90 protein-coding genes (1 of these 90 only partly in view) are annotated in these 105,524 nt (G+C 61.9%); 41 read left to right on the forward strand and 49 right to left on the reverse strand.

The window, feature by feature from the left end:
- Window positions 1-283, forward strand: the 3' portion of a protein-coding gene (cysG, locus tag K328_RS0115165) for a siroheme synthase CysG (protein WP_028466699.1). 1,205 nt of this gene lie to the left of the window's left edge; the window shows 283 of its 1,488 coding nt (coding positions 1,206-1,488); the start codon falls outside the window, past its left edge; it ends in the stop codon at window positions 281-283.
- Between the two features lie 20 nt (window positions 284-303).
- Here the strand turns inward: cysG and K328_RS0115170 are convergent, their stop codons facing one another.
- Entirely contained in the window at window positions 304-918 is a 615-nt protein-coding gene (locus K328_RS0115170) for a PAS domain-containing protein (protein WP_084608334.1), read from the reverse strand.
- A 339-nt stretch (window positions 919-1,257) separates the two neighbouring features.
- On the opposite strand from K328_RS0115170, the gene K328_RS24265 reads away from it, so the two are divergent.
- The 6 genes from K328_RS24265 to K328_RS0115205 all read left to right on the forward strand — a co-directional run bounded on the left by K328_RS24265 (window position 1,258) and on the right by K328_RS0115205 (window position 7,364).
- Window positions 1,258-2,193, forward strand: coding sequence for an alpha/beta hydrolase (locus tag K328_RS24265; RefSeq protein ID WP_036554558.1), 936 nt, complete (start codon window positions 1,258-1,260; stop codon window positions 2,191-2,193).
- Window positions 2,194-2,313: 120 nt separating this feature from the next.
- The gene (locus K328_RS0115185) at window positions 2,314-3,501 is read left to right on the forward strand and encodes an ABC transporter substrate-binding protein (protein WP_028466702.1); all 1,188 of its coding nucleotides are present in this window, start codon (window positions 2,314-2,316) and stop codon (window positions 3,499-3,501) included.
- A gap of 72 nt (window positions 3,502-3,573) precedes the next feature.
- Entirely contained in the window at window positions 3,574-4,356 is a 783-nt protein-coding gene (locus K328_RS0115190) for an ABC transporter ATP-binding protein (RefSeq protein ID WP_028466703.1), read from the forward strand.
- Window positions 4,353-5,057, forward strand: a complete 705-nt coding sequence (locus K328_RS0115195; RefSeq protein WP_028466704.1) for an ABC transporter ATP-binding protein — start codon at window positions 4,353-4,355, stop codon at window positions 5,055-5,057. The genes K328_RS0115190 and K328_RS0115195 overlap by 4 nt, the downstream gene beginning before the upstream one ends.
- A 1-nt stretch (window position 5,058) precedes the next feature.
- Entirely contained in the window at window positions 5,059-6,069 is a 1,011-nt protein-coding gene (locus K328_RS0115200; RefSeq protein ID WP_028466705.1) for a branched-chain amino acid ABC transporter permease, read from the forward strand.
- Window positions 6,066-7,364, forward strand: a complete 1,299-nt coding sequence (locus tag K328_RS0115205) for a branched-chain amino acid ABC transporter permease (RefSeq protein ID WP_028466706.1) — start codon at window positions 6,066-6,068, stop codon at window positions 7,362-7,364. The genes K328_RS0115200 and K328_RS0115205 overlap by 4 nt, the downstream gene beginning before the upstream one ends.
- A gap of 88 nt (window positions 7,365-7,452) precedes the next feature.
- Here K328_RS0115205 and K328_RS24270 read toward each other — a convergent pair whose 3' ends face one another.
- From K328_RS24270 to K328_RS0115265, 12 genes are all read right to left on the reverse strand, one after another.
- Window positions 7,453-8,919, reverse strand: coding sequence for an FAD-dependent oxidoreductase (locus K328_RS24270; RefSeq protein ID WP_051284960.1), 1,467 nt, complete (start codon window positions 8,917-8,919; stop codon window positions 7,453-7,455).
- 81 nt (window positions 8,920-9,000) lie between these two features.
- Window positions 9,001-10,398, reverse strand: a complete 1,398-nt coding sequence (locus K328_RS0115215) for a TRAP transporter large permease (RefSeq protein ID WP_028466707.1) — start codon at window positions 10,396-10,398, stop codon at window positions 9,001-9,003.
- The gene (locus K328_RS0115220) at window positions 10,391-10,885 is read right to left on the reverse strand and encodes a TRAP transporter small permease (RefSeq protein WP_028466708.1); all 495 of its coding nucleotides are present in this window, start codon (window positions 10,883-10,885) and stop codon (window positions 10,391-10,393) included. The genes K328_RS0115215 and K328_RS0115220 overlap by 8 nt, the downstream gene beginning before the upstream one ends.
- A 68-nt stretch (window positions 10,886-10,953) precedes the next feature.
- Window positions 10,954-11,985, reverse strand: a complete 1,032-nt coding sequence (locus tag K328_RS0115225; protein ID WP_028466709.1) for a TRAP transporter substrate-binding protein — start codon at window positions 11,983-11,985, stop codon at window positions 10,954-10,956.
- A gap of 355 nt (window positions 11,986-12,340) precedes the next feature.
- Window positions 12,341-14,356: a tripartite tricarboxylate transporter permease gene (locus K328_RS0115230; protein WP_028466710.1), complete on the reverse strand. Its 2,016-nt coding sequence runs from the start codon at window positions 14,354-14,356 to the stop codon at window positions 12,341-12,343.
- A gap of 73 nt (window positions 14,357-14,429) precedes the next feature.
- Window positions 14,430-15,533, reverse strand: coding sequence for a type 2 periplasmic-binding domain-containing protein (locus K328_RS0115235; RefSeq protein ID WP_036554560.1), 1,104 nt, complete (start codon window positions 15,531-15,533; stop codon window positions 14,430-14,432).
- A 313-nt stretch (window positions 15,534-15,846) separates the two neighbouring features.
- Complete coding sequence (locus K328_RS0115240) at window positions 15,847-16,392, reverse strand: hypothetical protein (protein ID WP_028466712.1); 546 nt, start codon at window positions 16,390-16,392, stop codon at window positions 15,847-15,849.
- Window positions 16,393-16,565: 173 nt separating this feature from the next.
- Window positions 16,566-17,450 carry a DUF1932 domain-containing protein gene (locus K328_RS24275; protein WP_036554562.1) on the reverse strand — a complete coding sequence of 295 codons (885 nt, stop codon included), beginning with the start codon at window positions 17,448-17,450 and terminating at the stop codon, window positions 16,566-16,568.
- Between the two features lie 33 nt (window positions 17,451-17,483).
- The gene (locus K328_RS0115250) at window positions 17,484-18,539 is read right to left on the reverse strand and encodes a 4-oxalomesaconate tautomerase (RefSeq protein WP_028466713.1); all 1,056 of its coding nucleotides are present in this window, start codon (window positions 18,537-18,539) and stop codon (window positions 17,484-17,486) included.
- Window positions 18,532-19,203 (reverse strand): 4-carboxy-4-hydroxy-2-oxoadipate aldolase/oxaloacetate decarboxylase, encoded by a 672-nt coding sequence (locus K328_RS0115255; RefSeq protein WP_028466714.1) that lies wholly within the window; start codon window positions 19,201-19,203, stop codon window positions 18,532-18,534. The genes K328_RS0115250 and K328_RS0115255 overlap by 8 nt, the downstream gene beginning before the upstream one ends.
- Window positions 19,203-20,165, reverse strand: a complete 963-nt coding sequence (locus K328_RS0115260; protein ID WP_028466715.1) for a catechol 2,3-dioxygenase — start codon at window positions 20,163-20,165, stop codon at window positions 19,203-19,205. Before K328_RS0115260 ends, K328_RS0115255 begins: the two co-directional genes overlap by 1 nt.
- A gap of 2 nt (window positions 20,166-20,167) precedes the next feature.
- A complete protein-coding gene (locus tag K328_RS0115265) occupies window positions 20,168-20,902 on the reverse strand; it encodes a PIG-L deacetylase family protein (RefSeq protein ID WP_028466716.1) in 735 nt (244 codons plus the stop codon).
- Window positions 20,903-21,032: 130 nt separating this feature from the next.
- Between K328_RS0115265 and K328_RS0115270 the strand changes: the two genes are divergently transcribed.
- The 3 genes from K328_RS0115270 (at window position 21,033) to K328_RS0115280 (ending at window position 25,211) form a co-directional block, all read left to right on the forward strand.
- Window positions 21,033-22,280 carry a LysR family transcriptional regulator gene (locus K328_RS0115270; protein ID WP_028466717.1) on the forward strand — a complete coding sequence of 416 codons (1,248 nt, stop codon included), beginning with the start codon at window positions 21,033-21,035 and terminating at the stop codon, window positions 22,278-22,280.
- 288 nt (window positions 22,281-22,568) lie between these two features.
- Window positions 22,569-23,315: a substrate-binding periplasmic protein gene (locus K328_RS24280; RefSeq protein ID WP_051284961.1), complete on the forward strand. Its 747-nt coding sequence runs from the start codon at window positions 22,569-22,571 to the stop codon at window positions 23,313-23,315.
- Between the two features lie 15 nt (window positions 23,316-23,330).
- The gene (locus K328_RS0115280) at window positions 23,331-25,211 is read left to right on the forward strand and encodes an ATP-binding protein (RefSeq protein ID WP_156901388.1); all 1,881 of its coding nucleotides are present in this window, start codon (window positions 23,331-23,333) and stop codon (window positions 25,209-25,211) included.
- 36 nt (window positions 25,212-25,247) lie between these two features.
- Here the strand turns inward: K328_RS0115280 and K328_RS0115285 are convergent, their stop codons facing one another.
- Complete coding sequence (locus tag K328_RS0115285; protein WP_028466719.1) at window positions 25,248-26,132, reverse strand: dienelactone hydrolase family protein; 885 nt, start codon at window positions 26,130-26,132, stop codon at window positions 25,248-25,250.
- Between the two features lie 198 nt (window positions 26,133-26,330).
- On the opposite strand from K328_RS0115285, the gene K328_RS0115290 reads away from it, so the two are divergent.
- A complete protein-coding gene (locus K328_RS0115290) occupies window positions 26,331-26,768 on the forward strand; it encodes a type II 3-dehydroquinate dehydratase (protein WP_028466720.1) in 438 nt (145 codons plus the stop codon).
- A gap of 79 nt (window positions 26,769-26,847) precedes the next feature.
- Here the strand turns inward: K328_RS0115290 and K328_RS24285 are convergent, their stop codons facing one another.
- The 4 genes from K328_RS24285 to K328_RS0115310 all read right to left on the reverse strand — a co-directional run bounded on the left by K328_RS24285 (window position 26,848) and on the right by K328_RS0115310 (window position 30,631).
- A complete protein-coding gene (locus tag K328_RS24285; RefSeq protein ID WP_051284962.1) occupies window positions 26,848-27,951 on the reverse strand; it encodes a transporter in 1,104 nt (367 codons plus the stop codon).
- Window positions 27,952-28,082: 131 nt separating this feature from the next.
- Window positions 28,083-28,508 (reverse strand): DUF2946 family protein, encoded by a 426-nt coding sequence (locus K328_RS0115300; RefSeq protein WP_028466721.1) that lies wholly within the window; start codon window positions 28,506-28,508, stop codon window positions 28,083-28,085.
- A 119-nt stretch (window positions 28,509-28,627) separates the two neighbouring features.
- Window positions 28,628-30,193 (reverse strand): sensor histidine kinase, encoded by a 1,566-nt coding sequence (locus tag K328_RS25930; protein WP_051284963.1) that lies wholly within the window; start codon window positions 30,191-30,193, stop codon window positions 28,628-28,630.
- A 33-nt stretch (window positions 30,194-30,226) separates the two neighbouring features.
- On the reverse strand, window positions 30,227-30,631 hold the full coding sequence (locus tag K328_RS0115310; RefSeq protein ID WP_028466722.1) for a hypothetical protein: 405 nt from the start codon (window positions 30,629-30,631) through the stop codon (window positions 30,227-30,229).
- Window positions 30,632-30,853: 222 nt separating this feature from the next.
- Here K328_RS0115310 and K328_RS0115315 point away from each other — a divergent pair, with 222 nt between their 5' ends.
- Both K328_RS0115315 and K328_RS0115320 read left to right on the forward strand, forming a co-directional pair.
- A complete protein-coding gene (locus K328_RS0115315; RefSeq protein WP_028466723.1) occupies window positions 30,854-31,450 on the forward strand; it encodes a LysE family translocator in 597 nt (198 codons plus the stop codon).
- 2 nt (window positions 31,451-31,452) lie between these two features.
- The gene (locus K328_RS0115320; protein ID WP_036554564.1) at window positions 31,453-32,601 is read left to right on the forward strand and encodes a DSD1 family PLP-dependent enzyme; all 1,149 of its coding nucleotides are present in this window, start codon (window positions 31,453-31,455) and stop codon (window positions 32,599-32,601) included.
- On the opposite strand, the gene K328_RS0115325 is transcribed toward K328_RS0115320, so the two are convergent.
- Entirely contained in the window at window positions 32,595-33,488 is an 894-nt protein-coding gene (locus K328_RS0115325; RefSeq protein WP_028466725.1) for a LysR family transcriptional regulator, read from the reverse strand. The genes K328_RS0115320 and K328_RS0115325 overlap by 7 nt on opposite strands.
- A gap of 90 nt (window positions 33,489-33,578) precedes the next feature.
- On the opposite strand from K328_RS0115325, the gene K328_RS0115330 reads away from it, so the two are divergent.
- Window positions 33,579-34,532: a PLP-dependent cysteine synthase family protein gene (locus tag K328_RS0115330; RefSeq protein WP_028466726.1), complete on the forward strand. Its 954-nt coding sequence runs from the start codon at window positions 33,579-33,581 to the stop codon at window positions 34,530-34,532.
- Window positions 34,525-35,205 (forward strand): DNA-3-methyladenine glycosylase I, encoded by a 681-nt coding sequence (locus tag K328_RS0115335; RefSeq protein WP_028466727.1) that lies wholly within the window; start codon window positions 34,525-34,527, stop codon window positions 35,203-35,205. The genes K328_RS0115330 and K328_RS0115335 overlap by 8 nt, the downstream gene beginning before the upstream one ends.
- A gap of 38 nt (window positions 35,206-35,243) precedes the next feature.
- Here the strand turns inward: K328_RS0115335 and K328_RS26945 are convergent, their stop codons facing one another.
- A complete protein-coding gene (locus K328_RS26945; protein ID WP_051284964.1) occupies window positions 35,244-36,551 on the reverse strand; it encodes a tetratricopeptide repeat protein in 1,308 nt (435 codons plus the stop codon).
- A gap of 145 nt (window positions 36,552-36,696) precedes the next feature.
- Window positions 36,697-38,004 (reverse strand): tetratricopeptide repeat protein, encoded by a 1,308-nt coding sequence (locus tag K328_RS25940; RefSeq protein ID WP_084608336.1) that lies wholly within the window; start codon window positions 38,002-38,004, stop codon window positions 36,697-36,699.
- Window positions 38,005-38,274: 270 nt separating this feature from the next.
- Here K328_RS25940 and K328_RS0115360 point away from each other — a divergent pair, with 270 nt between their 5' ends.
- Together K328_RS0115360 and K328_RS0115365 are read left to right on the forward strand one after the other, a co-directional pair.
- A complete protein-coding gene (locus K328_RS0115360; protein WP_028466730.1) occupies window positions 38,275-39,234 on the forward strand; it encodes an NAD(P)-dependent oxidoreductase in 960 nt (319 codons plus the stop codon).
- A gap of 14 nt (window positions 39,235-39,248) precedes the next feature.
- Entirely contained in the window at window positions 39,249-40,673 is a 1,425-nt protein-coding gene (locus tag K328_RS0115365) for an aldehyde dehydrogenase family protein (protein ID WP_028466731.1), read from the forward strand.
- A gap of 163 nt (window positions 40,674-40,836) precedes the next feature.
- Here K328_RS0115365 and K328_RS0115370 read toward each other — a convergent pair whose 3' ends face one another.
- Window positions 40,837-43,212, reverse strand: coding sequence for a DUF4347 domain-containing protein (locus K328_RS0115370; RefSeq protein ID WP_028466732.1), 2,376 nt, complete (start codon window positions 43,210-43,212; stop codon window positions 40,837-40,839).
- A 463-nt stretch (window positions 43,213-43,675) separates the two neighbouring features.
- Between K328_RS0115370 and K328_RS0115375 the strand changes: the two genes are divergently transcribed.
- Entirely contained in the window at window positions 43,676-44,767 is a 1,092-nt protein-coding gene (locus tag K328_RS0115375) for a helix-turn-helix domain-containing protein (protein WP_084608337.1), read from the forward strand.
- Here the strand turns inward: K328_RS0115375 and K328_RS0115380 are convergent.
- A complete protein-coding gene (locus K328_RS0115380; RefSeq protein WP_036554568.1) occupies window positions 44,764-45,534 on the reverse strand; it encodes a DUF3750 domain-containing protein in 771 nt (256 codons plus the stop codon). The two genes, K328_RS0115375 and K328_RS0115380, sit on opposite strands and share 4 nt — an antisense overlap.
- Window positions 45,535-45,604: 70 nt before the next feature.
- Window positions 45,605-49,093 carry an indolepyruvate ferredoxin oxidoreductase family protein gene (locus K328_RS0115385; RefSeq protein ID WP_028466735.1) on the reverse strand — a complete coding sequence of 1,163 codons (3,489 nt, stop codon included), beginning with the start codon at window positions 49,091-49,093 and terminating at the stop codon, window positions 45,605-45,607.
- A gap of 312 nt (window positions 49,094-49,405) precedes the next feature.
- Here K328_RS0115385 and K328_RS0115390 point away from each other — a divergent pair, with 312 nt between their 5' ends.
- Window positions 49,406-50,398, forward strand: coding sequence for an NAD-dependent epimerase/dehydratase family protein (locus K328_RS0115390; RefSeq protein WP_028466736.1), 993 nt, complete (start codon window positions 49,406-49,408; stop codon window positions 50,396-50,398).
- 25 nt (window positions 50,399-50,423) lie between these two features.
- Here the strand turns inward: K328_RS0115390 and K328_RS0115395 are convergent, their stop codons facing one another.
- From K328_RS0115395 to wrbA, 6 genes are all read right to left on the reverse strand, one after another.
- Window positions 50,424-51,344, reverse strand: coding sequence for a hypothetical protein (locus K328_RS0115395; RefSeq protein ID WP_156901390.1), 921 nt, complete (start codon window positions 51,342-51,344; stop codon window positions 50,424-50,426).
- On the reverse strand, window positions 51,341-51,817 hold the full coding sequence (locus K328_RS0115400; RefSeq protein ID WP_028466738.1) for a putative periplasmic lipoprotein: 477 nt from the start codon (window positions 51,815-51,817) through the stop codon (window positions 51,341-51,343). Before K328_RS0115400 ends, K328_RS0115395 begins: the two co-directional genes overlap by 4 nt.
- Before the next feature lie 52 nt (window positions 51,818-51,869).
- A complete protein-coding gene (locus K328_RS24305) occupies window positions 51,870-53,096 on the reverse strand; it encodes a hypothetical protein (protein ID WP_051284966.1) in 1,227 nt (408 codons plus the stop codon).
- Window positions 53,097-53,170: 74 nt separating this feature from the next.
- Window positions 53,171-53,818 (reverse strand): penicillin-binding protein activator LpoB, encoded by a 648-nt coding sequence (locus K328_RS0115410; protein WP_245577566.1) that lies wholly within the window; start codon window positions 53,816-53,818, stop codon window positions 53,171-53,173.
- A 332-nt stretch (window positions 53,819-54,150) separates the two neighbouring features.
- Window positions 54,151-54,852, reverse strand: coding sequence for a pirin family protein (locus tag K328_RS0115415; protein ID WP_028466740.1), 702 nt, complete (start codon window positions 54,850-54,852; stop codon window positions 54,151-54,153).
- A 27-nt stretch (window positions 54,853-54,879) separates the two neighbouring features.
- Window positions 54,880-55,479, reverse strand: a complete 600-nt coding sequence (gene wrbA, locus K328_RS0115420) for an NAD(P)H:quinone oxidoreductase (protein WP_028466741.1) — start codon at window positions 55,477-55,479, stop codon at window positions 54,880-54,882.
- Window positions 55,480-55,603: 124 nt separating this feature from the next.
- Between wrbA and K328_RS0115425 the strand changes: the two genes are divergently transcribed.
- The gene (locus tag K328_RS0115425; protein WP_156901392.1) at window positions 55,604-56,524 is read left to right on the forward strand and encodes a LysR family transcriptional regulator; all 921 of its coding nucleotides are present in this window, start codon (window positions 55,604-55,606) and stop codon (window positions 56,522-56,524) included.
- Window positions 56,525-56,528: 4 nt separating this feature from the next.
- On the opposite strand, the gene K328_RS24310 is transcribed toward K328_RS0115425, so the two are convergent.
- The gene (locus tag K328_RS24310) at window positions 56,529-57,017 is read right to left on the reverse strand and encodes a tetratricopeptide repeat protein (protein ID WP_051284967.1); all 489 of its coding nucleotides are present in this window, start codon (window positions 57,015-57,017) and stop codon (window positions 56,529-56,531) included.
- Window positions 57,018-57,124: 107 nt separating this feature from the next.
- Window positions 57,125-58,387, reverse strand: coding sequence for a TIGR04372 family glycosyltransferase (locus K328_RS0115435; protein ID WP_169721216.1), 1,263 nt, complete (start codon window positions 58,385-58,387; stop codon window positions 57,125-57,127).
- Window positions 58,388-58,894: 507 nt separating this feature from the next.
- On the opposite strand from K328_RS0115435, the gene K328_RS24315 reads away from it, so the two are divergent.
- The 4 genes from K328_RS24315 to K328_RS0115460 all read left to right on the forward strand — a co-directional run bounded on the left by K328_RS24315 (window position 58,895) and on the right by K328_RS0115460 (window position 62,060).
- On the forward strand, window positions 58,895-59,671 hold the full coding sequence (locus tag K328_RS24315) for a glycosyltransferase family 2 protein (RefSeq protein ID WP_051284968.1): 777 nt from the start codon (window positions 58,895-58,897) through the stop codon (window positions 59,669-59,671).
- Window positions 59,668-59,997, forward strand: coding sequence for a lipid-A-disaccharide synthase N-terminal domain-containing protein (locus K328_RS24320; protein ID WP_245577567.1), 330 nt, complete (start codon window positions 59,668-59,670; stop codon window positions 59,995-59,997). The genes K328_RS24315 and K328_RS24320 overlap by 4 nt, the downstream gene beginning before the upstream one ends.
- A gap of 113 nt (window positions 59,998-60,110) precedes the next feature.
- On the forward strand, window positions 60,111-61,289 hold the full coding sequence (locus K328_RS0115455; protein ID WP_051284969.1) for an alpha-D-ribose 1-methylphosphonate 5-triphosphate diphosphatase: 1,179 nt from the start codon (window positions 60,111-60,113) through the stop codon (window positions 61,287-61,289).
- Window positions 61,290-61,328: 39 nt separating this feature from the next.
- Window positions 61,329-62,060, forward strand: a complete 732-nt coding sequence (locus tag K328_RS0115460) for a DUF2306 domain-containing protein (RefSeq protein ID WP_028466746.1) — start codon at window positions 61,329-61,331, stop codon at window positions 62,058-62,060.
- 6 nt (window positions 62,061-62,066) lie between these two features.
- Here K328_RS0115460 and K328_RS0115465 read toward each other — a convergent pair whose 3' ends face one another.
- From K328_RS0115465 to tsaD, 3 genes are read right to left on the reverse strand one after another with little or no spacing between them, the layout of a single operon-like run.
- Entirely contained in the window at window positions 62,067-62,486 is a 420-nt protein-coding gene (locus tag K328_RS0115465; protein WP_028466747.1) for an EVE domain-containing protein, read from the reverse strand.
- 14 nt (window positions 62,487-62,500) lie between these two features.
- Entirely contained in the window at window positions 62,501-63,523 is a 1,023-nt protein-coding gene (locus tag K328_RS24325) for an NAD(P)H-dependent glycerol-3-phosphate dehydrogenase (protein ID WP_051284970.1), read from the reverse strand.
- Complete coding sequence (gene tsaD, locus K328_RS0115475) at window positions 63,520-64,608, reverse strand: tRNA (adenosine(37)-N6)-threonylcarbamoyltransferase complex transferase subunit TsaD (protein ID WP_051284971.1); 1,089 nt, start codon at window positions 64,606-64,608, stop codon at window positions 63,520-63,522. The genes K328_RS24325 and tsaD overlap by 4 nt, the downstream gene beginning before the upstream one ends.
- 25 nt (window positions 64,609-64,633) lie before the next feature.
- Here tsaD and hemC point away from each other — a divergent pair, with 25 nt between their 5' ends.
- The 7 genes from hemC to K328_RS0115510 all read left to right on the forward strand — a co-directional run bounded on the left by hemC (window position 64,634) and on the right by K328_RS0115510 (window position 71,844).
- Window positions 64,634-65,590: a hydroxymethylbilane synthase gene (gene hemC, locus K328_RS0115480; protein WP_028466749.1), complete on the forward strand. Its 957-nt coding sequence runs from the start codon at window positions 64,634-64,636 to the stop codon at window positions 65,588-65,590.
- Entirely contained in the window at window positions 65,590-66,318 is a 729-nt protein-coding gene (locus K328_RS0115485; protein ID WP_051284972.1) for a uroporphyrinogen-III synthase, read from the forward strand. Before hemC ends, K328_RS0115485 begins: the two co-directional genes overlap by 1 nt.
- Before the next feature lie 100 nt (window positions 66,319-66,418).
- A complete protein-coding gene (locus tag K328_RS0115490) occupies window positions 66,419-67,828 on the forward strand; it encodes a COG4223 family protein (RefSeq protein ID WP_028466751.1) in 1,410 nt (469 codons plus the stop codon).
- A 4-nt stretch (window positions 67,829-67,832) separates the two neighbouring features.
- Window positions 67,833-69,311: a heme biosynthesis protein HemY gene (locus tag K328_RS24330; protein WP_051284973.1), complete on the forward strand. Its 1,479-nt coding sequence runs from the start codon at window positions 67,833-67,835 to the stop codon at window positions 69,309-69,311.
- A gap of 116 nt (window positions 69,312-69,427) precedes the next feature.
- On the forward strand, window positions 69,428-70,216 hold the full coding sequence (locus tag K328_RS0115500) for a hypothetical protein (RefSeq protein ID WP_156901394.1): 789 nt from the start codon (window positions 69,428-69,430) through the stop codon (window positions 70,214-70,216).
- 94 nt (window positions 70,217-70,310) lie between these two features.
- The gene (hemF, locus tag K328_RS0115505; RefSeq protein WP_028466753.1) at window positions 70,311-71,174 is read left to right on the forward strand and encodes an oxygen-dependent coproporphyrinogen oxidase; all 864 of its coding nucleotides are present in this window, start codon (window positions 70,311-70,313) and stop codon (window positions 71,172-71,174) included.
- Between the two features lie 106 nt (window positions 71,175-71,280).
- Window positions 71,281-71,844: a hypothetical protein gene (locus tag K328_RS0115510; protein WP_028466754.1), complete on the forward strand. Its 564-nt coding sequence runs from the start codon at window positions 71,281-71,283 to the stop codon at window positions 71,842-71,844.
- Between the two features lie 12 nt (window positions 71,845-71,856).
- Here K328_RS0115510 and K328_RS24335 read toward each other — a convergent pair whose 3' ends face one another.
- Genes K328_RS24335 through K328_RS0115530 form a run of 4 tightly spaced genes read right to left on the reverse strand, consistent with a single transcriptional unit; the run spans window position 71,857 to window position 75,055 of the window.
- Window positions 71,857-72,627, reverse strand: coding sequence for a 2-keto-4-pentenoate hydratase (locus tag K328_RS24335; RefSeq protein WP_051284974.1), 771 nt, complete (start codon window positions 72,625-72,627; stop codon window positions 71,857-71,859).
- Between the two features lie 2 nt (window positions 72,628-72,629).
- A complete protein-coding gene (locus K328_RS0115520; RefSeq protein ID WP_028466755.1) occupies window positions 72,630-73,838 on the reverse strand; it encodes a CCA tRNA nucleotidyltransferase in 1,209 nt (402 codons plus the stop codon).
- A gap of 9 nt (window positions 73,839-73,847) precedes the next feature.
- Window positions 73,848-74,468 (reverse strand): CoA pyrophosphatase, encoded by a 621-nt coding sequence (locus K328_RS0115525; RefSeq protein ID WP_036554571.1) that lies wholly within the window; start codon window positions 74,466-74,468, stop codon window positions 73,848-73,850.
- Window positions 74,468-75,055, reverse strand: a complete 588-nt coding sequence (locus K328_RS0115530; protein ID WP_245577569.1) for a DUF1285 domain-containing protein — start codon at window positions 75,053-75,055, stop codon at window positions 74,468-74,470. Before K328_RS0115530 ends, K328_RS0115525 begins: the two co-directional genes overlap by 1 nt.
- 85 nt (window positions 75,056-75,140) lie before the next feature.
- Here K328_RS0115530 and K328_RS0115535 point away from each other — a divergent pair, with 85 nt between their 5' ends.
- Genes K328_RS0115535 through K328_RS26715 form a run of 5 tightly spaced genes read left to right on the forward strand, consistent with a single transcriptional unit; the run spans window position 75,141 to window position 82,367 of the window.
- Window positions 75,141-76,151, forward strand: a complete 1,011-nt coding sequence (locus K328_RS0115535) for an AAA family ATPase (protein WP_028466758.1) — start codon at window positions 75,141-75,143, stop codon at window positions 76,149-76,151.
- 14 nt (window positions 76,152-76,165) lie between these two features.
- The gene (locus tag K328_RS0115540; protein ID WP_036554573.1) at window positions 76,166-77,023 is read left to right on the forward strand and encodes a DUF58 domain-containing protein; all 858 of its coding nucleotides are present in this window, start codon (window positions 76,166-76,168) and stop codon (window positions 77,021-77,023) included.
- Window positions 77,024-77,033: 10 nt separating this feature from the next.
- Complete coding sequence (locus tag K328_RS0115545; RefSeq protein ID WP_028466760.1) at window positions 77,034-79,808, forward strand: DUF4159 domain-containing protein; 2,775 nt, start codon at window positions 77,034-77,036, stop codon at window positions 79,806-79,808.
- Window positions 79,805-81,904, forward strand: coding sequence for a membrane protein (locus K328_RS0115550; RefSeq protein WP_028466761.1), 2,100 nt, complete (start codon window positions 79,805-79,807; stop codon window positions 81,902-81,904). Before K328_RS0115545 ends, K328_RS0115550 begins: the two co-directional genes overlap by 4 nt.
- Before the next feature lie 7 nt (window positions 81,905-81,911).
- On the forward strand, window positions 81,912-82,367 hold the full coding sequence (locus K328_RS26715; protein WP_156901396.1) for a hypothetical protein: 456 nt from the start codon (window positions 81,912-81,914) through the stop codon (window positions 82,365-82,367).
- A 262-nt stretch (window positions 82,368-82,629) separates the two neighbouring features.
- Here the strand turns inward: K328_RS26715 and K328_RS0115560 are convergent, their stop codons facing one another.
- Window positions 82,630-83,370: a cytochrome b gene (locus tag K328_RS0115560; protein ID WP_205620684.1), complete on the reverse strand. Its 741-nt coding sequence runs from the start codon at window positions 83,368-83,370 to the stop codon at window positions 82,630-82,632.
- Between the two features lie 87 nt (window positions 83,371-83,457).
- Between K328_RS0115560 and asnB the strand changes: the two genes are divergently transcribed.
- Together asnB and K328_RS0115570 are read left to right on the forward strand one after the other, a co-directional pair.
- Window positions 83,458-84,981 carry an asparagine synthase (glutamine-hydrolyzing) gene (gene asnB, locus K328_RS0115565; RefSeq protein WP_028466763.1) on the forward strand — a complete coding sequence of 508 codons (1,524 nt, stop codon included), beginning with the start codon at window positions 83,458-83,460 and terminating at the stop codon, window positions 84,979-84,981.
- Entirely contained in the window at window positions 84,978-85,751 is a 774-nt protein-coding gene (locus K328_RS0115570) for a hypothetical protein (protein ID WP_028466764.1), read from the forward strand. The genes asnB and K328_RS0115570 overlap by 4 nt, the downstream gene beginning before the upstream one ends.
- A gap of 16 nt (window positions 85,752-85,767) precedes the next feature.
- Here the strand turns inward: K328_RS0115570 and K328_RS0115575 are convergent, their stop codons facing one another.
- Both K328_RS0115575 and K328_RS0115580 read right to left on the reverse strand, forming a co-directional pair.
- The gene (locus K328_RS0115575) at window positions 85,768-86,532 is read right to left on the reverse strand and encodes a class II aldolase and adducin N-terminal domain-containing protein (protein WP_028466765.1); all 765 of its coding nucleotides are present in this window, start codon (window positions 86,530-86,532) and stop codon (window positions 85,768-85,770) included.
- A gap of 215 nt (window positions 86,533-86,747) precedes the next feature.
- On the reverse strand, window positions 86,748-87,638 hold the full coding sequence (locus tag K328_RS0115580; RefSeq protein ID WP_028466766.1) for a LysR substrate-binding domain-containing protein: 891 nt from the start codon (window positions 87,636-87,638) through the stop codon (window positions 86,748-86,750).
- Between the two features lie 186 nt (window positions 87,639-87,824).
- On the opposite strand from K328_RS0115580, the gene K328_RS0115585 reads away from it, so the two are divergent.
- Entirely contained in the window at window positions 87,825-88,952 is a 1,128-nt protein-coding gene (locus K328_RS0115585; protein ID WP_028466767.1) for a TauD/TfdA family dioxygenase, read from the forward strand.
- 200 nt (window positions 88,953-89,152) lie between these two features.
- Complete coding sequence (gene queF / locus K328_RS0115595) at window positions 89,153-89,626, forward strand: preQ(1) synthase (protein WP_028466774.1); 474 nt, start codon at window positions 89,153-89,155, stop codon at window positions 89,624-89,626.
- A 75-nt stretch (window positions 89,627-89,701) separates the two neighbouring features.
- Here queF and K328_RS24340 read toward each other — a convergent pair whose 3' ends face one another.
- Entirely contained in the window at window positions 89,702-91,132 is a 1,431-nt protein-coding gene (locus K328_RS24340) for an amidase (protein ID WP_051284975.1), read from the reverse strand.
- 49 nt (window positions 91,133-91,181) lie between these two features.
- On the opposite strand from K328_RS24340, the gene K328_RS0115605 reads away from it, so the two are divergent.
- Window positions 91,182-91,403: a hypothetical protein gene (locus K328_RS0115605; protein ID WP_156901398.1), complete on the forward strand. Its 222-nt coding sequence runs from the start codon at window positions 91,182-91,184 to the stop codon at window positions 91,401-91,403.
- Window positions 91,404-91,496: 93 nt separating this feature from the next.
- Here the strand turns inward: K328_RS0115605 and K328_RS24345 are convergent, their stop codons facing one another.
- The 6 genes from K328_RS24345 to K328_RS24355 all read right to left on the reverse strand — a co-directional run.
- Entirely contained in the window at window positions 91,497-92,795 is a 1,299-nt protein-coding gene (locus tag K328_RS24345; RefSeq protein WP_084608338.1) for an aspartate aminotransferase family protein, read from the reverse strand.
- Window positions 92,779-93,918, reverse strand: a complete 1,140-nt coding sequence (locus K328_RS0115615) for an FkbM family methyltransferase (RefSeq protein ID WP_028466769.1) — start codon at window positions 93,916-93,918, stop codon at window positions 92,779-92,781. Before K328_RS0115615 ends, K328_RS24345 begins: the two co-directional genes overlap by 17 nt.
- On the reverse strand, window positions 93,915-95,039 hold the full coding sequence (locus tag K328_RS24350) for a glycosyltransferase family protein (RefSeq protein WP_028466770.1): 1,125 nt from the start codon (window positions 95,037-95,039) through the stop codon (window positions 93,915-93,917). Before K328_RS24350 ends, K328_RS0115615 begins: the two co-directional genes overlap by 4 nt.
- Before the next feature lie 29 nt (window positions 95,040-95,068).
- Window positions 95,069-95,827 carry a thioesterase II family protein gene (locus K328_RS0115625; RefSeq protein ID WP_028466771.1) on the reverse strand — a complete coding sequence of 253 codons (759 nt, stop codon included), beginning with the start codon at window positions 95,825-95,827 and terminating at the stop codon, window positions 95,069-95,071.
- On the reverse strand, window positions 95,824-98,508 hold the full coding sequence (locus tag K328_RS25945) for a non-ribosomal peptide synthetase (protein WP_028466772.1): 2,685 nt from the start codon (window positions 98,506-98,508) through the stop codon (window positions 95,824-95,826). Before K328_RS25945 ends, K328_RS0115625 begins: the two co-directional genes overlap by 4 nt.
- On the reverse strand, window positions 98,505-105,524 hold a 7,020-nt coding region (locus tag K328_RS24355; protein WP_028466773.1), incomplete at its 5' end, for a non-ribosomal peptide synthetase. The genes K328_RS25945 and K328_RS24355, both read right to left, overlap by 4 nt.

The following is a 105,524-nucleotide window of genomic DNA, read 5'->3' on the forward strand; positions in this document are numbered from 1 at the left end:
GCTGTTTTACATGGGGGGGCGCATGGGCGGACGAATCTCTTCCCGTCTCCTCGACGCTGGCCTGCCGGGGGAGACGCCGGTCGCTGTGGCGCGGGATATCAGCCGGTCTGGGGAGCGTTTCTGGTTCGGTACCCTGTCGGCGCTTGGTGACGGGATAGACGAGATCGGATTTGACCGGCCGGTGCTGATCGGTGTGGGAGCCGTCTTTGCCGATGCAGCAGCGCGCGCCGCCGTGGTCAGAGAGAGCGGTGGAGAGCGTGGGCCCGTTAGGATTTCAGCCTGATTTCTACCGGCTAGGTCTGCTTAAGGATCGTTGCCGTCAAACGGTGTGATCGGGCAGTCCGGCGCTATCGTGCTGAACGTTTCGTCTAGATCTATCCTGATGTGTGCCGACAGCACCTGGTCTAATCCGCCTCCGTCTGCCGATAGCGGAAGGTCCAGACCGAGGACCTTGATATGATCGCGCCCGTGTTGCGTGAGAAGCCCCCCGGCGATGCCGATAAAGGGCTCCTTTGACATGACCTCGAAATAGCGCCGTTCAGTCTCCCAGCTCTCGGGGCTTTCCGACTGTTTTCCGAGAGTCTCCCCGGTGTAATCGACACCCCACCAATCGGCGAGCGTGGTGCCCCAGAGCGTGAAACGGATGTCTATCGGATCACGCTCGATCTTGGCGATGAATATCCGGCCGAGCCAAGCCTCGAAATCATTGATTTCGAATGCCTTGCGCGGCGGCAAGCCGCCTCCGTCCGGTCGCCGCTGTTGCCAGGTTTCAACCAGATTGGCGAATGGCCCGAAACTCTGGGAGCGCGCATCGAGAGGGCAACACCCGTAAGACCAGCCGGACGCAAGCGCGGGTACCTGAGGCCATTTGCCGAGCGGCGATGTTGCTCTAAATTGGGAGTTGCCTTGAGGTATCAAAGGTTATCCTTGTGGTCGGCCCTGTTGCCTGTCTGACGAGATAGTTCCCAAATCCTACCAGACAATGAACTTTAGTCAGAAAACAGCCCCCCGTCAGCAGCTTGATTTTCCGAACTGCGGAGTAAGCTCCCGTTATGAGTCTCCACGCTGCGTTTCCAGGCAAGATGAGGCGCTGATGAGTGCATCGGAAGACGGGATTTATGATGCAGCCTGCTCGACCCTCTACCGGCACGGCTCGGCCGGCGGATGTAAGGCGATCTGGAGCCATCGCAAGAGGGTTGAGCACGGGATCTGATCCGGTCTGTAGTAGCGTCAGGCTTTATGGGGACAATTCTGACTATGAATTATCGCGCCTACCTGGATGCGGAAGTTCTCGGATTTATTGACCGGATGAACGGGTTCTATCCACCGGAATCCCTGAATCTTCCGATGGCGGAGAACCGCAGGATCTATGACCATATGTCCGAGGTTTTCCGGGAGGCGTCGCCGGAGAATGTAACGTCGCGGACCTTTTCGCTTGAAGGCCCTGATGGAGCGCTGCCGGTCCGGCTTTATCGGCGGGAGGAGCCGGATAACCGTGCGGCCATTCTCTATTTCCATGGCGGCGGCTTCGTTCTGGGCGGCCTGGAAAGTCACGACGATATCTGCGCCGAAACCTGCGCCCGTACAGGGTTTCAGGTGCTTGCGGTGGATTATCGGCTTGCCCCCGAGCACGCGCATCCGGCGGCATTCGAAGATGCCTGCATTGCTTTCGAATGGATAAGCAGGACCATCGGCAAGCCGGTCATGCTGATGGGAGAGTCCGCTGGCGGCAATCTGGCCGCCTGCCTCGCGCATCATGCTCGCAGCTTGCCGCGCCCGCCGATTGGACAGGTGCTTGTCTATCCTTCTCTGTGCGGTCCCGGAAATGGCGGCAGTCGTGTCACGCACGCCCATGCGCCATTGTTGGCGGAGGCGGATCTCGATGTCTATCTCCGGCTGCGCACCAACGACAACCCGGACTATTCCGACCCGCGGCTCATTCCCTACGCCGATCCGGACTTTTTGGGCCTGCCGCCGACAATTGTCTTCACGGCGGAATGCGATCCCCTGTCGTCGGACGGCGATCTCTATTGTGCCCGAATTCGGGATGAGGGCGGGCAAGCCGAGTGGGTCGAGGAAAAGGGCCTCGTCCATGGATACTTTCGCGGACGCACGCAATCTGCACGGTCCCGCGCCTCTTTCGGGCGGGTGATGGCAGCGATCGTTGGAATGCTGCCAGAAATCTCAGCCTGAAGTGTGTGGCTTGGCGGGATAGCAGATTCGATCAAGAGTGAATCGCTTGGCATTGCCGGGCGTCCGGGGATTTGTATAGTGTTCAGAATCACGAAACGAAACCTTATAGAGGAAGCGACCATGAAACGATTTCTACCGTTGTTGTGTGCGGCGGTAATGTCGACGACAGCTGCTCATGCGCAAGACGCCGTCAAAATCGGAATGCTGCAGGGCTTTACGGGCCCGACGGAATCACTGGTCAAGCCGATGGCGCTTGGTGGTGAAATGGCCATCCAGGAAGTGTCCGACAGTGGCGCATTCCTCGGCGGTAAGAAGGTTGTGTCCGTCCGTGGCGACAGCACTTGCGTCGATGCGGCTGCAGCGACGGCCGCTGCCGACCGCCTGATCACGTCAGAGGGGGTTGCCGGTATCGTCGGCGCGACCTGTTCCGGCGCGACCACTGCGGTTCTCAACAATGTCGCCCGCCCGAACGGCATGGTGATGATTTCCCCGTCGGCCACGTCGCCGGCTCTGAGCACCATTGAGGATGATGGTCTCTTTTTCCGCACCGCTCCGTCCGACGCCCGTCAGGGCCAGATCATCGGCACTGTACTTGTCGCGCAGGGCATCAAGTCCGCCGCTCTGACCTACACCAACAACGATTACGGCAAGGGCCTGGCTGACTCGATCCAGTCCGCTTTCGAAGCCAAGGGCGGCAAGATCACCGCCGTTGCGGCGCATGAAGACGGCAAAGCCGATTACTCCGCTGAAGTCGCAACGCTCGCGGCCGCTGGCGGCGATATCCTGATCGTTGCCGGTTATCTCGACCAGGGCGGCAAGGGCATGATCCAGGCTGCGCTCGATACCGGTGCGTTCGATCGCTTCGTTCTGCCTGATGGCATGGTCGGCGAAGCGCTGACCGATCATTTCGGCGCCGACCTCGATGGTTCCATCGGCACCAATCCGGGCACCGACAGCCCGGGCGCGGCGCTGCTGGCAAAGCTGGCCGAGGGCAAGGGCTTCAAGGGCGACGACCCGTATGTTCCGGAAGCTTATGACGCGTCTGCCATTCTTCTGCTGGCCATGCAATCCGCAGGCAGCACCGATCCGGCAGCCTACAAGAGCCATATCGAGAAGGTGTCGAATGCTCCCGGCGAGAAGATCTTCCCGGGTGAACTCGCGAAAGCACTCAAGATTCTTGCCGATGGCGGCGACATCGACTATGTCGGCGGCACCGCGCTTGAGTTGATCGCGCCGGGCGAGTCCGCGGGCAGCTTCCGCGAGACCACGGTTGCTGACGGTAAATGGAAAACCGTCGGTTATCACTGATCGGTCAGGCAGAGACTTTATTGGGAAACGGTCGGGCGTCAGCCTGACCGTTTCGCCTATATGGACTGAAAAATGATCCGAGTTGAAAACGTCACCAAGCGATTTGGTGGCATCCACGCCGTCAACGGCGTGTCGCTGGAAATCCAGCAAGGCTCCATCACCGGGCTCATCGGCCCGAACGGGGCGGGGAAGACGACGCTCTTCAACATCATCGCCGGCGCTTTTCCGCCGACATCGGGGAAGATTTATCTCGATGGTGAGGATGTGACCGAACTGGAGCCGCACGAGCTGTTCCACAAGGGACTGCTGCGTACCTTCCAGATCGCTCACGAGTTTTCCAGCTTGACGGTGCTGGAGAACCTGATGGTGGTCCCGGGCGACCAGTCCGGTGAGGATTTGCGGCATGCCTGGTTCAATTTCGCCGCGGTGCGCGAGACCGAGCAAAAGGTCCGCGAACGCGCCCGCGACGTAATCGAATTCCTGGAAATCCAGCATCTTGAGAATGAGCTCGCCGGTAATCTTTCCGGGGGACAAAAGAAGCTGCTCGAACTCGGCCGAACCATGATGGTCGATGCCAAGATCGTTTTTCTCGACGAGGTCGGCGCCGGCGTGAACCGGACGCTGCTACAGACCATCGCGCGCTCGATCCAGCGCCTGAACAAGGAGCGCGGCTACACTTTCTGCCTGATCGAGCATGACATGGATTTCATCGCCCGGCTTTGCGATCCGGTCATCGTCATGGCCGAGGGCAAGCTGCTGACGCAAGGCACCGTCGATCAGGTAATGAACAACGAAGAGGTCATCGAGGCCTATCTCGGGACCGGCCGCAAACACAAGCGGGTGTCGGAACAATGAGTTTTCTTTCCGCGACCGGCATGACCGGCGGCTATGGCGGGGCCGATATCCTGACAGACTGTGAATTGCGCGTCGAACGCGGCGAAGTCGCCGTCGTTGTCGGGCCGAACGGGGCCGGCAAGTCGACGGCGATGAAGGCGGTGTTCGGCATGCTCACCCTGCGCGAGGGCAGCGTTGTCTTCGACGGGGAGGACATTACCTCCATGGCGCCGCAGGAACGGGTGCGTCACGGCATGGGGGTCGTGCCGCAAAACCGGAACGTCTTCGTCTCGCTTACCGTCGAGGAAAACCTCGAGATGGGCGCCTTCATTCGTGATGACGACATCTCGGAGTCGAAGGAGCAGGTCTTCTCCCTGTTCCCGATCCTGGCCGAGAAGCGCAACCAGCCGGCGGGCGAGTTGTCCGGCGGGCAGCGCCAGCAGGTCGCGGTCGGCCGCGCCCTGATGACCAAACCCAAATTGCTGATGCTGGATGAGCCGACGGCCGGTGTCTCGCCGATCGTGATGGACGAGCTGTTCGACAAGATCGTCGAGATCGCGCGCACAGGTATCGCCATTCTGATGGTTGAGCAGAACGCACGCCAGGCGCTGGAGATAGCCGATCACGGCTTTGTTCTCGTGCAGGGTACCAACCGCTTCACCGATACCGGCGAGGCCCTTCTGGCGAACGAGGAAGTTCGCCGTTCTTTCCTCGGGGGCTGAGATGGATATCGCCAACGCATTCGCTCTGCTCAGCAATTTCGTCCTCGTCCCGGCGCTCGCCTATGGCGCCCAGCTCGCGCTCGGTGCGCTCGGGGTCACGATCATTTTCGGCATCCTGCGCTTCGCCAATTTTGCCCATGGCGAGATGATGTCCTTCGGCGCCATGGCGGCGATCCTCGCTACCTGGTTCCTGCAATCGCAAGGGGTCAGCATTTCGCCATTGCCAACGGCGCTTCTGGCTTTGCCGATCGGCATTCTCGCCGCCATCGGCATGGCCTGTCTGACGGATCGTTTCGTCTTCCGCTTCTACCGCCGCAAGCGGTCAAACCCGATCGTTTTTGCCATCGTGTCGGTGGGCGTCATGTTCGTGATGGCGGGGCTGATCCGTATCATCATCGGCCCGGACGACCAGAGTTTCGCGGACGGCGCCAGATTCCTGGTCACCGTCCGGGAATTCAAGGCGGCCACCGGCCTTGATCAGGGCATCGCCATCAAGCAAAGCCAGGTGATCACCGTGGTGGTCGCGCTGATCGTCGTCGCCTTCCTGTTCTGGTTCCTGCAAAGGACGCGCTGGGGCAAGGCCATGCGGGCATATTCCGATGATGAGGATCTGGCGCTGCTCTCCGGTATCGATCCGGAGAAGGTGGTTCTGATTGCCTGGATTATCGCGGCCGCCCTAGCGGCTATTGCCGGCACGCTCTACGGTCTCGACAAAACCTACAAGCCTTTCATCTTCCTGCAGATCCTGCTGCCGATTTTCGCCGCGACCATTCTGGGCGGTATCGGCCAGCCGGTGGGGGCCGTGCTTGGCGGCTTCATCATCGCTTTCTCGGAAGTGATGGTGACCTATGCGTTCAAGCGCTTCCTGGCCTATCTCGGCCCGGACGGCTGGGTGCCTGACGGGCTCGTCCAGCTGCTTTCCACCGATTACAAATTCGCGGTGTCTTTCGTCATCCTGGTGGCTGTTCTTCTGGTCAGACCGACGGGCATCATTCGAGGAAAAGTCATATGACGAAGACGGTCGCCCTTTATTACAGTCTGATGGGCCTGGTGCTGATCGCGGTCGGCTTTTTCCAGAGCTGGAACGTTGCATTCGGCATTCTGAATCTGTGTCTGATCTCGGCGATCATGGCGCTCGGCGTGAACATGCAGTGGGGTTATGCCGGCCTGTTCAATGTCGGCATCATGGGCTTCACCGCGCTTGGCGCGCTTGCCGCCGTGCTGATTTCCATGGCGCCTGTGCAGGAGGCGTGGGAGGTCGCGGGAGGCGATCTTTTCCTTTCGCTGCTGTCGCTTGCGGGAACCGTCGTCGCCATCCTGCTCGCCCGTCGTGCCGTTCCGCGGGGATTACGCCCGTATGTGGTGGTTCTTCTGCTTATCCCCGGTTATTTCCTGACGATGCATTTCTTCGGTCCGGCGACGGAGCGGATCGAAGCGATTGATCCCGCGCTGACGGGCTATCTCGGAGGCCTCGGCCTGCCGGTCCTGCTGGCATGGCCTGTCGGCGGTCTTGTGGCGGCCGGTGCGGGCTGGCTGATCGGGAGGATCTCTCTCGGCCTGCGCGCAGATTATCTGGCGATCGCAACACTCGGCATTTCAGAGATCATCATCGCCATCATCAAATATGAGGAATGGCTCTCGCGCGGGGTGAAGAACGTCACCGGCATTCCGCGCCCGGTGCCCTACGAGGTGGATCTTGTCGAGGCGGACTGGTTCATCTCCTTTGCCTCCTCGCTTGGGGTGAGCGACACGTCGGAAGCAGCCGGTGTGTTTGTGAAGATCTGTTACGCCCTGCTCTTCATTGCCGTACTGGCCATTATTATGTGGCTGGCCGAGCGGGCCCTGCAATCGCCCTGGGGGCGGATGATGCGGGCGATCCGGGACAACCGGGACGCGGCTGCGGCCATGGGCAAGGATGTGAAGGCCCGGCACCTGCAGGTTTTCGTGCTCGGCTGCGCCGTCTGCGGTGTTGCCGGTGCCATGCTGGCGACCCTCGACGGTCAGCTGACGCCGACCAGCTACATTCCGCTGCGATACACCTTCCTGATCTGGGTGATGGTGATCCTGGGTGGGTCCGGCAACAACTGGGGCGCGGTGCTCGGCGGGTTCGTGATCTGGTTCCTTTGGATCCAGGCGGAGCCGCTCGGAAGCTGGGTCATGAATGTCGTGACCGCTCCGATGCCGGAAGGATCGGCCCTGGCCGATCATCTCGTCGCCGGTTCCGTTTATATGCGCTACCTGCTGATGGGCGCGATCCTGTTGCTGGTCATGCGTTTTGCGCCGAAAGGCCTGATCCCCGAAAAGTAGGAACGGTGGTGGCGGATAGCCGCCCGATCAGATCTTAAAGAGCGGAGGCCAAAGGCCTCCGCTCTGTTGTTTGAGGCATGGAGGTCTGTCAGTCCCAGGGCGTCTCAGCCGCGACATTGCGGCCGGCGATCCGGCCGAAGCCGAGGCATTCGCCGATATTGCCGGTGCCCTGATAGAGATAGCTATAGATCGAGCCGAGCTCGCCCGCGCTGTAGAGGCGCGGAATCTTCTCGCCGTTCGGGCGCAGGATTTCCGACCGTTCGTTCCGCCGTGGCCCGCCCTGGGTGTTGATCATCGAGGGGGAGAGTTCGATGGCGTAGAAAGGGCCTTCGGAGAACGGCGACAGCATCAGCTTGCGGCCGTATTCCGGGTCTTCGTTGTTACTCGCCCCCGCGTTCCAACGGGCGATGGTGTCTTCCAGCGCAGCGGCATCCACGCCGATGATACCGGCAAGCTCCGCAATGCTCTCCGCTTTCCGGATCCAGCCCTTTTCCAGCTCGACGGAATTGTCTTCGCTCCAGTCATAGCGATCCATCATCGCCGTCCAGCCCCGGTTCGGCTCCTTGTTGTAAAGCGGTCCCGCTGCCATCAGCGGCTGGTCGAAGATCATGAACATCGGGCAGGGCACCTGCAGCGCCTTCCAGACACCGTTCACCGGCACCTTGCCGTGCCGGGTCTTGAACTTCTCGTCCCCGAAGCGTTTGCCGTCCGGTCCGACGACGATCATGCCGCCGGGGAATTCCTTGGAGAAATGCAGCGGCTGCATCGACAGGGTGGCCGGGAATTCCGGCACCTTCAGCGCCATCGAGGGACCGGCGAAATTGTTCATGTGCCAGAGATCCGCGCCGACCGCTTGGGCCATCGGGATGCCGTCGCCCTCATTGTAGGGGCTGCCTGACGGATAGCAGTAGGGAACGCCTGTCAGGTATGTGCGGATCAGCTCCTGATTGTTCTCGAACCCGCCGCAGGTCAGCACGACGCCCTTGCGGGCCTTGATCAGGATGCTCTTGCCGTCCTGCTCCGCCCGGACGCCGAGGATTTCCTTCGTCTCCGGGTGCTGGATCAACTCGCGGCCCGGCGTCTCGTAGAGGACCGGGATGTCGCGCTCCAGCACGAAGCTCTCGAACCGATCCCAGGTCAGCCCATAGCCGAGCTTCGGGCCGTCATGGAACTTGTGGGAGCTTTGCGCGCCGGGCAGTTCCGGAAACTCGATGCCCGCCGGCGGATGCTGGTGTTCCTGCGGATCGCCGCCGAGCCCGGCCAGCCACTCGTTATTGACGGCCATTTCGTCGGCCCAGACGCGGATCATCTCTTCCGGCACCTTGTAGGGGCCGCACAGCGCGGTGAGATAGGCGATGGCGTCGTCTTTGGACGAAACGTTGAGATAGCCTTGAGCCGCCACCCGCGTGTTGCCGCCATGCAGGCCTTCGGGGGCCTTCTCCAGGATCATGACCTTGGAGCCGAGATCATGGGCCGATACTGCCGCCGCGACACCGGCGCCGCCAAATCCGACGATGACGACGTCGGTCTCCTTATCCCAGTTTTCAGGGATCATTGCTGCGTTTCCTCATTCGTTTCTTGATTTGATAGGGCGCGGCCAATTCTGTGCCGGACCTGTCAGTAACCCCTTGAGCAATCAGCCTCCGGACAATGCGTGAGGCAGGAACAGGCAGAGACCGGGCAGCAGAAGCAGGATGACAATCCGGACAATCTCGATGCCAAAGAACGGCATCACACCGGCGAAGATTTCTCCCATCCGGATGCCGCGCGCCATCGTCGCGATGATGAAGACATTGAGTCCGACCGGTGGCGTGATCAGGCCGAGTTCGACAACGACCAGCGCGACAATGCCGAACCAGATTTTCAGATCCTCGAGGCCGAGCCCGTAGGCGGCCGTGGCGGCGGTCGCGTAGTCCCCGCCATTGACTTCCACCAGGGCTGGCCAGAAGAACGGCACCACGACCAGGATCATGGCCAGTGAGTCCATGAAGCAGCCAAGCACGATGAGCATCATCAGCAACAGGACCATCAATACCCACGGATCGACACCGCTATCCGTCGCCCAGCTCGCCATCGCCGCCGGCAATCCGGCGCGGGCAAAGAAGCCTTTCAGGACCTCGGCGCCGAACAGGATGAAATAGATCATGCCGCTGGTGACGGCCGTATCGAGGACGGAGGACTTGATGCCCGTGAGAGATAGCCCGGCATCTTTGCTCTTAAACCGGAGCGCGAGACCATAGAGCAGGATTGCCATTGCGCCGACGGCGGCGGCCGGTGTCGGGGTGAAGAGGCCGATCCCGAGACCGAGAATGATGGAGCCGAAAATCAATACGACCGGAACGAGGCGGAGCAGGGCGCGCCTCTTTTCGGTCGGAGTCATGACGGCGACCTGAGGCGCCAGGTCCGGTTTCAGGCGGACCATCACAGCGATCACCAGGATGAAGAAGAGCACCGCCAGCAGGCCGGGAATGATCGCCGCCTGGAACATCTGGATGATGGATGCCTCGACGATGATGGCGTAGATCACCAGGGCGACGGAGGGAGGGATCAGGATGCCGAGCGTTCCGCCGGCGGCCAGAGTTCCCGTTGCAAGTTTCGGCGCGTAGCGCAGCCGTTCGAGTTCCGGCAGGGCCACGCGGCCCATCGTCGATGCGGTCGCCAATGAGGAGCCGCAGACCGCGCCGAACCCGGCGCAGGCGCCGATCGCCGCCATGGCGACGCCGCCGCGGAAATGCCCGACCAGCGCGTTGAAGCCCTGAAAAAGATCACGGCTCAGCTTCGAGTGACTGGCGAGATAGCCCATCAGGATGAAGAGCGGCACGACCGAAAGGGAGTAATTGGCGACGGTCCCCCAGAGCAGGGTCTTGAACTGGGCGAGATAGGGCTCGAACCGCAGGTAGGGCGCGATGATCGAGAGCGCGAAATTGCCGCCGACGCCGACCATGATCATGGCGAGGCCAACGGGAACCCGGAAGACAAGAAGGACGAAGAGGATGGCAAAGCCGATCAGGCCGATTGTTTCGCGATCAAGCATCTTCGAACCCCTTGATGGCCTGAAATCCGGCCGTCAGGGCCCATAAGAACAAGGAAACGATACCGGGTACATAGAAGGGCCATTCCGACCAGCCCAGAACCGGCGACAAGGCGTTGTCCGCATATGTTTCCAGCATTCCGAGGATCATCCAGTATAGCAGCGACAACGCCAGAAGGGTGATGATGACGAGCCAGAGACGGTCAAGGAGACGAACGAAAGCGGCTGGAAAGGAGGAGGCGAAAAGATCGACCACCACATGGCCGCGGCGCAGCTGGCAATAGGGGAAGAACATCAGGGCGGCGCAGGAAATGGCGAGGCGCACGAAGTCCTCATATCCCGGCAGGCCGGACACGTTAGCGTCGAACATGCGGGCAATACGATCCAGGCCGAAGGCCCCGACATTGACCGATGTGACGATCATGATTGCAAAAACCAGCACGCCTCCGAGGAGGGCCCAGTTTGAGGCCAGCCGGTCGATCAGTTTCACCGCGCGATTCTCCAGAATGCCGGCGGGACGCCGAGGGCGTCCCGCCGTTCATGGTACGGGAAGTCTTATCAGTTGGAGTGGCTGGCGACGGACGCTTTGGCGGCCTTGACCAGAGCATCGGCGTCGATGCCGGCTTTACCGGCTTCCTCGACCCACTTCGCCGTGACCGCTCCGCCCAGCTTGGCAAAGGCATCGGTTGCGGCCTGATCGAGTTCCTTCACCGGGGAGCCGGTCTTCTTCTGAAGCATCTGACCAGGGGCCTCGATTTCATCCCAGAGCGCGCCTGCCTGTCCGGCGATGGCCATACCGGAATTCGCATCGATAATCGCCTTGAGGTCCGCCGGAAGGCTGTCGTAGCGGTCCTTGTTCATGGCGAACAGGAAGACAGAAGTGCCGAAGCGGCTGCCATTGGCACCGACGACGGAACATTTGGTCAGCTCATGCACCTTGAAGGGCGGAACGATCTCGAACGGGATCAGGGCGCCGTCGACGACGCCTTTCGAAAGGGCCTGCGGCAGCGCAGGTACCGGCATGCCGACAGGTTCGGCACCCCAGGCGGAAATCATCCAGCCACCGGTCCGCGACGGCGTGCGGAGCTTCATGCCCTTGAGATCCTGGGCGCCATCAATACAGCCGTTCACGAGATGGATTGCCTGCCCAGCATGAACGTGAACCAGAAGCGGTTTGATGTCTTTGAAGTCATCGGCGATCAGGCCGAAATTGTCCTGAATGGCCAGGGTCGTCGCCTTGGCAGAACCGCCATGGACGTCCGGCAGCTCGAAGACCTCACTACGGGGAAAGACGCCCGGCGTATAGCCGGTCAGGGTCCAGACGATGTCGGCCGCGCCATCACGCAGCTGTCGATAGAGCTCCGGCGGTTTGCCGCCGAGGGTCATGGACGGAAAGATCTCGATCTTGATGCGTCCGTTCGACTCAGCCTCGATTTTCCGCGCCCAGGGCTCAAGGAACTTGGCGTGCGGCGGAGCTTTCGGGCTGAGGAAATGGGACATTGTCAGGGTCACTTCGGCAGCTTGCGCCACGACCGAAGTGGAGAGCAGGGCCGCCGCTGCGATGGCGGTCTTTACGATATTGAGTTTCATTGTCACCTCCCAGATGATCTACCGGCTCAGGACCGGCTTGGAATTCGCTCTTAAGTGAACCGTGCGATTTTCCCACGTTTCTATAATTATTCTAATTTTCGAGCCGTGGTTATTAAAATCCGGCCAATCTCCAACAAATTCCGGTCATTCGGAGCCAGCTCACGGGCTCGTTCATGCTCCGGAAGGTATCAGCGAAGTCCCGGTCACCGAAATTCAAACGTTGCGTAGCCTATTCAAAAATCGAATATGGCGGCGCACCAAAACCCGTTGCCAGCTGCGGGCGACGAGAGTCTTTCGGAAAGGCTGCCGGATTCCGAAATACCCGAAACCATCTGCTTGAAAGCTTTCGAGTCGGCTAGGCGAACGGCCAAGGCAAACGAACCATGTCTTGCAGCAAGCCGGGCGGAAAATCCCTGTTCAGGGAATAGGCCATGACGCAGATCAGGAGGATCCCCGCTCCACTGAGAAGGAGAACCCGAGGCCATTTGAGCCGGGCCCGGATCGCGAGGAACGCCACAAGGAAGATTGCCAGCGCCAGTATGAAGCCGAACAGACTGGACAGCACCAGAAGGCCGGCGAACCAGGCAAGCGTGCCCCAGAGCCCGGCGCCCGTGTGATCCTCGTTCCCGGCCGCCTCCCTGTCCGCGAAGACGGCATCCGTTTCCGGCGAACGCATCATCTGGATGAACAACAGCAGGCAGCAGACCAGCGTGATGGACGAAATGGTCAACGGGAAGATCTTGTCGCTGATCAGGTCGATGCTGAGCGCGTCGACCCAGGCGACGGCAAGATAGGCGGTGACGGCCAGCAGGAAGATCATCGGTGCCCGTTTCTTGCCGGTCTTGACGGCGCCTTCGGGCAGGATTTGCTTCGCCTGGCGAATGCCGATCACGACGGAAAGCACGGTGAGCGCGAGGATGACCAGCACGATCGGTGAGGCGATATAGCTGAAACCCTGTTCCAGCCCGACCCGGAATTTCGCCCCGGCCACCTGATTGGCCATGTTGGTGAAATTCTCGGTCTGGTGAGAGAGCACGAAGCCGATCAGGAAGGCTGGCCGGGACCAGTCGAACCGGCGCAGCAGGATACCGAGCAGGCCGACGGCAAACAGGCTGACGAGGTCGCCCAGATCCTGACGGGACTGGAAGGCCGCGAAGGCGATCATCATGAACAGGAAAGGGGCGAGCAAGGTGAAGCGGATCGTGGTCAGCCGGGCGATGGTGCCGGACAGCATGATGCAGAGCCCGGCGCCGATGACATTTGCCAGGGCGAGCGACCACATGATCGTGTAGGTGATGTCGAGCTCGTACTGGATCAGCTGCGGGCCGGCGTCGTAGCCGAGCAGGCCGAGACCGCCGAGGAAGATGGCCATCGAGCCACTGCCGGGAATACCGAAGATGATGGTCGGCACCAACCCGCCGCCTTCCTTGGCGTTGTTAGAGGATTCCGGGCCGATCACGCCGCGGATATCGCCGGAGCCGAATTTGGATTTGTCCTTGGAAGACTGGACGGTGTGACCGTAGGCGATCCAGTCGACGACAGAGCCGCCAAGCCCCGGAATGATGCCGACGATCACGCCGATCACGGAACAGCGCACCGACAGCCAGATGTTCTTCCACCAGTCGCGCACGCCGGCTGCCCATCCGGCGCCGAGGCTATCCGATCCGGCAATTGGCCGGTCGTGCCGCAGCAGGCCGATGATTTCGGGAATGGCGAAGGTGCCGAGGCCAACGATGACCAGGCTCAGGCCATCGATCAGATACGGCACATCGTAGGTCGACATCCTGAGGCTGCCGCCCGCACCGGCCTCGCCGATGGTGCCGACCATCAGGCCGAGCCCCGCCGCCGCGATACCCTTCAGCGGCACGCGTCCGGCAAGCGTTGCCACTACGGACAGGCCGAGAACGGTGATCATCAGCATTTCGGGCAAACCGAAAGCGAGCACGATCGGCCGGGCGACCAGGATAAAGACAGTGAGTACAGCGGCGCCAAGCAATCCGCCGAACAGTGAGGAGGCAAAAGCCGCCGACAGTGCCCGCGCCGCTTCGCCTTTCTTGGCCAGAGGGAAGCCGTCCAGCACAGTTGCCTGACTGGCGGAGGAGCCGGGGATTCCCATCAATACGCTGGCGAAAGTGTCCGAAGTCGGGATCACAGCGATCAGCCCGACCATCAGGGCGAGGCCCGAGACCGGGTCCATGCCGAAGATGAACGGCAAGACCATGGACAGCCCGGCGATGCCGCCGAGCCCCGGGAAAACGCCAACGGACAGGCCGAGCACAACGCCCAGGATCAGAAAGCCGATCTGCTCCGGATGCAGAATCAAGGCAAAGGCGTCCCCGAGAGCGGGCAGCGCCGTTGAAATCAGGTCCATGTCCAAGTCCCTGGAGAAATAAGGTTGAAGCGCCCCCGGACGCATTGGTCCGGGGGCGCTTCCATAAGCCTGATCAGTTCAGCTTCACGCCGTAGCGTTCATTCAACCAGCTCTTCACGAAGGCTTTCGCTTTCGGATCGACCTGGGTGCCGAGCTTCAGTGTCGCTTCCGCCTGCTTCCCTGTCAGCTGCGGATAGATCCCGAGGCGGGCTTCCGACAGCTTCTTGAAGTCGGGCCGTGCGATCACCGCCTCGAAGGCTTTCTGATAGGTGTCGAGGGCTTCCTGCGGAGCACCCTGCGGCAGGAACACCATCTTTTGCGCCGGGAAACCGGCAATGAAAAAGGCTTTCCAGGCTTCCCACGCATCGCCGGATGTTTCGCATGCCGCCGTCGCTGCACAGACTTCCTTGAAGGTCGGCATGTCCGGGAAGGTCGGATCGCGGACGATGTCGCCATTGGCGTCGAGGACGCCCCAGCTCATCATCGGCACGGCCTTGCCGTCCTTGACCAGCGGCACCACGGCTTTCAGATAGGCCGGGGATGTCTGGTAGTCGATATTGGCTTCGCCACGCTCGAACATCAGCCTGCCTGCGCCGCGGCCCTTGATGCCGAATACCGGCTCCACCTTCATGCCGAGCATTTCCCAAGCCAGCAGCGGCACCAGATCGAGCCGTGTCGCACCCTGGGAGCCCCAGATGAAATTGATGTCCTTCAGGTCGTCCGCATCGCCGTCGAATTTCTTGGCGATATCCGGTGGCAGATAGGCAACGCCGCCGACGCCGGAGGCGAGCACGACGTTCCAGTCGTTGTAGTCATAGCGGACACGCGGATCGTCGAGCATGTAGGGAAACTGCGTCGAGCCCGAAGAGCCGAAGATCGTGGTTCCGTCATCGTATCTCTGTTTCTGGAACCAGTTCGCGCCCTTCGTAGAGCCGGCGCCAGGCATATACTTGACGGCCACGGTCGGCTTGCCCGGCAGGGCTTCGCTCAGCAGTGGCGCATAGAAGTTTGCCCATTTCGCGGAGCCGCCCGACTCCGAGAAGGGGATGACGAAATTGACTGTTTTTCCGCTGAGATCGAGGTCGGCGGCGTCGGCCGCTTGCCCCTGCGCGAAGGCGCCGAGTGTTGCGACGGCCGCACCCGCGGCAATAGTTCGCAACTGTGTTTTCCAAGCCATCAATCTTCCTCCCTGAATTTTTGTATACAATTTGTCGCAGCAAATTTCCGCATCCGATGACTCCGCTTCTTCGACAGGAGTTCATCCGCCATCACGCGATGCGGCACTCATTGACGCGAGTTTTCACAGATGGCAAGTGTTGTTCAAATTCAATACCGGCCATAGCGATAAGTTTTATGCATTGCATGCCGCAGAGCAACGCTTGGCCAAGTTGCACGCAAATGGACAAGGCGCTGAAATTTCTTCGGAATCAAGGTTGGGCAGGAAGGCAGATGGCATCGGGCGCGGTACGCCCGATGCGGCGTAGAGGTGCTTAGCCGCGCTGCTTCTGGAGCAGGTCGACGATCGCGTCAATCAGGCGGATGACGGCTTTCTGGGCCATGTCGCTCTCGCCGCCGGAGGATGGCTGGGTGAGCGGCACGACAGACATGGCAGATGCGCTCCAGACTTTCACCGGCAGGGACGATCCGATCCGGTTCAGCGCCGCGCGCTGGGCGTCCGACAGGCGGGTGAACATTTCCGCCGGGATGCGGGTCTGGAAGGACAGATCCACATGGATCGCGCAATGGCTGCCTGCCAGAGCAAAGGATTCATTGCTGATCAGCAGGACAGCGGCGAGCGGAGAGTCCGCGTTCTTGTCCAAACCGAGGCCGTTCAGTTTGGCCTCCAGATGATCCTGATAGGCCTCGATTTCCTTCTCGATGCGGCAGGTTTTCTTGGTTTTCGAGTCGTGGATCACGATCGACTCGCTGAAGCCGCCGAGCTCTTTAGCGATTGTTTCCATGGCGTGAGATTGCGCCGGAACCAAAAGACCAAGCGTGAGAAGGACGGCAGCGAGGAAGAGGCTAGCTCTGTTCATTGCTGAGGCTCCTTGCCAGATGAAATACTCAAAACCGACCGGGCGCGCCAAACGGTGCAACGTCCAGTTTGGTTAATATTAGAGCATTGAGCGGGAAATCTAACGGTATAAACCGATAGGTGGTGCGACAAATTAGCTATCCTTCGCTCTGATCTGCCGGAAGAGTTAATGGTCTAGCCGGAATTATCGAGCTTGTGCAGCACCTTCTCAGCGATTTCCCGATAGTCCTGATCGTCTTTCACCTCGTTTCCGAGGTTGAGCGTTCCCATGCGGTCTTGCCACGTGACGGTCGCGCTCGCCATGTCCGGTGAGAAACCGAGATCGGCGACGGTCTTGACCACTTCGCGCATCTCGGCGGCCCGGCGAATTCCGTGGGCGAGAGATCGCTCGAAATTGTATGCCGAGCGGGCGCGCCAATCGAAGTCCGGATTGCTCGCTTGCAGTGACGACAGGACCTCGTCGTCGACGCCCGCGCGCACGGCGGCGAGGACGCATTCGGCGGTCAGCGCTTCCATGCCTTTCATCATGATCGAGCGAATCATCTTGATCGAGGAGGCGGAGCCGACCGGACCGTCGACGACACGCGGCGACATCGGCAGCGCTTTCAGCAGAGGTTCGACCTCGGCGGCGTGTGGTCCTGCCAGCAGCAGGGGCGCAAGGTTCTGCAGCGGGTATACCGGTGCCATGACGGCGACATCAACATAGCGTGCACCGGCTGCCTCAATGACCTCGGCGGCATTTTTCTTCGTCGATGGGGCGCAGGAGTTCATGTCGAGCCAGAGTGCACCCGGCTTCAGATACTTGGCACAGGCTCCGGCGGCGATCGCCGCTTGGTCCGCCGTGACAACGCAGAAGACGAGGTCCGCGTCCTGCACGGCCTCGGCCGGGCTCATCCGTCCTGCGACGCCATGTTCCTGATAGCGGGACAGCAGGGTCGGGCGCTCGGCTTCGTCATCCGTCTTGATATCGAAGGCGCGGATATCGGGGACGTCCGTCCAGCCGCCGACAAAGGCCGTGGCGGCTTCGCCGAAGCCGATGAAAGTGATGCGTTGTGTCATGGTGCGTTTCCGTAGGAAGGGATTTTCAGTTTCTTATGGGAACACAATACCGTCGAAAAGCTTCCGGGCGGTCCGTAAAATTCCGGAGGCGATAACGCTTCCCGTCTCATCCGTCTCTGCAATGACCGTCGTCTCCCCGATCGGGTGCTCGATCGGCATGCTCTTGCGGGCGCCTTCCGGGATCACTGCCATCTCCGAGCCGACCGCGCCTTCGATGAGGCAGGCAGTGGCGACGCTGACCGCGCCGAGCACACCGATGGAGGCGTGGCAGCGATGCGGGATGAAGGTGCGTGTCGAGATCGCGCCGCCGGACTGCGGTGGAGACAGCATGGTCATCTTCGGCACGGATTTGTCGGTGACGTCGCCGAGATTCATCAGCGGGCCGGCTTGCAGCCGGATCGCCTCCAGCCGTGCCTTCAGAGTGTCATTGGCTTCCAGCTCTTCCCGCGTTTCGGTCCCGGAAATGCCGAGATCCACCGCACGCAGGATCACGCAAGGCATGCCGTTATCGATCAGGGTGGCTTCCGTTCCATCGATCATATCGGCGGCATTGCCGGTCGGCAGCAGGGCGCCGCAGGTACTCCCCGCAGTGTCGCGGAAGGTGATCTCGACCGGGCTCGCGGTGCCCGGCACGCCGTCGATCCGGGCGTTGCCGTCATAGCGGACCTGCCCGCCCGGCGTCTCGATCACGGCGACTGCGGTCTGATCAGTATTTTCCATGAAGATCGTCACCGGCGTCTTGCCGTCCCGCGCGGGTACGAGCCCCCGCTCGATGGCGAAACCGCCGATACCGGCCAGGATATTGCCGCAGTTCTGGGCGTCCGTGACGATGGCCTGATCGACGAAGACCTGCAGGAACAGATAATTGACATCGATCCCCGGACGCTCTGACGGTTTCACCACGGCGATCTTTGAGGTCAGCGGATCGGCGCCGCCAAGCCCGTCGATCTGTCGTGGGTCGGGCGAGCCCATGATCCGGAGCAGCAACCGGTCTCGCTCGGCCGTATCGGCCGGCAGATCGGGAGCGAGAAAATAGCCGCCCTTCGATGTTCCGCCCCGCATCCACATGGCGCGGATGCCGTCAGACATATTTCAGGCCCTTTTCAGCCAGCTTGCCGCGCATGTCGTACATGTCGAGGCCGAGCACGCCGCTTGCGAGCTTCTGCCGTTTCTCTTCCTCGAGCGCGATCCGGGCGCGGGTTTTTTCCAGCACCTCGGCCGCTTCCTCGCGACGGACCACGCAGACCCCGTCATCGTCGGCAACGATGACGTCACCCGGATTGACCTGAGCCCCGGCGCAGACCACGGGCACGTTCACCGAGCCGAGTGTCTCCTTCACCGTGCCCTGGGCGCCGATGGCCTTGGACCAGACAGGGAAGCCCATCTCGGTCAAGTCGCGCACGTCCCGGACCCCGGCATCAAGCACCATGCCTACGGCACCGCGGGCTTTCGCGGAGGTGGCCAGCAGATCGCCGAAATATCCCGCGTCGGACGGCGAGGTGGTGGCCATCACCATCACGTCGCCCGGCTGCAGCTGCTCGATGGCGACATGGATCATCCAGTTGTCGCAGGGCGGGGCCAGAATGGTGACCGCCGAGGCGCCGATGGCGGCACCGGAATAGATCGGCCGCATATAGGAAGCGAGCAGCCCCTTGCGGCCCTGCGCCTCATGCACGGAGGCAACCCCGCATTCGCCGAGAGCCTTGATGATCGCGGGATCGGCCCGCTCGATATTCTGGACGACGACGGCCATCAGTGACTTCCTTCTGCAACAGGCGGTGTTCCGTGGGTGTGGAACGACGGGATTGTTTTCAGGCCCCAGGCCTGTCCCTTTTTACGATCGGTTTCCGTCCAGGTGACGGTCTCCCAGTCCGGCGCCAGGATCAGGCGGGCGCCGGCATTGGCGACCTCGACGCGGTTGCCGGCGGGCTCGTAGACGTACAGGAAGAAGGTGCCCTGAACCGCGTGTTTGTGCGGGCCGGTTTCGATGTAGACGCCGTTTTCCAGGAAGATATCGGCGGCGCGCAGGATCTCCTCGCGCTGGTCGACCGCGTAAGTCACATGATGGAATCGGCCTTTGACCCCGGTATGATCCTGCGTATAGGCGATGTCGTAAGTCTTGTTGTTCACCGTGAACCAGCACCCGGCAAGGGTGCCGCTGTCGAGCATGATCTGCTCGGTAACGCGGGAGCCGAGAGCTTGCTGCATGAAGTCCCGGATCGCTTCGACATTTGTCGCCAGCAGGTTCAAATGGTCCAGCCTGCGGACGCCGACACCGCGCCCGTGGAAGCGCTGGGCGATATTCTTCAGCGCCGACTTTTCCTCCGGCGGAGCGATATACTTGTTCGTGTCGTAATAGAGCTCGAAGATATGGCCGTCCGGGTCGGTGAAGCGGTAAGCCCGGCCATGGCCGGGATCGCCTTCGACCCAGCCGATACCGCAGCCCATCTCCTTGATCACCCTGACCCGCCGCTCCAGCGCTTCGGGAGAGCTTGTCCGGTAGCCGATATGGCCGACGCCGGTAGTGTCGGAGCGCGTAAGTTTCAGTGTGTGGAACTCGTAATCGTCAAAAGCGCGGAGATAGACGGAGTCCGCGTCCCGGCCGCTCTCGGTCAGACCGTATATGTTCACGAAGAAGTTCAGGCTTTCCTCGAACTTGTCCGTAAGCAGTTCGACATGGCCGAGATGGGCGACGTCAAAACAGGGCTCGCTCATGATTACAACTCGTCAACGGTGCGCGGGAAGACCGACTGGAAACCCTCGGCATAGCGTGCCGGTCGCCCGCCGGACTGACCGCCGGAATTGCGCCGGAAATGGTTGCCCCGATTTTCCGCCACGTTGGTGTAATAGTCCCAGAGGTGCTCCTGGCCTTCCATGCACTCGATGGCGGCCCGCTTCTTGTCCCAGACATCGGTGATGTCGAGGAACGTGTCCGGCTTCCAGCCCATCTGCTCGGTCTGGTGCGGCTCGAACAGGTAGAGCTGCGGCGCGCCGAGCACCTTTTCGCCCGGATTATGGCCCCAGGCCTGCGCGATCATCCGCGCTTCGAGGGCAATGCTGGTCGTGTACATATGGTCGGTATTGTATTGGTCATATTGCGAGTGGGACATCATGAAGCTCGGCTGCACCTCGCGGATGATGTCGACCAGCTTGTACTTGTCGTCGCGCTCCAGAATCAGCGGATAGTCGCCGAGATCCATGAACTGGATATCGTGCACGCCGAGGGCTACTGCGGCATTCTCCGCCTCGATCCGGCGCGCGGCCTTGACCTTCTCCAGCGTCATGCCGCTTTCTTTCCAGAGCTTGGCGGACTCGCCGCGTTCTCCGTAGGACAGGCAGACGACGGTGACGTCGTAACCGAGGGTCTGATGCTTCGCGATTGCGCCGCCCGCGCGCCAGACAAAGTCTGCCGCATGGGCGCTGATGACCAGCGCGGTCTTGTTTCCTGCCATTTCTCGCCTCTCAACTGGGAAATTCCCCCAACTATGATCCGCGTATGCGGATCATCCAATTTCAAACGGCGCCAAGCTGTATAAGATTTATGCATACTGATTTCCCGGCATATAAAAGGCTGACCGTCTCATGGACGTTAATCGCATCAACATTCGCCATCTGAGGGCCTTTTGCGAAGTTTCCGCGCTCGGCAGCATCAGTGGCGCAGCGCGCCGGGTTCACCTCTCTCAACCCGCCGTAACGCAGGCGATTGCCAAAATTGAAATGCAGGTTGGCGTGGCGCTGTTCGAACGGACAACCGAGGGCTTGCTGCTGACCGAGCCAGGAGAGCTGTTCCGTCTGCGGGCCGAACGGGCGATCCAGCATATTGAAGAAGGGACAGGGCCGGCCGTGCGCCGGGGGGCAAAACCGGCAAGCGGACCGAACGGCGGGTCAGCTGGCGTGGTCGGGCGACGGATCACGGCCGCCCAATTGCGTGCGCTTCTGGCGGTGGCGAAGACCGGCAGCTTCTCACGGGCCGCGCGTCTGATCGGCATGTCCCAGTCGGCGCTCTACCGCATGGCCCGGAGCCTAGAGAAGGATGCCGGGATCGCGCTCTTCGAGGTGGTCTCGCGCGGGGTTGTGCTGACCCGGGCGGCCGACCGGCTGGCCCGGCACGCGGCCCTTGCCTTCGAAGAGCTGGAGCAGGCGCTGGAGGATATCGCGGCATGGAGTGGTCGGGATACCGCGCGGGTCCGGATCGGCACCCTGCCGCTCGCCCGGACCTATCTGTTGCCGCGCGCCATCAACGCCTTCCTCGATGAACGCCCGGATGCCTATCTGAGCGTTGTGGACGGCCCATATGACACCCTGGTCGATGCCTTGCGCTATGGCGAGATCGATATGCTGATCGGTGCCCTGAGAGCGCCGGAAGGGGTCGCGGATATCGAACAGCAGGCGCTTTTCGAGGACCGGCTGGCGCTGGTGGCGCGGCCGGGCCATCCGCTGGCAGCACGTACAGAGATCACGCTGGAAGATCTGTCGAATTTCAGCTGGATCGTGCCGCGCCCCGGCGCGCCGACCCGAAGCAATTTTGACAGGATGTTTGAGGATCGCCCCGAACTGCGTCCGACAAATGTCGTTGAGGCCAGCTCTCTTATCCTGATCCGGGGCATTCTGACGGACAGTGATGCCGTGGCTTTGATCTCGGCCCATCAGGTCTGGCATGAGCAATCGCTCGATATTCTGACACAGCTGAATTTTCGTGCGCCTTCGGCGCCCCGACAGATTGGCTTGGCTATTCGCCGCAACTGGCGACCGACCGCATCGCAAAAACGGATGATCGAGCTCCTTGTTGAGACCGGTACCGAGATCGCGAGCCGTTACCCTGGGCCTTAATGAGAGGTTTTCCTGCGTATTGTTCAGGGAAGTCTGTGTTGGATGGTAAGACTCTGATTTTTCGCAAATTATTCGAGATTTGAGCTTGTTTTCTACTGATTTTCGTAACTCGAAGTAGCAGTGCTGGTTGAACAGGGTGGTGTGCAAATAAATGCTAATGGTTGATTGAATGGTGCGCTATGCGCATCCTGTAGCCGAATCAGCCAAGGAGGATCAGCGCGCCACGCATCGGCGAAATTGCGGCAATTCGGCTGCGCGATCAAAGATTGAAAGGGAAGCCGAGTGAACATGGCAAAGAGTTTCTTTCGGGTGGCGCTGCCGGCATTCATTGCTCTGGTTTTCTGTTTCTCCGAACAGGGGCTTGCGGAAGCGGAAAAAATTCGGTTCAGCGCCTCGGTAGGAATGCCTTTCTCGAATGACGAGAACACGGGCTTCGAGGACCGGCTGACCAAGGAAATGTTCCGCCGCATCGGACGTGACGTTGAGGTTCGGTTCGTGCCTGCAGAGCGTGCGTTGATCAATCTCAACGATGGACTTGACGACGGTGCGCTGGGAAGGGTGAAGGGAGTCCTCAAAAACTTCCCGGGAATAGTTGAAATTCCCGAAGAGGCGTTTGTGCGCGATTTTGTGGTCTTCACGCGCAATGCCCGTTTTGTTCCCAGCGACTGGACAAGTCTCGCTCCCTACAATGTGGGCTATGTCAACGGATGGAAGATCCTCGAGCGGAATGTCAGGGACGCGAAATCGGTGGTTCTGGCGGCTGATGGTCCGCAATTGTTCGAGCTCCTCGATCGTGGGCGGGTCGATCTCGTCATCTATAATCGCTGGGGCGGACTGCAGCAGGTCCGGGATATGGGGCTCCGGGGAATTCATCTCCTCGAACCACCGCTTGCGCGGGCACCGCACTATTTTGTCTTGAATGTCAGGCACAGGGACCTTGCGGAGCCGGCTGCCCGGGCATTGCGGGACATGAAGGCGGACGGAAGTTACCAGAAGATTTTCGAGGAAACACTGGCACATCTGGCCCGGCAATAGGTTGGAGACCGGCAGGTGAACAACGGGCGTATGGCTGAATCCACGATCAACCTTGCCAGGCAAAGGAAACCGATCTCCTCGATCGGAAAACGGATCATTCTGTTTCTGGTGATATTCAGTTCGGGAATCACCGTTGTGACGACCGTGATACAGCTGTATCGGGGCTACGTTATCGATGTAGGACTGATCGACAGCCAGTTCGACCTAACAAGAGCCAGCTTCAAGAACGGTATCGCGCAAAGTGTCTGGCTGCTTGACCGGCCGCAAGTGATGACGCAGCTCGATGGCATCTTGCGCATGCGTGACATCGTCTGGGCGGGGATCGAGGACGCGAAAGGAGTGACCGAGTTCGAGGTCGGAAATCGGCTGGAGAACGGCAGTGATAGCCGAATCGTCGAGATTCCGCTGGACTGGGTTTACAACGAGAAGAGTGTTCATCTCGGGGTCTTGCAGGTCGCGGCCTCCTTAGACGGAGTCTATGACCGCCTCTGGAATCAGGTCTGGGTCATCCTGATCAGCAACGGCGTCAAGACCTTCTTTGTGACGATCTTCATGTATCACTTGTTCCGCCATCTGGTGACGCGTCACCTTGCGCGGATCGCGGCTTTCCTGCGTGGTCTCGGTGACGGAGCCTCGCCGCGCAGACTAGATCTCGATCGCGGGCCGGTTTCCGTTGACTGTGGGGATGAGATTGATGCGCTCGTGCAATCGATCAACGAAATGGTCATGGAGGGTGATCGAAGCAGTATCGAAAAAGAAAATCACTGGAACCGGCTGCGGGCAATTCTTGAAGCTGTTCCAGACGGAATCATAGCGGTTGACGGCAACCTGATAGTTCGCAGCTTCAACCCCGCCGCCGAGCGAATATTCGGATGGGCAGCCTCCGATATCATTGGCCTCCCTGTAAGCGAACTCGTCCTGGTTCCCGCGGAAGTACACGACCAGCTGGCGCACAGTTTTTTCAGTCGTGGCAAGGATACTTTGCACGAGATGATGGAAGGGCGGGTCGTCGACGGACATCGGCGTGACGGTTCAGTGATCCCGATCAGGATTGTGCTATCGCCGACGCAGACGTCGGAAGGCAGGCTTGCAGTCGCGATCGTCACCGACATTACGGCTCTCCGTCTGCGGGAAATGGAAGTGGAGGAAAAGAACCGGCAGATCCGGGAGCAGCTTGTTGCTTTGCAGGATGCAAACGATGTCAAGCGCAGGTTCATCGCCGCCTTGAGCCATGAACTCAGAACGCCGCTGAACGCCATAATTGGCTTCTCCGAAATGCTGCAGACGCAGATTTCTGATCGGTGGAGCAAGGAAAGAAAGGCAGGCTATCTCTCCGATATCAACGAGGCGGGGAGACATCTGCTTTACCTGGTGAACGGCCTTCTGGATATTGCGCGTATCGAACGTGACGGTGCCACTCTGGCCCGTCAGAGACTTGACCTTTCTGTCGTCGTGGACTTTGTCGCGCGGCTTATGGCGCCCGAAACGGAGCGCCGGAAGCAAAGCCTGCAAAAGCATCTGGAACCGAACTTGCCGCTTGTGATCGGTGACGAAACAGCGGTTCAGCAGGTGATCCTCAACCTAGTGTCCAATTCGGCAAAGTTCACTCAAGACGGTGGCCTGATCAAGATCGAAGTGGCGCGGAAGGGCGATTTCCTTTCGATCAGCGTCGAGGACAATGGCTTTGGCATTCCCGCCGATCGGATCGCCGACCTCGGAAAGCCTTTCGTGCAGGTCGGCGATCACTGGTCGGGGTCTGCCGAGGGATTGGGGCTCGGTCTCGCGATCTGCCGTCTCCTCGCCGAAGAGATGGGGGGCGAGTTGTTGATCGAAAGCCAGGAAGGGGCCTGGACCCGTGTCAGCTTCACCCTCCCTGTCGCTCCGGCCATCGACTGAGGTGCAGGCTGGTCTGCACGATCTCCGGTGTCAGCGTTACCCGGCTAGATGTTTGTCGAAGAAGGCTGTCGTCCGCTCCCAGGCGAGTTTAGCGGCCGTCTCGTTGTAGCGGGGCGTCGAATTGTTGTGGAAGCCGTGATTGGTGCCGGGATAGATGTGGATCTCGTGGTCGACGCCATTTGCCTTGAGGGCGGCCTCGAAATTCTCGATCCCGGCATTCACGCGGGGGTCCTCTTCCGCGTAATGAGCCATTAGCGGCGCCTTGATCCGGGCGACATCCGCATCCGCCGGCTGACGTCCGTAGAACGGAGCACAGGCGTTGAGATCATCGCCCATTTCTACGGCGAGATAGTTCACCACCGCACCGCCGAAGCAGAAACCGGTGGCGCCGAGCTTGCCGTTCGAGAGCGGATGCGATTTCAGGAATTTGGCGCCGTTCAGCATGTCGACATGGATCTTGGCCCGGTCGAGGCCGGCCTGCAGGACCTTGCCGTCATCGTCATTGCCGGGATATCCGCCGGCCGGCCATAGCCCGTCCGGTGCGAAGGCCAGGAAGCCGGCAACGGCGGCCCGTCTGGCGACGTCTTCGATATACGGGTTGAGGCCCCGGTTCTCATGGATCACCAGGACGGCGGGAAATGGCCCGTCGCCTGACGGCTGCACCAGATAGCCCCGCATCTCACCGCTGTTTCCACCGGGTGATTCGTAAGTCTCGTAGGTTGCCTTGATCCGGGGGTCGGTGAAGGAAATGGTCTGTGCCGCCGCATAGTTCGGCAACAGCGCCTCGGCCATGGCGAGGCCGGAGCCGCCGATCACGGCGATGGTGGAGGCCCGCTTCAGGAATTCCCGGCGCTTCATGCTGCTGTGACAATACTGATCATAAAGTGCGTAGATACGCGGATCGATTTTCGACGTGTCCATCTCGTCCCTCCCTGGGAGTGATCTCACAATTACCGCCAGAAGATCATATGCGCGGTATGTGAAAAAACTCGAGACCGTCCGACACCTTCTCTTGCTGGATGACATCAAAGCCGCGTTACTTGGGCCGCCGCGCCGGGCGGCGCACAAGAAATACGCGCCGGGAGGGCGCGCAAGAAAACAAGAGGGAGGCGAAACGCCATGACACACAAGCTCCATATCCTGAACGGGCCGAACCTGAACAAGCTCGGCAAGCGCGAGCCGGAGTTCTATGGCTACACGACGCTTGGCGAAATCGAGGGATGGTGCCGGGAAGCGGCCCGAGGCCCGCTGGAATTCAAGCAGACCAACCATGAGGGCGAGCTGATCGAAATGATCCAGCAGGCCGAGGATGAGGCCGACGGCCTGATCATCAACCCGGCGGGCTACAGCTTCACCTCGGTCGCGCTGTTCGATGCTTTGAAAATATTTGAGGGTCCGAAGATCGAGCTGCACATCTCCAACATTCATGCCCGTGACAAGCTGCACGAGCATTCCCTGCTGTCGGCAGCGGCGACAGCGGTTATCTGCGGTCTCGGCCCGCGCGGTTATCTGACCGCGATGGGGGCGATTTACGAGATGCTGGATGCGCGTGCCTGAACGTCTGTCGGGCGGCAGGCCCCCCTCCGAGGTCCATACCGGGAGGGGAGCCTGCTGAGCCCATCAGCAGATTACCTGCCTAGAACATATAGGTGACACCGAGCCGGGCACTCCAGCTCGCGCCGAGGCGGGTGCCGTTGACCTTTTCATAGAGGGGCAGGCCAGCCTCCGCACCAATTCTGACGCCATTCCCCGGAGTGATGTTGAAGCCGAGCAGGCCGCCGATCCGGTCGCTCCCGTAATTGTCCGGATTGGCGCCAATGGCCGCACCGCTGATATTCGGGTCCTGGCCGTGGATTTTCCCTTCGGTCCGGGCATTGATCCGCGCAGTCGCCTGGAACCAGTCGGTGAACCGATAGCCGACCCAGCCGGTCACGCGGTGGATGTTGCCGAGGCGGTACTCCTCGGAGTTCTCGGACTGCATACGGAGAACGGCCTTGTACTGGGCACCCCATGAGATGGCGCCGGCGGCACCGGAATAAGTGATGCCGGGCAGGAAATCGACGGTACCGGAGCCGAGCTGCATGCCGTAGGGCAGACGTCGGGTCGTGTACATGCCGGTCGGCATCAGCATGCGGCCGGTTTCCTCGATGCTGCCCGTAGGCAGGCTGACGGCGCCGGCTGCGGTAATCCGGTGCATGCCTTCCTTGTAGAGCGTATAGGCCGCGCCGACCTTGACGTCTCCGATCCCCGAGCTGGAGGCACTGTTCTGGCCCCGCCGCGTCGTGCCCGACATGCCGGAGAAGGTGACCATTGTCATGTCCCTCTCGATATAGGGCACCATGGCCATCACGCCGAGAGTGTCGGTGACGCCGTACATCGCGCTGACCATGGCCATTCTGGTTTCCATCTCGGTCGGTACCATGCGCACGGTCGCGGGTGGCGCGAAGGGATTGGCGACGCTGGCTGCCGCTGTTTCCGGCGTAATTTCGTTCGAGCCCTGCAGCAACTCGTCCATCTTCATCTGCATGACGCGGGCGCCGAGCATGAAGCGGCCCTTCATCGGTGTGCGTGCACCCATGACGCCGATCGGCAACGGATGCTCGTGCCCGTGCCCGTCTATGGCCATGCCGTGTTTTGCGTCATGATTGGCATGTTGCGCGAATGTTGCGTGGGATGGTGCTGCGAACAGGGCCGCGAGTGCGGCGGTACGCAGGAATTTGAGAGTCATTGTCTGTGCCATGGTTCCTCGCATGGTCGGAATCTTTCAAATGACAGCTGTCTTCGTCCGGCGCATGAGGCCGGCGAATTGGGTCTGTCCTGGATTTCTGAAAGAAGCGGCGTGAAGCGTGGCGTCAGGCGCCGTGTGCTAAATCACGCCTGACGGCGTGGAGGCGCACGGGGTTGCAGACTGCTCGCATGGTGCGCCGCCCGGGGAAGCTCGGCGTCAACGAGCGGGGTTTGGCAGCGTGTGCCTGCCAGGAGCCCGGCCGGGCCCGGCTGTTGCGCCTGAGATGGCAGAACGCTGTTGGCCAGGCTGCAATAGATACAGTCCGGAGTGACGGCCGAACTGGGCTCTTTATCGTCGTTTTTGACGAGATTACCCTGCTCGTCTAGGGAGATCCGGACCAGGCCCTTGGCGGTGCAGATGACGGCCGTGCGAAAGGGATAGTCAGATGCCCGTTGCCCCGCCCCGCCTTGAATGGAAGCGAAAACCGTCGGGATCAACAGCTGAAGGGTCAGGCTGAGGATCAGGAAGCGCGTCAGGACGGCGCGGTGTGGAACTCCCGGAAAACGCATTCGACCTTCCTAGGTGAAGGCCGGCAGTCCAACAAAGCGGCACCTTGTCGCAGAGGGGATGCGCGGGTTATGTGGCTCGGGGACATTCGATACGGCATGTGTGCGTCGCTGGAGTGGAATCAGCCCGCTTTCTGAACCGGCGGGATGTCGTTGAGCGCGGACCGCATATAGCCCACGCGCGTGGCCGGCAGCCAGACGGAGACTGTGGTTCCGACACCCACTTCGCTTTCGAGAGTGAGCGAGCCGCCATGCAGTTCGATCATCATCTGGGCAAGCGGCAAGCCGAGGCCGGTGCCGCTCTGGGAGGCTGTAATCTCGTTATCCAGGCGCTCGAAAGCGGCCATTGCTTGCGGGATCTGGTCCGCAGACATGCCTTTTCCGGTATCCCGGATGTGGAACTCGATCCCGCCTCTGCGCGGATCGCCGTGGCGTGGACGCAACGTCACGGCGACGTGAACGCTGCCGCCATTCGGTGTGTATTTTACAGCATTGCCGATCAGGTTGAGTAGCACCTGCTTCACTTTTGTAGCATCCACATCAAGCACCAACTCGGGGTCGATCTCGGAATTGTGCAATGTGATGGAGCGCTCTTTGGCCAGGGGACTTACCAACCGAATGCACTCCATCATCAGCACGTTGACGCTGATGATCTCTTCCTCGAGCGTATCCTGCCCCGCCTCAATCCGGGCGATGTCGAGCAATTCGTTGATGATCTTCAGAAGATGGCGCCCGCTATCCCGGATGTCCCCGGAGAACTCCCGGTAACGGTCGTTCTCCAGCTTTCCGAGGGTGCCCTGCACCATGATATCGGAAAAGCCGATGATCGCATTTAGCGGGGTGCGCAGCTCATGGCTCATGGCGCGCAGGAACCGGGTTTTGGAGAAGTTGGCGAACTCCGCAGATTTCTTTGCCAGTTCCAGTTCACGCGTGCGGTCGGTGACACGATCTTCCAGCTGTCGGTTCAGGTTATTCAGATCAGCTTCTGAACGGCGCAGTTCTTCGTTCGTATTCACCAATGCCTGATCGCGCTGACGTTCGCGTTCGACCATTGCATTATAGGCGCGCACCACCAGTCCCATCTCATCGCGGCCCCGCCAGTTCACAGTTTGCAGCTCGCCGCTTTCAGACGAATTTCGGATGGCGGCCAGCAATCGCGACAATGGCCGTTCCACGAGGAACGTGAATCCCGCCGCGACAGCGATCATGGCCGCGAGAAAAGCGACGCCGATGGCCGAAAGGCCCAGCATGTATTCAAAGTGCCGCTGTGCGTGCAGTTCCGCGTCGGTGAAGAGAACGCGCAGCTCCCAGCCTTGCTGGGTGGAGACGGGGATATTGATTTCGAGGCCTTCGAGATCAGTTGGACAGCCCTGCGAAGACGGGAGAGCGGCTACTGGAGTGCGTCCGTTCCTGGACAGCTCGGCGCATAGGAATGCCCGGTCCGCAGCCAAAGGAGAGAGCAGGTCACGTGCCAGGAATGGGCTGCCATAGGCCTGGTGACGGTCAATTGCGAGTGCGGTGCGGGCCGCCAGATTTCCGATCCGGGTTGCCAGCATTTCCTCGTCCGAAAGCGAGGTTGTCACAAGCAGAATCCAAACGCCAGGCACGATGAGCGCGAGAAAAGCTACGCCGACAATTGCCAGCAACTTGACTTTCAGGCGTTTCAGCAGTGCCAGCTTGGCGTTCATTTCATGTCACCCGGATGTGCAAGGTCGTGCGCCTTAGCGCAACCTTGCGACCTTTCCGTCCGCCATCAGGCGCTTCAACAAAACCCGGTCGGCAACAGCCGTGTGGAACACCACATACGCGCTATCCCGGCGCGCCATGTAATAGTCAACGGGTACGTTCTTGCCATTGTCATCCCGGTAGTCGAAGCAGAGGACGTAGTGATCGCCCATGGTCAGGATCATGGGGTGTGCTGTCACGGGGTGCAGGCGCTGAACGTCTCCTGTCTTCTGCTCCAGATAGAGCAGGGCGCCATCAACGAGTTGCCCGTCTACATGGCGCTGCATGGAAGCCTGGATCGATGCTTTCTCCGCCAGGGTAAGGGCAGAGGCTTGTGACGGAGCAGCAAGCGAGGATGCCAGCAGAACGAGGCCAAAGATGATTATGTGAAGCTTGGTCATTGGTTTTCTCACTCCCAAATAGGACTTTCAATTTATCGGCGGAAGTTAAAGAAGCCGTTAATTTGCCTAAACGCGTCTGCATGGGAGGTATGCTTTTCAGTCAAGATGCATCCTCAGGGTTGATTCAAGCTTGGGGCGCTTGATGCTGAAGCATTTGACAGTCTTGGGGATGCGGATAGTCTTCCGGTCAGAGTCGTCCCGCCCTTTATCTTCCGAGTTCTCATGCTGTCTTTCGTCACGGCAATTTTCTTTTTGCTCATCACGCCGGGAATTGGGGTGCTGACAACGGCGGGCATCGGCGCGGGATACGGTTTTGCGTCCGGGGCACGGTTCCTGATCGGGTTGTTTCTTGGCACGAACGCGGTGGCCATTCTTGTGGTCACGGGGATTGCAGCAATTGTCTTGGCAAACCCGATCCTCGGGCCCGTCCTGCTCTACGGCTCGGTTGTTTATCTGCTCTACCTGGCTTTCCGGATCGGCTGGGCAGGTTCGAAAATCGCCTTTGTGGAGCGCCAGAGCGCACCAGGCGTGATCGGCGGCTTCGGCCTGCAACTCATCAATCCGAAGGCCTATGCGGTGAACACGACCCTGTTCTCCGGTTTCCATTTCATGGCCGAGAACCAGAGTATGGAGATAGTGCTGAAGTTCGTCGCCATCAACGCGATCTGGATCCCGGTGCATCTGGCCTGGCTCTGGGCCGGGGTCTCGCTGAAAAAGCTGGACCTTTCGGACCGCACGCAATCTCTGATCAATAAGGGCATGGCGCTGTCTATGGTTATTGTGGTCGTTCTGGCCGCATGGCCACGCGAGGGAGGCTGAACATGATAGACGAGACCGGAACCCTGGAAGTCGGCTTCGATGTACCGGCGACGGTCGGGATGAGCGAGGGCGATATCCAGACGCCGTGCCTTGTCATCGACCTTGACGCGTTCGAGCATAATGTCGCGGCCATGCGTGGTTTCGTGGCGGATATGGGCGTCGATCTGCGCGTCCACGGCAAGATGCACAAGTCGGCCGACATTGCCCGCTACCAGATCGAAAAAGGCGGTGCCGTCGGTGTTTGCTGTCAGAAAGTGTCGGAGGCCGAAGCGCTCGCCCGCGGGGGCGTTGTCGATATCCTGATCACCAACCAGGTGCGCAGTCCGTTGATGATCGGCCGATTGGCGCAATTGGCGAAGACGGTCCGTATCGGCGTTTGCATTGACGATATCGATAACGTTGCCGAATTGTCAGACGCTGCGGTCCGTGCCGGTAGCGCGATCGAGGTTCTGGTGGAGATCGATTGCGGAGCCGGACGTTGCGGCGTCGAGCCGGGGGCGGCCTCGGTCGATCTGGCGAAAGCTATCGTCGCCGCGCCGGGACTGACATTTCGCGGCATTCAGGCCTATCACGGCGGCGCGCAGCATGTACGCGACTTCGCCGAGCGCAAGGCCCGGATCGAGGCGGCGATTGCACATGCGCGCGACACGCGGGACCTGCTGATCGACGCAGGCATCGGCTGTCCGAGCGTGACCGGGGCCGGCACCGGCTCCTATCCGTTCGAGGGCCGCTCCGGTGTCTATACGGAATTGCAGTGCGGCTCTTACGCTTTCATGGATGCGGATTATCAGCAGGTCCGGGACGAGAGTGGCGCGCCGATCTCCGAATTCAAGAACGCGTTCTTCCTGCTGACGAGCGTGATGAGTAATGCCAAGCCGGGGCAGGCGGTCTGCGATGCCGGTCTCAAGGTGCAGAGCGTTGATTCAGGCTTGCCGGTGATCTTCGGGCGGGACGATGTCGAATATGTCGCCTGCTCCGACGAGCACGGCACCATCCGCGATCCGCGAGACGTGCTGCGGATTAACGAGAAGCTGAAGCTGGTGCCGGGCCATTGCGATCCGACCTGCAATATCCACGACTGGTATGTCGGCGTGCGCGGTGGTGCTGTCGAATGCCTCTGGCCGGTAACGGCTCGTGGCAAGGCTTACTGATCCTGCTCTCCCAGCATTCCTGAATAGAAACTCCGCCGGTCCCTGAAATGGCCAAGCAGGGCTTCCCGCAGCACCCTGATGCGGGCCGTGCGGCGGAGGTCCGTTCGATATAGCAGCCAGATGCTTCGATCCGGTATCACTGTTGCGCCGGGTACTCTGACCAGCGAAGGAGTACTGTCGCCCAGAAAGCAGGGCAGCAGAGACAGATAAGGCCCGCTCTCCGCCAGACCGATTTGCGCGTGGTGCTCGGGGGCATTGTGCCGGAGCGGCAGGTCCGGATATCCGGTGTTGCCCGTCCAGGGCCGTTCTTCCTCGGCGTCTTTCCAGTCCAGCCACGCGATGCCCGGATCGCCCGCTGAAAGCAGGGCGCAGGTTTCCGGGGTCGCATAGGCCGTCTTGCCGTACTGGAGAATGCGCCGGCCGATGGCGTCATCCTCGACGGCGAAGGCCATGCGCACGGAGATATCCGCTTCCAGATCGGCAAGGCGGGAAAAACGATCACCGACATCGAGCGTGAGGCTGATCCCCGGATAGTGCTCAGCGAAACCCGCAAGCACCCCCGAAAGTCCGGCCTCGAACAGGGCAAAGGGCAGGCTGACGCGAATGCCGCCGGCCAGTGCCTCGTCCTTGCCGCCAACCGCAGCCCGGACGTTGCGGAAGGAATCTTCCATCTCTTCCGCATGGAGTGTCAGCTCCAGCCCAGCCTCCGTCGCCACCAGTCCCTTGCGTGTCCGGTCGAATAGGCGGGCGCCGAGCGCGTCCTCCAGCTTTTTCAAGCGCTGAAGAACGGTGCCGTGATTGACCCCGAGCGCACCTGCGGCCTTGCGCAGAGAGCCATGCCTGCGGAGCGCGAGGAAGAAACGGAGGTCGTCCCACTCAGTGTTCAAAATAGTATCCACATTGTTCGAATAATTCGATCTTATGGACCGTAAAATAGACGCCTACGGTCCGATCCACCAGAGCTCCCGGAGGTAGTTGTGATTAACGTCGAGAATTCTATTCTGAGCCGGATCGGAAACACGCCGCTGATCGAGCTGAAAACACTGGTGCCCGAGGGTTCCGCACGGGTGTTGCTGAAAATTGAGAGCGAGAACCCGACCGGCAGTATGAAGGATCGCATGGCGCTGGCGATGATCGAGGCGGCGGAGCGGGATGGCCGCCTGCAGCCCGGTGCGCCGGTGGTGGAATATACTGGCGGCAGCACCGGCGTTTCGCTCGCCATGGTCTGCGCTGTGAAGGGATACCCGCTGCATATCGTCTCGTCCGAAGCGTTCAGCATCGAGAAGCGGCGGCATATGCAGGCGCTGGGCGCGGATCTGACGGTGGTGCCGAGCGCCGGGGGCCGGATGGACGCGGCTCTGACCCATGCCATGATCGCCGAGGCCGACAGGATCAGGGGGAAGACCGGCGCCTGCTGGACCGATCAGCTGAAGAACGCGGATCAGCTCTCCGCCTATCATGCGATGGGCGCGGAGATCTGGCAGCAGACGGACGGCATGGTCGATGCGTTCGTGCAGACGACCGGCACGGCGGCATCGGCGCGTGGTGTCTCGGAATTCCTCAAGTCGAAGCGCCGCTCCATCCGGACGGTCGCCATCGAGCCGAGCGAGTCGGCGGTTCTTTCCGGTGGCAAAACCGGAGCGCACCGGATCGAGGGTGTGGGCGCGGGCTTCGTCGTGCCGCTCTGGGATCCGGTGCCGATTGACGAAGTTGCAACCGTCTCGACTGGCGATGCCATGGCCATGGCGCGTCGACTGGCCAGGGAGGAAGGCATCTTCGCAGGAACCTCCACTGGCGCAAATGTGAACGTGGCGCTGCGCGTTGCGGCGGATCTGGGCCCGAACCATTGCGCTGTCACCATAATGTGTGACAGTGGGGTCAAATATCTCAGCACGGAACTCTACAACCGCACGGACGAGGCCGATGAGTGAGTCCTTTCAGGAAATCCGCGCCCGGGCCGAAGCGCATCATGGCGGCGCAGAGGCGATCGACGCCCGTCTCGCCGATCTTGCCGACAGACCGGACCCGGCATCCCTGCCGGACGATCGCATCCTCGCCGAGATGTCGAAGCGGGTCTTTCAGGCAGGGTTCGTCTGGAAGATCATCGAGAGCAAATGGCCGGGATTTGAAGAGGCCTTCGACGGCTTCGACATCGCGGTGAACAGCGAGATGAGCGAGGAACGGTTGTCGGCACTGCTCGCCGATACCGGGATCATCCGTAACAAGGCGAAAATCCTGGCGGTGCGCGATAATGCGCGCCTGGTGGAGCAGATGGCGGCCCTCGACCGCAGCGCAGGCCGGTTCATCGCCAACTGGGATGCGGCCGATCAGATCGGCCTGATGGACTATCTGAAAAAGCACGGCAACCGGCTTGGGGGGCTGACCGGTCAGTATTTTCTCCGCTTTGTCGGGCGCGACGGGTTCGTTCTGTCTAAGGATGTCACCACGGCGCTGAAGGCGGCGGGCGTGATCGACGGGCTGGCCACGTCCAAATCTGCGCTGGCCAAAATCCAGGCCGCTTTTAACCGCTGGGGCGACGAGAGTGGCCAGTCCCAGGCCGCGATCAGCCGCACGCTGGCCCTGTCGGTCGGCCCGAAGGCTTAGACCGGCATATCCAAGCTCCGGAAGCTTTCCTCAGCAGCCTAGCGCCAGTGCTCGGCTACCCACCCGTGCGGAACCTGATGGGGCTTCGGCTCCGTCGGAAAGGTCACGATCTTCGCGCCGGTCTGCGCCAAATCTGCCGAAGTGATGTCCGGTTCGAGCGATTTATAAAGCCGGATCGGCGCGCGCGGGAAGGCGTCGATCCCGGGCATGCATTTCTCGATCCAGTCCTGATCGCCGACCAGCCGATCGATGTCGTTGCTACTGAAACGGTCATAAACCGGCGCGGCAAAAGTCCGGTCGAACAGCATGACGGAGGAGTTGTAGCCTGGTGTGTAGGCATGTTCGAGGATGTAGAAACCCACTTTCAAACCCTCGATGAACCCGAGGTCTCCGACGATTACCGTATCGAGGTCGAGATAGAAGATCGTCTGATCTGTGAATGGCGTTTGCGGATCGAACAGGGCCAGCTTGGTCCACCATCCCCGGGTCTGGAGTGCCGATATATCGACAATGTCGATCTCTGGGGAAATGCCCTGGGGGTCGTCGGTCAAGCAGGCGAACCGCCAGTTCCCCGGCAGATGGCGCCGGACCATCGCGTACAGGCGATTGACATAATCCGCTCCGTATTTCGTCCCGTGCTTGACGCAGGCAACGGTCAGGTGATCGAGGTCTACCGGCCGTGCGTCGGCGCTTTGCGATGGTGGCCCGTCACGTAGCAACGCTCGCGCCCGTGCCAGAGTGTTGTTGAGCAAAGGCAGGTCGATTTTATACGGGAACGCCTCGATCACCCGCACCGCCTCCGCATAGTCGCCGGTATTGACACGAATCCGCGACACCCGCGTGAGGGCAGAACCGAAGAAACTCTCTTGTTCCTTGTTCAGGGCCTGCCCGTTTGATTTCAGAGCGCGTGAGAAGATCTGCTGAAATATTGCGATGGTTCGGTCGAACTCTCCTCGCATGTACAGAATTCTGGCAAGCGAATCCAGGATCCTCAATTCGAGTCCGAGGGTCTCGGCCGTCATTGTTTTCAGCAGTTTTTCAAGCAGCCGCGATGCCTCGTCATGCCGGCCGGTATCGACCAGCAAGGAGGATAGTTGGTAGGCCAGGCCGGTAACGTCCGGATGGGCTTCGCAGAGGGCTCTCGAATGCCGGAGCGCTGCTTCGGTGTCGCGCTCCAGATGATTGACGCCAGCGTCACGGCGAGCACCTTTCCACGCAATATAATGTTTTATCAAGGCCCTGCGGAGATCGTAGGTGCCTTCTGCTGCCGCAGCGTCCTGAAGGCAGAGTTCCGCCTCCCGAACGGCTTCCGGGTCCCCAGCGTGAATTCTTTCGATTAGCGACATATTCGGACAAATACCTAGCAGCGTATCTGAGTTAAAGGATAGCCGAAGTAACGAAAAACGCTGTCGCTATAATGCACAATTTACTGCCTCAAGCGACGTTCCCTGGAAAGTCCGCCGCACTGTGAAGGACGAATTTCGCGCGAGCCTAGCGCCAGTGTTCCGCCACCCAGCCATGCGGGATCTCGTGAGGTTTTGGCACCGATGGAAATGTCACGATTTTCGCGTCGGTCCGGGCCAGATCTGTCGCAGAGATATCCGGTTCGAGTGATTTATAAAGTCGGATGGGCGCGCGCGGGAAGGTATCGATCCCGGGCATGCATTCCTCGATCCAGTCCTGGTCACCGACCAGCCGGTCGATGTTGCTGCTTTCGAAACGGTGATGAACTGGCGCGGCAAATGCCCTGTCGAACAGCATGACGGAGGAATTGTAGCCCGGTATGAAGGAGTGCTCAAGGACGTAGAAACCCACTTTCAGGCCCTCAATAAATCCTAGGTCTCCGACGATTACCGTGTCTAGGTCGAGATAGAAGATCGTCTGGTCTGCGAACGGTGTTTGCGGATCGAACAGGGCCAGTTTCGTCCACCAACCCCGAGTTTCGATATTCGATATGTCGATAATGCCGACCTCGGGGCGAATGCCCTGCGGGTCGTCGGTCAGGCACACGAACCGCCAGTTTCCCGGCAGATGGCGGCGTACCATCGCGTATAGACGATTGACATAGTCCGGCCCGTATTTCTCTCCGTGTTTGACGCAGGCGATCGTTAATTGATTCAGGTCGACCGGTCGCGCGTCGGGGCTTTGCGATGGCACCCCGTCGCGCAACAAGGCGCGGGCCCGGTCCAGTGTGTTGTTGAGAAACGGTAGTTTGATTGTGTGCGGAAACGCCTCGACTACCCGGACCGCTTCCGCATAGTCGCCGGTATTTATGCGGATCCGCGACAGTCGCGCGAGGGCCGAGCCGAAGAAACCTTCCTGATTTTCGCTCAGGGATGGCCCGCATGCTTTCAGTGAGAGCGAGAAGATCTGCTCGAACAGTGCGGCGGCTCGTTCGAGTTGTCCTCGGGCGGTAAGCACCCGCGCGAGCGATTCCATGATGGTCATCTTGAGGCCGAGGGAGTTGTTCGGCACCGTCTCCAGAAGCCTTTCGAGTAGCTGCAACGCCTCGTCGATCCGGCCATTTTCAATCAACAGTGAGGATAGCCGGTGGGCTAGGCCTGTATCTTCCGGGGAGGCTTCGTGGATCGCCCTCATATGTCGGAGCGCTGCCTCGGAGTCACGCTCCAGATGGCTGGTGCCAGCGTCCCGGCGAACGCCCTTCCAGGCCATATAATGCTTTATCAGAACTCTGCGGAGGTCGAAGGCATTCTCCACTACTGCGGCATCCTGAAGGCTGATTTCAGCCTCCCGAACGGCTTCTGGGTCCCCGCCGAGAACTCTGTCGACTAGCGACATGGCCGGATGACTATCAGGGAGCGTTTCTGAATGAAGGGCACAGCCGAGGATCCAAACGAATTAAAGGGGCAAAAGCGACAGATCCCAACTCTATCACACGGAATTTGGCCTCTCCAGAGGCGCTCTCCCCGTGACTGTCTCGCACAGCAACTTCCCGGCCCCGGCTATCATAAGCACAGCTTGATCTACTGATAATTATTTATCGATTTCTTTTTGCCTCCCGCCTCGCCAAGCTCCCGGTTTCGAAGCGCCAGACAGCGGGGAATGGCAATGAAAATAGGGTTTATCGGGCTCGGCAATGTAGGGGCGAAACTGGCGGGCAGTCTGCTCCGCAACGGCGCGGATCTGGTGGTGCGCGATCTTGATCCGGCGCATGTGCAGCCCTTCCTCGACAAGGGCGCGGAGTTCGGCGCGAGCCCGAAAGCCGTGGCCGAGGCCTGCGATGTGATCATCACCTGCTTGCCGAGCCCGGCGATTTCGGCCGCCGTGATGGAAGGCGAGGACGGTATTCTCGAAGGCCTGACGCCCGGCACAATCTGGGCCGAGATGTCGACCACCCACGCCGAAGAAGTGAAACGGCTCGGTGCCCTTGTCACGGCGAAGGGCGGGGAAGCCGTGGATTGTCCTGTGTCCGGCGGCTGCCACCGTGCGGCGACCGGCAATATCGCGATCCTTGCCGGCTGCTCCCGCCCGACCTTCGAGAAGATCCTGCCGGTGCTGACCATGATGGGCCGCCGCATCCTGCACACGGGCGACCTCGGTACCGCCTCGGTGCTGAAGGTGATGACCAACTACCTTGCGACCGTCAATCTCATCTCCGTGTGCGAAGCTCTGGTGACCTCCAAGGCGGCCGGCATGGATCTCAACACCACGTTCGAGGCGATCAAAATTTCGTCGGGCAATTCCTTCGTCCACGAGACGGAAAGCCAGGTCATCCTCAACGGCTCACGCGATATCAGCTTCACCATGGATCTGGTGCTGAAGGATATCGGGTTGTTTCAGGAAATTGCCGAAACGAACGGCGTGCCGCTCGAGATCTCGCCGTTGATCAACAAGATCTTCGCCGATGGTATCGATCGTTTCGGGCCGCGTGAGTTGTCGCCGAACATCATCAAGCGTCTGGAAGAGGTAACCGGTCTCGACATCACAGCCCCCGGCTTTCCAACGGAGATGGAAGATGACGAGCCGGAAGAGCCGGGCTATGAAATTATCCCACAAGGTCGTTCATAACCGGGAGCAAGACCATGCTGGACAGGCGCGCATTCTATATCGACGGTACGTGGGTTGCCCCGTCCGAGGCCCGCGATTTCGAGGTGCTGAACCCGGCGACGGAGCAGCCGGTCGCGGTGATCTCGCTGGCTTCCGATGTGGATGTGGACCGGGCGGTACGGGCCGCCCGCGACGCGTTCGAGTTGTGGAGTGAGACGGCGGTTTCCGAGCGTGCGGACATGCTGCGCCGGGCGCTGGAGATCTATCTCCGCCGCCGGGACGAGATCGCCGAGGCGATGACGCTCGAAATGGGCGCGCCGCGCGATTTCTCCCGGGACAGCCAGGCGCCCTGTGGTGATGCTCTGCTGGCGGCGGCGATCGAAGCGCTTGAGGCGCATCAGTTCGAGCGGCCGAGCCTGCGCGGCGGCAGCACGCTCAGGGACGAGGCGGCGGGTGTCGCCGGGCTGATCACGCCCTGGAACTGGCCGGTCAATCAGGTCATGGCCAAGGTCGCCTCCGCGCTTGCCGCCGGATGCACCATGGTTCTGAAGCCGAGCGAGTACGCCCCGCTTTCGGCCGGTATCGTCGCCGAGGTGCTGGCCGAGGTCGGGTGCCCGCCCGGCGTTTTCAACATGGTGCATGGCGATGGCCCCGGCACCGGCGCGGCGCTCTCCGCCCATCCCGAGATCGACCTGCTGTCTTTCACCGGCTCCACCCGTGCAGGCCAGCTTGTCATGACGGCCGCCGCGAACGGCATCCGCCGGGTGGCGCTGGAGCTGGGCGGCAAGTCGCCGAACATCCTTTTCGCCGACGCGGACCTGCCGGCAGCACTGCAATTCAGTGTCGAGAACTGCTTCTCCAACAGCGGCCAGTCCTGCGATGCGCCGACCCGCCTGCTGGTCGAAAGCGCGGTCTATGAGGAAGCCGTCTCCCTCGCGGAGCGCTTCGCCGCCGCAGTCAATGTCGGGGATCCGCAACAACCGGGCGCGCATATCGGCCCGCTGGTGAACGCCCTCCAGTTCGAGCGGGTGCAGGGCCATATCCGCAAGGGCATCGAGGAAGGCGCCCGCGTCGTGACCGGCGGTCTCGGCAAACCGGAAGGCTTCGAGACCGGGTATTTCGTCAAGCCGACCCTGTTTGCCGATGTCACGAACGACATGCATATCGCCCGAAACGAGATCTTCGGCCCGGTGCTGGTGATGATCCCGTTCGACGGCGAGGACGAGGCGGTGCGGATCGGCAATGACACGCCTTACGGCCTCGCCGCCTATATCCAGACCGCAGACCCTGAAAAAGCCCAGCGCGTCGCGCGACGGCTTCGGGCGGGGAACATCTATATCAACGGCAATTTCGCAGATACCGACGTGCCCTTCGGCGGCTTCAAACAATCCGGCATCGGCCGCGAGAACGGCCCGCTTGGGCTGGAGGATTTCCTGGAGACGAAGGCGATCACGGGATAGGGGGGAGGGGCAATCGGCTCCCTCCCTCTCTCCGTCATCCCGACGCAGGTCGGGATCCATGGATGAAGGGCTATGTCCTATGACCTCTGGGTCCCGTTTTTCAACGGGATGACGGATATGGTGCGGTGGAGGGGAGACGTACCCGGCTCCGGCCCGCTGCCGGTTACATAAGATCCCATCCGGACGACGCATTCAGCCCAAGCGCCGACTGGCTGACGTCGATCAGCGTGACGGTGCCGCCGTCGGAGAGGGTGAGCACGGTGTTGCCGGCGCTTTCCGCTGCCGTGTAGGTCAGCCCGCTGTCGAACTGCAGACTGTCGATGCCGGTTTGGAAATCATTGATTTGGTCGCTGCCGCCGCCGGCCGTGAACAGGAAGGTGTCGGCCCCATCGCCACCGACCAGCGTGTCGTCTCCGGCATTGCCGACGAGCAGGTCCGCGCCGCTGTCTCCGGCCAGGTAATCGGCGCCCTGGCCGCCGTAGAGCGTATCATTGCCGAGATTGCCGCTGAGGCTGTCATTGCCGCTATTGCCATAGACGATATCGTTGCCCTGGCCGCCATAGAGGAGGTCGTCGTTCTCTCCGCCGGAGAGGGTGTCGTTGCCCTTGTTACCGTAGACGACGTCGTTGTCGTTGCCACCAAACACCGTGTCGCCGTCCCTGCCTCCGTAGAGTGTGTCCATGCCTCCGCCGCCGAAGACATAATCGGTACCCTGGTTGCCATAGACGATATCCTCGCCCCAAGCTGAGCCGACGGTGTCGTCGCCGCCGCCACCAGCAAGGGTGTCGTCTTCGGCACCGAGCGAGATGAACTGTGCCGCATCGTCGCCGACAACGTAGTTCTGGCCGCCGCCCCCGTTCACGGTGGCGCTGCCGACGATGGCGGCGAACTCGATATTGTCGAGCTGTACGGTCGAGCCGGTGGGCAGGCCGGACGTGTCAATGACGAAAGCCTCGGAGCCGGAGGTGGACGTGCTGCCGGTGATCTGGACTGTCTGGGCGGTCGAGCCGGAACTGGAGAAGCCGATGGTGCGGACATCCAGCGCCATGCTGCCGGAGCCATTGATGAAACTCTGGCCGTGGCCGGAGAGGAAGCTTTGCGCCCCCACAACCGGCTCGGTGGTCTGGATCTGTTGCGTGAGAGAGGTCGTCGCCGCGGTCGAGGTGACCGCCGTCGAGGTGCCGGAATTGGTTAGCGAAAGGCCGGAGGGCAGGGTCGCGGTGACGGTGTTGCCGCTGCCGGTATTCTGCACAAGCGCGCCGGAGGCGGTGCCGCCGGTATTGTTCACAAGCGTGCGGCCGGTGGCCGTACCGGCGGTATCTTCCGAGGTCTGGTTTGTCACCGTCAGACCGCTGCCAGAGGAACTGCCCGACGAGCCACCGCTGCCGCCGGATGATGGCGGGGTGTAGGACACGGCGGTCAGGGTCGTGGTGCTGCCGTCGTAGGCTGCGTTAAACTTGAGCGAGGCACTCGTTCCAGCGAGGTTGATTGTCTCGCTGCCACTGCCAACCGAGAGGGTGCTGCCGACAACACTCCCGTTCAGGCTGGAAAGGTCCTGGCCGTTGACCAGGATCTGGTCCCCGGAAGCGAGGCCGGAGATCGTGTCCCCGTTGAATTCCGAAGCCGTGCCGTAGAAGATATCGTTGCCGTCGCCGCCGCTGAGCAGGTCGTTGTCCGCGCCGCCGCGCAGGGTGTCGACGCCGGCGTCGCCGATCAGGGTGTCGCTGCCGGCGTCGCCGAAGAGGAGATCGGCACCGGCACCGCCGACCAGGCTGTCATTGCCGAGATGTCCGGATATCGTATCGTTGCCGTCGCCGCCCAGCAGGGTATCGGATTCCGTGCCGCCATTTATGCTGTCGTTGCCATCCTCGCCATACACAAGATCGTTTCCTCCTCCAACGACGAGAAGATCGTCGCCGAGGCCGCCATAGACCGTGTCGTTGCCGTCGGAAGAGTAGATAGAATCGTTTCCAGCCAGTCCGCTGATCGTATCGTCGGCGGTGTGGCCGGTGAGAAAGTCATTTCCAGCCGTTCCGGTTATGGGCACCGGGCCCAAGCTTTCCGGATACGAGGCAAGGGCGGAGGGAGCGAAGACGGTCGCCGCCGCGGCCAAACCGCTCCATCCGGCGTCTGCGCCGAGATCGGTTTCCGAGGCGTGGACCGGGACACCGAGATGGGCCTCCAGCCCGGAGATGAACTTCCGACCCGCCTGGTTTGACCCGGTCGAGCAGGCCATGAGCAGCACGTCCGCGCCGGGCGCCAGTGCGGCGCGGATACTGGCGAGCGCGTCGGCTTTGAGTTCGAGCGTTTCCCGATCGATGCGCTGTCCCGAAAGTGTGAAAGTCCCGGGGCCGCCATGGGTCAGAATGGCAATCTGCCCTACCGGCGCGGCGCGGGCGACGATGGAGGCGATTTCGGAAAGCGGGTCGGCCCATGACGCCAGCCGATGCACCCTGGCATCCGGATCAAGACCCTCTACCAGAAGGTGGGCATACCGGACGGAGGAATCGACGAACAGAACGGTTTCGTGGCGTGTCATGACGTGCTTTGCCTCACTTTTCGTGACGGTGCGGGGCCGGATGGTTTGCTGGGGAACTCTGAGGCCGCCGGTAGCAAAATGCGTCGTTGGTGGAGACACGGTTCAAGGTGTTCGAACGCACGCAATCGTGCTGCGCCTGCCGGCGAATTTCTGAAGCTCGTGTCGCCCATATGTCCGTTCCGCGGCCTTCTGCCAGGAAGAGGGGATCGGTCTTGTACGGTGCGTGATGTGCCGCCAAGACTCGATCCGAGTTGCTGTTCTTTGCTCTGACCTGTTTCTGCTTCTGCACTCACAGGTCTGTTGGCGCTAGAATAAGGCCGTAGCCTTCAACCAAGATGATATCGAGGGCAGGGTCAGGCTGCTTTGCTGGCTGTCTCAAAATCTTTGTGCGTATGTCTCATCGCGTTGTATTGATTGTTTGAAAGCCTTTTCTGCGTGAGAGCATCTTCAAGAGTGAGGTGAGATGGGGTTGGAGACAGAACCGCGAATTCCGTCATTGTCTCTGTTGCCCGGTATGGCCCCGCCGGAGGAGCTTTACTGGCATTGGCGCCGGGCGGTTTCGCCTTATTTCGATACAATCCCCCTTGAGGACCCCCGCAACCCGCCGCAACTGCCTGAACTGCAAATGTTCAATGCGGAGGGGTTCCTGTCCGTGAACGTGAAGTTCTCGGGGCAGAAATTCATCCGGGACAGCTCATGGCTCCGCCGGAATGACGATTCCGATCATGTGGCCCTGCAGTTTCTCGTCAGCGGCCGGAACCAATGCGAGAATGGCGGCTCTGACTTTGTCATGGAGAGCCGCGGAATTTATGCCCTCAATATGGGGTATGAGATCGATGCCCAATGTTCCGATGCCGAGGTCTTGAGTGTGATCCTGCCCCGTAACCGGGTGAGCGAAGATCTCCCGGCATTGGCGGATGCCCGTGGGCTGATGTTCGATACTGGTTCGACATCGGGAAAACTGCTCGCCGGCTTCTTTCATCTCCTTCGCGACACCCTGCCAACTACGACAGTCAGGGATGCGCCGGTTCTCAGCGAGAGCCTGATCGGTCTGCTGCGTGCCCTGATCATGGCTGGCGACCCCACTTCCATAGAGGCGCAGTCCGGCGTGCTCGCCTCGGTTCAGAGATATATCGATCGCAATTTGGGTGATCCAGCGCTCGGCATTGAGTCGATTTGCGCCCACTTCCGGATGTCCAGGGCAACGCTTTACAGGATTCTTGCACCGCATGGAGGCGTGCGGGATTACATCCAGCGGCGGCGATTGATGGGGGTTTTCAGGGCATTGGCCGCGCCGGCCAACATGGGTCGCGGTGTTTTCGATATTGCGCTCGAGTTCGGTTTCGGCACCCCCAGTTATTTCTCCCACCGCTTTCGGGAGCATTTCGGCATGTCGCCCAGCGAGGCCCGTGAAGCGGCCCAGAGTCATTTCCTGCGCGGCAACCAGCTGTTCCAGGGTGGCGAGGACGAAGGCCTCTCGGATGTCGAGACCATGCTGCGCTGGTCGAAGGAGCTGGGAGCATCGGGCCGCAGTGATATCGAGCCCGTTTCTTAGTCCTGCATCCCAACCCGGCCGATTCCGGGCAGTTTCAGAGCCGGGTTCTTCAGGTCGACGCCAATCGTTAGCCCGAGGACATTCACCTCTACACCTTCCTCCAGCGCCAGCATCACACCGGCCAGACCGAAGAGGGAAATCTGGAAGCCTGTGCCGCTCGGTGCTTTGGCGAAGACACCGCCTTCGGGGATGAAATCCTTGCCGATCGCGGTTGGTGGCAGGTCGAGGCTGAGTTCGGGTACTGCGCGGGCAATATGGGCCGTGAAGGTGTTGCTGTTCGGGCCGGGCCAGATCCGGTAGCTGGCGGCATGCGGATAGGAATTCGCGGCGGCGAAGATGCGGGGAATCAGGGTTTCGGCTTCCGCACCACGGATTTCCCGCAGCAGATCGGGTTTTGAGCCGAACCAGTAGCCGTCCGGGTTACCGTTGGTGGCCCGGACGGCGGTATTGGAATGCCGCAGTTGCCAGCCCATTACCTCGAAACGGGTGTAGTGCGCGGCATCGGGCTGCTTGACGGCGATCCAGGTATGCACACCGAAGATGCCGCGCCAGCTCCAGGCGCGGGCGGCATAGACATGAACCACGGCTTCCGGTGTCGTTTCGGGTGACGGCGCAATCTCGGCTGAATCCCGCCGCGCCTGACTCCAGTGCGTTGGACCTTCCGCCCATTTCCCGACCGCGCTGGCAGCCAGCGGTAAGCCGAGAAAGCCGACCAGTACCAGACCGAATAAAGTGATGCGTTTGAAGACAATCCTGACGTGCGCCATCAGGATGACATGGGGCGAGGGCCATGAGATGCAAGGCCGGCCCCGTCATGAACGGGACCGGCCAAGTGCTTTATTCCGCAGCGTTACGGGTTGCCGCGGGATTCCGGAAAGCCTCGAGGGCTTCTTCACGGCGCGTGGCCGCATTCTTCAGATGCCGTTCCTTCACATGGCCATAGCCACGGATATGTTCCGGGACGGTTGCGAGGGTGACGGCGGCGGCATGGTTCTCGCTGGAAAGGCCGCGGGCGACCTCTTCCATGTCCGTGAAATACTCCTCGATCAGCCGGCGTTCCGTGCGCCGCTCCTCTGTTCGGCCGAACGGATCGAAGGCAGTCCCGCGCAGGCCTTTCAGTTTCGCCAGAAGACCAAAGGCGGTGAAGATCCACGGCCCATAGGCGCGCTTTTTCAGCTCCCCGGTCTCCGGATCGCGTTGGGCGAGGAGAGGTGGCGCCAGATTTACTTCAAGCTTGAATTTTCCCTCGAACTGCTCGTCAAGCTGTTGCCAGAAGGCCGGTTCGGTATAAAGCCGGGCGACCTCGTATTCGTCCTTATAGGCCATCAGCTTGAAGGCATAGCGGGCTACGGCTTCCGACAGTTTTTCGGAGCCGGGCATTGCCCGTTCCTCGGCCGCCCGGACCGTTTCGACCAGCCCGGCATAGCGCGCGGCATAGCCGGCATTCTGGTAGGCGGTGAGTTCCGTGATGCGCCGCTCGATGGTCTCGTCGAGAGTGGCGGACAGACCGAGATGCTTCGGAGGTTCCACCACGGGGGCGGCGGCCTTTTCGACCGTGGCAAGATCATGCGCGGCCCTGCGGCCCCAGAGGAACGCCTTCTTGTTGAACTCGACCGCGACCCCGTTCAGCTCGACCGCCTTGAGGATGGCCTCGCCCGTCAGCGGCACCTGGCCGAGCTGGTAGGCATAGCCGAGCATGAAGAGGTTGGAAGCGATACTGTCACCCAGCAGGGCGGTGGCGATCCGGTTGGCATCGAGGAAGTGGGTCGAGTTTTCGCCACAGGAGCTTTTGAGCGCCGCTTTCACCGCTTCGGCCGGGAATTGCAGATCCGGGTTCTGAGTGAAGGCGCCGTTCATGGTCTGCTGGATATTCACGATGGCGGTGGTGTCGCCAAGGCTGAGCTTGGACAGACTGTCCAAGCCGACCGCCGTGATCATGTCGCAGGCCAGCAGCAGGTTGGCCGATCCGGCGGCGATCCGGACCGCATGCAGGTCTTCGGGTTTCTTCGCCAGTCGGACATGGGTGACGACGGAGCCGTTCTTCTGGGCCAGGCCGATCTGGTCGAGGACGGTGACGCCCTTGTCTTCCAGATGCGCGGCCATGCCGAGCAGGGCGCCGATGGTGACGACGCCGGTGCCGCCGATACCGGTGACGACGATGTTGTAGGGATGATCCAGCGCCGGGAGCGTAGGCTCCGGCAGAACCGGAAAGATATCAGCGCGGGCCGCAGTCTCTGGCTGCGCGCCGGTTTTCTTCCGGATGCCGCCGCCGACCACATTCACGAAGCTCGGGCAGAAACCCTTGGCGCAGGAATAATCCTTGTTGCAGGAGCTTTGGTCGATGGCCCGCTTGCGGCCGAATTCGGTTTCCACCGGGGTCAGCGAGACGCAGTTGGACTGCACGCCGCAATCGCCGCAGCCTTCGCAGACTTGCTGGTTGATGAACAGCCGCTTTTCCGGCTCCGGCAGCAGGCCGCGCTTGCGCCGGCGGCGCTTCTCGGTGGCGCAGGTCTGGTCGTACAGAATGATGGTGACGCCTTCGGTCTCGCGCAGTTCCTTCTGTACACTGTCCAGCTCGTCCCGGTGGTGCAGGGTGGCGAAATCCGGCCAGTGGGTGCCGAGCGGATACTTATCCGGCTCGTCGGTGATGATGCGCAGGGCCGCGACCCGTTCGGCCGCAACCTGATTGGCGATCTCCAGCACCGAAAAGGCGCCTTCCGCCGGTTGGCCGCCGGTCATGGCGACGGCGTCGTTATAGAGGATCTTGTAGGTGATGTTCACGTTCGCGGCGACGGCGGCGCGGATCGCCAGCAGGCCGGAATGGGTGTAGGTGCCATCGCCCAGATTGACGAACATGTGCTTGTGCTCGGTGAACGGCGCCATGCCGATCCACGGCGAGCCCTCGGCGCCCATCTGGGTGAATGTCTTGGTCTCCCGATGGGGCATCCAGCTTGCCAGGAAGTGGCAGCCGATGCCGGCGAAGGAGATGCTGCCGTCCGGGACTTTCGTCGAGGTGTTGTGCGGGCAGCCGGAACAGAAATAGGGGATGCGCTGGAAGTCCGTCACCGGCTTCAGCGCGGTCTTGGCGTGATCTTCAAGAAAAGCCAGCCGGTCGCGCAGGCGGCTATGGTCCCGCAGCTTCAGAACGCGCCGGGCAAGCAGCCGGGCGATGCTGCTGGCGGACAGCTCACCATTGGTCGGCATGATGACGGCACCGGTCTCGTCCTTCTTGCCGATGACGCGCGGTCGGTCGGCGAGGTCGAACAGGATCTGCTTTACCTGATCCTCGATCAGCGGGCGCTTCTCCTCGATCACCAGAACTTCCTCGAGCCCGGCGGCGAATTCCTTCAGTCCCTGCGGCTCCAGCGGCCAGGGCATGGCGACCTTGTAGATGCGCAGGCCGAGATCGGCTGCTTCCTGATCGGAGATGCCGAGATCGTCGAGTGCCTGTCGGACATCGAGGTAGGACTTGCCGACGGTGATGATACCGATCCTGGGCTTAGGGCTGTCCAGCATCACCTTGTCGAGCCTGTTGGCACGGGCAAAGGCGAGTATGGCGGGCAGTTTGTGGCTGTGCAGCCGTTCCTCCTGCTCCAGCCAGGGGTCCGGCCAGCGGATATTCAGCCCGCCTGCCGGCATGGCGAAATCATCGGGGGTAACGATTTCGAGCTGTAGCGGGTCGATATCGATGGAGGCGGAGCTGTCCATATTCTCCGCCGTCGCCTTCAGCCCGACCCAGCAACCGCTGAACCGGGACATGGCAAAACCGTAAAGCCCATAATCCAGCACATCCTGCACGCCGGCCGGATGCAGCATCGGAATGCAGGCATCCATGAAGGCATATTCGCTCTGGTGCGGGATGGTGGAGGATTTGGCCACATGGTCGTCGCCGGCCACCGCCAGGACGCCGCCATGCTGCGCGGAGCCAGCGAAGTTCGCGTGCTTGAAGGCATCGCCGGAGCGGTCGACGCCGGGGCCCTTGCCGTACCAGATGGAAAACACGCCATCATATTTGGCGCCGGGATAGAGGCCGGTCTGCTGGCTGCCCCAGACGGCGGTGGCAGCGAGGTCTTCGTTCAGGCCCGGCTGGAACTCGATATTGTTCTTCTGCATGAACGCGCGGGCGCGCCAGAGCTGCATGTCATAGGTGCCGAGCGGCGAGCCGCGGTATCCTGAGATGAAGCAGGCTGTGTTGAGATCTCGCGCGGCATCGCGCTGTCGCTGTGCCATGGGCACGCGCACAAGCGCCTGGATGCCGGTCATGTAAACCCGCCCCCGGTCGAGGGCGTATTTGTCGTCGAGCGAGACGGACTTGAGTGCCGTCATGATATCTCCCCGGCATTTCTGGGTGCCGATTGTCACGGCACTCCACTTGTTTCATTTGCAATTAAGGTATGCCTCTACCGGGGGCGCGGCAATCGGTGCAGAAGGTGCGGCACAAAAACGCAAGAAATCGACAATGTGACGCGACAGAACGACGCAGTTTTTCGTTAATCCAAGTGCGCGCGAAATGAAAAGCATGCTTCGATCACGAACCGTCGAATATGAAATTCCTGTTTCGGGAGCTTGGCGCCCCGGATTCCTTCCGGCATAAGGGATCCCGGAAATGACAGTGCTCCACCGATCCGGAAGAGGCTTATGACGATACTGCTGACTGGCGCTGCAGGGTTTATCGGCATGCATGTAGCGGAGCTGTTGCTGGCACGCGGCGAGCGTGTTGTCGGGATCGATAATCTCAACAGCTACTACGACCCGGCTTTGAAACATGCCCGGCTGAAAAATCTGGAAGGCCGCAACGGCTTTACCTTCGAGGAGCTGGAGATCGCGGACGCGGACGCTGTGATGGGGCTGACGGCGCGCTATCCCGATATTGACCGGGTGGTGCATCTGGCAGCGCAAGCCGGTGTGCGCTACTCCATCGACCATCCGGGCGATTATGTCCGCAGCAACCTTGTCGGCCATGCCAACATGCTGGAGTTCGTCCGCGGCCTGATGGACCGGCCGGGCGGCTGCAAGAATTTCGTCTATGCCTCCTCCTCCTCGGTCTATGGCGCCAACAAGGAAATGCCGTTCAGCACCGATCAGAAGACCGACAGCCCGGTCTCCTTCTATGGCGCGACCAAGAAGGCGAACGAGCTGCTAAGCTATTCCTACGCCCATCTCTACCGGGTGCCGTCCATCGGCCTGCGCTTCTTCACGGTCTACGGACCCTGGGGCCGGCCGGACATGTCTCCCTGGCTGTTCGCCAGCGCCATCCTCGAAGGCCGGCCGATCAAGGTTTTCAACAATGGCGACATGATGCGCGACTTCACCTATATCGCGGACATCGCCGCCGGTGTCGTCGGCGCGCTCGATACCCCGCCATCGGGCGAAGGCGAGGCCTGCCCGCACAAGGTCTACAATATCGGCAACAACAAGCCGGTGAAGCTGCTGGATTATATCCGGGTGATCGAGAAAGCCTGCGGTGTCGAGGCGATCATGGACATGCAGCCGATGCAGGCGGGCGACGTCTACGCCACCTACGCCAACATCGATCCGGCATCAGAAGATTTCGGCTACGCGCCAAGCACGCCAGTCGAGGAAGGCATCCCCGCCTTCGTCGACTGGTACCGGAAGTATCACGGGACCTAGCGCCGCAGCGTTCACCGTCAGCTTCTCAGAGTCGCGGGCCGAGTTTGTTCATCACGGCCGTGGACAGTAACGCGCCTATCTCTTCCGGATTGGCTTCTTTGTCCGTTGCTTTTTCGAAGCCGCCGGAGGTTGCCGTCCAGGTTTCAGAGGCGGCGATCCTGAGGTCGTCACCGCGCACCAGTCCGGAATAGACGATCCGGCTGTCATCGACATCCATGGCCAGCAGACGCCAGGCGACGTGCTTGGGTGAATCCGGGTCATGAATTCCGTAGGCGACCAGAACCAGATCCGCATGGCCTTTCAGAGCGTCGATTTCCAGCGCCTGCAGGTCGTCACTGCCGCCGGCGCGGGACTGCAGCCGGATCATCATCGCCCGGTCCAGAATATTGACGCCGTGGTCCAGGAAGGCGCTTTCGAAGGAGGATCGCACGCGTTCCATGTCGAGCTCGGAGAGCGGGTTGTCTCGGGTGCCGCTTTCCCCGCCGGTATTCAGCTCTTTCTTGAATTCGAGACGGATCTTTTTCTGGGTGCCGACGGAGGTACTCGACGCGGCGCTGCCGAATCCACCATTGCCCCGGACGATGAAGATCGGATCGATATCGTTGCCTTTAACGGCTGTCTTCTCTTCACTGCCGCTGATGACCGCCCGGCTTAGGGCGACCCAGCTGCGCGGCGTGTCGCTGATGGTGCGGTTGAAGAAAATCGCGGTCTTCGGGCTGCCCGCATCGCGATAGGCACGCTCGAAATCTGCTGCCGTCTTAACCGGAATGACCGGTGCCGATTGAACGGTACCGCTCGGATCCGTGCTGCCATTCATGACGGCGGGCTGGTTCGCGCGGAATTGCCATGTGCCGTTGCTGCTCTGCGCCGCAACCGGCAGGGCAGAACCGGCGGCTGCCGTGAAGGCCAGCGCCGCCAGGACTGTTTTCAGGCGGGGAGACATCATGAACCCTCCCGTAACTCAATCAGATAAAGCGCCGCATCAGGATTGGTGCTGTGCGTCGCGTAGCTCTGATAGGTGTGTGGGCTGAGGATCAGCCGTGTCCATGCGGTGACGGGCTCGCTCTCGATTTGGCCTGCGTTGAAGAAGGTCGCCCGGCCCTCGACCTGGAGTGTGTGATCGGTGCAGTTGACTATCCGCGCGAATACCCGAACCGAGCCGTCTGCATTGCGCTGGGCCGAAGTGGCTTGGACCAGGATCTTGTTGGTGATCCGGATATCGGAAACGTTCGCGTAATTCAGCGGCATCTCGGTGATCGATCCGGGAACCTGTGGCACCAGGCGCTGCGTGCCTTGTTCGGCAAGAGCGAAATTGCGCTTATATTCGTAAAAATCGCACTGGGGACGGGGCTTTACATTGGCGCAGCCAGACAACAGGGCGAGACCAAGGGCGGCGGTGGCAATCGTGAAAATCTTCATCGTTCGCGTGCTCTCTTCATGAGCTGTTGAGCCAGTTTGAGGAAATCTTCCCTCACGTTGCCGGTGCGGCACTGTTCGGAGCCCGGACCGGAAGTGTTTTCATGATGCTGACGTCGCGGGCCCAGATCAGGCCGCAGGTCTCACCCGGAAAGGCCTGGACGACTTCGGCGCCGCGCCCGGAGAAGCTGCCCGGCGCTGCCCCGGAGCCGGTTGCGGCAAGTGTGACTGTGTCCGGCAGAACGTCAATATAGCGGATATCCGCGTCAGGCTGCGCCGCTTCGGCGGCAGCCTTGGCGATCAGGCCGACCACCAGGATACCGAGGCCGACAAGTGCCGCATCCCTGTTGCCTGCTCCGGCGCCGTAAAGCGCGGTGCCGGCGCCGACTTGGGCCAGCACAGTGCCGGTGGCATCCATGCCATCCTTGAACTTGGCTTTCCCCGCGAGGATGGTGTCGATCTCGCGTCCGCCGCGGCTGCTGGCCTGCCAGTAGACATTAGCGGCCATATTGAGCGTGAGTTTCAACCCATCGGGATCGTAGGTAATCTCGTCGATGCCCGTTTGGTATCCGCGCCGCACTTTCAGTTGCTCGTCATATTTCCCGGCTGCGAATTTAGCCGGCGCCTGGCCCGACTCATAAATCACCAGAGTCGACATGCTGGCTTCCGGCGGAGCCAGGGTGTGGCGGTGTTCGTGTGCAACAGAGAAGGCATCCTCCGCCAACTCGTCGTCGCCATTGCATTTGGAGGCCCAGCCGGAGAGATAATTCAGCAGCGCGAAATCGGCCTGATATTCTTCCTCGGTGGACAACGTGTCCTGAAACTCGCCGGCCTTGAAGCTGGCGCGGGCGTTTTCGAAGTCACCCTCCGCCAGATAGGCCAGGCCGAGATAATAGAACACCATCGCGCGTTCGTAGGGTTCGCCCTTGAAGTCCTTGATGTTTTCCTTGACGAATTTACCGAGAGCCTGCTTCGCGGCCGTATTGTCGGCATAGACGGTTTCAATCCGGTCCGCGGCAGCAGCCAGCTCCCTGCGGGCCAGCTTGATATCGCCCATCTCGAACGCCTTAACACCGATCCGGGCATGGTTCAGAACCGCGTTCCGCTCACCCTGCGCAAGCAGAATGCGATAGTCCCCGTGCAGTTCGGCCGGTTTTCCTGCCAGGGCCATCTTGAGTTCCTCGGCCGATACCACCCGCTCCTTCTCATGGTCCTGAAGCGTCTGGCAGGCTGCCAGCGATATGGCGACGTAAACAGCGACGGATGTCTTTACCCACTTCATGCGCATCTCTCCCCCATACGCTATATTCATCCCTCCATGCGCGCCCCCGCGCGCCGGATGGGTTTCTTGTTCATTCAGCGGTAGGTGACGCTATCCGCGGCGGCCTTCGTGAAATCGTAGATGTTGGTCCAGATCAGAATGCCGCTTTCAAGGTCGACCATCTCGAAGGTGATCTGTGTAAAGCGTTGTTGCATGCCGGTAGATGTGTCGCGAGAATCCAGCGAGGCGATGCGGCCGACGAGCCTGTAATCTGAGCCTGCTTGTGCTTGCGTCCTCCCGGTCGTCGCCACATCGACAGTGCCGCTGCGCTTCAGTTCGCGTTCCTTCGCGACCACGTCGGCATATTCGCGGCCGACGAACTGCATCCGTCCGCGCGCGGCCCGTAAAAGGCCGACCCGCAGTCGGTCCGCGATCAGGTTCTTGTTGATCCGCTGGGCGCTTTCATTCGTGAAATGCTTTGCGTCGATAATGACGCGGGGCGGGACGGCAGCATTCGCGAGCTGCGGCGACAACATCATGTCGCGCATCATGGCGTCGGCCATTGCAATGATGTCCTGGCCTTCAATTCCGATGCCGGTCGCGGGACCGGGTTTGGTGGAGTCCTGATAGGTCGTCTGGACACCGGACTCGTTCTTCACTCCGGTCGTCTGACACGCGGAAAGTGTGACGGCGAGCAGCAGGATGGTCGCGCCTTGCGCGCGTTTCAGGCTGAAATTCATCATGGTGGAGATCCGCTCCCGAGACCGTAGATTGTCTTTAGTTTACGGTGAATACCGTGGCAATAGAGGTGCCGACTATAGAGGATGTTTATGCTGTTTCAACAGCTGCCATAAATTTGGTGTCACTATAAAATCAACCGTTGTTTGCTTGCGTATTCTGACTGAGGGACGATGAAAACGATCTTTGGTTGATACCTGCGGTTGGCCGCGCCCATTTGTCCGGAAACTCTTTTGGGTTCAGGAGAAGATAGCAAAACGTCTCCCCGCTGAGACCGGGAAGGCGCTGTGTTTTCGTGGTGTTCAGGCGGGAGCCGTTCCGCCAGGAGGTGTGGTTTTCAGGCCACGTCGACCATCACCAGGTCGGTGTCACCGAGCGCTTTGACCGTGATGGTTTTCTCTCCGCTTACAGCGACGCCATCGCGGGCCTGTGCCGGAGTACCGTTCACCTCGATGGCGGCATCGGTCGAGACGAGATAGCCCTGACGGCCTTCGCCGAAGCTGTAGCTGACAACATCGCCGCCTTTCAGCTTGGCGCCGAGCACAGCCGCGTCCTGGTGGATCGGCAGGGCGTTGCTTGCCTTGTCCGTGCCCCGTCCGGAGGCCAGGGCGGTGAAGCTGCCTGAAGATGCCTCCGGAAAACTCCGGGTGCCCCAGCCCGGCTCGTGGCCAGTTCGGTCCGGGTGAATCCAGATCTGGAAGATCTGGGTTTCTTCGTCTTCCAGATTGTATTCCGCATGTACGATGCCGGAACCGGCATGCATCACCTGTACGTCGCCCGCGACAGTCCGGCCTTCGTTGCCGAGCCGGTCCTTGTGCGTGATCGCCCCTTTGCGGACATAGGTGATGATTTCCATGTCCTTGTGCGGATGAGGATCGAACCCGGTTTTCGGCTTGATGGTGTCGTCGTTCCAGACCCGGAGTGGGCCGAGGCCCATGCGCTTCGGGTCATGATACTGGCCGAAACTGAAATGATGGTGGGCATTCAGCCAGCCGAATTGGGCCGAGCCGAGCGAGTCGAAGTGTCTGACATCAATCATTGTTCCCACTCCTGTCTGGTGTGTGAGTTAGCCGGCAAGTTTCGCCGCGATGGTTGCCACGTGCTTGCCCTGATATTCCGCGAGCGAAAGTTCCAGCTCACTCGGCTGGCGGCTGCCGTCGGGACCAGCGATCGTGGCCGCGCCATAGGGGGAGCCGCCGCGCACTTCGGAAATGTTGGTAAGGCCTTCGGCGGCATATGGCAGGCCGACAATGACCATGCCGTGATGCATCAGCGTCGGAATGGTGGTGAGAATGGTCGACTCGTTACCGCCGCCAGTGCCGGTGGAGGTGAAGACGCTGCCGACCTTGCCGACCAGCGCACCCTTGGCCCAGAGGCCGCCAGTCTGGTCGAGGAAGTTGCGCATCTGCGACGCCATGTTGCCGAACCGGGTCGGGGTGCCGAAGATGATCGCATCATAGTCGGCAAGTTCGGCCGGCGTCGCGACCGGTGCGTCCTGGTCCAGCTTGATCCCGGCATTCTTGGCAACGTCGTCGGGCATCAGTTCGGGAACGCGCTTCACGGTAACCTCGACGCCATCGACGTTGGAGGCACCCTTGGCAACCGCGTCGGCCATGGTTTCGATATGGCCGTAGGATGAATAATAAAGAACGAGAAGTTTTGTCATGATGTGTCTCCCGCGACGGGGTTGTGTCGTCGCTTCGATCTGGAAACTGGGGGTATTGGTTGATTTGAACAATCGGGGTAAAATGAATAAATTTGTTTCCCATAAGAAACTGTGAGTAAGCGAGATGCTGGATAATCTGACCGGACTGGTGGTGTTTGCGAAAGTCGTCGATGAGGGCGGTTTTTCGAAGGCGGCAAGCAGACTCGGTATCTCGAAATCCTCGGTCTCCAAGCAGATCAGCGCGCTGGAAGACCATCTCGGCACGCGTCTTCTCAACCGCACGACGCGCCGGTTCAGCCTGACCGAGCCCGGAACCCTGCTTTACGAGCGGTGCCAGCGCATTGTGGCGGAAGTCGATGCAGCGGAGCGCGAGGCGGGGTCCCTGCAATCGAACCCGAGCGGGCGCCTCCGGATCAGCGCCGGCGTGTCTTTCGGGCGCCTGCATCTCTCGCGCGTTCTGCCGGATTTCCTTTTCGAGTATCCCGAACTCTCGATGGAGCTGGTGTTAAACGATCGGCGAGTGGATCTGGTCGAGGAAGGCTACGACGTTGCTCTCCGGATCGGCCGACTGGAAGATTCGACGCTTGTCGCCCGCAAACTCTGCCCGGCACGGCAGGTCACTGTCGCGTCGCCGGACTATCTGAAAAAGCGGGGCGAGCCGAAACATCCCGGCGAGCTTCCGGGGCACGAGCATCTCGCCTACAGCTACCTCAATGAGGGGCTCGCATGGGATTTCAGGGTCGACGGGCGAGCGCAGCAATTTCGGATTGCGCCGCGCATGATCACGAATAACGGCGATGCGATCCTGACCATGGCGGAACAGGGCGGCGGTATCGCGCAGATTCCAACCTTCATTGCGGGTGAAAGCATCCGGGCAGGGCGCCTGCAGCCGATCCTCCCCGACTTTGCGGCATCACCCATTGGAGTCTACGCGCTTTATCCGAATGCGCGGAACCTGCCATTGAAGGTGCGGGTATTTATCGATTTTTTGCGCAAACGTTTCCGCGAGAACGCTGGATGGGATGAAGGTCTCGGGCTGGACTGAAGGTCTACCAGTCTGCTCCAACCTTGCCAGTTTTCTTGTAGGCCTCGATCATTCCGGCAAGTCTTTCCCGCTCCTCGCAGCCTTTCCCGCCCGCGCAGAGTTCGCCCAGTACGACGAGTTTCTGCTCCGCTTCCTGGACGCGGCCGGTCTCGAGATAGAGTTTCGCCGCATAAGCGTTGGCCGCAAGGTTCTTAGGGTCGGCCTCCAGAGCCTTCTGATAGGCATGCTCGCTATCGACATAACGTTTGGTCTTGCGCAGGCTGAAACCGATCAGCGCCCAGGCATCGGCGTCCTGTGGATCCTCGTCGACGAAAGACTGCATGATCTCGAGGCCCTTGGCGTAGTCGCCGTCCTCGATGGCCTTGATGCCGGAATAGTAAATCGGCGGCCGTTCGATCTCGCTGTCCCCGCTCTCGGGGAACACGGCATGGGCGGTGTTGCCGCCGAATGCGATGAGAAAAGCGATCAGGATCGGCAGGCTGGCTCGGGCCATCGTTATCGTCTCCCAACATAGTCTCCAGCGATACGCGCGGGAGAGGCCTTTGGACCTAATATGTGTTTCGCAGCGAGGCAAGAGTGTGGCGCGGCTGCGATTGTTCCCTAACGAAGGAACCAGGGATTATCTATTATGAAGGACTGACAGTAATTGGTCCAAGGCAGGGCGTAGGCATAGGTTTCGAAGCGGTCCTGCTCGTCCGGGCCTTTTTCCGGCAGATTCGCTCTATAGCGCTCCAAATGGGTCCGTGACATTTCGCGAAACCGTGCATCAAGAGATCCGTCGGCCTCGAAAGATCCGTCCAGTCTCTCCTCCATCTCTTTGACCGCCGACAGGATCTGCTCCGGGCTGTTGTCCTCCAGCGCAACGCCTGCCCGCGCGAATCCCTCGACCGTGTTCTGCAGGAAGAGGTCGCGTGCCAGCATCTCGTCATACCCGATCTGAGCGCCATTCTCCGTGTTCCGGTATGTCTTGAACAACAACAGGTCCCTGGTGTTCACCCAGTGGTCCGGTTGGCTGTAGCCGTTCACCATCACCATCGGTGTGTTGAGGATGCGGGCGATTGCTTCCGGGCCGGAGGAGCAGGTGATGGCAAAACGAGCCCGTGCGATGCAGCAGACGTCCAGAATGTCGGCGTAGTCCGGGTGATGCGGCAGATCGACCACCAGCGGACTTTCGTGGTTCAGCGGCACCGAGGTGCGGTCGCCAAGTCGGAAGACTCTGTAACCCTCACTGACAAGGTGATCGATGGCCGGGAGATAGTTTTCGATCCGATTGGCGCGGAAGTGGTGGTAGCCCATTTCAGGCAGGTATCCGGTGTCGCGGACATGCAAGACGACTGCCGGGCGGTCATCGTCGTAGCCCATCTTGGCCAGCAGACTGGAGCCCTCCGCGAGCAGGTCTGCCGGTGGCGTCAGATGCCGGATAGGGTTGCCGGCTTCCAGGTGCAGGACGAAATCGCGAAACAGGGCACTTGGGGAAATCATCGCCCAGGTGAGCGGTCCGATATCCATGGTGCCGGCATTGAAGTGGCCCATCATGACCAGCTTGCGGTTCATGGTCTCCAGGAAGTCGATCCGTGGTTCATGCAGGCGCCTGACGCCCCGGCTATGTCCCTGAAACCTGTGGTCGTGAATGATGGCCGCGATGTTCGGATGGCTCTCGCAGAAGAGATTGGCGAGATAAAAAGGCTCCAGACACATATGCCCAATCCGGGAGGCCGCGGGGAGCATGTAGGCGAGCGTTTGCCCGCCGCGCTGCATCAGCGGTCCGACAATCTCCACGAGACTCTGGAGGTTGGCCTGGGAAAAAATCTCTTTTGCTGCGTCGAGACCGACCGAGGCGACTTCCGGTTTGCCGTTAGTCATCGATCCGGAGTCCATTCGTGATTAGCATGAGGTGAGTCTAGCCCGATGTATCTGCCGATGACAGATAGAGATGCCACTGCATTGGGAATGCTCACACAACCGAAGTAATGTGACGCTATACACAACGCACTAGCGTTCTCCATCCGGTAAAAGTCCGCATGCCCCTTCGACTCGTCTTCGCCCTCGCGGCGTTGTTTCTGGTGCTTTATCTGCCTGGCCTCACCGCCACGCCGCTATCTTGACGCGGCCAGCGACAGCATCGTGCTTGTTGAAGCCAGGCACCGTGACGCGTTCCTAGAGGAGGCGGAGACCCGCGGTCTTCGGCCGGAAGAGGGTGATACAGTCAGCGGTCTGAACTATTCCCGGGGCGATCCGGTGGCTGTTACGCTCTACCGGCTGCAAGCCGTTAGGCGCCTGCGACAAATCAGCGTCCCGCCCTTGGCGGTTGATCCGGGCGCCCCCACACCTTAAAGAACCGCAGAGGCAGGCGTTTTCGAAAGGGCCGACGTGCCGCATTCAAATGTTTCCAGTCCCGAGGCAGGCGCCACTGCACCGCCCTTGCTGTCCGTGATCGTCCCGGTCCTGAACGAGGCCGAGAATATCGCGCCGCTGGTCGGCGAGATCGAGGCGGCTCTGACCGGCGTCTGCGCCTTCGAAATCATCTATATCGACGACTGCAGCACCGACGAGACACCTGACGTCCTGCGGCGCCTGAAGGCGGATCGCCCGCACCTTCGGGTGATCCGGCATGACCGGACCTGTGGGCAGAGCGCGGGCCTCCGTAACGGTGTGTCCGCCGCCCGGGGCGAACTCATCGCCACGCTGGACGGCGACGGGCAGAACGATCCCGACGATATTCCGAAGCTGCTGGAGAAATACCGGCAGACCGCGACGGCGGAGCAACCGGTCATGATTACCGGGCACCGGGTCAACCGCCAGGACACTACTTCAAAGCGGGTGGCGTCGAAATATGCCAACAAGCTCCGGCGGGCCCTGTTGAAGGACGACAATCCGGACACCGGCTGCTCCCTGAAGCTCTATGCGCGCGGTACTTTCCTGCGCTTTCCCTATTTCGATCATATGCACCGTTTCCTGCCGGCTCTGGCGAAGCGCGAGAATTGCGCGGTGCATGTAGTTCCGGTAAACCACCGCCACCGTCAGCACGGTCAGTCCAAATACTCGAATTTTGGCCGTGCATTGGTTGGCATTCCCGACCTGCTGGGTGTGGCCTGGTTGCTGCGCCGGAGTCCGGGCGGCCTTAAAGCGAAAGAAATCGATCAGTGAACCTGGATGCCTTCTTCGACCTCTCTCCTGAAGAGATGGTCATGCTCACATTCGGATTTGTCGCCCAGGCGTTGTTCGCGGCGCGCTTCCTGGTGCAGTGGGTTTCCAGCGAGATCGGCCGCAAGAGCGTGATTCCCGTCGCCTTCTGGTACTTCAGCTGCGCCGGCGGTATCATGATGCTGATCTATGCGATCTGGCGTATGGACCCGGTTTTCATCCTCGGTCAGTCGACTGGCCTCATCGTCTATATCCGCAACCTTTTCCTTATCCATCGCGAGAAGCGGATGGATATAATGGCTGCGAAAGACGCGGGCGGAGACGACTGAACCGGGCCGGCTTCGGATCGCGGCGGGAACTTTTCTTCCCGTTTGTCATTCTGCTGTCATGAAATGAGGGGACACATTCCCTCTTTTACGAAGTCCAGCCCGTTCGAGGTCCCATGTCTGTTTCCCTGGTTAATGCCCGTGTTCTGCTTGAGGACGGTTCGGTAGAGAAAACCGAGATCCTTATCGAAGGCGGAGTGATTCAGGCGATCGGTACGGGTGCGGTTACCGGGCGTGCATTCGATCTCGATGACAGGCTGGTGCTGCCGGGGATCATCGATCTGCATGGAGACGGGTTCGAGCGCAGCCTGATGCCGCGCACCGGCACGGAGTTTCCTATCGATATCGCTTTGATGGATGCGGACCGCTCGATCCTTTCCTCGGGCATCACAACGGCTTTTCTGGCCCAGGGAGTGAGCTGGGAAGGCGGCCTCCGCGGTTCGGCAACGGCGGAAAAGATCCTGTCCGCGATCGAACGGGGCCGGAAGCGCTTCGGTGCCGACCTGCAGTTCCATCTCCGGTTCGAGACCTTCGCCATTGAGGAGCAGGAAGCCACGATGCGCTGGCTCGAAGACGGTCGCGTTTCGATGCTGGTGTTCAACGACCACCTGCCGCAGTTCGAGCAATCCCTGCGCGAGACACCTGACAGGATGCAGCGCTGGGCTCACCAGCTCGGCATGACCTTTGATGATTTCCGGGCCGAAGTCCGTGCCCGTCGTGCCCGTCAGGACGAGGCGGAGGAGACGGTGCGCCGGATCGCCGAACTCGCTCGCCAGGTTGGGGTGCCGACAGGCTCACACGATGACGATACGCCGGAGCTGCGTCAGCATTACAATGCGCTGGGTGCCCGGATTGCCGAGTTCCCGGTCAATCTGGAAACGGCGAAAGCGGCCCGGGCGTTGGGGAACCCCGTCGGCATGGGCGCCCCGAACGCCCTGCGCGGTGGCAGCGCCTCTGGCAATGTTTCCGCCCTCTCTGTGATCGAGGAGGGGCTCTGTGACTACCTGATCTCTGACTATTACTATCCGGCCCAGTTCCATGCGGCATTCAAGCTTGCCGCTGACGGCGTGCTGCCCCTGGGCAGCGCTTGGGCGCTGGTGTCTGCCGGCCCGGCAAAGGTCGGCGGCCTGGATGATCGCGGTGTGATTGCGGTCGGTAAACGCGCAGATATGATCGTGGTTGATGACAGTGACAAGGCTTTGCCGAAGGTGGATTTCGCTGTGGTGAACGGTGCTCTGTCATACGCGTCCGAGCCTTACCGGGTTGCCGCGTTGCCGGAACTGTTCCCGGTTTGACGCTTTTCCGGAACACGGTTGGGGTGCAAGACTGACGCTATGGATGCTGCGCCCTCGTTCCTGCTGACCTTGCATATCGCCACCGGGGCGGTCTCTCTCGTCATGGCCGCGCTGGCCATCGCGGCGCCGAAAGGCCGGCGCCTGCACCGGCTTGCCGGGAAGCTTTACGTCCTGTCGATGGTTGTGGTGTTCGCGACTGCGGTGTCGCTTAGCCTCGCTACCAACGATTTGTTCCTGATGACGGTGGCGATCTTCAGTTTTTACATGGTGGTGAGCGGCTATCGTGCGCTTTACCTGAAGCAGCCCACAGCATCCCTTGATCTGCGCTACCGGATCGGTGCGCTGGACAAGGGGGCAGCGCAGTTCACCATGATCGCCTGTTCGGCGATGGCGACCTATGGCGGTGTCTATTGGTACACCGAACCTCTAGCGCCGGTGCTTGTTGTGCTTGGCAGCGTCGGCAGTCTGATGGCGTTTTTCGATCTGAAGCGGTTCCGTAATCCGCCGAAAGATCCACGCGCCTGGTTCTTCACCCACATGATCCGGATGCTCGGCGGCACAATCGCCTCGGTCACGGCATTTCTCGTCAACACCGGCGACATGCTGCCGCCGCTCGCGCGCTGGCTAATGCCGACGATCATCGGCACCGCCGCGATTATCCTCTGGGTGGCATATTACAAACGGAAATTCTCAGGTGGGGCTGAGCCGGAAACCGTCGCCGAGGTCAGGTTGCGGGAGATGCCGGAAGAGGATGAGGAAGACGGGATCTAACCGTCCTCAGAGCGGCGTTTCCGCCATCTCCATGATGATCTTCCATTGCTCCTCGCTGACCGGCACGACGGACAGGCGGGACTGGCGCACCAGTGCCAGGTCTTCCAACCGGGGCTCGGCCTTCACGTCCGCCAGGGTCACCGGCTTCACAACCGGTTTCACCGCCTCGACCGTGACCATGCCGAACCGGCCCTTCGCGTCGGTCGGGTCCGGGTGATATTCCTCGATCACCTTCACGATGCCGACGATCTGCTTCTCGTTGACCGAGTGGTAGAAGAAGCCGAGATCGCCGACTTTCATGGCCTTCATGTTGTTCGAGGCCTGATAGTTCCGGACCCCGTCCCAGCCTTCGCCTTCCGCGCCCTTTTTTACCTGATCGTCCCAGGACCAGGTATTCGGCTCGGATTTGAACAACCAGTAGGCCATTGACGGTGTCTCCTTCACTCAGATGGCTTGGACGCCGATGCGCCCGGCATTTCCCAGCCGGTCGGCCGGGACAGAAGTTCATGCACTACCGTGCCGAGATCGATGCCGCGGTTCAAGACTGCATCCACACCTTCGGCAATCGGCATCTCGACTGAAAGGGCGCGTGCCCGGCGGATCAGCGCGGCGGCGGTATGAACGCCCTCCACGACGGACTGGCTGGAGCCGAGAATATCCTCCAGCCGTTCACCCATGCCAAGACGCCTGCCGAGCGAGAAATTGCGGGAACTGGTGCTGGAACAGCTCAGCATCACATCGCCGAGGCCGGACAACCCCATCAGGGTTTCGGTCCTGCCGCCAAGGGCGACCGCGAACCGGGTGGCTTCCGCCAGACCCCGGGTGATCAGGGCGGCGCGGGCATTCTCGCCCATGCCCATGCCGCTGACGATTCCTGCGGCGATGGCCAGCACGTTCTTCACCGCACCGCCGACTTCGGTGCCGGCAACGTCGGTGGAGGCATAGAGCCGGAAGGTATCGGTGCCGAGCGCTTCCACCAGCTTCAAGGCCAGGTCGCGGTCTGCTGCCGCCAGCGTCACGGCTGTCGGCTTTCCTGCGGCGGTCTCGCTCGCGAAACTCGGGCCGGAGAGCATGACGGCCGGATTATCGGGCAGGAGCTCCTGCAGCACTGCGCTCATTGTCTTGTCGGTGGAAAGCTCAATCCCCTTGGCGGCGGAGATAAGCGGGACACCGGCCGGAATGTCGAAGCTGGCAAGGGCCCCGCGCATATGCTGTGCCGGGATTACCAGCAGTATCGCACCGGCGCCTGTAACGGCTTCGGCCGGGTCGCTGGTCACCATTAGAGCGGGTGGCAAGGCGATGCCTGGAAGATACTTCGTGTTTTCGCGGGTCCGGGACATGGCTTCTGCATGATCCGGGCGGCGGGTCCAGAGAACGGTTTTTCGCCCTGCGCGCTGGGCGGCGAGGGCCAAAGCCGTGCCCCAGGCACCGGCGCCGAGCACTGCGATAGTGTCGATACTCATGCTTTCACTCCCGCACCGATTGCCTTTGGAGCGCCGGGATCGAGAGGCCAGCGCGGACGCGGCGCGAAGCTCAGCGGATCGCTTTCCCCGGCCTGCAGGCGTTCGACACCGGCCCAGGCCACCATGGCGGCATTGTCGGTGCAGAGTGCGATCGGCGGGGCGGTAAAACTCATTCCGGACTTTTCGGCAAGCTCCGACAGCGCCAGCCGAAGCCGCTGGTTCGCGGCAACCCCGCCGGCAACGACGAGAGCATGGCCGGTGCCATGCTCCTCGCTGAACGCGCGGATGGCATTGCGGCAGCGGTTTACCAGGCTGCCCGCGACGGCTTCCTGGAAGGCGGCGGCAATGTCCGCGATATCCTGCTCCGTCGGCGCGTCGAGAGCTTCGACTTTCTGCCGCACGGCGGTTTTCAGACCGGAGAAGGAAAAGTCGCAGCCGGGCTTGCCGACCATCGGGCGGGGCAGATCGAAGCGCTCCGGATGGCCGGTCGTTGCGGCTTTCTCAAGCGCCGGGCCACCGGGGTAGCCCATGCCGAGCAGCTTCGCGGTCTTGTCGAAGGCTTCACCGACAGCATCGTCGATGGTGGTGCCGAGCCGGCGATACCGGCCCAGGCCCTCGACCGCGATGAGCTGGCAATGACCGCCGGAGACCAGCAGCAGCAGATAGGGAAAGGCGACCTTGTCCGTCAGTCGCGCGGTCAGCGCATGCGCTTCCAGATGGTTTACCGCGAGATAGGGGATGCCGCGCGCCATGGCGATGGCCTTGGCGGTCATGGTGCCAACCAGCACACCGCCTATCAGGCCAGGTCCGCCTGTTGCCGCAACCGCGTCGAGATCGTTGAAACCGAGACTGGCTTCGTCCAGCGCGTGGGCGATGACAGGCTGCAGGTGGTCGAGATGGGCGCGGGCGGCGATCTCCGGCACGACGCCGCCGAACGGCGCATGATCTTCGATCTGACTGAAGACGACATTGGCGTGCACAACCCCCGCACCATCGACAATCGCCGCGGCGGTCTCGTCACAACTGGTCTCTATCCCGAGAACGATCGGGGTTCCAGACAGGGCTGTTTGCTCTTCCAATGCCATGCGCTCCGGTCTACACAGTCGGCCCATGGAACACCAGTCGAAAGCAGCCCCCCTGATCCGTCTTGGCACCCGTGGCTCCAAGCTGGCTTTGGCGCAGGCCTACGAGACCAAGCGTCGTCTCGGCGAAGCCCACGCGGCGCTGGCGCCGGATGATGCCGTCGAGATCGTGGTCATCAAGACCACCGGGGACAAGGTGCAGGACCGTGCGCTGGCCGAGATCGGCGGCAAGGGTCTGTTCATGAAAGAGATCGAAGCGGCCCTGATCGAGCGCCGTATCGATATCGCGGTGCATTCCCTGAAGGATGTGGAAACCTTCCTGACGGACGGCACGGAGCTGGCAGCGATTCTCCCTCGCGAGGATCCACGCGATGCATTGATCTCCCGTGTGGCCAGCAGTATCGAGGATCTGCCCAAAGGCGCGGTCATTGGCACTGCATCTGTGCGCCGGGCGGCGCAGCTCCTGAACAAGCGACCCGACTTCAAGATCATCCTCTATCGCGGCAACCTGCAGACCCGCTTGCGCAAGCTCGACGAAGGCGTTTGCGACGCCACCATGCTCGCCATCGCGGGGCTCAGTCGCCTCGGCCTGGCGGACAAGGCGACCCGCGTGCTGGAGCCGGAGGAATTGCTCCCGGCAGTGTCGCAGGGCGCCATCGGCGTCCAGTGCCGCTCCAGCAGGGAAAATGGTGACAAGTGTATCCTGGACTGGGTGCGGGGCATCAATGATCGGGACAGCGATATCCGGGTGACAGCAGAGCGGGCCATGCTGGCGCGGCTCGACGGTTCTTGCCGGACGCCGATTGCCGGGCTCGCGGAATTGCTGCCGGGCGGAAAGCTGCGGTTGCGTGGCCAGCTTGCGGTGCTCGACGGCAGTGCACTGTTTTCGGCTGAGGAAGTTGGCAGCGTGGACGATCCTGCCGCGCTTGGTCTGGCTGTTGGCGAGGCGCTGATTGCGCAGGCCGGGCCGGACTACAAGGTCTAGTGGCGGTGCGCGTCCTCATTACCAGGGCGATTGAGGACGGTTTGGCGTTGCAGGCGGAACTCCTGGGCCACGAAGTCTCCTCGGTTCTCGCCCCGATGCTCTCCATCGAATTCTTTAATCCGGTCGAAGAACCGGATGAGCCGGTGCAGGCCTATCTGGTTACCAGCCGGAACGGTGCCGAAGCGCTGGCGCGGTATACGGAGAGTCGGGACAAACCGGTTCTGGCGGTGGGCGCGGCGACGGCGGAGCGACTGGCGTATCTCGGGTTCGAGTCTGTTGAAAGCGCGGATGGCGATGCTGCCGATCTTGCGGCGCTTGCCCGAAGCCGGCTTGATCCTGCCGCCGGACCGTTGATTTTCCTGAGCGCTGAAATTGTCGCCGGCGATGTAGAGGGCGCATTGTCTGCGGATGGTTTCGACCTGCGGCGAATCATCGCTTATCGAGGCGTTCCCGAGCGGATTCTGGCCCGCGATGTCGAGGCTCAGATACGCGCCGGGGAAATTCAGGGCGTGCTGTTTTTCTCGCCGCGGGCGGGACGAACCTTCATCTCTCTTGTCGAACAGGCCGGGCTCGCGTCATTCTGCGACGAGATGACGGCATATTGCCTCAGCGACGCTGTTGCGGATGCCGTCTCTACAATGCCATGGGCGGCCGTCCGCATCGCGGCAAAGCCGACCAAAGGGGATTTACTCGCCCTGCTTGCGGCCCCATGTCACAAAGATGCCTAAAAAATATTTGCTGAATCTTCGGCGCCTTGGTGCTTCGATGGTGAAGGGCTGAAATCTGAAGCGGTGCGCTGCGTGCCGCTGAGTTTGGAAGATCTGACGTATGACCGATCCGAAAAGCCAGACCGGCGAGAAGAATGCCGGTGAGACCAATGTTGCGGACGCAACCGTTATTGACGTTGAGCCGACGCGGGTCTCCGAAGATGCCGCGGATGGCGCTGCGAAAAAGTCGGGCCTTTCCTTGCGCACCAAGCTGATCGGGTTCCTGATCCTGCTGGTGATCATTGCCGGCGGTGTGGCTGCAGCGCTCTATCCGCTCTGGCGGGACAGGGCGGATGCATTGGTGAGCCAGAGCGGTCTGCCGCTCGCCCTCCCGGAAGTGCCGGACAATGAATTTTATGGAACGGTCGATGATGTCATCGCTTTCTTTCAGGGCGAGACCTCCGACGCTGCACCCGATGAAAACACGGGAACGGTGGCTGTTTCGCCTGCCCCTGAAGCGGCACCTGAGCCGGTTGTCGATCCACTGACGGTTCTGGCGACCCGTCTGGATGGTCTGGAAACCAAATTAGGCACTCTCGCGGAAACCGCACAGGCGGCGCAGTCCGCGGCCGAAAGCGCTGCCGAGACCTCTGCGGCGATCGCGGCCAGTCCACAGCCCGATGAAGAGGTGGTGACTGCTCTCGCCGCACGGCTGGAGCGTCTGGAGCAACGGCTGGACGGGCTGGAGGCGCGGCCGCTTGCCGCCGCTGCCGAAGGAGGCTCGGAGGCCGCTGCGGTCAACGAGGCCTTGCTCAATCTGATAGGCTCTCTCCGGGAACGGATTGTTTCCCTGGAAGCACGCGAGACTGTTGCTCCGTCGGATCTTGAAACGGTGACAAGCCGGATCGAGACAGCGGAAAGCGGCGCGGGTGCGCGTATTGCCGGGCTGGAAGCGGATCTGGAGACGGTTCGTCAACTTGCCGAGAAGCGGGCGCCGCAGCGTGAACGCGCAGGCCTGCTGCTGCTCGCGGTCGGACAACTCGAAGCGGCGACGTCGACTTCCGGCAGCTTCGCGCCGCAACTCGCATCGGTGAAGGATCTGGTCATCGGAGAGCCCGCCGAGACGGTGGAGGCTCTCTCTGTGCTTGAGGGACATGGTGGCGGCGTTGAATCCGTGACCTCGCTCAGCCAGCGGTTCAACGATCTCGCCAAGGCGGTCAGTCAGGCGAAGCTGGCGGGAAGCGATGAGGGGCTGGTCGGGAAAACCTTGAATACGGTTGCCTCGTTGGTGACCATCAGGCGGACCGATGTGGCCGAAGGACCCGGCGTCGATGCAATCCTGGTGCGGGCCGAGAGTGCGGTCAAAGCCGGGGATATCGCCGGTGCCGTTGCCGCACTTGAAGAGCTTTCCGGCGCTCCGGCGGAACGGGCGTCTGCCTGGGTCGCGGCGGCGAAGGCGCGTGTTGCTGTCGATCAGGCGGTTGCCCGCCTGCGCGGTGCCGCGCTCGCGTCCGTTGCGGAAGCGGGGTAAGACCATGTTGAAATTCTGTTTCGGCCTCATCATCCTGGTCGGCGCGATCACCTTCGCGGCCATTCAGCTTGCGGACAACCCGGGCCAGATCTCTATCGACTGGCTCGGCTACCATATCGATACCTATTTCGGCGTTGCCTTGCTGGCGATGCTGGCGTGCCTTTGGCTGCTGCTTGTCGTCTACCGACTGTTCCGGGGTATCGTCGGCTTGCCTGGCGGGTTTTTCGACCGCCGCGCGGAGCGACGCCGGGATGAGGGTGTGAACGCACTCAGCCTCGGTATGGCGGCGATTGCGGCCGGAGATGCCGAAGAGGCGCGCAAGCAGGCCAAGCGGGCGGAGAAACTTCTCAATGATCCGTCGAAGACCCGGCTGCTTTCCGCCCAGGCGGCGGCACTCGGCGGTGATAGCGAGGCTGCGGGCCGTTATTTCGATGCGTTGACCGAAAGCCCGGAAACCCGGTTTGTCGGTCTGGTCGGCAAACTGCGTCAGGCGCTCGACGCGGGCGATCGGGACGAAGCCCTTACGCTTGCGCTCCGTGCGCGCGATTTGCGGCCGGATTCGGGGTTTGTCGCCCGCACCCTGTTCACGCTGGAGACCGGGGCGGAAGACTGGGATGGCGCGCAGAAGACCCTGTTCGATGCTGTCCGGCGGGACCTGATTCCGGAAGGCGAGGCGAAACGCTACCGGATGGCCATCGACATGGAACGCGCCCGGCTGAAGCAGGAAGCCGGCGATCTCGGTGGCGCGGCGGACTTCGCGTTGCGGGCGCTAGCGGTGGAACCGGCTTTCCCGCCGGCGGTGAAGGTCGCGGTCGAGGCTGAGCAGGTCAAGGGGCGGGACAAGAAAGCCCAGCGCCTTTTGGAAGATGCCTGGTCGGCAGCGCCGCATCCGACGTTTGCAAAACTTTATGCCGGTCTCTGGCCGGATGACGATCCTGCCCAGCGTCTGAAACGCATCCAGAAATTGACCGACCGGCAGGCTGACGGTCTGGCCGGGCGATTGGCTGTCGCCGAGGCGGCGATCGCGGCAGAACTCTGGGGTGTGGCCCGCGCGGCGCTGGAAGCGATCCCGGATGCGGAGCGTAGCGCCAGCGTGTTTCGATTGCTCGCCTATATGGCGCAGGCGGAACGCGGAGATGCGGCGCAGGCCCGGGGATTTCTGGAGCGTGCGAGCAATGCGCCGGCTGACCCTGCCTGGACGTGCTCCGATTGCGGCGCAACCTCTGGAAGCTGGACGGTCTCGTGCGGCAATTGCGGTCACTTCGCAACCCTGACCTGGAAACAGCCGCCGCGGGTCTCGGCCCTCGTTGTCCTGCCGGAATCCGATATCGTACCGGCGCCGGTGCTGATTGAAACGACGGCACCGGCGGAGGCTCCGGCACCGGCCGAGGCGGTCGTTGGGGAGAATGTTGCGTCAGGGCGCCCGGATGAACCATCCGGTGACGAGCCGAACCCGGAAGATGTGGTACGTCGTCTCGCGTGACTCTTACTGCACTATGAGTTAACCTGAAGGTTGATTTTAGGGTATAGTCGAGACGACTTACCGTTATGAGGGGCAGGAAGCCCCGGATGCCCGAGGCCCAGAATGGAGCCTGTACGATGACAAGCGTTTCCAGTCTGTCGAGCTTGACCAAATTGCAGGTCGCCCAGCCGCGTGTTGTCGGCCAGGAAGCGACGAGCAAGAGTTCAGCCTCGTCTTCTTCATCACCGACATACCGGACTGCCGAGACAGGAAATAACCTTTTCTCGGCGTCTATCTCCGACGGAGACCGCACCACGGCGGGCCTGCAGGAACTGCTTGGCGGCGAGCTTGAGAAGCTGTTCGGTGCTCTCGATCGGAAGAACGACCCGGATGGTTCCGTTTCACGCGCCCTCGACAGTCTGAAGGATTTGCTCGGCAAAGCCGGCGAGGATTCGTCTGTCTCCGGTTTTCAGATCCGGATTTCCAGTGTCAGCCAGCAATTGCGTACTGACGATGGCGGGGGGGATGTGTTTTCCAGCGTCTCTCAGCTTTCCATCGAAGTCGGGCTGGTGCGTGACGGCAAGGTTGCCGCCGAGGATGTGGAATTGCTGTCCTTCGAAGGCAAGAAGCTTCCCCTGACCGACACGCAGAAGCAGACCGGTATCATTACCGGACGGTTTGTCCTCGACGATCCGGCGACGTCTAGCAAGGCACAGGAAACGGCTGCCGATCAGGCCCTGGAACGCCTGAAACTGGTCAGCGATGCGCTCGCGGCATTCCGGCGCGGCGATCTCGGCCCGTTGCAGAATATCGAAAGCCTGTTCCGTGGCGGTACGCTGGATGCGGAAAGCGTCCGGGCATTGTCCAGTGCCAAGGATGTGACGAAGAGCGCGGTCTTTCCGGGTAGTGGTATTCTCGACGTCTGAGTCACCCTGCCTCTCGACAGGACTTCCGGCTTCCGGCTAAACCGGGGCGCAGCCCTTGACGGGCGGCATCGTCGGTTCAGCATCGGATAGGCCAATGTATATCTCCACCGAAGAACAAAAGGACGCCGCGCGCGCCTGGTTCGAAAATCTGCGCAACCAGATCTGCGCGGCTTTCGAGCGTATGGAGGATGATTACGAAGGTCATCTTAAAGATCGGCCCGCCGGCCGCTTCAAGCGCAAGAGCTGGGAACGTGAAGGCGGTGGTGGCGGTGTCATGTCCGTCATGGAAGGCCGGGTTTTCGAGAAAGTCGGTGTCAATATCTCGACCGTGCACGGCACGTTCTCCGAAGAATTCCGCAAGTCGATTCCCGGAGCCGACGAGGATCCGCGCTTCTGGGCGGCGGGTATTTCGCTGGTCGCGCATATGCAGTCGCCGAAGGTTCCGGCGGTGCATATGAACACCCGGCACATCACCACGACAAAATCCTGGTTCGGCGGCGGTGCCGACCTGACGCCGATGGTGCCGGAGCAGGTGGACACAGACGCCTTCCATGCCGGTTTCAAGGCTGCCTGCGACAAGCACGATCCGGCCTATTATCCGAAGTTCAAGGACTGGTGCGACGAGTACTTCTTCCTGAAGCACCGGGACGAGCCGCGCGGCGTCGGCGGGATTTTCTATGACTATCTGGACAGCAATTTCGAGAAAGATTTCGCCTTCACCCGCGATATCGGCGCGGCGTTCCTTGAGACGTATCCGGCGATTGCCCGGCGGCGGATGAATGAGGACTGGACGGAAGAGGAGCGCCACCATCAGCTGGTGCGGCGTGGACGCTATGTCGAGTTCAACCTGATCCATGACCGGGGCACGCTTTTCGGCCTGAAAACCGGCGGAAATGTCGAGGCTATCCTGATGAGTATGCCTCCGATGGTTATCTGGCCGGCACCCGGAGACGACTAGACACCAAGTGATACTCCTATTTCAGTTGGACTCATTTTGCGGATGAATTAACCTTCCGTTAAGACCCGGTGCGGGGGCGCCGGGGTGGTTGAGGCCTTGCTGATTAATGTCCATTTCTGGTGCGTTAAATCTGACGGTGACCAGCGCGCTCGAGAGAGCTGTCGGCAATTCCCGGTCCGGATCGGACAGTTCGGCTGCCGATATCCGTGAAACTTCATCAGCCGATGAAGCTCTCGTGACAACCGTGACTCCCGGAGAGATAGAAAACCGGGAAGAGTCAGGGCAAAGCCCGGCGCCTTTGGCGCCGCGTCCGCTTGTCGATCCCGCAAATCTTTCACAGGCGCAAGAAGCGGCTGAAGAGACGGACACAGAGATCGAGGATGATGGAACTCTGACGATTTCAGCCCGTCTGGTCCCGGTGGGGGATGAGGATTCGACGGAGAGTATTGCCCTGGATGGCCGCCCCGAGGCGGTGAAGGCTGGCGAGCTGATTAGCGAAGCACAGCGATTGACGGGCGAGCCGCTGGAAGTCCCGGATTACAGCATTGATCCTGCGGAGCAGGATTTACAGGTGTTCAACGAGCGAATCAGCCGGTCGACCCAGGTGCTCGAATTCCTGAACAGCCGTCCGGCTCCGCGCTCAGGGGGCGGTGTCAGCATTATCGCCTGACGAACCTCCCCTCTATCCGAACCGCATGTCCGCCTGCCCGAGCCCGGGAAATTCGATCCGTGCCGTGGTGCCTGCCTTGGCGAAGTGGACCCCGTTCCACGACCCGGTTGTGATCACATCACCGGCTTTCAAACCCCGTCCTTTAAGAGAGCCTGTCCGGCCGGGCGCATGATTGGCGAGCCATGCCATCAGGGTGAAGGGATCGCCGCCGCCAAACGTTCCGGTATCCTCGAAAGCGACATTATCGTCGAACAGCAACCGGACGGGCTGGGTGGAGAAGTCGAGCGCCTCAGGGACCGGCATTTCGGTGCCGAGCACCAGAGAGTCATTCGCCTGGAAATCCATCAGCGCCCAGAGCGGATCGGTTTTCGGCCAGTCCAGCAGGCGGGATTCGACGATCTCGATGGCGACAATCATGCTCGACACGGCCGCCTTGATATCGTCGGGGCTGTAGGCTGCCTCACGTTTGGGCAAATCCTGGCCGAGCCGGAAGGCTATCTCTGCTTCCACACCGAAATTCCGGTGGGCGTCCGAGGCGAGCACCTGTCCCGAGGAATAGAGTTTGGAGGCGGCTATCGGCGCTGACGTCGGTTCTGTACCAGGGCTGCCGCCGACTTTCCAGGCGCCGACTTTCCGGTCGAGGAGGTCGAACGTGGCATCCTGAATGGCAAAGGCATCGTCGCGTGTCTGCGGCGCTTCGGCAGCGGGTATATCCGCGATTGGTGTGCCGGTCCCGAAAGCCTCGAATAGCCGTTGGGCCGTGGCGCTCACTCTGTCAGACATTGTTACTCCTTGCCTGCAATGCGGTGGACCTCAGCGAGGCATTCCTCGTGTCCGGGACTGAAATCCCGCTCGATCCACCAGGTTTCGATTTTCCGCAAAAAGTCTCCGACGCCGGGTCCGGCGGCAATCCCCATTTTCACGAGATCGGCACCGCGTAACGGCAGGTCGGGTTTGGGCCAGTCTTGTGACCGGGCGATGAGGTCCTGGGCGCGTTCCTGCTCGAGATCGCCGTTTGCATAAGCAAGCCGGACGAGATCTTCAAACAGTGCGTTGCCGTGGATATAGATCTGCCGGCGCATCGCGGGGGCATCCGGCATTTCCTCGAGGTTGCGGCCCGAAAGGCGGGTGAACCGGGTCGCATCCGCGTTCGAGAACCGCATCCGCGCCGACGCACGGAAAGCCTGTCCGGGCACTTCCGGCGCGAATGCCGCGAGGCGCAGAATGGGGTCGGCGACTGCCGGCTCGAACGCGATTAACCGGGTGAGAGCCGTCGGATCGTAAGGGCCGGGAAGGTAGCTTTGCAGTATCCCGGCTGATTCCATAACCTCCAGCACGGAAACCGGATCGGGCGCGGCCAGAAGTTTCAGAAACTCGGCGCCGATCCGCTCGCCTGAAAGGGTCTCGATCAGTCCGGCATGGTCCGCACAGGCCTTGAGCCCGACTGGATCGATACCGTCCTTGCCGAAATGGGCATGAAACCGGAAGAAACGGAGAATGCGGAGCACGTCTTCCTGGATGCGAGTCGCCGGATCGCCGACGAACCGGACCCGGCCGCTCAGCGCATCGCCGTGCCCGCCGAAAGGGTCTTCGAGGGTGCCATCCGGACGGAGGAACATGGCGTTCATGGTGAAGTCTCGCCGGGCGGCGTCTTCCTTCCAGTCTTCGGTGAAGGCGACGATCGCGCGCCGCCCGTCAGTCTCGACGTCGAGGCGAAGCGTGGTGATCTCGAAATGCTCGTGATTGATGACCGCCGTCACCGTGCCATGCTGCAGGCCGGTCGGCACAACCCTGATGCCAGCACCTTTCAGAAGCTCGGTCGCTTTATCGGGTGTGTGGCGGGTTGCGATATCAATATCCGCGATCGGCAGGTCCAGCACGGCACTGCGCACGCAGCCGCCAACGAAGCGGGCCATGTCGCCGTCCCGGTTCAGGACATCCATCACAGCCCGTGTCTCGGGGCTCGTCATCCAGGGCAGCGGAGAAATGCGCATCAGAGGGACTCAGGCATCGACGCGGGGGAGTAGAACGTCGACGAAGTTTACCAGCATTCCGGCGGTCGCGCCCCAGATGTAATAGTCACCATAGGGTATGGCGTAGAAGCTGCGGATCTGGTTGTTCCATTCCCGGCTATGCCGCTCGTGATTTCCGCGGTCCAGAAAGAAGGCGAGAGGGACCTCGAAGATTTCCTGCACCTCCATCGGATCGGCCCGTGTGTCGAAGGGCGGGGTGAGCAGACCGACCACCGGCGTAATTGCGAAGCCGGTACGCGTACTGTAGAGATCGAGTTGGCCGACGATATCGATGTGGCGCCGGTGGATGCCGACTTCCTCTTCCGTCTCGCGCAGGGCGGTGTCGACAGGCCCATCGTCATAGGACTCGGCACGGCCACCCGGAAAGCTGACCTGTCCCGGATGGACCGGCAAATCCTCGGAGCGCTTGGTCAGCAGCATGGTGAGGCCCTCGTCGCGCTCCACAATCGGAATCAGCACGGCGGCCGGCCGGCTCTGGACCTGTGGCGTCATGCCGGGATTGAGGTCGTGATCGCCGCGGCCCTTCTTGGTGTCTTGTGGGGCAAGCCCTTCAAACGCCATCCGTAGCCGGCTGCTGTCGAAATTATGCATCAGAGGGTGCCGAGTTCATGAAATACGCCGTCGCTCCAGAGTCCGAGAGTGGTTTTACCGTCACGCTCAAGGCTCACTGCCTGATCCACCAGATCGTAGAACACCGGACGCAGGATCAGGGCATCCAAACCATTTCCTGTATCGATATAGGGTCGCGGCTCCCCGGTTTCAGCATCGGTAACCACTCGAATGCGATGTTTGGCATCGGCGGTCACAATGCGGTCAAGGTTTGTTCGGAGCATAAGTCTCGGAGATGTCATTTCCGCTGACCAAACATCGTCGTACCATGCTTCGACGATTGTAAAGGGAGCGTCGTCGACCGTGATCTTGCCACGTTCGACCGGCGTTCTGAGAGAGTAGCCGCCATCTTCGTCGCGGTGCAGGATGGTTGCGAAGAGCTTTACCAGGGCCTGGCGGGTGAACGGTGCGCCCTGGTGGTACCATGTGCCGTCAACGGCGATACGAATGCCGTAATGGCCCATATCGATCTGTTTGCGTTGTTCGCGCTTGCCTGTTGCAGCAGCTGCGATACGCTCTAACTGATCTGGTGTGGGGGAGACATCGGAAGGCGCGTTCGATGCGGTCATCGGTTGCTGGCTGCTTCTATGGGTTCTTCATTATGCGCCGCCGCTTGCCGGCGGAGCTCATGATTAAGAAGGAAGTATAGAGTCCATGACCAATTCCTCCACTCTCGATCATCGGCTTGAAACCGACACAGTTGAAAAAATCGATGCACTCGGCGCGCGCATGGCCAAGGCCAGGGCGCAAATCGAAGCGGTGATCTTCGGTCAGCGCGCGGTTATCGACGAGACGCTGACCACCGTTCTCGCTGGGGGGCACGCCCTGTTGATCGGGGTTCCGGGGCTCGCAAAAACGCGGCTTGTTGAAACCCTTGGCACCGTTCTTGGGCTTGATGACAAACGCATTCAATGTACGCCCGACCTGATGCCCGCCGATATCGTCGGCGCGGAAATTCTTGAAGAATCGGACGACGGAAAGCGGCATTTCCGCTTCGTGAAGGGGCCTGTCTTTGCGCAGATCCTGATGGCGGACGAAATCAACCGTGCCAGCCCCCGGACCCAGTCTGCCCTGCTGCAAGCCATGCAGGAACGCACGGTCTCCGTCGGCGGCCACACCTACGATCTGCCGGCGCCTTTCATGGTGCTGGCGACCCAGAATCCGCTGGAGCAGGAAGGCACCTATCCACTTCCGGAAGCCCAGCTTGACCGGTTCCTGATGCAGATCGATGTCGGCTATCCGGACCGGGATGCGGAGCGCCGCATGCTGCTGGCCACGACCGGCAGCGAAGAGTCGAAGGTCGAACCGGTGCTGAACGCGGCGGAACTGATCGACGCGCAGAAACTCCTACGGCAGATCCCGGTCGGCGAAACCGTACTTGAGGCCATCCTTGAAATCGTGCGGTCCGGCCGGCTGGAAACCACCGAGGTGGACGAGGTGAAGCGGCATGTGGCCTGGGGCCCCGGCCCGCGCGCCAGCCAGGCGCTGATGCTGGCGGTTCGGGCGCGTGCCATCCTGGACGGCCGCCTGTCTCCGTCGGTCGAGGATGTGCTTGATCTGGCGCCGCCGGTGCTGCGGCATCGTATGGCTCTGAACTTTGCCGCACGCGCGGAAGGTGTCTCGCTCGACGATATCATCCAGCGCCTGTTGGCTCCGTACCGCTGAGCCGGGGCGCCCCGATGCGTCATCATGCCGAAGAACTCGCCGGAAAATTCCCGCCGCTTCTGGTCGCGGCGGAGCGGGTTGCTGCGACTGTTTCCCAAGGTATGCACGGCCGCCGGCGCGTCGGCATGGGAGAAGCCTTTTGGCAGTTCCGGCCCTATCAGGTGACAGACTCGGTCCGCCGGATCGACTGGCGCCGCACGGCGCGGACCGATGAGGTCTATGTCCGGGAGACAGAATGGGAAGCGTCGCAGAGCGTCTGGCTTTGGCGCGATTCCTCACCTTCTATGCGATTTTCCTCGGACCGGACCCTGCCTGAAAAAGCGGTGCGGACCGATCTTCTCACGCTTGCTCTCGGCGCCCTCCTGGTCGAGGCCGGGGAGCGTATCGCCCTGCTGGGCGAAGGCATACCGCCGCGCGGCGGCAGGAGCGGTCTGAACCTCTTCGCAAACACTCTGGAAAATGCACGAGACAGTGCCGCGAGCCTTCCTGCCCTTGAAAGCCTGCCACGCCATGCCGTCATGGTTCTGGTGTCCGACTTCATGGAACCCGCGGCGGACTATGCCGGGATCATCGGGCATTACGCCGCGGCCGGTGTCTCCGGTTTCCTGCTACAGGTGACCGATCCGGCCGAAGAGGCTTTTCCGTTCCAGGGCCGAATTCGCTTCGAAGGCACCGAGGCCGAGGCATCGCATTTGCTGCGGCGCGCGGACCGGGTGCGGGACGCCTATATCGAGAAACTGGCGAAGCACCGGGCGCAGCTGAAGGATGTTTGCCGGAGCGCGGGCTGGTCCTTTGCCCAGCACGTCACGACGGAGCCGCCTGAATCCGCCCTGCTCAAGCTCTATACCGCGTTGACGCGGCAGGACGGGTGAGGGCACGGCGATGCTGACACTCGGCCCTCTGGCATTCGCCTCCCCCTGGATCCTTGCCGGGTTGATTGCCTTGCCTGCGATCTGGCTGCTGATCCGGATAACGCCCCCGGCTCCGCGCACCATCGCTTTCCCCGCTATCCGCCTGCTCTACGGATTGCAATCGCCGGAGGAAACGCCGGATCGCACGCCCTGGTGGCTGTTGCTGTTGCGTCTGCTGTTCGCGGCGCTGGTCGTGCTGGCACTGGCGAAACCGCTGATCGGGGCCCGTCAGGAGCTGGCCGGCGCCGGGCCGGTGGTGATTGTTGTGGACAATGGCTGGGCGTCCGCGCCGGGCTGGACGGACCGCAAGGCGGCGGCGATGGATCTTGTCGAACGGGTGGAGCGGGCCGGGCGGGCCGTGGCGATTTTCCCGACCGCGGTCTCGGATTCCGCCGCTATCGAGCGCGGCGGTTTGATGGCGCCGGACGACGCACGCACTTTCGTCAACGGTTTGGCGCCGCAGCCCTGGCCGACAGCGCCTGCGGTCGCGGCGGAACGGATAGCGGAAGCGCCATTGGGAGCACTGGCTGCCGCCTCCGCCTTCTGGCTGGCGGACGGGATCGAAGAGCCGGAGGACCGGTTACTGGCGGCGCGGCTGGCCGGTTTTGGCAGCCTGACTGTCTATGAAGGCGGCGAAAATCCGCTGGCCCTGACCGCGCGCGTCGGTGAGCGTAATGCCCTGACCGCAAGGCTGACCCGGCTGACCGCCGGCGCGGAAGAGATCGTGAATGTTCGCGCGGTGGCGACCGATGGTCGGGTGTTGACCCGGGCAATGGCGACTTTCGCGGAAGGCGAGCCCGCTGCCGAAACCATCGTCGAACTCCCGCTGGAATTGCGCAACGAGTTGGCCCGCCTTGAACTCGAGGATCGTCCAGGAGCTGCCTCGGTCGCTTTGCTGGATGAGAGTTTCCGGCGCCGCCCGGTGGGGTTGGTGGCCGGGTCCGGCTTTCAGGAGTCTCAGCCCCTGCTGGAGGAGATGTTTTATCTCGACCGGGCACTGGCGCCGTTCAGCGAGGTCAGCCGGGGCACGCTGGAGGATCTGATGAAGCGCGATATTTCTGTCATCGCGCTGCCGGATACCGGACTGCTGCCGTCCGGGGAAAAGGCTCTGCTGAACGACTGGGTTGCCGATGGTGGAACGCTGATCCGGTTTGCCGGGCCACGGCTGGCCGGTGCCAGTCTGGAAAATCGCGGACTTGGCGAATCCGAATTGCTGCCGGTGCGTTTGCGCGGCGGGGACCGCTCGCTTGGCGGCGTTCTGTCCTGGGATTCCCCGGCTGCCCTCGCCCCCTTCGAAGGGGAGACACCGTTCGCGGACCTGCCGGACTATGAGAATGTGCTGATCTACAAGCAGGTCCTGGCCGAGCCGTCCATCGAGCTGGCCGACCGGACCTGGGCCAGCCTGGGCGACGGCACGCCGATCGTGACCGCCATGACGCGCGGAGACGGGCGTATCGTGCTGTTCCACACCACGGCCAACACGGACTGGAGCGATCTGTCCATCTCCGGCGCCTTTGTCGAAATGCTCCGCCGCATTGTCGCGGTCAGTGCCGGGGTCGGCGAGGCGGCGGGCGGCGGGACCGTGCCGGCGGTGGAAACCCTGAACGGCTTCGGCCAGCTTGGCGCACCGCAAGCCAGTACCCGGGCCCTGGAACTGGGCGGGGATGCGGCACCGGTGATCGGGCCGGACCACCCGCCCGGCTATTACGGCAGCGAGCTATCCCGCACAGCCTTCAATCTCGGTCCGATGGCGGCGGGTATGGCGCCGCTCGCGACGATACCCGAAGGCAGCCGGACTGCGCATTACGGTGGCGGGGACGAACTCGACCTCGCACCGTGGGGATTGACCGCCGCCGCCCTGCTGCTGGTGGTCGATTTCATCATCACCCTGATCATGCGCGGACTTGTGCGAGGTGTCGGCAATGCACGCTCCGGGGTACCAGCGGCTGTTATTCTGCTTGCCGGGTTGTTGTCCTTGGTGCCGCTGAACGGCGCCGGCGCGCAGACAGCGAGCACGATGAGCGAGCAGGATCGCTGGATCATGCGCGCCGCGCTCAATACGCGGCTCGCCTATGTCATTACCGGAGACCGGGCGGTCGACGAGGTCAGCCGCTCCGGGCTTAGCAGTCTCAGCGAAATCCTGAACCGCCGCACGGCGGTGGAGCCGCTGGAGCCGCTGGCCGTCGATGTCGAGGTGGACGAGCTGTCGCTGTTCCCGCTGCTCTACTGGCCGATCACAAATGCGCAGACCGACCTGACGCCGAGCGGGGAAGCGCGCCTCAACCTCTATATGCGCAATGGCGGGACGATCTTTTTCGACACGCGGGATCGGATCGATGCCGCCCCCGGGAGTGCCGGGCCGGGTCTGCAGAGGCTGCGCTCCCTCACTCGCAATCTGGATATTCCCGCCCTCGCGCCGGTGCCGGAAAACCATGTGCTGACCAAGACCTTCTATCTGCTCGATACCTTCCCGGGCCGCTATGAGGGTGGCAGGCTTTATGTCGAGCTGGGTGAGGGGAGCAGCGAGAGCGAAGTCTCCCCGGTGATCATCGGCAGCCACGACTGGGCCGGTGCCTGGGCGAAATCCGAAGACGGTTTCTACCGCTTCCCGGTGGTGCCGGGCGGCGAGTTGCAACGGGAGATGGCCTTCCGCTCCGGCGTCAATCTGGTGATGTACATGCTGACCGGTAACTACAAGGCGGATCAGGTGCATGTCCCGGCCATCCTTGAAAGGCTGGGCCAATGATCGGCGCGGCAGTAGGGCTCGATTTCTCGCCGATGGTCCCCTGGTGGGTGATCGGTACGCTGGCGGCGGTCGGCTTCGCACTGGTGATCTATACGGCATCAATGCGCGGACGAGGTGCAGTCTGGCGCAGTCTGGCGCTTCTGGTGCTGCTGGCCGCGCTCGCCAATCCCTATCTGATCGCCGAGGACCGGGACCCGCGCGACGATGTCGCCGTTCTGTTGCTGGACGAAAGCACCAGCCAGTCTATCGACGGCAGGGCGGAACGGGCGGCTGAAATTACCGAAGACCTGAAGCGGCAGCTCGGCGGCCTCGACGATCTTGAGCTGCGTACCGTCGCCGTCGGCGGCGGTAGTGGCCGGGCGGCGAGCGGCAGGGATGGGACAAGGCTTTTCACCGCCCTGCGCGACGTGCTGGACGATGTGCCGCAAGGCCGGCTTGCCGGTGTCATCGCGGTGACGGACGGGCAAAGCCATGACCGGATGGAGGAGCTCGGCGGACGGGAGCTTGGCGCGCCGCTGCATGTCATTCTGACCGGCCGCAAGGGCGAGCGGGACAGGCGCCTTGTCATTGAGCATGTGCCCTCCTTCGGCGTGGTCGGGCGGACGGTGACCGCCAAGATCCGGATCGAGGATGCGGACGAGACGGCGGCGGTTCCCTTCAGCATGTCGATCGACGGCGTGCCCCGGCCGGACGCGGTGATCCGCGCCAACCAGGTGGTGGAGATCGAGATTCCCATCGAGCATGGCGGCGAGACCATCATCGAGATGATGGCGGGGCCGGGGCCGGACGAGCTGACCGAGAAGAACAACCGCGCGGTGCTGGCCATCAATGGCGTGCGCGACCGGTTGCGGGTGCTGCTGGTCTCCGGCGCCCCCCATGCGGGCGAGCGCACCTGGCGCGATTTGCTGAAGGCAGACCCGTCCGTCGATCTGGTGCATTTCACCATTCTGCGGCCGCCGGAAAAGCAGGACGGCACGCCGGTGCGCGAGCTGTCCCTGATCGCCTTTCCGGTGCGGGAGCTGTTCGAGCTGAAGCTGGACGAGTTCGATCTGATCATCTTCGACCAGTATCAGCGCCGGGGCGTGCTGCCGCGCAGCTACCTGCGCAACATCGTCGAGTTCGTACGTAATGGCGGTGCCTTCCTGGAAGCCAGCGGCCCGCCCTTCGCCTCCCGTCTGTCGCTGGCCAACACGCCGCTCGGCGAGGTGCTGCCGGCCATGCCGACCGGCGACATTGTCGAGCAACCGTTCCGTCCCGCCACGACGCCCGACGGCCATCGCCACCCGGTGACGGCGGACCTGCCGGGCGGCCCGGAACTCGATGCGGACGGGGCCGAGACTGTCGCACCGACATGGGGCCGCTGGTTCCGGCAGATCGAGGCAGATGTGTTGCGCGGTGTCGTGCTCATGGAGGGCGCAGAAGGCCGCCCGCTGCTGATCCTCGATCGGTTCGGCGAAGGCCGCGTCGCCCATCTGCTGACCGACCAGATGTGGCTCTGGACCCGCGGTTTCGACGGCGGCGGCCCGCAGGCCGAAATCCTTCGGCGCACCGCCCATTGGCTGATGCGCGAGCCCGATCTGGAAGAGAACGATCTGCGCGTCCGGGTAAAAGGCGACCGGATCGACGTCACCCGCCGTTCCCTCGACGGTGAGCTGCCCGATGTCACCATGACCCTGCCGGACGGCACCGAGCTGACCCTGCCGCTGAGCCGTACCGGCCCCGGCCGGGGCCAGGCCAGCTTCACCACGGACCAGGTCGGCCTGCATGCCTTCACCGATGGCACCCTCAGCAAACTCGCCGCCGTCGGCGCCCTCAACCCGGTCGAATTCTCCGACGTCCGCACCACCGATGAATGGCTTGGCCCGCTGGCGCAACAGACCGGCGGCTCGGTCACCTGGGGCGCCGAGGAAGACTCCCCATCCCTCCGCCGCGTCCGCGCCGGCCGCGCCACATCAGGCCGCGACTGGGCCGGGCTGGTACGGAACGAGGATTACATCGTGACCGGCGTCCAGACCGTCCCTCTGCTGCCGGGCGTGTTGGTGCTGCTGCTGGTGATCGGCGGGATCATCATGGCGTGGAGACGGGAAGCGGGGTGAGCGGATCGTGCCGATATTATTTAATTCTATACTCGAGAATATAGGGATCGACCCTCAAGATATTCGATTGCTGAGGCATCATGGCGGAATATCGGAAATAGGAAAATCGCCGCTCTCTCTCTGGAAGGAGGACCGCAATAAATTTATACATTATCAGGAGACGCAGGCACAAAACTCCAGCCCAAATTATTGGGCTTCGTTTGCTGCTACCCCTGATGGGGGCACTTTGTTTCTTGGGATTTATACCGTTCAATTTCTCGGGATTCTTCAAGAATCGAGAGTTAACATAATTGATGGTGGCTATCTTGAGGCTGGTTCCTCAGATTTGTATGAAAACGAACATGACCGACGTCTTGCGGATCTCGAAGGGCGCCATTTTATCGATTGGGGAAAAGGTGTCCGTGCTTGGGTTCAGAAAGCTGAGAATCAAAATAAGCTCGTGACCGAGTTATTACCTTCGTGAGAATTACGGAGACGGACTACTTAGTTCGCTCCTACTCATCAACGTTCGTAATCGTATCCGGCCCTCAATGTCGTCATCCCGGCCAGAGAGCCGGGACCCAGATGATCGTAGGGATGAGCTCGTCTTCCCTGGGTCCCTGCGTGCGCAGGGATGACGGGTATGGGAGGGCGGGGAATGCTGGCGTTGGAAGAAGTGCTGATGCCGCTGGATGTTTTCCGAATTCGCGTCTGCGTAGACTCAGCTCTCGATATTCAGGGCCGCTTCACCCAAACAAACTCATCCGCCGCATCACCCCGTCTCGTTTGATCAGCCAGTGCCGCAGCGCGCCGGCGATATGCAGGCCGAGCAGCAGCATGACGGCCAAAGCTGTCAGCCCGTGCAGCGTGAAGAGTATCTCCGACAGGGCCTTGTCCTTGCCAATCAGGCCCGGGAGTGTCCAGTTGAAGAACTCGACGGGAAAGCCGCCGGCCGCGGTGGCGAGCCAGCCGAAGACCGGCAGGGCGATCAGCGCCAGATAGAGCAGGTGCTGCACGGCTGTTGAGAGAATCCGCTCCTGCGGTGTCAGGCTTTCCAGCTTCGGCGGGGCGCCGAGACGCAAACGCAGGACGACGCGGAGGATCATCAGGCCGAGAACCAGAACGCCCGCGGTCTTGTGATACTTGTAGAGCGCGTTCGTAACGGCCCCGCCGAACGTGTCCTGCAATCCGCTGAAACCGAAGACAAAGAAGAGGATGCCGGCGGCAAGTGCCAGCGCGACCAGGCCGGCGATCCCCCAGTGGAGCACTCTTTGGGGGAGGGAGTAGCGATCTTCCTGCATGAGGCGCTCCTTGCTGGGGCGAGGCGTACCGCAATCAAAACGGGCGCGGCGCTCGTCGCCCTGGCTGTCTTCACTGATCCTGATCTCATAGGTGATGCCCTTGAAAATCAAGGAAATTGAAGGCGGGACGGCATTCAAAAGCCGCCATCCCCGTTGTAGCCACGGACTTGAGAACGCCTCTTCCATCCTCGGCGCACTGCTCTAAGCTTGTCGGTAGCGTGACGCACCGTATCTGCCGCACGCATACGAGCCCGAAGAGAAGGAGCAATTCCCATGTGTGGTTTCGTCTGTCTCTGGAATGCCGGAGACGAATCCCTCGCCAACCGAATGATCGCCAAGATCGCGCACCGGGGGCCGGACGCCGTCGAGGTGGCGCGCCTGCCCGGGACGCAAACCGTGATGGCGCATTGCCGGCTATCGATCATCGGACCTGAGGACGGACGGCAGCCGATCCACCAGACGGACGATCTGCTGGTGGCGAACGGTGAGATCTACAATCATCAGGACCTGCGCGCGATCCTTGGCGAGAGCGCCTTCCTGACGGCGAGCGACAGCGAGACCATCCTGCATCTTTTCCGCTCCGGCGAGGCGCGCTGGATCAGCCGGCTGGACGGCATGTTCGCCTTCGTGCTGGCAACCCGTGACCGGATCATCGCGGCGCGCGATCCGCTCGGCATCAAGCCGCTCTATGTTGCCCGTCTGGGTGATGGCTATGCCTTTGCGTCCGAGCTGAAGGCCTTCGACGGCGTTGATGTCGAGAATATCGAGGCGATCCCGCCGGGCACGCTCTATGACAGCCGGGATGGCTGGCGGCAATGGTACCGCACACCGCAGGGCGCGGCGGAGGCAGAACCGGATCTGGATGTCGGCCGGACAGCGCGGGAGCTTCGGCTGGTGCTGGAGGAAGCGGTCGCCAAATGGATGGTCGCGGATGTCGAGGTCGGCTCCTTCCTCTCCGGTGGGCTGGACAGCTCGATTATCGCCGCCATCGGCCAGAAGGTCCGGCGCGATGCCGGCAAGGGACCGTTGAAGACCTTCTCCGTCGGCACGGCGGGCTCGCCCGATCTGCTGGCGGCGCGAGCCGTCGCGGATCATATTGGCTCCGATCACCGGGAATATGTTTTCACGGCCGAGGATGTGGCGGAAGCCTTGCCGCACGTGATCTATCATCTGGAAAGCGCTGACGTGGATCTTGTGCGCAGCGCCATTCCGACCCTGTTCGCCGCCCGGCTGGCCCGGCGCGACGTGAAAGCGGTGCTGACCGGCGAGGGGGCTGACGAGTTGTTCGCCGGCTATACCTATCATCACGCCTATGTCGATCAGCCCCGGGCGCTGGCGGACGAGCTGACGCGGACGCTCGGCACGATGCATAATATCAATCTGCAGCGGGTCGACCGGGCAACCATGGCCGAAAGCCTCGAGGCCCGGACGCCGTTCCTCGACCGGGGTCTGATCGATTTCGCACAATCCATCCCGGCAGCCCTGAAGCTTTGCCGGACCGACCCGGCCGCTCTTGAGTCGACCGGTGCCACCACGGAGAAATGGATCCTGCGCAAGAGTTGCGACGATCTGCTGCCGGCGGATCTTGTCTGGCGCAAGAAGGCGCAGTTCGACGAAGGCTCAGGCACGGTCGCTGCCCTCGATGGAGCGCTGCGCGGCTTGATCGGCAAGAAGGGCGCCGTCACCCGGGCGGAGGAGGGATTGCTTTACGAGAAGATCCTGCGCGGCCAGTTCGAGAACCCGGACCGGATCATCGAGAACGCCGGAACCTGGTCGGCAGACCGGGTTGCCGTATGATTTCTGTCGGACCGACATTCAGATGCCCTGGCCTGATCGCCGCGATCGGTCTGTTCCTGTTCATGGCTGCGTCGATCCAGCAGCCCCCCTCCTCTGAGCCTTCTGAAGACGCGAGCGAAATCGCGATTACCCGCTTGCGGGAGGCTCTGACCTTTCTCGTGCTGCCTCCGCGCGAGAAGATTCTGCATCGGGAGGAAAACCCGGTTCCGACATGGCTGCCTGAGCGCGGATGGCGTGGCCTCTATGCGGATTATGGGATCACGCCGGCGTTTCTTGAGACCGTTACCGGAGAGACGGTGTTCCTAACCGGCCCGCATGGCGCGGCAATGGACTTCAAGAGCACGCGGGACTTTGGCCGGTACAACCCAGACTTCCTGCTCCGCCTGATCGCGCTTGCCGAAACGTTGAGCGGCAACAGCACGGCCCGGGCGCTGGCGCGGGATTTCTATGCTGCGCGCCTCACGGGCATGGCCGCAGCCTATGGTAAAGCCAAGGCCATTGTCGATGCGCCGGAGAATGCGCAGACGATCCGCGAGGTGATCGCCGAATACGAATACCGGATAGAGGCGGGCACGCTGGAGCCGGGCGGGTTCGGCAACTTTCCCTACGATGCGCAGCTTGAACTGCTACACGCTGCCGGTGAAACGGATGCCGATTTTTATGAGCTGGTCACTGCTGTCGGCTTCTGGATCCGCCGCCGCATGGACGGCAGCGAGCCGTTGTTCCATGAGCTGATGCTGAAATCCTTCGTGATCGTTTCCGTGGATTGATGCGGACTGTTACCGCTCAGGTCGCGTAGTTCGAGCCTTCCTCGTCGAGGATCGCCTTCAGCTCGTCGAGATGCTGCTGCGCCTGTCCCGGATAATCGTCCAGCTCCTGCGCTGTTTTCTCTGCGATCTCGTCCGGGATCACCCGCAGTTCCATGCCAGTCTGCAGGGCACGGATATAGGTCTCTGCCGCACGCTCGAAATAATACAGCCGGTTGAAGGTATCCCCGACGCTGTCGCCGATCACCAGAATACCGTGATTGCCCATCACCATGACCTTGACCTTCGGGTCGGTCAGCATGCTGGCGCAGCGCTCGCCCTCTTCCTCGAAAGCCAGCCCGCCATAGTCGTTGTCGATCACCATGCGGTTGTAGAAGGTGGCGCAGTTCTGGTCGATCGGGGGCAGGCGGCTGTCCTTCAGGCTGGCCAGCACGGTGGCGTGGATCGAATGCACATGCATGACGCAGCGGGCGTGCGGACAATGCCGATGGACCGAGCCGTGTAGGCCCCAGGCGGTCGGATCCGGTGCGCCGGGACGGCTCAGCACGTCGGGGGCGTTCGCATCCAGCTCCAGCAGGTCCGAGGCTTTGATGCGGGAGAAATGCATCTGGTTCGGGTTCATCAGGAACTGCGTGCCGTCGTCGTTTGTCGCCAGCGAGAAATGGTTCGCCACCGCCTCGTGCATGTCGAGCCGCGCGGTCCAGCGGAAAGCGGCGGCAAGATCCACGCGCTCCGGCCAGTAGCCGAGATTGCTTTTCGGGGTAAGGGCGACGGGCGAGGACATGGCGGGCTCCGCAAGGTGTGGTCTTGTTCCGGGCGCAGACTGACGTCCCGGCAGCATCTTCGCTACTGCAAAAATGCGGAAGCTGCGATTAGCGCTGCTTATCTGATTTCCAAAATCGTCATCCCGTTGAAAAACGGGACCCAGGGGAAGGCGAGTGCAACCTTATGATCATCTAGGTCCCGGCTCTCCGGCCGGGATGACGAATATCGGATGGTTTATGCGAGGCCAGCCAACCAATCCAGCAGGCTACGGGTCGCCTCATCCTCGGAGCGGTCGAAGGCGGTGACGGCATAGAAAGCGCTCGGTGGGGTCAGAGGTGCTTCGGCTGCAGCCACCAGACGGCCCTCGCTGACATGACCGCCGGTAATGGTGCGCCAGCCAAGCGCCACACCGCGCCCTGCTAGTGCTGCCTGGGTTGCCTGCACATAGTTCGAAAAGCGAAGCTGCACCGGGTGGGTAGGGCGGCCAAGGCCGAGGGCGGCGAGATACTCCGTCCAGCCGAGCCAGCGCGGGTCCTTCACATCGACATGGATCAGCGGCGCCGTGTGCAAACTCTCCGGTGTCAATGCGAGCCGCTCGGCCAGATCCGTCGTGCAGACAGGCTCAATCCGTTCCTCCAGCAGCGGGGTGACTATGCCGTCGGACCAGTTGCCGTCGCCGAACCGGATGGCGATATCGACATCGCCCGCGATGGTCGGCGCGCCGCTCTCCGAGGTGATGACATTCACCTGCACGTCCGGGTGATCGCAGTAAAAGCTTTCCAGATGCGGCATCAGCCAGAGTGTCGCGACGCCGACGGAGCAGGCCACAGTGACGCTGGAGCCGCGTTGCGCCAGATGGCGGCGGATCTCGTCGACGGCTCCGGAAATCCGGCTAAGCCCGTCTTCCGTCGCCCGAAGCAGGATTTCGCCTTCGGCCGTCAGCGAGGCCGGGCGGGTGTTCCGGTCAATCAGGCGGGCGCCGATATGGTCCTCAAGCTGCCGCAACGACTGACTGACGGCAGGCTGGGAGACGTTGAGCGCGGCGGCGGCGGCCCGGAGGTTGTCTGTCCGGCAGACAGTCTCGAACACACCGAAGAGGCGGAGCGGCGGCAGGTGACGTGTCATTTAATAAGCTCACCTTATCGAATAATCCGATTTTTCAGGCTTTTCACGACCTGAATGTGAGTTCAAGTTTTGCATTGAAAACATACAGTTACTTGGCGAGTTCAGGCCATGAACTGGCCCGATTGCGACATGGGTGACGCATTTTCTCTTATGGCGCGGTTTCAGCGCGGATGAGGAGCATTTGACATGCAGGCGCGAAAAGAAGGCGGTGTCACCTTGCGCGACACGGGACTCGATGTGGCGTTCCCGGATGGAAGTTCGGCCTATTTCAATTACTTCTGGCTGCGGGACAATTGCCAGACGTCTTTCGATGCGATTACCCGGGAGCGTAGCTTCGACATCTTCGCCGAGGAAAGCGCGCCGGAGCCGGAAGCGGCAGTGCTGGCGGAGGATGCGCTGGAACTGGTCTGGCGCTGCGGCCATAGCAGCCGGTATCCGCTCGATTTCCTCACCTCCTATGCGGCCGGTGCGCCACGGCCCGATCCGGCCGATCTGCCACGCCGGGCCTGGCTTGGCGATCATTACCCGAACGTGCCTCGGTACGCCCAGCCAGCCCTTGTGGCCGATCCGGCGCTCCGGAAAGCCTGGTTCGAGACGATCCTGACCGAAGGCGTGGCGCTGATCACGGACATGCCGGATACACCGGACGCTCTGGAAGTAACGGCCGCGCTGGCAGGCTATGTCCGTCCGAGTTTCTTCGGGAATTCGTTCGAGGTGATGACCCACATCAACCCGACGAATACCGCATTCACAGCGAGCGCGCTGGAGCTGCACACGGATCTTCCGTCGGAGGAATTCGCGCCGGGCATCCAGTACCTGCATTGCGTTGCGAACTCGGTGGAAGGCGGCAACAGCATCTTCGTCGATGCCGTCGCGGTCGCGAATGATTTCCGGGAGCAATATCCGGAGGATTTCAAGCTGCTGGCGGAGACAGAGATTCCTTATTTTTGCGAGCATGACGCCTTCGACATGCGGGCTCGCCAGCGCGTGATTGAACTCGACACGCATGGTGAGGTTTCCGGCGTCACCATCAGCCAGCACATGGCGGATATCTTCGACCTGCCGCAGGATTTTCTCGACCTCTATTACCCGGCCTTCCACCGCTTTGGCCGCCTGCTGCAGGATGAGAAATACGTCATGCGGTTCCGGCTTAATGCCAGCGAATGCATCTGTTTCGACAATCACCGGGTGGTGCATGGCCGGGAAGCCTACACGGCAACCAGTGGCGACCGTCACCTGCGCGGCTGCTACACAGACCGGGGCGAGTTGCGCAGCGCCTATCGCGTCCTCTCCGGGGCCGGACGGTTCAAATAGGGGGAGCTATTGGCTCTCTCAATTCATTGTCATCCCGTCGAAAGACGGGACCCAGGCGAAGGCGAGCGCAGTCTTATGATCATCTAGGTCCCGGCTCTCCGGCCGGGATGACGATCTAAGGTGTGAGCAGGCGCTGGCTTCCGGGACGCTCCGGCGGTATGAAACGGCCCGACCGGTACGATTTTACACGGAGCCGCCCGATGACCTCGCATTCCGAAGAGCGTTTTTCCAGCCTGACCCAGCTCGGCGGCGCGACCGAACTGCCCGAAAGCCCGGAGAAGGCCGTATTGGAGAAGGTTCCGAACTCCATGGCGGATGTGAATTATCTCGTCCGCTTCACGGCGCCGGAATTCACCTCGCTCTGCCCGATGACCGGCCAGCCCGACTTCGCCCATCTGATGATCGACTATGTACCGGACCAGTGGCTGGTCGAAAGCAAGTCGCTGAAGCTTTTTCTCGGCTCGTTCCGCAATCACGGCGCGTTTCACGAGGATTGCACGGTGGGCATCGCCCGGCGCCTGATTGATGAGCTGGAGCCGCGCTGGCTTCGCATCGGCGGCTACTGGTATCCGCGCGGCGGCATCCCGATCGACGTGTTCTTCCAGTCCGGCCCGGTGCCGGACGGCGTCTGGCTGCCGGATCAGGGCGTACCGCCCTATCGCGGGCGCGGCTAGAACGCACATTCACCCAATCAATTGTCATCCCGACGCAGGCCGGGATGACGGCTATTGGTGTAGCGGCTAATCTCCCTAAAGCGAGACCGGTTTCACATTCTCCTGCATCCAGGCGGCAGTGCCGGTGAGCTCCTGGTCCCGGTGGGCCTGTCCGACCAGTTGCACTCCGACGGGCATACCGCTCACCCCCATAAGCGGCAGGGTTACGCAGGGCACGCCGAGCGCCGATGTGGCCGCGTTGAAGGCGGGCAGGCCGGTCTGGTGCGTGATGCCCGGCTCGCCGGCGGAGCCGGAGCCATCGAACGGTGGCGCGATACCGACGGAGGAGAGGGTGATGCAGCCGTCCGCGAAAGGCGCCAGAGCGCGGAACCGGGCCCGCATCCGCTCCCGGTTGTCGAGTGCGGCGCGGTAATCGTCCAAAGTCATGTCCTCGGCCAGGGCGAGGCGCTGTTTCAGGCTCTCGCTCATCAGGCTTTCGTCCTTCTCCGCCAGATTGCGCAGGGTCCAGCGCAGCTCCCAACAGCAGATATCGCGGGCCAGTTTCAGGCTGTCGGCGATGGCCGCTTCGCAGGCATCGATGGTCGGGCTGTCGGCGCGGGTCAGGATCTTCACATCCTGTCGCCGGAGTTGATCCAGCACCTTCTCGAAAGCTGCACGGGTTGTGCCGTCCAGCATCTCCCAGCCTTCGGTTTGCAGCAGGACCAGATGGCTTGGCTTGCGCGCCTCTGCCGGTGCTTCCTCGCCGTAAAGGCCGGGATAGCCCGCATCGCCGCCAGCCTGCGCGGCGATCTGGTAGGCAACCGCCCACATGTCTTTGAGAGAGCCGGCATGCACGCCGACATGGCTTTGGCTCAGGCCGCCCGCCCGTTCGCCCCGGTTCAGCGCGCCGAGGGTCGGCTTGATGGCGATGTTGCCGCAGAAGCTGGCGGGCCGGATGACCGAACCGACAACCTGGGAGCCGATGGTGGCCGGCACCATGCCTGCGCCAATCGCGGCGGCGGAGCCGCTGGAGGAGCCGCCCGGTGTGCGGTTCGTGTCGAACGGGTTCCGGGTCGGGCCGGGATGCGAAAAGCCGAGTTCGGTGGTGACGGTCTTGCCGAGTATCACGGCGCCGGCAAGACGCAGGCCATAGACCAGGGCACTGTCCGCTCCGGTCTGGTTCCCCTTGAACAGGGGACTGCCCATTTCCGTCGGCATGTCCTTCGTCATGAAGAGATCCTTGATGCCGATGGGCATGCCGTCGATGGGGGAAAGGGCGCGGCCTGCCTTGTAACGCTCGGTAGCGGCATCGGCTGCCGTGCGGGCGCCGTCGCGGTTGATCGTGACCCAGGCCTGGACCTCCGGCTCCCGCGCCTCGATCACCTCGAGGCAGCGTTCCAGATAAGCCCGCGGACTGTCGCTTCCGTCCTGGAAGCCCGGCACCGCGTCGTGGAAGGTAGGCAGGCTGACGTTCGCCGGATCGTAGTTGCCGCTTGTCGTCGTCTGCTGGTGCTTTGCAACACTCATGCTTATGTTTCCCCCTGTCGTTTTTGTTGGGTCTTTTCTTCAGTCTGTCGTGTCTATGGACCTCTTCACCACTTTGATCGTACTTGGCGCCGCTGCCCTGGTGTTCGCCTATGCCTATTGGCAGGACAAACGGGAGCGGGAGCCGGGTCAGGTTAGCCTGATCCCCTATACGATGATCCAGATTTTGGCTGTCGTCACCTGCCTCGTGCTGTTGGCGCATCTGGTGACACTGATTTCGGGAGCGCCGTTCCGGGGACGGATGGGCGGGTGACCCTGGAAAATGGCGTCGGCGAAGGCGCTTGCGGGACACTCTCTGTCGACGCATCCATTTGAACGGCGGGACTGTTTTCGGCGGTAATCCGCCTTACGTGGTACGTACTGTTGTTGCAGCGAGGTACGCGGTTGCCGCGTCAGAATCATGGGTCGGGAGATGTGCGATGACCTCCGCGATTGTGTCCAAGGCTGTGTGTAAAGCGTCGACGGGGATGGTCAGGGCCGGCAGGAGTTTGAGCACCTGACCGCCGGCACCGCAGGTTTCGGCCATGACGTTGCGCGCGAAAAGACCCCGTGACACGGCCTCCGCCGTTCCGGGGCAGCGCAAGACCAGACCACGCATGAAACCACGCCCGCGAAGTTCCTCTATATGACCGGGGAAACGCTCGGCCATGGCCTGCAGTCGTGTGTCGAGGATCTCGATCTTGCCGGCAACTTCGTTACGGAACCGGTCATCCTCCCAATATTGCAAAGACGCAGAGGCGGCGACAAAGGCCAGATTATTGCCTCGGAAAGTTCCGTTATGTTCGCCGACCTGCCAGATATCGAATTCCGGCTCGATGAGAAGCAAAGCCATCGGCAAGCCGATGCCGCTGATTGATTTGGAGAGACAGATCAAGTCCGGGCGCACGTCAAAACTTTCAAAGCTGAAGAACGTGCCGGTGCGCCCACACCCGGCCTGGATATCGTCGACGATAAGCAGCGCACCACAGCGATCGGCGATGGCCCTCAATCGGCGCAGCCATGTGCAAGTCGCTGCGCGCAAACCGCCTTCGCCCTGGATGGTTTCAACCAGAATACAGGCAGGCGCGTCGATGCCGCTGCTGGGATCGTCCAGAGAGCGTTCCAGAAAGTCGAGACCATCTCCCGGCAGGTAGCCGTCGTAGGGCACCCGGACCACGTTGGACAAGAGATGCGCGGACGCGGCCCTGCTGTTGCGGTTGGACGTTGCTGACAAGGCTCCAAGAGTCATGCCGTGAAATCCGCCGGTGAAGGCCACCACGGTCGACCGCCCGGTGACTTTTCGTGCCAGCTTGAGAGCGGCTTCCACGGCATTTGTACCGGTCGGGCCGGTGAACATCACGCGATGCTGGAGCCCGCTTCTGTCGAGGATGATACGCTTGAAACGGCGAAGAAAATCATCCTTCGCGCCGGTGTGAAGATCCATTGCCTGAACCACGCCGTCATCCCGCAGATAGTCCATCACCGCATTCTTCATGATCGGATTGTTGTGCCCATAATTCAGGGCGCCGCATCCCATCAGCAGATCGGTGATGTGGCGGCCATCCTCCGTTATCAACTCATGACCGACGGCCTTGGTAAAGATGGCGGGGAAACTTCGGCAGTAGCTTCGAACCTGGGATTCAGCGGCTTCAAAAATATCGTTCATCGACCTGCTCCCTGAGAGAATTCGGCGATCTGGTGGCTCTTTCGTCTTTAGGTTTCACGGCACGGAAATCCTGACCGATACAGAAAAACTCGCCTCTCCCGGTCATTTCGAGACGCGGCACCTGCATGCTCAGCTCGAAATCCCGAGCCAGGAGTTTCGGCAGCCATTGGTCTTCGGATGTCGACCAAGGGCCGTAATGAAACTCGCCCAGAATCCATGCTGCATCCGAGAGCACAGCCTGTGCCGATTTCAGGCCGAATTCGCCTCCTTCGATGTCCAACTTGAGACCGTACCGGTCGGCGTCACCGACGAGTTCCTCCAGCCCGATGGCATCGACCTCTGCGGTTGGCGCGTTCGTCAGCGTGATGATTGTGGAATTCATCATGCTGGTGGCGTCCGGGCCGTCTACCAAACTGGCTATGGTGGCCGTCCCTGATTCGGCCGCGAGAACCTTGCCGATTGTCCGATGTTTGATTTGCGTCGCATTGAGGCCAAGCGTCTCGCTCATTGCCCGAAGGTTGGCCGGGTTTGGCTCGACCGCGATGATGTTTGCCTCCGGATAGCAACTGTTCAGATAGATCGAGGAGAGGCCGACAAAAGCGCCGACATCGAAGATCGTATCGACTGGTTTGGGATCGTGCGCGTAGTTCAGGCGCAGGAAAACCTCGAAGAGGTTGGCATATGCCATCCAGTCGGATGGCATATCGATCTGGTAGAGGCGCCCGTTAAGCGTGATGACGAGGCGCTGGGCGTGGAGCCTGAAATCACCTGATTGGCGCGCGGCGGCATCGGCAACGGCAATCAGCCAGTCCCGTGTCTCGGCGTTGGCGGCGAGGGCTGGGATCTGGTTGGCCGCCTCGCTTAGCCCACGCATCAACGCGTCCTGATCCTGCTGGACTATCATGCGCGCTTCCCGTAGTTGCCGCGCATCCAGCCGGCCGATCTGTCTCAGGATGTCGTCGTCGCTATCCCCCATCTCGGAGCGTTGTCCGTACTGGATCAGAGAGGCGGCGAGATCGGCTGCAGACATGCAGGCCGTGATCCGCCGGAACATGTCGTGGAAGCGCTTTGCCGGATGGGCCGGGTCAGCGCGGCAGAGGGTGCAGTCGCAGATCGCGCTCATCGGCTGGCGTTCCTCTTGCCGGTATCCTTGGCAAGCGCGGCGAGATCGGATGCCATTACTTCAAACAACTCCCGCCAGCTCCCGCCTTTCGGCTGCCGGTAGACAGTCGCTGACGGGAACCATGGCGTGCGGTCGCCCTTGAGGCCCCAGCGCCAGTCCGGCATGGACGGTGTCGCGACCCAGACTGGCACGCCCATCGCTCCCGCGAGGTTCGCGACGACGGTGTCGATGGTGATCACCAGATCGAGGCCCGCGATGGCCGCTGCCGTATTCGCGAATCCCTTGATCCGGTCACTCAGATCCTCGACGGCCATTCCCTCCGGCGGAGGCGTGAGCTGAGCGGTCGGCGCTCCGAATTGCAGGCTGTAGAAACGCACGCCCGGAACGCCGGCGAGGGGCGCCATTTCGGCAAGTGAGGTGCTGCGGGACCCGCCCTCCCAATGGGTGGCGGTGGTGGCCCAGACGAGGCCCACTTTCAATCCATCACCCGAAAGCTCCAGTGGAGCGGCGGCATGAAGATAGGGGCCATCCCACATCCTGTCGCGCGCGATGCCGAAATGTGCCGCCAGCTCCGCCGTCTGCACATGGAAGTCGCAATCCGTGACCTCGGTCTCAAGGGGCAGTACGCGGGCGACACCGGAGAGGGAGCGGAACAGATCCACGAGACCGGGACGGCATTGCAGTGTGATCTCGGCCCTGTAGGTGCCAGCCAGCATGGGCAGGAAGCGGGCATAGAGGATGTCGTCGCCAAGACCGCCGCCCCAGGCGACGATCCGGCGACCCTCCAGCGGCTCGCCCTGCCAGCGAGGGATCGGGTAGAGCGGTGGGCCGAAGGCATTGGCCTTGCAGCAATCGAGCAGCAATTGGCCACCTTTCCTGACATCGCCCGCCAGCAGGTGAAGGCGGATAAGCAGGGCGGCCGAGGCCTCGCTGTGATCCTCCATTGCTTCCAGCCTGGCGATGGCATTGCCGTACTCTCCGCGCTGGGCGGCAATCATGGCGCCGAGCTGCTGGATCGGTTTGAAGCCCCCCACATACGCGGCATCCGCGTGGATGGCGGCGGCGTCCAGATTCCTGTCTTCGAATGCGGCATAGGCCAGTGCGGCATCGCGATTGCTCATGTCTGTTTCGCTCCCTTCCCGTGGCTTTGTCAGTGCAGATGCGGTCGGAGCGTGCGCTCCACCGTTTGCAGCAATGCGTCCGTCTGGCTTTGCAGAAAGAAATGATCGCCGGGGAACATCTCCACCTTCACAGGCGCGCTGGTGGTCGCCTGCCAAGCCTCCAGTCCGGCCTGATCGACCTCTTCATCCTGGTGGCCTCCGAAGACCTGTATGGGGCAGTCCAGTCTGGTCTGCGGGGCGCGCCGATAGGTCTCGCTCATCTCGAAATCGCTGCGCAGCAGCGGCAGGATCATTGAAAGCAGCTCTGGCTCTGCCAGCACGGAGGCGGGTGTGCCGTTGAGGCTGCGCAGCCGCTCGCAGAAATCGGTGTCGGACAGGTGATAGCTCTCGGGCCGCGAAAGAGGCAGATGAGGCGCCCTCTGGCCGGAAACGATCAGTTGCGCCGGAGCGCGCTGCTCCTCGGTCAGCGCGCGGGCCAGCTCGTAAGAGAGGAAGGCGCCCATGGAGTGACCGAAGAACGCGACATTCCGGTCGAGATAGGGGCGGAGCCGGTCCAGCAGAACGGGTAGGAGTTGTTCAACCTGCCGGAACGGCGTCTCGGCGATCCGGTCCTCGCGCCCCGGGAGCTGAATGGCGCAGACCTCGATGCAGTCCGGCAGCGCGCGTCCCCAGTTCTTGAAAATGGAAGCGCCGCCGCCTGCATAGGGCAGGCAGAAGAGCCGTAGCCGCGCCGCCGGGTTCGGTTTCGAGCAGCGGATCCAGGGATCGGTTTTTGCCGTTGCGTTCATTGCAGTCTCCGGTGGTTTTCGAATGTCTGGGCGGCGTCGGGTGCAGCTGCAGGCTTCCGGGCGGCGGCGCTCAGGATCTTTTCGAGCAGCGCTGCATTGGCGCGATAATGCGGATCGAGCAGCATGTCGCCGTGATCGCCGTGGCCGTCATGCCGGTGAAAGCTGCCGCGGGTCATCTCCGCCCAAGCCGGTTTGCTGGCGATAAGGTTTCCCGCTTCGTCGCGATGCTCGTCATCGCCCGTGGGGCTGCTGATCAGGTGAATATCGGCGTTGATCGGCGCATCTTCGGTGATCGAGGAGAGGAAGGCGTAGTAGCGCCGGACGCGGCGCTGGATCTTGTCCCTCAGGATGCTGCTGGAGACGATATCGGCCACGCCATCCGCTTCCAGAACAGCACTGGTCAGCCGATCTGCCTCTTCTTCGGGAAAGTCGAAGCACCGCAGGAAACGCGAGGCGTCCAGCAGGACGATGGTGCTGACAGGGCGGCCGCGCCGTTCCAACTCCCGCGCCACGTGAAAGGCGATATTGCCGCCGCCTGAATAGCCGAACAGCAGATGCGGGCCGTCCGGATCGTGCTCCGCGATCTGGTCCGCATAATCGCCGATCCGGGTTTCCGCCTCGATGAAGTTGAAGGCGTGGAGCGCGAACCCTGCGAGGTCTCCACCCAGACGGCCATAGCTGAGGGCATCCGTGGTGCCTGGCGGCAGGGCGAAGAGCGGTCGCCCGCCCGACTCCGGGCTCAGTCGTACGCATGGTTGGTCGATTGAGGTATTGCCGAATTTGGCCGCATCCAGCACGGCTCCGGCCAGTTGACGCACCGTCGGATGGGTGAAGATGGAGGTCAGCGGCAAGGTGACGCCGAACTGTTTTTCCATCACCGAGACCATCTTCGCAGCCATCAGGCTATGCCCGCCGAGGGCGAAGAAATCGTCGCGCGCGCCGATGGGAGAGAAGCCGAGAAGGTCTTCCCAGATTGTTGCGAGTGCGCTTTCCGTCTCGCCAGATGGCGGCTCGGACGCGGCGTCATCCTTATCCGGTTGCGGGATTGGCGGCGGCAGGGCGGTGCGGTCGATCTTGCCGTTTGGGTTGAGGGGGAGTTTGTCGACCCGGATCAGGTGGGTAGGCACCATGAAATCCGGCAGTGTCGCATGGAGATGTGCGCGCAGGGCGGTCTCGTCGATTGTCCCGGTCGCTGCCGCATAATGCGCGATCAGCACGCGCCGGTCTTCTTCGGCCGCCGCTTTGCCGGCATCCCAGGCATGCACAACCGCACCCGTGACGCCGGGAAATTGATGAAGCGCGACTTCAATCTCACCGGGCTCGATCCGGAATCCCCGAATCTTGAGCTGGTCGTCCATGCGGCCGAGGAACTCGATGGAACCGTCACTGCGCCAACAGGCCAGATCGCCGGTGCGGTAGAGCCGTTCCCCAGGGCGTTCCTCCGGGAGATCACGGCCAGCGAAGGGATTGGCGACAAAGCGTTCGGCCGTCAGGGCGGGATCGTTCCAGTAGCCAAGGGCGAGGCCGTCGCCCCCGACATAGAGCTCTCCTGCCACGCCGGGCGGCAGAAGCCGCATCTCTTCGTCCAGGATATAGGCCGTCGAATTGGCAATAGGCGACCCGATGGGAATGGCGCCGCGATAGTCGCCCGGCTCGATCCGGAAGCAGCAGGAAAAGGTCGTGTTCTCGGTAGGGCCGTAGCCGTTCACAAGGCGGCAGGTGGGGAGCGCTTCCAAGGCTTTCAGGACATGCGAAACGGAGAGTGCCTCGCCGCCCACGAGGAGTTGTCGCAGCGGCTTCAGGCTCTGCGGATATTCGTCGATCATGACGTTGAACAACCCGCCGGTGAGCCAGAGCGTCGTGACGCCCTCGCGTGCGATCGTGTCTCCGAGATCGGCGAGGCTCTGCTTCCCGCGCGGCGCTAGGGCGAGCCGGGCGCCGTTCAGGAGCGGTCCCCAGATTTCGAGAGTAGCGGCGTCGAAAGAGATGGGCGCGTATTGCAGGAAGACCTGACCGGTGCCGAAATCGGCGTAGTCCGTAGCCTTAACCAGCCGGATAATCCCGCGCTGCGGTACGGCGACTGCTTTCGGCCGGCCGGTCGAGCCGGAAGTGTACATGACATAAGCGAGCCGTCCTCCGGCACCGGCGCCTGAAACCGGAGGAAGCGGGGCCTCCGACGCCCGCGCGATCTCGGCCCCGTCCCGGTCCAGCAGGATTCGGTGCATATCGCTTTCCGGCAGGTTTCCGGAAGCGTCCTTGTGTGTGATGAGAGCCGCTGCCCCCGAATGTTCCAGCATGAAGCGGAGCCGGTCCGGCGGATAGCTCGGGTCGAGCGGGAGATAGGCAGCGCCGGCCTTCAGGATTCCCAGAAGTGCAATGATCAGCTCCGGCGAGCGGTCGAGGCAAACCGCGATCAGCGCGCCGTCGGCAATCCCTGCGGTGTTTTTCAGGTAATGCGCCAGACGATTTGACCGCAGGTCCAACTCGCCATAGGTCAGGTTCCGTCCGTCGGAGCTGACCGCGACGTCGCCCGGACGGGCCGTGGCCTGGTCCGAGAACAGATCGGCCACGGTGCTGTCGCGCGGATAATACCGTGCCGTCCGATTGAAGCTGTGGATCAGGGCGGTGACGTCATCCGCGCCGCCGGTCTGGTCGATGAGGCTGAAGCTCGAAAGTTTCATGTCCGTCCACCCACGCGGCGCTCTAGTGCGGTATCGGCCGCGACGGCTTCGGCGAAGCGATTCAGGGTTTGCAGATAGCGTTCAGCAGCCTCCGCCGAGAACAGGCCCGCGTCATATTCGAGGGTCAGCTCGAACCGGGCGCCGTGTTCCGCAGCCAGCAGCATCAGGTCGACCTTGGCGAACGGAAACGCGAGATCAAGCTCTCTTGCCGTCGGCCCGTCCGCCCCGTCCGCCCCGTCCGGCGCGCCGGATGGCTTGCCGCCTCTGGCATTGACGTCGGCGGCGTTCTGGTAGGCATAGATGACATTGACCGGGTCCCGGCCGGGACCCGTATTCCGGCCGCTGAGCATCAGGTCGTAGGGATAGTCCTGATGGTCCAGGGCGGCGGTGCTGGTTTCGGTCACCTGATCGAGTAATGCGTCGAAGTCTTGGTCCGCCGAGACCTGTGTGCGCAGAGGCAACAGGTTTACGAACGCGCCAAGCAACGGCTCCAGCTCCGGCCTTCCCCGATTGGCGACGGCCATGCCGACGCAGATGTCCTCTTGTTGCGTGAGTTGAAACAGGAAGAGCTTGAAGAGGGTGAGAAGGGTGTTGGCGGGCGTGGTGCTGTGTGCGCGGGACAGCGCGCGTAGCGCCTCGGTGCATTCCTCCGATAGTTCCAGACTGACCCGTTCGCCCTTCCGGGCCATCCCCACGTTTTGCGCGAGATCGTGCGGCAGGCGCAGTGGCTCCTCCAGACCGTCGAGCTGTGTTTTCCAGAAGCGTGCATCTTCGCTTCGGTCGCGTCCGTCCTGCAGGACGGCGTAGTCGCGGTACTGGATCTCCAGCGGCGGAAGCGGGCTCCACGCGCCGGATCTCGCAGCGTCGTAGAGCGTCAGGAGCTCGCGATAAAAGAGCTGCATCGACCATCCGTCTCCGATGATGTGATGCATTACGAGCACAAAGACCGTGGGGCCGCCGTCCCGGGTAATCAGGGTGATGCGGAAGAGTGGCGCCTGGTCGAGGGCGAAACGTGTCCGGTTTTGCTCCGCGACGATGGCGCGGGTTTGTGCTTCTGCATCTTCTGCATCTCCCAGATCAACGGACGTGAGCGGCACGTCGATGGCCTCCAGAACCTTCTGGCGCGGCTCGCCATCCACTTCGACGAAGACGGTATGGAGAATTTCGTGCCGGTCGATCAGTTGTGCCAGCGCGCGGCGCAGGGCATCTGCGTCGACCTGCTGTTTCAGCTCGAAGGCAGCGGGCATGTTGTAGCGGGCATCCCCGACCAGCCGGTCTTCGAGCCAGAACCTCTTCTGGGCATGGGAGAGTGGATAGCTTTCCTGCGCCGGCGTTGGCCGGATCGGCTCGTAAGCCGCCGCGCCCTCGAGGCTGATATGTGTTGCCAGCGCGCCGATGGTCGGGTTCTTCAGCAGCAGTCCGACGGGCAGTCGGCGGCCAAAGGCCTGATTGATGCGGGCGACGACCTGCAGGGCTTTCAGGCTGTGTCCGCCGAGCGCGAAGAAATCGTCATCAGTGCCGATGTTCCCCACGCCCAGCACGTCCCGCCAGATCTCGACGAGGCTCTGTTCGACCGCGTTTACAGGTGCGGTGGACCCGGGATCAATAGCGACGCGGGCTTCGGGTTTCGGCAAGGCTGCGTGATCGGTCTTGCCGTTGCGTGTCAGCGGGATGCGTTCGATCGGAACGAAAATCCCGGGAACCATATAGAAAGGCAGGCGCGATGCCGCCCAGTCCCTGACCTCCTGTATGGCCTCGCTGTCAGCCACCAGATAGGCGACGAGCCGGCCTTCTTCCTGCTGCGCGATGACGGTGACCTGCCGAACGGCCGGATGCTGACTCAGCGTTGCCTCGATCTCGCCGATCTCGATGCGGTAGCCGCGCAGTTTGACCTGTTTGTCCATCCGTCCGAGATATTCGAGGCTGCCATCCGAGCGCCGCCGGGCGAGATCGCCGCTGCGATAGAGCCGCTCGGCGCTCCCCCCAACAGTTCGCTCCACAAAGCGTTCTGCTGTCAGCTCGGGGCGGTTGAGATAGCCGCGCGCCAGCCCGGCCCCGCCGACATGGATCTCGCCAGCGACGCCGACTGGTACTGGCTCACCGCGCGGGTCCAGCAGATGCAGCTCGAGGTCCCGGAGCGGATTGCCGATCAGGCTCGCCGTGCTGCTGCAATCCGCTTCGGTCAGTGGGCACCATGTGACATGCACCGTGGTTTCGGTAATCCCGTACATATTGACGAGCCGAGGTTCGTGGTCGCCATAGAGCGTGAACCAGGGCTTCAGGCCCGGCAGTTCCAGGGCTTCGCCGCCGAAAATCACGAGTCGAAGCGATAGCGTCCTCCCGCGCTCGACAGCTTCCGGAATGAGATGTCGGAAGGCCGAGGGCGTCTGGTTCAGAACCGTAACGCTTTCATGCTCCAGCAGAGTGTGAAAGGCGGCGGGGTTACGCCGCACCTCGTCCGGGACCACGATCAGGTGCCCGCCATGCAGCAGGGCTCCCCAAATTTCCCAGACCGAGAAATCGAAGGCGACGGAATGGAACATGGTCCAGACATCGTCGGCCGAGAAATGGCAGTCGGGCTGGGTCGCATCGAACAGGCGCAGCACGTTCGCGTGGCTGACCATGACGCCCTTGGGCTGGCCGGTAGAGCCTGACGTATAGATCACGTAAGCCATATCATCCGGTTGCGCCGGTGTTCTGGCGCAGAGCGGAGAGGTGTCATCAACCTCAGCCGGATCGTCCAGATAAAGGCGGGGTCCTTCCCATGCGGAATGGTCTTCCGCGAGCGCCCGTTCCGTGACCAGGGCGATTGCGCCGGCATCTTTCAGCATGAACGCAACGCGCGCGGCCGGTGTCGCCGGGTCTATCGGCAGATAGGCGGCGCCCGATTTCACGATCCCGAGCAGGCCGGTAATGAGATCGTTGGATCGCTCCGCAAGCAAGCCGACCAGCCGGTCCGGCCCTGCACCCAGAGCGGAAAGGCGCCGGGCTATATCGTCGGCCCGCGCATCGAGTTCTGCATAGGTCAGCGTCTCGCCCGCGCAGGTGACGGCGGGGCGGGCGGCGTGTTGTGCGACCTGCGCGGCGAAGCGCTCGGTCAGCGTGTCCGTGACAGGCAGTTGGCAGCGGGCGTGTCCCGCCTCCCAGAGGGCTTCGCGCTCCGCGTCGCTGACGATGTCGATCCTGTCGAGCGGCTGATCAGCATCCGCTTCGATCAGACCGCGCAGCGCGGTGCTCAGAAAGGCGAAATTCCGGTCTATATCGTCTGCTGCGAACTGCGTTTCGTCATAGCCGACACGCAGGCGAATCTCGTCGCCATGCGCCGCCGCGATCAGGGTGAGCGGATAATTGGTATGATCGATGGCGCGTCCGTCGGAGAAGTGCGCTCCCCCACCTTCGTCCATGCCTTCGCCCGCGGGCAAATCGGGATCGAGCGGGTAGTTCTCGAAGACGAGCAGGCTGTTGAAAAGAGCGGTGCCGGGCGGCAACGCGCTGTCCTGCTGGATATCGGCGAGAGGGACGAAGCCGAAGCGGCTGTTATCCTGATGCTGCGCCTGCAGCGCGTCCAGCCAGACACCAACAGGGCAATCCTCGGTCGAAACGCGCATCGGGACCGTATTGATGAACAGGCCGACCATGTCCTCGATCCCGGCGAGATCGATATCGCGGCCGGAGAGTGTGACGCCGAAAACACTATCGCGCTCACCGCTGGTCCGGCTCAGTACCAGCGCCCAGCCAGCATTGAAGAGAGTGTTCAGAGTCAGGTGGCGCTGGCGTGCGGTTTCGATCAAGGCCTGACCGAGTGCGGGCTCGAAGGTGAAGATCTTCTCATTCGGCTGCGCAGTGTTTTCTCCGTCCGGCGCTGTCGTGCGCGCGCCCGGCAGCGGGGTGGGGGCGTCGATATCCGCAACAGCCTGTTGCCAGTGGGCGCGGGCCGCCGCGTGATCCTGCTTCTGCAGCCAGGCGATGTAATGCTCATAGGGCGCTGCCGCCGGAAGGTCCGTTGAGCGTGACCCGTAGAGCAGCATCAGATCCCTGAAGAGGATCGGCAGGCTCCAGCCATCCAGCAGCAAGTGGTGGAAACCCAGCACGAACTGCCACACATCCTCCTCCAGCCGGACGAGCAGGCAGCGCAGCAGCGGCGGTCGCGTCAGATCGAAACCGGCGCCGCGCTCTTCGGCGAGAAGCTGTTCCAGCGCCTCGGCCTGCTTGTCTGTTTCAAGGTCTCGCCAATCCAGATTCCGCCATGGGAGCGTGGCGTCGCGGCGCACATACTGCAGAGGTTCCGCGTCCTCCAGCCAGAGCGCGCTTCGCAGGATCGGATGGCGCTCCACCAGCGCGCGCCAAGCCGCGCGGAAGGCGTCCGGGCGGAACGGATTGGTGATTTTCCAGGTCAGTTGCTCGAAATAGACAGACCCGCCCGGCTCGTCGGCGAGACTGTGGAAGGCCATGCCCTGTTGCATAGGGCTTAGCGGATAGAGAGCCGCCACGCCGCGCCCTTGCTGTGCCGCGAGCCGGTCGAGCCGATCCTGCGTGACGGGAGCGAGGGGGAAGTCGCTTGCCGTGTAACCGCAGGCCGCTTCGTCGCGGCAGAGTTCCACGAGGGAGCGCAAGGCGTCCTCGAAGCCTTGCGCCAGAGTCTCCATCGTCTCGGGCTGGTACTGCTGGTTGCTGTAGCTCAACGAGACAGTCAGGGCGCCGTCCGATACCAGTCCGTTGATATCGATCGCGTGCGGCCGCGTTCCGTCGAGGCACTGGCTCTCGCCAGCGCCCTCTTCGGCCACGGAAAAGAACCCGGCGCCCGCGTCAGCCTCGAACTGGCCGAGATAGTTGAAAGCGATCTCGGCTTCCGGGAAGTCGTGCGGCTGGCTTCCTGTCAGATAGCGCTCGATGCCATAGGCCAGCCCGTCACCGGGGATGGCGCGGAGCTGCTCCTTCACCGCCTTCAGACAGGCCGCGAGATCGGTCCGGTCCGGCAGGTCCAGACGCACCGGGTAAATCGCCGTGAACCAGCCGACCGTCTCGCTCAGATCCGGCGCGCCCGGCCGCTCCGGACGCCCATGGCTTTCGAGCGCGATGGGCCAGTCGCTGCGTCCGGTCCAGTTGTCCAGCGCCAGCGCCAGAGCCGTCAGCAAAATGTCGTTGATCCTTGTGCCGAAAGCACGCGGTGCCTGCTCCAGCAGTGCTGCGGTTGTCTTCTGGTCGAAGGAGACCCGCACATGCTCCGTGCTGTCCCAACGCGCCACGCCCGCCGGATCGTCCTTCGGCAACGGTGGTGTCGCCTGCCAACCACGCCAATAGTTGACCGCTTCAGCGATTTCCGGTGTTCCGGCGAGGCTCTGGAGATAATGCGCCCAGTCGAGGAAGGAGGCTGGGACCGGCTCCAGGAATATGTCGGCGCCCTGCCGGATCTGGGTGAAGGCATGATCGAGATCGCCCAGCAGAATGCGCCATGACACCCCGTCGACCGCGAGGTGATGGATGCACCAGAGCAGGCGCTGGCCAGATGTCAGCTCGAACAGGACCAGCCGCGTGACTGGACCGTCTTTCAGGTCGAGGCTGCGTTGCCAATGACTTGCGCGTTCGGCGAGGGCATCAGCCTGTGCCTCGATCGGCAGATCGCGGAGATCCTCTTCGTGGACAGGCAGGTCTCCGGAGATCTCTGCCGGCTCCTGTTGCCAACTATCGGTGCCGTGCCGGAAACGGAGACGCAGTGCGGCGTGCCGCGCGATGATCGCGCGGGTGGCGGCTTGCAGTTCTTCTGTCGAGATCTTCTCGTTCGGGCGCAGGAGCAGCGCCTGATTGAAATGCGACAGGTCGGCCAGATCCCAGCAGAAGAACCAGGATTGGACCGGAGTCAGCGGAGCAGGCCCGACTGGGTTCTTCGTTGCCGCTTCCTCGGACAGGACGATCGATGCCGCGTGAGGGGCAAGGGCGGCGATTGTCTGATGCTTGAAAATGTCCCGCACCGCCAGCCGCAGCCCGGCGCTCCGCGCCTTCGCGACGATCTGGATACTGAGGATCGAATCCCCGCCGAGCTCGAAGAAATTGTCATTCCGCCCGATCCGCTCGCGTCCGAGCACGCCGCCCCAGATTGTGGCAAGGGCTATTTCCCGATCAGTGCGGGGCGCTTCGTAAGTTTGTGCTGCGGGCGCCATGTCCGGCACGGGCAGTGCCTTGCGGTCGAGCTTGCCGGTCACCGTTAGCGGCAGGGCATCGAGCACCATCACTTCTGACGGCACCATGTAGCCGGGGAGTGCGGTCTGCAGCTCCCGGCGGAGTGTCGTGCCGTCGAGGCTTGTACCTGTTGCATAGGCGACGATGCGTCGATGTTCTGCTTCGCCAGCGAGGACGGCGACAGCCTCTTCGACGGCTGGCAAGACGCGCAGGGCGGCCTCGATCTCTCCGAGTTCGATGCGGAAGCCGCGCAGCTTGATCTGGTGATCGGTGCGGCCGAGATAGTCGATGGCGCCGTCCTGGTCCCAGCGGCAGAGGTCGCCGGTACGGTAGAGGCGGCCAAGGATTGGATGGTCAATGAAGCGCTCTTCGGTCAGCTCCAGCTGAGCCAGATACCCGTCGGCAAGGCCGTCGCCACCGAGATGCAGCTCGCCCGCGATCCCGGCAGGCACAGGATTGCCGTCCGGATCGAGAATGTGTGCCGTGGTGTTGGCCAGCGGCCCGCCGATCGGCACGGTTGTGGCGTCGTCGGCAACGTCGTGCACCGGATACCACGTGGCGTAGGTGGTGCACTCTGTCGGGCCATAGACATGCAGCAGGCGGTTGGGTGGCCCTGCCTTGAGCACGGCGCGCACCCAACGTGGATCGACGGCCTCTCCACCAAACAGCAACGTGTCGAGAGAGGAGAAGAGCGCGGCATCGATCTGCGCCAGACGATTGAACAGTGCCGTGGTCAGGAAGAGGATGCTGAAGCGCTTCTGCCGCAGCAGCCCTGCGAAGCGGTCCGGATCGAGGATGTCGTCGCGTTCGAGGAGTTCGATGGCGGCGCCGTTGAGGAG

Origin of the sequence: Nisaea denitrificans DSM 18348 (assembly GCF_000426505.1) — a bacterium.
Taxonomy (GTDB): Bacteria; Pseudomonadota; Alphaproteobacteria; order Thalassobaculales; family Thalassobaculaceae; genus Nisaea; species Nisaea denitrificans.

Coding starts and splice junctions, on each gene's coding strand:
- K328_RS24265 (WP_036554558.1), top strand. CDS start 1,258: ATGAATTATCGCGCCTACCTGGATGCGGAAGTTCTCGGATTTATTGAC.
- K328_RS0115185 (WP_028466702.1), top strand. CDS start 2,314: ATGAAACGATTTCTACCGTTGTTGTGTGCGGCGGTAATGTCGACGACA.
- K328_RS0115190 (WP_028466703.1), top strand. CDS start 3,574: ATGATCCGAGTTGAAAACGTCACCAAGCGATTTGGTGGCATCCACGCC.
- K328_RS0115195 (WP_028466704.1), top strand. CDS start 4,353: ATGAGTTTTCTTTCCGCGACCGGCATGACCGGCGGCTATGGCGGGGCC.
- K328_RS0115200 (WP_028466705.1), top strand. CDS start 5,059: ATGGATATCGCCAACGCATTCGCTCTGCTCAGCAATTTCGTCCTCGTC.
- K328_RS0115205 (WP_028466706.1), top strand. CDS start 6,066: ATGACGAAGACGGTCGCCCTTTATTACAGTCTGATGGGCCTGGTGCTG.
- K328_RS24270 (WP_051284960.1), bottom strand. CDS start 8,919: ATGATCCCTGAAAACTGGGATAAGGAGACCGACGTCGTCATCGTCGGA.
- K328_RS0115215 (WP_028466707.1), bottom strand. CDS start 10,398: ATGCTTGATCGCGAAACAATCGGCCTGATCGGCTTTGCCATCCTCTTC.
- K328_RS0115225 (WP_028466709.1), bottom strand. CDS start 11,985: ATGAAACTCAATATCGTAAAGACCGCCATCGCAGCGGCGGCCCTGCTC.
- K328_RS0115230 (WP_028466710.1), bottom strand. CDS start 14,356: ATGGACCTGATTTCAACGGCGCTGCCCGCTCTCGGGGACGCCTTTGCC.
- K328_RS0115235 (WP_036554560.1), bottom strand. CDS start 15,533: ATGGCTTGGAAAACACAGTTGCGAACTATTGCCGCGGGTGCGGCCGTC.
- K328_RS0115240 (WP_028466712.1), bottom strand. CDS start 16,392: ATGAACAGAGCTAGCCTCTTCCTCGCTGCCGTCCTTCTCACGCTTGGT.
- K328_RS24275 (WP_036554562.1), bottom strand. CDS start 17,450: ATGACACAACGCATCACTTTCATCGGCTTCGGCGAAGCCGCCACGGCC.
- K328_RS0115250 (WP_028466713.1), bottom strand. CDS start 18,539: ATGTCTGACGGCATCCGCGCCATGTGGATGCGGGGCGGAACATCGAAG.
- K328_RS0115255 (WP_028466714.1), bottom strand. CDS start 19,203: ATGGCCGTCGTCGTCCAGAATATCGAGCGGGCCGATCCCGCGATCATC.
- K328_RS0115260 (WP_028466715.1), bottom strand. CDS start 20,165: ATGAGCGAGCCCTGTTTTGACGTCGCCCATCTCGGCCATGTCGAACTG.
- K328_RS0115265 (WP_028466716.1), bottom strand. CDS start 20,902: ATGGCAGGAAACAAGACCGCGCTGGTCATCAGCGCCCATGCGGCAGAC.
- K328_RS0115270 (WP_028466717.1), top strand. CDS start 21,033: ATGGACGTTAATCGCATCAACATTCGCCATCTGAGGGCCTTTTGCGAA.
- K328_RS24280 (WP_051284961.1), top strand. CDS start 22,569: ATGGCAAAGAGTTTCTTTCGGGTGGCGCTGCCGGCATTCATTGCTCTG.
- K328_RS0115285 (WP_028466719.1), bottom strand. CDS start 26,132: ATGGACACGTCGAAAATCGATCCGCGTATCTACGCACTTTATGATCAG.
- K328_RS0115290 (WP_028466720.1), top strand. CDS start 26,331: ATGACACACAAGCTCCATATCCTGAACGGGCCGAACCTGAACAAGCTC.
- K328_RS24285 (WP_051284962.1), bottom strand. CDS start 27,951: ATGGCACAGACAATGACTCTCAAATTCCTGCGTACCGCCGCACTCGCG.
- K328_RS0115300 (WP_028466721.1), bottom strand. CDS start 28,508: ATGCGTTTTCCGGGAGTTCCACACCGCGCCGTCCTGACGCGCTTCCTG.
- K328_RS25930 (WP_051284963.1), bottom strand. CDS start 30,193: ATGAACGCCAAGCTGGCACTGCTGAAACGCCTGAAAGTCAAGTTGCTG.
- K328_RS0115310 (WP_028466722.1), bottom strand. CDS start 30,631: ATGACCAAGCTTCACATAATCATCTTTGGCCTCGTTCTGCTGGCATCC.
- K328_RS0115315 (WP_028466723.1), top strand. CDS start 30,854: ATGCTGTCTTTCGTCACGGCAATTTTCTTTTTGCTCATCACGCCGGGA.
- K328_RS0115320 (WP_036554564.1), top strand. CDS start 31,453: ATGATAGACGAGACCGGAACCCTGGAAGTCGGCTTCGATGTACCGGCG.
- K328_RS0115335 (WP_028466727.1), top strand. CDS start 34,525: ATGAGTGAGTCCTTTCAGGAAATCCGCGCCCGGGCCGAAGCGCATCAT.
- K328_RS26945 (WP_051284964.1), bottom strand. CDS start 36,551: ATGTCGCTAATCGAAAGAATTCACGCTGGGGACCCGGAAGCCGTTCGG.
- K328_RS25940 (WP_084608336.1), bottom strand. CDS start 38,004: ATGTCGCTAGTCGACAGAGTTCTCGGCGGGGACCCAGAAGCCGTTCGG.
- K328_RS0115360 (WP_028466730.1), top strand. CDS start 38,275: ATGAAAATAGGGTTTATCGGGCTCGGCAATGTAGGGGCGAAACTGGCG.
- K328_RS0115365 (WP_028466731.1), top strand. CDS start 39,249: ATGCTGGACAGGCGCGCATTCTATATCGACGGTACGTGGGTTGCCCCG.
- K328_RS0115370 (WP_028466732.1), bottom strand. CDS start 43,212: ATGACACGCCACGAAACCGTTCTGTTCGTCGATTCCTCCGTCCGGTAT.
- K328_RS0115375 (WP_084608337.1), top strand. CDS start 43,676: ATGGGGTTGGAGACAGAACCGCGAATTCCGTCATTGTCTCTGTTGCCC.
- K328_RS0115380 (WP_036554568.1), bottom strand. CDS start 45,534: ATGGCGCACGTCAGGATTGTCTTCAAACGCATCACTTTATTCGGTCTG.
- K328_RS0115385 (WP_028466735.1), bottom strand. CDS start 49,093: ATGACGGCACTCAAGTCCGTCTCGCTCGACGACAAATACGCCCTCGAC.
- K328_RS0115390 (WP_028466736.1), top strand. CDS start 49,406: ATGACGATACTGCTGACTGGCGCTGCAGGGTTTATCGGCATGCATGTA.
- K328_RS0115395 (WP_156901390.1), bottom strand. CDS start 51,344: ATGATGTCTCCCCGCCTGAAAACAGTCCTGGCGGCGCTGGCCTTCACG.
- K328_RS0115400 (WP_028466738.1), bottom strand. CDS start 51,817: ATGAAGATTTTCACGATTGCCACCGCCGCCCTTGGTCTCGCCCTGTTG.
- K328_RS24305 (WP_051284966.1), bottom strand. CDS start 53,096: ATGAAGTGGGTAAAGACATCCGTCGCTGTTTACGTCGCCATATCGCTG.
- K328_RS0115410 (WP_245577566.1), bottom strand. CDS start 53,818: ATGATGAATTTCAGCCTGAAACGCGCGCAAGGCGCGACCATCCTGCTG.
- K328_RS0115415 (WP_028466740.1), bottom strand. CDS start 54,852: ATGATTGATGTCAGACACTTCGACTCGCTCGGCTCGGCCCAATTCGGC.
- wrbA (WP_028466741.1), bottom strand. CDS start 55,479: ATGACAAAACTTCTCGTTCTTTATTATTCATCCTACGGCCATATCGAA.
- K328_RS0115425 (WP_156901392.1), top strand. CDS start 55,604: ATGCTGGATAATCTGACCGGACTGGTGGTGTTTGCGAAAGTCGTCGAT.
- K328_RS24310 (WP_051284967.1), bottom strand. CDS start 57,017: ATGGCCCGAGCCAGCCTGCCGATCCTGATCGCTTTTCTCATCGCATTC.
- K328_RS0115435 (WP_169721216.1), bottom strand. CDS start 58,387: ATGACTAACGGCAAACCGGAAGTCGCCTCGGTCGGTCTCGACGCAGCA.
- K328_RS0115455 (WP_051284969.1), top strand. CDS start 60,111: ATGTCTGTTTCCCTGGTTAATGCCCGTGTTCTGCTTGAGGACGGTTCG.
- K328_RS0115460 (WP_028466746.1), top strand. CDS start 61,329: ATGGATGCTGCGCCCTCGTTCCTGCTGACCTTGCATATCGCCACCGGG.
- K328_RS0115465 (WP_028466747.1), bottom strand. CDS start 62,486: ATGGCCTACTGGTTGTTCAAATCCGAGCCGAATACCTGGTCCTGGGAC.
- K328_RS24325 (WP_051284970.1), bottom strand. CDS start 63,523: ATGAGTATCGACACTATCGCAGTGCTCGGCGCCGGTGCCTGGGGCACG.
- tsaD (WP_051284971.1), bottom strand. CDS start 64,608: ATGGCATTGGAAGAGCAAACAGCCCTGTCTGGAACCCCGATCGTTCTC.
- hemC (WP_028466749.1), top strand. CDS start 64,634: ATGGAACACCAGTCGAAAGCAGCCCCCCTGATCCGTCTTGGCACCCGT.
- K328_RS0115490 (WP_028466751.1), top strand. CDS start 66,419: ATGACCGATCCGAAAAGCCAGACCGGCGAGAAGAATGCCGGTGAGACC.
- K328_RS24330 (WP_051284973.1), top strand. CDS start 67,833: ATGTTGAAATTCTGTTTCGGCCTCATCATCCTGGTCGGCGCGATCACC.
- K328_RS0115500 (WP_156901394.1), top strand. CDS start 69,428: ATGACAAGCGTTTCCAGTCTGTCGAGCTTGACCAAATTGCAGGTCGCC.
- hemF (WP_028466753.1), top strand. CDS start 70,311: ATGTATATCTCCACCGAAGAACAAAAGGACGCCGCGCGCGCCTGGTTC.
- K328_RS0115510 (WP_028466754.1), top strand. CDS start 71,281: ATGTCCATTTCTGGTGCGTTAAATCTGACGGTGACCAGCGCGCTCGAG.
- K328_RS24335 (WP_051284974.1), bottom strand. CDS start 72,627: ATGTCTGACAGAGTGAGCGCCACGGCCCAACGGCTATTCGAGGCTTTC.
- K328_RS0115520 (WP_028466755.1), bottom strand. CDS start 73,838: ATGCGCATTTCTCCGCTGCCCTGGATGACGAGCCCCGAGACACGGGCT.
- K328_RS0115525 (WP_036554571.1), bottom strand. CDS start 74,468: ATGCATAATTTCGACAGCAGCCGGCTACGGATGGCGTTTGAAGGGCTT.
- K328_RS0115530 (WP_245577569.1), bottom strand. CDS start 75,055: ATGACCGCATCGAACGCGCCTTCCGATGTCTCCCCCACACCAGATCAG.
- K328_RS0115535 (WP_028466758.1), top strand. CDS start 75,141: ATGACCAATTCCTCCACTCTCGATCATCGGCTTGAAACCGACACAGTT.
- K328_RS0115540 (WP_036554573.1), top strand. CDS start 76,166: ATGCGTCATCATGCCGAAGAACTCGCCGGAAAATTCCCGCCGCTTCTG.
- K328_RS0115545 (WP_028466760.1), top strand. CDS start 77,034: ATGCTGACACTCGGCCCTCTGGCATTCGCCTCCCCCTGGATCCTTGCC.
- K328_RS0115550 (WP_028466761.1), top strand. CDS start 79,805: ATGATCGGCGCGGCAGTAGGGCTCGATTTCTCGCCGATGGTCCCCTGG.
- K328_RS0115560 (WP_205620684.1), bottom strand. CDS start 83,370: ATGGAAGAGGCGTTCTCAAGTCCGTGGCTACAACGGGGATGGCGGCTT.
- asnB (WP_028466763.1), top strand. CDS start 83,458: ATGTGTGGTTTCGTCTGTCTCTGGAATGCCGGAGACGAATCCCTCGCC.
- K328_RS0115570 (WP_028466764.1), top strand. CDS start 84,978: ATGATTTCTGTCGGACCGACATTCAGATGCCCTGGCCTGATCGCCGCG.
- K328_RS0115575 (WP_028466765.1), bottom strand. CDS start 86,532: ATGTCCTCGCCCGTCGCCCTTACCCCGAAAAGCAATCTCGGCTACTGG.
- K328_RS0115580 (WP_028466766.1), bottom strand. CDS start 87,638: ATGACACGTCACCTGCCGCCGCTCCGCCTCTTCGGTGTGTTCGAGACT.
- K328_RS0115585 (WP_028466767.1), top strand. CDS start 87,825: ATGCAGGCGCGAAAAGAAGGCGGTGTCACCTTGCGCGACACGGGACTC.
- queF (WP_028466774.1), top strand. CDS start 89,153: ATGACCTCGCATTCCGAAGAGCGTTTTTCCAGCCTGACCCAGCTCGGC.
- K328_RS24340 (WP_051284975.1), bottom strand. CDS start 91,132: ATGAGTGTTGCAAAGCACCAGCAGACGACGACAAGCGGCAACTACGAT.
- K328_RS24345 (WP_084608338.1), bottom strand. CDS start 92,795: ATGAACGATATTTTTGAAGCCGCTGAATCCCAGGTTCGAAGCTACTGC.
- K328_RS0115615 (WP_028466769.1), bottom strand. CDS start 93,918: ATGAGCGCGATCTGCGACTGCACCCTCTGCCGCGCTGACCCGGCCCAT.
- K328_RS24350 (WP_028466770.1), bottom strand. CDS start 95,039: ATGAGCAATCGCGATGCCGCACTGGCCTATGCCGCATTCGAAGACAGG.
- K328_RS0115625 (WP_028466771.1), bottom strand. CDS start 95,827: ATGAACGCAACGGCAAAAACCGATCCCTGGATCCGCTGCTCGAAACCG.
- K328_RS25945 (WP_028466772.1), bottom strand. CDS start 98,508: ATGAAACTTTCGAGCTTCAGCCTCATCGACCAGACCGGCGGCGCGGAT.